Source organism: Roseibium sp. MMSF_3247 (assembly GCF_030733765.1).
Classification (GTDB): domain Bacteria; phylum Pseudomonadota; class Alphaproteobacteria; order Rhizobiales; family Stappiaceae; genus Roseibium.
Genome location: NZ_JASHII010000001.1, coordinates 461,372 through 575,044, shown reverse-complemented (window position 1 = coordinate 575,044; position 113,673 = coordinate 461,372). Strand labels below are relative to the sequence as shown.

Here is a 113,673-nt window from a genome sequence, read left to right as displayed (position 1 = left end):
AGCTTTTGCGCGTGTTGCAGGAGCGGCAGTTCAGGCGGCTGGGCGCAACACAGGATCTTGCCTTCAAAGGCCGGCTCGTGTGCGCAACGAACCGTGATCTTGAGGAGGCGGTCAGAGACGGTGTGTTTCGGGAGGATCTCCTGTTTCGCATCAATGTGGTGACGATCCGCATTCCGCCTTTGCGCGAGCGTCTGGAAGAAGTGGCGCCGCTGCTCACAGCCTTTGCCGCAAACGCTGCGCAGCGCATGGGAATTGCTCCAAAACCTGCCACAGCTGCTGCAGTATCAGCGGCCGAGCAGCATGATTGGCCCGGGAACGTTCGCGAACTCCGGAACCGCGTTGAACGCGCCGTTGCACTGGCAGGCGGGGCCGAGCTGACGCCATTCGATTTGTTTCCGGAAAACACCGCGCACATCCTCCAGCCTGCAGCCCAGACATCCGGCGACCCAAACTCTGGCCTGCCACACAGTTCTATTGGGTTTCCCTCGTTGGCTGAAGTCCGGGATCAGGCAGAACGCACCCACATTTTGCGTGCCCTTGATGAAACCGATGGCCGGTTGCAGGACGCCGCCAAGCTTTTGGATATCTCACGCACAACCTTATGGGAACGCATGCGCCGCCACGGCATCGACCGTACTTGAGATTTCAAAGTGTAATTTGTTCTTTTTTGGGTCTGCGCATTGGGAAACATAGGCCCTAATCAACTCCTGAAAAAAACCGATGGATCTGGAGGCATTTCGTCGAAGGTTGGGATTTTGGTTCCCTCAATTGCGGCGGGGAGCGCTCGTGAGGCATAGATATTGGCGCGCGGGACGACAAAGCTTGGGTCATCGATGGTGCCCGCCCTTATCACCTTGATTGCCGGGCGTCCGGAATTGCCATTAAAGAGCTGCGAACCACAGTTGGAGCAATATTCCTTGGTCATTGTGTTGCCGCTGTCCGCCTGGTGCTGGAACCTTGCGGGCTCACCCTTAGTGATTGTCAGGTCCACAACCTTCACAAACACATTTGTTGCATAGCTGGCCCCGGAAGACTTTTGACAATCGGTGCAGTGACAGTTCCACATGTTGACCGGTTTGGCCGCCACTTCGTACCGGATCGCGCCACAAAGGCATCCGCCTTTAAATTCGGGCATTCCTTTTCTCCCGTGTGTTCTACTGGTCTGTTGGCATGTTGTTTTGCCGAACCGTAACGGCGGAGATGTGCTGCTCCGCCCAGACACCGGCAGCCTGCAGCGGGTCATTGGCAAACATTTCTTTGATCTTTTCGCGGTTTTCAGCTTCAAGCAGGAAGAAGGAACCGCGCATGGTGGACCCATCGTCTTCGGTGAGGGGACCAGATAGCAGAACCTTTACACCGTAGTTTGCCGGTTCTGTTCCCAGAAAATGGCGATGCGCTTCCAGAACCTCCAGACGAAGCCGGAGGCCATCGGGTTTGTCGATTGCATAGACCACGAACTGCATGGTGGATCCTATTCAAAGACCAGGCTGAGCGCCGGAATGAAGGTCAGCAGCAAGGTGACAAACGTCATCATGACGACAAACGGAAACGTGCCGATGAATATGTCGCCAAGGGTTGTGTTCCGGTCTGATATTGTGGCTTTCACCACGTAGACGGTGAGCCCGAAGGGCGGTGTCAACAAACCGATTTCCACGGCAATGACCGTCACAATGCCGAACCAGATCAGATCCCCGCCAAGGTCGGTGACGATCGGCAGCGACAGCGGCAGAAGGATCAGCATGATCGAGGTGGAATCAAGGATCATGCCCATCACGATGACCAGCAGCAGATAGATCATCATGAAACCCATGAGGCCGAGTCCGGCGTCGGAGAACATCATGGTGATTTCCTGCGGGATCGTCGAGAGGGTCAGCATCCGGGAATACATGGACGCCGCGATAATCAGGAGCAGGATCGAGACGGAGACCAGACCTGTATCGACCAAAACCCGCCAGAACCGGGCCCAGGTCAGGCTGCCCTTTAGCAAGGCCACAACAATGGCAGCTGCCGCTCCTGCGGCACCTGCTTCGGTGGGTGTAAAGACACCCGAATAGATCCCGCCAAGCACAATGACGACCAACGCCGTGATCGGGATAAGCTTGACGACGGCCGTGCCCCAGGTCTCCCCCTCGATGACAGCCGGGCGGTCACTTTGCATGACCATCTTGGGCCGAAAGCGGGCCATCAGATAGATCCCGACCCCGAACACGAATGCCAGCAAAGCGCCCGGAACGATGGCGGCCAGGAAGAGGGCGCCGACGGATTGCTCTGCCAAAACGCCATAGATAATCAAGAGAAGGCTCGGAGGGATTAGCATGCCGAGAACCGAAGACCCGGCAACGACCCCAAGGGCGAAGCGGTTGTTGTAGCCGTTGGCCACCATTTGCGGGACGGCGACACGGGAAAAAACCGCTGCCGAGGCGATCGAGATCCCGGTGATGGAGGCAAAGACCGCATTGGCGGCCACCGTTGCCATACCAAGCCCGCCCTTAATCTTCTGCAGCATCCATGCGGCCACGCGGTAGGCGTCCCGGCCGATGTCTGCGGTGTCGACAATCAACCCCATCAGGACAAACAGCGGGACGACACCGAACAAGTAGCGATTGATGGCCCCGTCAGCAGCAAGCGCCAGCGAGCGCATTGCAACATTCGGATTGTCCCGGATCAGCCAGATGCCCAAGAAACTGAGCAGGATCAAAACCACGGCGATGTGGGCGCCCGAAAAGATCAGAAGCAACATGAAACCGATGGCTGCAAAGCCAATCTCAATGCGCCCGAGATCTGCAAAAAACAAAGCGTAACCGAGGACAAGGACCAATCCGAAGGCGATCAGAAATGGAATACCGCGCGGCTCTACCGTGACCGAGTGCCGAATTGTCAGCGGTTCAATACGGGTGGAGTTTAGAATTTCCTTGATGTCCTTGAGAACCTGGGTGGCGAAGGCAAGACAGGTCAGAACGGAGCCGCCGAAAAGACAGGCTTTGATTGGCCAAACGGGAGCGGTGAAAACCCCTTGAGCGCCAAAGAATTCATTCTCGACCCAGGCATCGAGCAGCTTCGGCCAGGTGCCCCAGGCAATCAGCGCAAAGACAAAGATCCCCGCGAGATGGAAGAAAACCCGCATGACTGCCGCTGCAAAGGGCCGGTTTTCCTCGATCGCACCAATCAGGATATCGGTGCGGGTCATACGCCCACTCATAACGGTGTGTGCTGCTTGAAGAAAAACGATCGCAACGATCGAATTGGCCACAATCTCGGCCACACCCTGGACAGGTGAGTTGAAGAAGGTCCGTCCGATGATGTCTGAACAGATCAGGAGCATCAGGCAGAAAATCCAGACCGAAGCAGCCGCACTGACAGCGCCGGTGAGCGAGGAAACCCCGGTCACCGTCCGGTCTGCGCCGTGGCGGAATTGTCTAAGTGTTATCGCCACGGCGAGGCCCCCGCTTACCGTTGTGTCCAGTCAATGCGCGGCTCAAGGCCGGCATCGCGCACTTTCGCCATGTAAGCCTCCAGTGCTTCCTGAGCGCCTTTGCCTGCATTAGCGTCTGACCAGTCCTTGGCGAGGTTTGGCAGGCCGTCGGCCCATGCTGCAATGTCTTCCGCCGGCAGCGTGGTGACAGTTGCGCCAACTTCCGGCAGCTTGCTCAGGAAGGTGTCATAGCGTGCCATGACTTCTTCGGCGTGGGCGACTGTGTACTCCTCACCGAGTTCGGTCAGGACTTTTTTGACGTCGTCGGACAATCCGTCCCAAACATCCTTGTTGATGCCAAGACCGCCGGTCATCTGCGCCCCAATTCCGACAAGGGTGACATATGGTGCAACTTCATAGTGCTTGTTCGGGAACGCGCCGGTCAGGATGACCACCATTCCGTCTGCCACACCGGTCTGGATCTGGTTGTAATAGGTTGGCAGCGCTCCGTTCACGGGCACGGCACCGAGATGCTTGATCCAATTCGCTGACGGTCCAGGTGCCAAGATCTTGCGGCCTTCCAGATCTTTGAGCGAATTAACCGGGAAGTTGGTCAGGAGGTGGTAGGTCTCCACGCCGCTTGCGCCCAGGAAGACCACGTTCTGGTCGTCCCAGGCTTTCTGCAATGCCGGGACTTCACGGTGAAGTTCGTTCATGATCTTGAGCGTTGCAACGAGATCATCAGAAACGAACGGCGTGAAATAGGTCATGTTCTGGAGCGGCATCTTTGAGCCTTCCCAGAGCGTGCCTACCCATCCGGCATCGGTCAGGCCATCTCCCACGGCCTCCAGCGTATCCTTGAAGCCATAAAGCGAACCGCCATAGGCTTCCGTCCATTCAATGCGGTCCTCGGATCCCATGGCTTCGAGACGTTTGTTGGATTCACCGACAACCAATGTAGACAGTTGCCCGACCCAGGGCAGAACAGTCGGGTGACTGGATGCCATGGTGAGGTTGTAGGTTTCAGCTTGTGCCGCGGCGCTGAAGGCGACGGCAGCAAGGGCTGCAAGCATGCGTTTCATGGTACTTCCTCCCAAAATTGCGGTTCTCAGCTCACCGCGTGCCGTCCGGTCGAGAAATTCACCTCCACCGTGATGCGTCCCTCATTCAGTAACCATGGCCGCACAGTAAAACTGCGGGCGCCTGAGGAATGCATCGGATCCGTTTCTGCAATCTGGCGGGCATGCTCCAGGCTGTCCGCCCGAATGAGCACCATGCCTTCGCCACTCCAGGTGTGTTCGTCATCGGCCCAGAACGGGCCAGCGCCAAGCATGATGCCGCGCTGCTCCAGATCGACCTGAAATTTTAGGTGCTCTTCAATGTTCTCCATAACCGGTCCAAGTCCATTGGTCGGTGTGGTGAAGACCACATAGAGCTGTTTTTGAAGCATCCCGGCGGATGCTTTCAGGATGTCGTCTTTTGTGACTGTTGGGCCGGACATGGCTTCCTCCTCCTAAAGCGTCTGGCAGACGTCCGTGTAGTCGAACCGTGGCAACCGCCTGAAAATACGATCCGTATCGGCGTAGCCCAGGTTCACCAGAAAGTTCGACTTGAGTGACGTTCCGTGGAAGAACTCTTCATCCACTTTCGCGTTGTCGAAGCCCGACATGGCACCCACATCGAGACCGACGGCTCGGGCAGCCAACATGAAATAGGCGCCCTGAAGCGTCCCGTTTCTGAAGGCATTGACCTGTGCGGCGGTGGCATTGTTCTTAAAGATGTCCTGGGCAGCCGGATTCGGCGGAAACACCTTGGGAAGCTCTTCCCAGAAATTGAGGTCATAAGCGATGATTGCGGTTACCGGAGCCGATCGCATCTTAGGGCGGTTGGCTTCCATCAGTGCCGGTTCCAGACGGTCCTTGGCGTCGTCTGAACGGATGAACACAACGCGCATGGGCTGCTGGTTCATGGACGTCGGGCCCATCTTGGCAATCTCATAAAGATCTTTCAGGACCTCGTCCGGAACCTCCCGGTCCTGCCAGCCGTAGTGCGTCCGGGCTTCGGTGAAGAGCAGGCGCAACGTTGTTTCGTCGGCTCTGAGATTTTCAAGCTGCATCGCCCTGGCGGCCTCACGGGCGGCGGCATCGGCGGCGAGATCGGCATCAGACATCAAAGGTCTCCAGTCTAAAGGTTCAAGCGTGTTGCGGAAGGCCGAGAATGTCCCGGGCCTGAAAGGGCGTTGCCACGGGCCGCTGATTGGCAGCGCAGATCTCGGCCGTGCGTTTCACGAGCGCTGCGTTCGACGGGGCAAGGCGGTCCTTGTCGAGACGGATGTTGTCCTCAAGACCTGTCCGGGCATGTCCCCCAGCGGCAATCGACCACTCGTTAAGGGTTAGCTGACTTGCGCCAATACCAGCTGCACACCACTCTGCTTCCGGCATCAGGCGTTCGACGGTCTTGACGTAGAAATCGAAGACATCCTTGTCTGCCGGCATGGCGTTTTTCACGCCCATGACGAACTGGATGTAGATGTTGCCTGGAATGCGGCCGTCCCGGTTCATGGCCGCAGCTTGCACGATATGGCTGAGATCGAAGGCCTCGATTTCCGGTTTGACACCATAGGTCCGCATCTCGCCGGCGAGCCAGTCCACAAGATCCGGCGGGTTCTCATAAACCCTCGTTGGGAAATTGTTCGAGCCGACGGAGAGCGACGCCATGTCGGGTTTCAGTGGCAGCATGCCGCCGCGGGTCTTTCCCGCGCCCGAGCGGCCACCGGTCGAAAACTGGATGATCATGCCGGGGCAATGCTTTTCCAGTCCCTCCTTGAGGCGTGCGAACTTGTCCGGGTCCGAACTGGGGCTCTGATCGTCGTTGCGTACATGAGCGTGACAGATCGTTGCGCCCGCCTCAAAGGCTTCCTGGGTGCTTTCAATTTGTTCGGACACGGTCACAGGAACTGCCGGATTATGTTCCTTGCGCGGCAGGGAGCCAGTAATTGCAACACAAATGATGCAGGGTTTGCTCATGACTTTGCTTTCTTCGGAGCCAGCACAAAATCAAATTCGACATCCCAATAGTTCGGGCCTTCGAAGCCGGCGGCCGCGACCTTTTCCGGATCGTTGGTATCCTTGAAATCCGCAATGAGGCTTTTCTTGACGCCGAACACGCTGTCAGAATCGATGTACGGATCATCCGGATCGAAAATGTGCGTCGTCAGCTCGTCGTAGCCGTCCTTGGAGACGATGTAATGCAAATGCGCCGGCCGGAACGGGTGACGTCCGAGACGATTCAGGAGATCTCCGACCGGTCCGTCCGCAGGGATCGAGTAGTGTTTCGGCTTGACGGCCTTGAACCAGTATTTTCCGTCCGGCCCCGTGCGGAAGACGCCGCGCAGATTGAACTCCGGCTGGATGCCTTTTTGCTGAACGTCGTAAAACCCTTCGTCGTTGGCCTGCCAGACATCGATCTTGACGCCTTCAAGCGGATTGCCCTCGACATCCGTGACTTTGCCCCAGACGAGCATGTCCTCGCCTTTTTCATCGAGGCAGATGTTGTGGCCCATCTCGTATTCAGGCGCGTCGCCGAGGTGGAACGGGCCAAGGACCGTGTTCTCCGAAGCGCCACTTGGCCGGCGGGAATTGACCGCATCGACCAGCATGGAGACACCGAGTACGTCGGAAAGCAGGATGAATTCCTGGCGCCAGTCGTCACACTTGTGGCCCGTCTTGGTCAGGAACTGAATCGCCTGGAACCATTCCTCCTGGGTTGGTTCAATCTCCTTTACGGCCTCATGGAGTTTGCGGGTCAGGACTTCCATGATTTCCTTGAGCCGTTGATCCGAGGCGTTCTTGTTCCGGCCGGTGACAACTTCGGCGGAGTTTTCTTCGGTGAAATAACCAAGCTCGTGCGCTTTCATAAGGTCGTCCTTTATTCAAAGCAGCTTTTTTGCGCGGAAGGATCATGCGCCATAACGAGGATCTTCCGATCAGCTTCGGAAGGCCGTAAAGATCCGTATCGGTCGGTCATGAAATCTCCTCCCAGAACAACAGGGTTAAAGTGCCGGACGGGATCCCTCCCAGGCATCCTGAAGCAGATGGCGAATGGATGCCCGGTCGATGGGGCGCGGGTTCCAGTATGGGTTCTCTGTCGCGATATCAGATGCCCGGTCCAGATCGGCCTCGGTTAAGCCGAGGTCCTTCAGCGCCTGTGGGGCACCGATTTCCTTTGAAAAATCAAAAAGACCAGCCCCCGGTGTTGCGCCGAACAGATCGGCAACCGGTTGAAGCTCGGCGGGCATCGCGCTGGCATTAAAACCAACGGTGTGCGGCAACATGATCGCGTGGGTCTCGGCATGCGGGGTATCAAAACTGCCGCCGAGGGTGTGGCAAATCTTGTGGTGCAGTGCCATGCCGACAGTGCCGAGCACGGTGCCGCACAGCCAGGCGCCATAAAGCGCATCCGCGCGGGCACCCGCATCCGAACTGTCGGCAACGAGTGCAGGCAAGGACTGCCTGAAGGCGGCCAACCCCTCGGCAGCCATCAGACTGGAGACCGGATTGCGGTCTTGCGCATAAAGAGCTTCAGCTGCGTGGGCCATGGCGTTCAGGCCGCTTGTCAGGCTCATGCCAAGCGGCAGGCCCATCGTCAGCTCAGGGTCATAGATCACCACTTCCGGCAGGATGCTGTCCCCCCGGACGGTGGTCTTCCGGCCGCCTTCGGTCTGGCCAAGGATTGGTGTGACTTCCGATCCGGCGTAGGTTGTCGGGATCACCACTTGCGGCAAGTCGGTCCTGTACGCAATCGCCTTGCCAAGGCCGGTCGTGGATCCGCCGCCAAGCGACACCACGCAGTCGGCTCCGGCTGATTTGACTGCCTCCATCGCCTCGTCGGTCACGTCGACTGGGGTGTGCATGGTGGCCTTCGCAAAGACACCTGCGCTCAAGTTTCCCAGTTGATCGGACAAACGTGTGGCATCGCTCTCCTGATTGGGTGTCGATAAAACCAGAGCGTTCGAGCAGCCGAGTTGATCGATCCAGGCGCCTGTTTCGCCTCGTTTTCCTGCGCCAAAGACGATGTGGGCTGCGCTGCCCCGATAGGTGAAGGCCCGGGTCATGAACGCTGCTCCTGCGGCAGTGGATTGAGACGAAATTCAACATCGAGACGCAACGCGGCCTTGCCTGTGGCATCGGGTCTAAAGCAGCCGATCAGGCCAGGTTTGACGCTGAAGAGGGGATCGGTACCAAGATTGGAGTCGTCCCCGTCGAAGATTTGCGTGGTCAACGTTTCGTAGCCATCCGCGGACACTTGAAAGTAAATATGCGCGGGCCGGCACAGCGGCGCTCCCAACCTTTCAAGAAGATCGCCGAGCGGACCGTCCTTTGGCACATCGTAGCCGGACGGCCGGATCGTGAGATAAGAAACCTTACCATCGTCGCCGGACAGGAAGTGACCGCGCAGATTGTGTTCAGGCTGCAGATCCGGCTGCTGGTTTTCATAAAACCCTTGAGCATTGGCCTGCCAGGTTTCCAGGCGCGCGTCCGGAATCGGTGTTCCGTTGAGATCTAGAATGCTGATCGTTACGGCGACGGCACTTCCAATTCCGTCCAGGCTGATGTTGTCGCCATGCTGCATCAGCGGAACATCTGACCGATAGAACGGCCCGCGCATGGTGTTTGGCGTGGCTTGCTCCGGGCGGTCCGAGTTGAGCGCATCTACAAGGGTGGACGTTCCGAGCAAATCCGACACAAGGACCCACTCCTGGCGTCGCTCATCACACAGATGACCCACTTCGGTTAGGAACTCTATGGCCGCGCGCCAGTCGCTCAAGGATGGGCGTGTTTCACGAATAACGGCATGGACATGTTCGGCGACTTTGCACAACGCAACTGCGAGCCGCTCATCTGCGGCGCCGCTGATCCGCTCTGCAAACAGACGGTCCGATGCATCTGCCTTGAAAAAGGCAATGTCAGACATGCCAGCCATGGTTCCTCCCACCGGTCGTTTACTGACCTAGAGGAAAGCTTATCGGGAGAACCAGAACGGTTGATGATTTATGGGCTCTCCTTTATAACAAATTGCTATGAAACTAGATGAACGGCATCTCATTCAGTTGGCCGCAGTGGTTCAAACGGGCAGCGTCACCGGCGGAGCGGACCTCCTCGGGATGACACAGCCTGCGGTCTCCAGAACCCTTTCAACGCTCGAAAAACGCCTTGGCGAACCGCTCTTCTTCAAAGGGCAACGCCCGCTGCAGCCAACGCCCTTGGCTCGGGCTTTGGCGGATCAGGGCAATGCGATGCTGGCGGCCTCGCGCAAGGCTTCGGAAACGGTGCAGTTTTTCCGCGAGGGCAAGGCCGGAAGTGTTCGCGTTGGCGGGACCCCCTTTTTCATGGATGCGTTGATTTCAAGCATGACCGCCGAGTTTCAGAACTCCTTTCCCGAAATCCGTGTCGACCAAAGCTATGGGTATGTGAGGGACCTGCGGGAAGCGATCCACGCCGACCGCATAGATCTTGCCATTTGCCCGATCGACATACTGGGCGAAGGGTCGGGTCTGGTTTTTGAAGAAATCCTGCCAGGACGCAATGTGGTTGCCTGCAGTGTGTTGCATCCGCTTTTGAACAAGCGAAAGCCGACTACTCGCGAGCTGCTGGAGTACCCCTGGGTGGCTCCGCCGGAAGGCAGCCCGCTTTACGCGGACTTGCATTCCATTCTGTTGTCGCTGGGTGCAACGGAAATCAAGATCCGCTATTCCGGCGGGTCTCTTGCAAGCGTGATCAACTATATGACACGCACAAACGCCTTGACCGTTCTGCCGCACAGCGTGGTCTTTGCGTACAGGAAAGACCGCACCTTGACCGCGCTGCCCTTCAAGATCCCGCATCCCGATCGCGCACTTGGTATCTTGCGTCCGGCCGATGCGCCCTACCTTCCGGCGGTCGACAAATACGCAAAGCACATTGCGAGCGGCTTTAAGGACTTACGCCATCTGATCAAGAGACATGAAGATGCTGTTGTATGGGGTGGGTAAATGCTATTTCGGGCCCAACGCACGAGCACAGCCATCTGCGCCAGCGGTAAATGTCACCGATTAAACACCACTGAAATCAAAACCGTCACGATCGTCCAGGAAGGCTTCGAAAAAGTCCGTGAAGGTCGCCACCAGTGGCGGCAAGGCTTCATAGGGCGGATAATAGAGCGACAGCCAAAGAGACGGTACAGACCAGTCGGGCAACACCCTCTCGACCTCACCACAACGCAGACCGTCCGCCACAATAAACTCCGGCAAAACCGCAATACCGGCGCCTGAGCGGGCCATGGAATAGAGAAAGTCTCCGTTGTTGGAGTGCATGCCTGCTCCTGTGAGGGTTGTCCGTTTCAGGCCGCCTTTTTGAAATCGCCAGGTCTCCAGTTCCTGTCCAGCGCCGTAGGATAGGCACATGTCAGGTGTCAAATCTTCTGGGGTCTCGGGCCTGCCGACGCGTTCCAAGAAATCAGGGGACGCGACGGCGCATCTCGGCACCTCGCAGATCTTCCGCCATATGGTCGATTTGTCCCGGGGCGGTTCCGACAAGCGGATTGCCAGATCGCATTCCTCCGCGACAACATCGACCAGCGTATCCGTCAGCATCACGGTCAGATCGATGTTCGGATAGGCCAGCTTAAAGCTGTCCAAGAGGCCGGGGAGCAGGCGCAATCCGAAAGACATTGGCGCGTTTATTGATAAACGGCCCCGATGCGGTTGCATCTCCCGCTCCAGATCACGCTGAATACGATCAAACGACTCCACCACCGGCTGGTACCGGGCGGCCACCGTCGCGCCGACAGATGTCAGCGCCACCTTGCGCGTGGTGCGCACCAAAAGCTGGTGACCCAGATCTTGCTCAAGCCGCGCGATGACCCGGGTGACTGAGGCGGGCGTCATACCAAGTGTTTTGGAGGCGGCTGCGAAGCTTTGAAGCCTTGCAACTTCCAGAAAGACACGAATTGGTTTGAGATCCTGCATGCGTTTTTATTGTCATAACTGTAATAGTAAATGCAAATCCATTATCATTCTCATCAAGTTGTCCGCCTCCTATTTTGGATCCTGACACAGGAAACAAAATTGCGAGACTGGCATGGACAAGCTCATCAAGGGGCTCCACCACATCACGTCGATGGCTGCGAACGCCCAGAAGAACAATGATTTCTTCACAAAGGCTTTGGGACTGCGCCGCGTCAAGAAGACCGTGAACTTCGACGCCCCCGACATCTACCATTTGTATTACGGCGATGAGACCGGGACGCCGGGCTCGGTAATGACCTACTTCCCGTTTGGCCAGATGCCGACCGGCACCCGCGGCATTGGTGAAGTCGGTGTGACAGAATTTGCAGTACCCCACGGATCACTAGGCTTCTGGACGGACCGGCTGGCGTCTCATGGCGTTTCCGATCTGCGGGAAGAACGCTTTCTCGATGAAGACCGGCTGACGTTTTCAGGGCCGGACGGGGACAGCTTCGCATTGGTTGAAACGGAGGATGAGGGGCGCGTCCCTTGGACTGCCGACGGCGTTGCACAGGATGTCGGCATTCTTGGTTTTCACGGCGCGCGGTTCCGTCTGCGTGATGCAGTGGCCACTGGCGAGCTGCTGAGCTTCATGGGCTACCAGAAGGATGAAACCGAAGGCGCGGTCACGCGGTACCGGATCGAGAACGGCAATGCCGCCCGGACCATCGATCTGGAGGAAACCCCACAAGCTGCTCCAGCCCGTCAGGGGGCAGGCTCTGTTCACCACATTGCGTTTGCCGTGGAAGACCGAGATGCACAGCTGGCTGTTCGCAAGGCGCTGATGGACACCGGTTATCAGGTCACACCGGTGATCGATCGCGATTACTTCTGGGCGATTTACTTCCGCACCCCGGGAGGCATCCTGTTTGAAGTGGCCACAAATGAACCTGGTTTTGACCGGGACGAGGACACCGCTCACCTCGGTGAAGCACTGAAATTGCCCACACGATACGAACCTCATCGTGCGCAGATCGAGGCGCAGCTGCCGCCGCTTGATCAGTGACCGGAGACGAAGAATGTCGACCAATCTCTATGAAACCTTGACCAAGGCACCCGAGCCGGGCCGTCCGCTGATTTTTGCCTTCCACGGCACAGGTGGTGACGAGCGGCAGCTGTTTCAGCTTGCTGGACAGCTGGCACCGGGAGCGGGCGTTGTCTCGCCACGCGGTGACGTCTCTGAACGAGGCGCAACACGTTTTTTCAAACGCACGGCCGAGGGCGTTTACGACATGGAAGACCTGTGTCGCGCGACAGCGAAGATGGCTGATTTCATATCGGCTCATCGTGCCGTTTTCCCGGACAGTCCAGCCTATGGGTTCGGATACTCCAACGGTGCCAACATTTTGGCGGCTGTCTTTCTGGAGCAGCCGAACTTGTTTGACCGTGTGGGCCTTCTGCACCCGCTGGTCACCTGGGATTTGCCGCAAGCCCTTGATTTATCGGGGCGCAAGGTCGTGTTGACTGCAGGCCGGAACGACCCGATCACGCCTTGGCCAAAAAGCGCGCACCTGATCGAAGACCTGCGACGCGCAGGCGCCGATGTCGAGACTGATGTTCATGACGGCGGACATGAGTTGCGTGACAGTGAACTGGCAGCACTGGTGAGAGGCTTTGCAGACTGATGCGGTCAAGATCCAGAATGCAGGGCGTTCAGCGTTGTCAAAACGGCGGCTTCGTGCATTGCCCAATCGAAAAAGGCGGCGATGTCTGGGACGGTTTCCCGGCCAGGCCGGCAGCACAGATAATACGACAATCCCGAGGGGATGACCGGTCCGAAGGGACAGGTCAGCCGTCCATCCGACAGCGCGCCGTGGGCAAGCAGGGATTGGGCCAGCGCGATACCGACACCAGAGGCCGCGGCATCGACCACTTGGTCGGCCGCAAGAGGTTCGAACATCACCGAGTCTTGCCGGGTCGATTGGTCGGCAAGGCCTGCAACGTCGGACCAGCGTGCCCAGGCCGGTCGCTGGCGCATCCGCATCGGATTAGCAACATGCAAAATGGGCGCTTTGTGCAGATCGTCCGGGCTTCGAATGCCGCGCGCTGCGAGAAGTTGCGGGCTGGCAACCGGAATCAGAAGTTCGGTGTGCAGCTTGATACTGTAAAGATCGCTAGGCGCCGCATGGGCATAGCGGATGACGATGTCCGGCCCGTCCTCGGTCATCGCGTTCACACCGCCTTCAGTCTCGATGTTCACAAAAATATCGGGTCTGAGCTCGGTGAACCGATGCAGTCGGGGCAACAGCCACTTGCCGATGATCGGTCCGCTGGAATTGATGCGCAGGCGCGGGGGCGTCTTGCCTGGACGGATTGCGTCGACCGCTTGGCGTATTGCCAGAAAAGCGTCGCTCAAGACGGGTTGCAGCGCTTGGCCATGGGGCGTGAGATGAACCGCCCTGATCTTGCGGGTGAACAGGATCACACCAAGGTCCGCCTCAAGTCCTTTGATTTGCTGACTAACTGCTCCGGCCGTCACATGAAGTTCGGCAGCCGCGGCCTTGAAAGATCCCCTGCGGGCCGCGGCCTCAAAGGCGCGCAGACTGGACAGGGAAGGCAAACGGCTCAGCGGCATGGTGGCAGCTCTCATGAGTTAGTTAAACTAAACTGTAAGCCCAGATCTTCTGCTTTGTCCAGAAAAGATAGCGCTCCACTTATGCCCCAGATGAGTACGTACAATTACGTGAAAAACAGGGCTTCCAGCTTTCAGCTGCCCGCTTCAGGAGAACAATGCGAATGACCTGGCAACCTTATGTCTTGTCACTGGCCGCGGGCATCGGAATCGGCGTGATCTACGGCCTGATTGCCGTGCGCTCGCCTGCCCCACCCATCATCGCCCTGCTTGGCCTGCTGGGCATGCTGGCAGGCGAGGCCACCGTCCAGTGGGTACGCGGCCACAACGATGTGCTTTCGAAGTGCCTGCACACGAAAAGCTTTTCCGTCGCGGATCGCGACGCTTCCAGCGACGACAAACGCCAAAGCCAATCCTGACCAAACTAACGGAGTGTTTCCATGTCTAAGCTTCAGGTTCTAACCCCGGAAAACAGCCAGTTGATCTTCATCGACCACCAGCCGCAGATGGCATTTGGTGTGCAATCGATTGACCGACAGGTTTTGAAAAACAACACTGTCGCTCTCGCAAAGTCGGCAAAGATTTTCAATGTGCCGACCATCATCACCACCGTCGAAACGGACTCCTTTTCCGGTCACACGTATCCCGAGATGCTTGATGTGTTCCCGGACGCCCCCTTGCTCGAGCGCACATCGATGAATTCCTGGGACGACCAGAAAGTGCGGGACGCTCTGGCTGAAAACGCTGCCAAAGGCCGCAAGAAGATCGTCGTCTCCGGTCTTTGGACCGAGGTCTGCAATCTCACCTTCTCGTTGAGCTGCATGGCTGACACCGACTACGAAATCTACATGGTCGCCGACGCGTCGGGTGGTACCAGTGAAGACGCTCACAAGTATGCCATGGACCGCATGGTGCAGGCTGGCGTTATCCCGGTGACGTGGCAGCAAGTGCTTCTGGAATGGCAACGTGACTGGGCCCGTCGTGACACCTACGACGCTGTCATCGCAACCGTCCAAGAGCATTCCGGTGCCTACGGTATGGGCGTCGATTACGCCTACACCATGGTCCACAAGGCGCCATCCCGCACATCGCACACCGGCGAGACGCAATCGCCTGTTCCAGCGGTTGCACAGATTGCGGCCGAATAAGCCAACAAAACCTTCACCGTCCCGGTCGGTGCCGGGACGGTCTCCTCTAATGACGACTTTCGAAAGGCGCGGTGATGGCCGACACGATCCTCTTTAACGGCAAGATCACGACGATGGACCCGGACCAACCGGAGGCAACGGCCATCGCTCTCAAGGATGGATTGATCCATGAAGTCGGCAGCGATGCCGATATCCTGCGGCTCAAGAGCGCCGGAACGAAAACAATCGATCTGAGTGGTCAGCGGGTCATTCCAGGACTGATCGACAGCCACACCCACATCATCCGTCAGGGCAACAACTTTGCGATGGAGTTGCGCTGGGACCACGTGCCGTCTCTGGCCGATGGTCTGGCGATGCTCAAAGCCCAGGCGCAACGTACACCTGCAGGCCAATGGATCCGGGTGGTCGGCGGATGGTCGGCCGATCAGTTTACGGAAAAGCGCCTTCCGACCATTGACGAAATCAATGCGGTTGCACCGGAAGTGCCTGTCTACGTCCTGCACCTTTATGACCGGGCCTGGCTCAATAAGGCGGCGCTGCGGGCGCTCGGCATCGACAAGCATTTTTATGAGCCGTTTGTCTCCGGCCGGTTGGAGCGGGACGATCAGGGCAATCCCACGGGCCTTGCTATGGCGCGCCCGAACGCGCAGCCACTCTACGCTCTGCTCGACATGGCGCCAAAGCTCGATTTTGAGCAGCAGATCACGTCGACCAAGCACTATTTTCGCGCACTGAACGGGCTTGGCCTGACCTCGGCACTCGACTGTGCCGGCGGCTTTTTGAATTACCCGGATGACTATGGCGTCATTTCGGAGTTGAACAAACGCGGCGAGCAGACCGTGCGCATTGGGTATCAGTTGTTTGCGCAGCGGCCTTTGTTTGAGCTGGACGATTTCAAGCGCTGGAACGACATCGTCAAACCCGACCAGGGGGACGATTACCTGAAATGTGTCGGTGCGGGCGAAATGCTCGTGGCATCGGCCTACGATTTCGAAGACTTTTCCTACCCGCGCCCCGAATTGCCGAAGCGCATGGAGGCGGATCTGCGGCCGGTACTGGAATTCCTTCTGGAGAACGGGTGGCCAATCCGCTTCCACTGCACTTACGAAGAGAGTGCACATCGCCTGCTGACAGTTTTGGAAGAGGTTGGTCGCGACAAAGGTCTTGAGGAGCTCAACTGGATTTTCGATCACGGTGAGACCATTTCCGAAAGCACCATGGAGTGGGTGGCGCGTCTGGGCGGCGGGATTTCCTATCAGAACCGCATCGCGTTCCAGGCGACGGCTTATCGCGACCGCTATGGTGAAGCTGCACTGAATGATGTCATGCCGGTCAAGAAGATGATGGCCTCCGGGACGCCGCTTGCGGCAGGCACCGACGCGACGCGGGTGTCGTCTTATAATCCCTGGCTCGCGATCCACTGGGCCGTGTCCGGAAAGGGCCGTGGCGGCGATGTTATCTGGCAAGCCCAAAACCGCTTGTCGCGGCAGGATGCGCTTCAGCACTGGACTGCGGCCGGTGCATGGTTCAGCCGTGAGCAGGGCAAGAAAGGCCAGATCAAGGCTGGTCAGTTTGCCGATATTGCTGTTCTGGATCGTGACTATTTCGCGATCCCGGAGGACGAGATCATTGAAATCGAAGCTGATCTGACCTTCTCGGGCGGGAAGATCGTCCACGCCAAAGGCCCGTTTGCCGAACACGCTCCGGCGCCGCTTCCCGAACTGCCCGACTGGTCACCCGTCCCCGTCTTCGGTGCGCCTGGGGCGTCCAAAGGCCGGTTAAGCGGGTCGTCGCTTGTCGCTGCGGAATAGGCTTTCGGTGTGGGAGAGCGAAAAATCATGGCTGTTTTTCGGATGCATAGAATGGGAAAGGCTCGAGCTCTGTTACTGGCAGGGCTCTGCACCATTGGCTTTATGGTGTCTGCGGATGCTGAAACGCTCGAGTTCGATGGTCAGGTCGAGGCTGTTCATCAAGCGGACGTCTACAGCCGCGTCGAAGGGATCGTTGCCGAAGTACTAGTATCGCAAGGGGATTTTGTGGATGCAGGAACGGTACTTGCCCGACTGCAGCAAGATGTGCCGAGGCTGAAGGTTGCTGTGTCAGAAGCCAGGCTTGCGCGGGCGAATGCGCTGTCTGAGCAGGCCCACGGTAGGTTGGCGAGAATACAACGCCTTACGACATCCGGAACTGCATCAGATGTTGCACTTACGGAAGCGAAGACGGATCTCGTGTTGGCCGAAGCGGCTCAACGCGCTGAAAGCGCGGAGCTTTCACTTGCTCGTACGGCGCTCGACGATACCGTGATCCGAGCGCCAATAGCCGGCTTCGTTGAAGATCCAAGAGTTCGGGTGGGCGCGTTGTTGGAGTTCAGCTCTGGAGACCCGCCGATCTTTCAAATCGTGAATTTAGACCCGGTTCGGATTGTTTACGAAGTTCCATACGAAATCCGCTTGCGCCAAATGAAGGAAACCGGGGCTTCGACCGCGGATGAATTTCTTCAAACTGTCCGTTTGCAAGTCATGACGACTGATGGGGAACTTCTAGCCCGCGGGCTTACTCCCACCGCGACAGCCGTCTGGGTGGATCCTGATACTGGGACAATACGCGTTTGGGCCACTCTGGAAAACAGTGCGGGGGTCCTGCGCCCGGGTATGCGGGTACGTGTTTTGTCAGAGGTGATCAGAAGCGGATCGGCAACGCAGTAACCCGATTGCGAGCATCTAGAAAACCAAAATTCTCAAGCGTTTAACAGGAACAGGCCGCTTGCCATGTCAACACTCACTGATGTCAAACCGGCCGTATCTGCATGGTCACCATTTGGGTATCGTGCTTTTGCGTTGCTCTGGGTCGCCACCTTGATCTCCAACATCGGCACCTGGATGCACGATGTCGGGGCAGGCTGGTTGATGACAACGCTGAATTCCAGCCCTGCAGTTGTCACGCTTGTGCAAGCGGCGACGACGCTGCCGTTTTTTCTGTTTGCTTTGCTGGCAGGTGCCTTGGCAGACCGGCTGGACAAACGGCGTATGCTGATCACGATCAACCTCGGGCTTTTCGGAGTAGTTTCCGTGCTTGCCTTGCTTGTGTGGCAAGAGCAGATGACGCCTGTTTTGTTGATTGTGTTCACCTTTGTGATCGGCACCGGCGCGGCCTTTATGGCACCGGCCTGGCAGGCTGTTGTACCGCAACTCATCCCGCGCGAGACACTCAAGCCAGCGATCGCACTTAACTCCATGGGCATCAACATCAGCCGGGCCATCGGGCCGGCGCTGGCCGGTATCCTGATCGCCGGGGTTGGTCTGGCGGCACCTTTCGCACTGAATGCGGCCACACATCTGGTGATCATCGCGGCCCTTGTTTTCTGGCGGCCCGAAGCGGCACCCAAACGAACCCATCACGGATCTATAATATCCGAAATGGCGACTGGCTTGCGTCACGTTCGGTACAACGGCCCGATGCTCGCAACTCTGGTCCGTGCGGTTGCCTTCTTTGTGTTCGCATCGGCGTATTGGTCCCTGTTGCCGCTCATTGCTCGGGGTGTGGCTGACGGGGGATCAGAGCTCTACGGAATGCTTATGGCCTTGATCGGTGCAGGAGCTGTCACCGGCGCGCTGGTTCTGCCGCGTCTGACGGGCAAACTGACATCGAATCAGACAGTCCAGCTCGGCACGCTCGGTACAGCGGCTGCCCTTGCAGTACTCGCATTGTCGGCAGAATCCTTCGCCCTGATGGCTGCGGCCTTCCTTGGTGGCCTTAGCTGGATTGCCGTACTCACCTCGTTCAACGTGTCTGCCCAATTGGCATTGCCCGACTGGGTCCGTGCCCGTGGTCTCGCCGTCTTCCTGATGGGGTTCTTCGGATCCATGGCCTTGGGGTCCATCCTGTGGGGACAGATTGCAACTGCGACTTCGGTGCCAATCACGTTGCTTATCGCGGCGACAGGGTTGATTGCCGGAATGATCCTGACGCGCAAGGTGGAGGTCGGACAGGCAGAATCCCTGGACCTGTCTTCCGCCAACGTCTGGCCGCAGGCTCCAGCCTTGGATCCCGGCAGTTCGGTGGATCAGCCTGCCATGGTCACGGTTGAATACCGGATCGCCGAAGCGGATCGCGCCGGTTTTACAGCCGCCCTTCAAAACTTTGCGAAAGAACGCCTGCGCAATGGAGCCACGCGATGGGATCTACACCAGAGCGTGGAGGACCCGGAGATTTGGATCGAAAGCTTCCATCTGCCGAGTTGGGCCGAGCACCTGGAACAACACGCCCGCGTAACGCGTCATGATGCTGACTTGCAGCAAAGCGTGCGCAATTTCGATATCCGCGAAAGCGGTCCCGTGGTCCGGCATTTTGTCGTGCCCCAGGCCGCAACACCGCAGCCAATCTAGGAGATTTTGGAATGACAAAGTTTATCCTGAACGGTCGTCCCGTTGAGTACACCAATCCGCCTGAAGAAATGCTGCTACTGATCCTGCGCGATACGGCAAATCTGAAAGGGACCAAATACGGCTGCGGCGCAGCGATGTGCGGTGCCTGTACTGTCCACGTCGACGGAGAAGCCATGTTCTCTTGTCAAATGTCGCTTGCCGATGTTGAGGGGGCTGAGGTCACCACGATCGAGGGTCTGTCCGAAGATGGATCGCATCCCCTCCAGAAGGCCTGGGTCGAAGAGCAGGTTCCCCAGTGCGGCTACTGCCAGTCCGGCCAGATCATGCGAGCGGCCGCCCTGCTTGCGGAAAACCCGCAGCCAAGCCGTGAGGAAATCGTCGACACGATGAGCGCGAACCTGTGCCGGTGCGGCACCTACAACCGCATCTTCAAAGCTGTTGAACGTGCTTCGAAGGAGGCTTGATCATGACCAAGGCGACAGAAGCTCTGAACATATCCCGCCGCGGCTTCGTGCAAATGGCCGCAGGCTTATCCTTTGCCATCGGCCTCGGCGGTGTTTCAGCGGTGCGTGCGGCCACCTCCACAGGAACGCCCCTGGATGTCAATCATTGGCTGACAATCCGGCCCGATGGCACGATTTCAATCGTTTTTCCGTCGACGGAAATGGGCCAAAGCAGCTATTCGACCCTGCCGCAAATCCTGGCAGAGGAACTGGATGCCAATTGGGATGATGTTGTTATCGAGCAGCTGAATGCCGATGATCGCCGGTTCGGCAACCCCCTGTTCGGCAATGTGCTTTATACGGCCGGCAGCACGGGCGTGCAGGCCTATTATGACCCGATGCGCCGCGCCGGTGCCCAAGCTCGCGATGTTCTTCTGCAGATCGCCGCGCGTGAGCTCGGCGTTTCAAAAGAAGAACTGCGCACGGAGCCAAGCGCCGTCATGGCGCCGGATGGCACCCGTCTCGGCTATGGCGAGCTGGCCGCCCGCGGTGCGGACGGCACCTCTGTCCCAGAAGCCGATGCGGTTACGCTCAAGGATCGATCTCAGTTCCGGATCATCGGGCACGATGTGCCGCGCCGAGACGTGGTGGCAAAGTCCACCGGCAAGGCGGTCTTTGCCATCGATGTGGATCTGCCGGGCATGGCATATGCCACGGTCTTACGGGCCCCGGTTGAGGGCGAGCGTCCCTTGACCATCAACGACACGCAAGCGCGTACCGTTCCGGGGGTTCTGGATGTCGTCGCGCTGCCGGATGGCGTGTCGGTCGTCGCAGAGAGCTTGTGGAGCGCCTTGGGCGCACGGTCCCTGCTTGAGGTGACCTGGAGCGAGGATGCACCAGCCCGTGCGTTCAACAGCGAGGAAACGCTCCGGCTCTATGCCGAAGCTGCAGAAGATCCCGAGGCCGAGCAGGCTGTATGGGCTGAAAAGGGGAATGCGCCAGCGGCCATTGCAGCTGCAAACCAGACCTATGGGCAGCTGTATCTCTCCGACTATGCCTATCATGCGCAGATCGAGCCGATGGCGGCCGTTGCGAGTGTCGATGCGGACGGTCAGGGCGCCGAAGTCTGGGCCGGGACCCAAACCCAGTCCTGGACAACCCGGACGGTGATGGACGTCCTGGGCATCGAGCAAGACAAGGTGCGGCTCAACATGATGACCATGGGCGGCAGCTTCGGCCGGCGGACTGCCTTCGCGCAAGACTATGTGCGCGACGCTGTGCTCAGCTCAAAGGCGGTTGGACGTCCGGTGAAAGTCATCTGGACCCGGGAAGACGATGTGAAGAACGGCACATTCCGTCCCGCGGCGGCCCAAAGGATTGAGGCAGGCCTGACAGCTGACGGTAAACTCGATGGCTGGCATCACAAGGTGGCAACGCCAACGGTGATCGGGTTTTTCAACCCGGTGCGCTGGGATGCGGTCAAGCCAAATGATGTGATCTCCATGCGCGGTGCGGAGAGCAAGTTCTACGGGATCAAGGATTTCCGGGCCGATCACATCATCACGCGGCGGCAGGCGCGTCTGGCACCTTACCGGGGGATCGGGGCAGCCTACACGAGCTTTGCCGCCGAAGCCTTCATGGATGAACTCGCAGAACAAGCGGGCCGCGATCCACTCGACTTCCGGATGGATCTTGTGACTGACAATGCGCGGGGCCGCCATCTTCTGGAAAAAGTCGCCGAGATGTCGAACTGGTCCAATCAGGATGGCCGTGCCCTCGGCCTGTCCTTTGCCGGCTACAGCTCTTCGATGGCCGCGGGTGTCGCCGAGATCGAAGTGGATCAATCCACGGGCGATATTGCCGTGAAACACTTCTGGGTTGCGGTCGACGCGGGTCTCATTGTCTCTCCGGACAACGCGCATAACCAGATCGAAGGCGGCATCATATTCGGCATCTCAATGGCGCTGCGCGAAAAAATCGACATCGAAAATGGCGAGGTCGTGCAGAACAACTATTGGGATTACGAAATTGCCCGGGCCAACCAGATCCCGCCGATTGAGATCTATATGGCCGAGGTTGATGCCCCGCCGGTTGGGGTGGGAGAAGTCGGCACGCCAATGGTGTCGGCCGCGATCGCCAACGCCTTCCACCGGGCAACCGGCCGACGCTTGCGGCACATGCCGTTCACGCCGGATCGTGTGCTGGAAACTATCAACGCATAGCTCAAGCTGGGCCTGAGTGTTGATGAACACATTTGCCGGGACTGTGCATCGTAGAAAGCGCGGTTCCGGCAAGCTCTGTTTGAGACAGCCCCACATGCAACGGCCAAGATATGCGTAGGGTCGAGACTTGCCGATATATGATCGTCTTTAACAATTTAGTTGGAGATATGGCGCACCGGGGAGGATTCGAACCCCCGACCCCCAGATTCGTAGTCTGGTGCTCTATCCAGCTGAGCTACCGGTGCTTAAGAACGAACCCTGTAAGATCATAAGGCGATCTGCTTGATGGCTGTTCGGTCTGCGGGGCGCTGTGTGCCCCGGACAGGGCGCTTATCTACTGCGGACTGGCGGGGGATGCAAGCGACTTTTTGAACTTTTTTTGAAAGTCCCGCCAAGTTGTCTCTTCGCCCGCTGTTTTCCGGGAAACCGGGCTCCAACTCTGCACAAGTACTGCTTGAACGCTGCGCTTTGTGTTGGCTCATGCCGGTTGTCGAACAGTTTGGCCGCGCTCAAGCTGCCCTGTCAGGCAATTGTATCTTGAAACACGTTCCAGGCTGATCACAGTCCAGTTCGATTGCGCCGCCATGAGCCCTGAGCAGCTCGGCAACGATAGCAAGTCCCAGGCCGACACCGCCTGCTTTCGCGCCGCTGTGAAACGCCTTGAAGAGGCCTTTCTGCGTCTTTTCTGGAATACCCGGACCCGTGTCGTGGACTTCAATATGAACACAATTCGCCCGTCGCTCAGCTGAAAGACTGATGCGCCGAACCAGCGTCCCGTCCCGTTCCGCTTCAAGCGCCTGCACCGCATTGCGGGTCAGATTCAAAAGGACACGAAAGATCTGTTCGGGATCCGCATCGACCTCAAGTGTTTCGCCAATCCGGTTTTCGAACTGAATGGTGTCATGGTCGACGAGCCCCAGGACATCAGCAACATCCTCCCCCACCCGGCGGAGTGCGATGAGTCTCCTTTGCGGGGCGCGTTCCTGGGCCTTGCCATAGGCCATGACCGCCTGCGTGTACCCGACCGCCCGATCGAGTGTTGCCAGGATCTTTGGTGCCAACCTGTTGACCGTGGGGTCAGGCACATGTTCCAGCCGCTCCAAAAAAAGCTGCGCGGATGCCAGCAGATTGCGCAAATCGTGGTTGATCTTGGAAACGGCCAATCCAAGATCGGCCAAACGCTGCTTTTGGTGCAAGGCGCGCGAGAGCGCCTCTTCCATTGCTGCCAGACGGACTTCCGCATCGCCAAGCTCATCGCGACGCCCGGACACTTTTATAATTCGGGATCCATCTTCCGGGTTTTCGGCAAACTGTTCCATGGAGCGAGTCAGCCGGCGCAACGGGCGGATGAAAATCGCGCGCAGAGTGATATACACCAACGCGGCGGTTATCCCGGAGATCACCAGAGACAGCGCCAGAATCCGGCCAGAAAACGCCAGCATGTCCTGTTGAAGAAGCGCAACCGGAAAGACAACGTCAACACGTTCGGTATGGCCCATCTGACCTGCTGCGACAGCCCGCATTACACCGTCCCCGCGGTAGGTCAGAATTGCAAAGCTTCCGAGGATCGAGGTCAACGGCGTGACTTCCGCCATGTCCACCACGAAATCGACCTGCGTCGGCACATTGCTCATCGCGATCAACCGGCGCTGCGCGCCTTGATCCAGCGCGATGGCCACAGCGCCAGTTGTTCTCAGAAGCTCTTCCTGCAATCGCGGCGCAAGCGTGTTGGTTTCAGCAAGGACCGATGCGGCAACACCTGCCGTTGTCAGCCGGTCCATCAACCACGTGTTTCTGAAATTCGCGATGGAGGGCACATAAATGAGCACCTCCGCAATCATGACGAACATAATGGTCAAAAGAAGAAGTTTGCTCGACAGGCCGCCAAAACGATGCCGGCCGAACCCCGGATCAAGCTCCGGACGTCCATCCGGCCCCAATCCGCTTGCATCGGGTGTTGCAGTCCCCTGTGGGGTGCCCTCATGCTTCATGACAGCTCCGTCCAACGATCACGGCAAGAGCCCATTCAGCCCAATACATCTTATCCAAACTTGCGCAAGATACCGATTCCAAAACGTAACCAACCACTTTTCGGCATGTCAGCATAGTATGAAATTGCAGCACGGCGCACCAGCTCGCCTAATGTTGGGTATGGAGCAATGAAGCCTGCGAGGTCTTTCATCTTCAGTTTCTTCGACAACGCCAGTGACAACAGGTTGATGATTTCACCAGCCTGCGCCCCCACAATCTGCGCGCCGAGAAGCCTACCGCCGGGGCCCGCAATCAATTTCAGGCGCCCTGTTGTTGCCCCCTCAGCCTGAGCTCGGTCGTTGCCTGAATAGTCTGCCGTCAAAACGTTGACCTTTTCGCCGAACCGATCGCGTGCCACGGCTTCGCTGAGGCCGACATGCCCCAGTTCCGGCGATGTGTATGTCACCCAAGGCACCTGATCGTTGTCCATGGAAACCGGCAGCCGGAACAAAATGGAACGGATCACCAGCCCGGCCTGATACCCGGCAACATGGGTAAATTGGAGTCCTCCGGCGATATCGCCGATTGCATAAATTTTGCGGTTGGAAGTCCGAAGACCCTTGTCGACCGTGATACCTTTTTTTGAGAAATCGACGCCCGCCGCCTCCAGCCCCAAGCTGTCCACATTGGGTGCACGGCCCGTCGCAACCAGCAAATGACTGACCGTTTGAGTAACAGTATCTCCGGCTTCGTTCCGCGCTGTCACGGTGATCCCGTCACCCGTTTTTTCAACCCTCTCGACGGCTGTTTTCTGGAGAATTTCGATCCCCTCGTCCTTTAAGGCCTGCAGAACGATTCCCGCCAATTCCGGATCGTCTTTACCGAGCGCCGTCTGAGCTTCAAACACCGTCACCTTCGCCCCAAGACGGCGATGCGCCTGTGCCATTTCCAAGCCAATCGGGCCACCACCAATAATGCCGAGGTGCTCCGGTGTATCTCGTAGATCAAACAGGGTTTCATTGATCAGATACGGCACTTCATCCAACCCGGGGATCGGAGGAACGAGAGCGGAAGACCCAGCCGCGATGACAAAGCGCCGCGCCTTGATCTCGTGGTCACCGGCTAAAACACACTCCGGGCTGGTGAATTGCCCATGCTCCCGCAACACGGTGACACCAAGACCTTCAAAGCGCTCTTGAGAATCATGCGGCTCGATTGCCGCAATTACGTTTCGGACGTGATCATTTGCTTCAGAAAAGCTGATATCAGCTGCAGTGGCGTGAATGCCAAACGCCGCGCCTCCCTGCGCATGTTTTGCCGCTTTGCCTGCCGCCAGAAGAGCCTTTGATGGAACGCACCCGTAATTCAGGCAATCTCCGCCCATCTTACCCTTTTCGATCAGAACCACATCCACGCCGAATGCGGCGGCAGCGGCGGCGACCGACAGGCCACCCGATCCTGCACCAATCACGCAAATGTCTGGGGTCAGCAGTTTCGCCATGCACGGCTCCTGTCATGTTGGTTCGGTAAGGGCAGGATTTCTGTTATTTGCTGGAACGCAAACGCTTCAAGACGACGGGGATAAGGCTTGCAATACCAAGGGCAAAAAACGCTGCGATCAACTGCGGTGTGACAAGTGCCGAGATTTCGACCGAGCAAGTGCCCGCAGACGCACAGCCTGGATTTGCCGCTTCCTGGGCCGCAATAACGCTGTCGAGACCGGACCCGATGAAAGCAAAAGCGAATGTCCCGGGAATGATGCCGACAAATGTGGCAAGCGCATAGGACGGTAAAGGCATCTGAAAAACAGCAGGTGCAATGTTCACCAGCCAGAACGGAAAAATCGGCGTCAGGCGGAGGAAAAGGAGATAGTTGAAGGCGTCTTCCCGGAACCCTTCGGACAACCGGGTCAGGAAGGGACCTGCCCGTTTCGTCAGCACATCCCCGATTGAGGAACGAGCAATCAGGAACACTGCTGTTGCGCCCAATGTCGCGCCAAAAACAGTTGCCAGGCCGCCGATCACCCAGCCGAACAGAAAGCCGCCAGCGATCGTGAAAAGCGAGGCACCCGGGAACGACAGGGCGACAGTAGCGGCATAAAGAGCGATATAGCTCAGGACGGCCACTGCAAGATTGGCATCAACGAAGGTGATAAGCTGCTGCCGCTCCATGATCAGCGTCGAAAGCGTGAGATGTTTGTGCAGGCCTTGTGAAAACGCGAGTGCCATAAGGGACAACAAGACAACAAGTGGAGCCCACTTTTTCGCAAGCGCTGTCAACGAGCGTCCGGCCACCGAATCCTCTTTTTTATCGTTTTCGTCGGATGCGTTCATTGCCTCCGCCTCATTGCCGCGCATTGGCCAATCACTCCATTATCCCTATTTCCGCCGCTTTTGATCGGTATGTGTGCCGATGTCTTAAGTCAGGTGTACCTTAAACGGGGTAAAAAGAAGTTGGTTTCACTGATAAGTGAGGCTGGCAGTGTTTTCGGTCACCTGTGTGTGATTGCCTGAGAAAGCGAGAATCTCGGCGACACAAGTTGACTCCAAACACCATGACGCTTATAAGCGCGCTCGATCGGGACATGCATTCGGACCCAAGGCTTTTTAGGAGCTGCGCTGGCTGAGCGCTTCGAGTGCTTCCTCCAAAGAATTTAAATGAACAAGGGCCGCGCTTAAGCCGCGCGGGGAAGAACAATGAAGCGTACGTATCAACCGAGCCGTCTTGTCCGCAAGCGTCGCCACGGCTTCCGCGCACGTATGGCCACCAAAAGCGGCCGTCAGGTGCTTGCTCGCCGTCGTGCGAAGGGCCGTAAGAGCCTCAGCGCCTAAGCGGCAACTGCTTGCAGCGCCGGATTGGCGGCGCATGCCAACAGCCAATCCGCAGCCATGAACATACTCAAAAAGCGCTCCGATTTCCTTGCGGTTGCCAAAGGCGGCCGTGTAGGTCGGCGCGCTTTTGTTGTTCAGGGCTTGCAACACAGCTCCGAGGCTGCGCCGCGGATTGGCTACACAGTCACAAAAAAAACCGGCAATTCCGTTGTCCGAAGCCGTATCAAGCGGCGCTTGCGTGCAGCAGTTGCTGAGCTTTCACCAGCCGAAATTCCCAAAAATGCAGATTTTGTGCTGGTAGCGCGTGATTCTGCGCTGACTCTTCCCTTCCCAAATCTGGTTGCAGACCTTAAGTCTGGGCTACACCAGGTGCTGGATCCGGCGACACCGCGTGGGCGCGGCAAGCCACGCAAGGGCAACCGGCAGAAACAGATGCATCACCGTACAGGTAACAGGGGTAAATCCAGTTGATTTCTGAAAACCGCAATACGATTCTCGCAATCGTTCTGTCCCTGATCGTTCTGCTGGCGTGGCAGTATTTTTATGCCGGTCCGCAATTGGAGCGCCAACAGGCGGCACTTCAGGCCCAACAGGAAGCAGAGACTGCTCAACAGGCTACTCCAGGTGGGGTAAACCCTGACGCACCAACCCCATCTGTTGCCGGCTCAGGCGCGACTGTCGCACCATCTGCTACGGGCCTGCAGGGTTTTGCCTCACGCGACCAAGCTATTTCTGCGACACAACGTGTGGTCATCGACACACCGCGTCTGGAAGGATCCATCAACCTGACAGGCGGCCGACTCGATGACTTGCGGCTCAAGGACTACCACGAGACTGTCGACCGGAGCAGCCCGACCATCGTGCTGTTCTCCCCAACCGGTAGTCCGAACCCGTACTACAGCGATTATGGCTGGGTTGCTGATGCAGGTGCCAACATTACCCTGCCGGGACCGGATACTGTTTGGTCCGTCAACGGTTCGTCGAACCTCACGCCATCTACACCTTTGACCCTGTCCTGGGACAATGGTGAAGGCCTTGTGTTTAACCGCACGTTCTCAGTGGACGAGAACTACATGTTCGACGTCACACAATCGGTGACAAACAACTCTGGCGATGCGGTTACGCTTTACCCATATGGCTTGATCGCGCGCAAAGGCATCCCTGAAACGACCGGTATCTGGATCCTTCACGAAGGTCTGCTTGGCGTCTTTGGCGAAGAAGGCCTCGTGGAAGTCGACTATTCCGATTTGGAAGAAGATGGTCCGGTACGCCCGGCAGCAGTCGATCGCGGATGGCTTGGCATCACCGATAAATACTGGGCTGCGACCCTCATCCCGACACCTGGCCAGGAATTCCAACCCGGCTTCAGCTACGGCGCGCAGAGCGGTAACTTTCAGGCCGATTATCTCGGCAATGCGGTTGTCGTCCCTGCCGGTGGTGTCGGTGAAACCAGCTCGTACCTTTTTGCCGGGGCCAAAGAGACCAATCTCCTCGACGCTTATGAGGCGTCCCTCAGCATCGAGCGCTTTGAGCTGCTGATCGACTGGGGTTGGTTCTACTTCCTGACCAAGCCGATGTTCTACGCCATCGATTTCCTGTTCCATTACTTCGGAAACTTTGGCGTCGCGATCCTCCTCGTCACCGTCATCATCAAACTGTTCTTCTTCCCGCTGGCAAACAAATCCTATGTCAGCATGAGTAAGATGAAACTGGTGCAGCCTCAGATGACGGAGATCCGCGAAAAGTATGCGGATGACCGACAGAAGCAGCAGCAAGCGCTGATGGAGCTGTACAAGAAGGAAAAGATCAACCCGCTGGCCGGCTGTTTGCCGATCCTGATCCAGATCCCGGTATTCTTTGCACTCTACAAGGTGCTCTTCGTCACCATCGAGATGCGCCACGCGCCGTTCTTCGGCTGGATCCAGGATCTCAGTGCCCCGGATCCGACATCCTTGTTCAATCTGTTCGGTTTGATTCCGTGGGATCCGCCGCAGCTTTTGATGCTTGGGGTCTGGCCGCTGATCATGGGCATCACGATGTTTGTCCAAATGAAGATGAACCCGGCTCCGCCAGATCCGACGCAGCAGATGATCTTCACATGGATGCCTGTGGTCTTCACCTTCATGCTGGCATCGTTCCCGGCAGGCCTTGTCATCTACTGGGCGTGGAACAACTCGCTCTCGATTGCGCAGCAGTGGGTGATTATGAGCCGCCAGGGCGTCAAGGTAGAGCTTTGGGACAATCTTGGCTCCATGTTCAAACGAAAGAAACCGGCAGCAGACGACAAGAGCTGACAAACCCGGAAAATAAAGATATAGACCAAGGGCCTCGCCAACCGGCGGGGCCTTTTAAGTGTCAGGAGTGTCCAGTCAATGAACCACTAAGACAAAGACCAGTTCCGCAAGGCGAAGCCGCTGACCGGTTGGTCGACCGCGTTGTCAATGACGCGCCCAACTTCCCTTGTTTCTTTGTTTTGGAGGTCCCATGCACGGCCCAGCCCCTTATAACACGCACCCATTCAACGGTGAGCCGCACACGGTTTTTCTTAAGAATGTCATTACCCGACCCAACATCGAGGTCGGCGACTACACCTATTATCACGACGACAAACACGCGGCGGAGTTTGAAAACCACAACGTGCGTTATCACTTCGACTTCGTCGGCGACAAACTCAAGATCGGGCGGTTTTGTGCACTCGCCTCCGGCACAATCTTCATCATGAATGGCGCAAACCACGCCTTGACCGGCTTTTCGACCTACCCGTTCAATATCTTCGGCAACGGTTGGGAAGAAGGCTTCAATCCAGCGACGATCTTTGATCATTTGCGCGGGGACACGCTTGTGCAGCATGACGTCTGGTTTGGCACCAACTCCGTTGTCATGCCGGGTGTAACCATTTGCTCTGGCGCAATCATCGGTGCACATGCTGTCGTTGCGTCGGACATCCCTCCTTTTGCGATCGCTGTCGGCAATCCGGCCCGGGTCATCAAGATGCGCTTTGACGAGCGAACGATCGACCGTCTCCTGGATATTGCATGGTGGGATTGGCCGGTAGAGAAAATCTCCCGGAACCTTTCGGCAATCAGAGCATCGGATATCGAAGCGTTGGAAACTGCAGCCCTGGAACCTGCGAACATGCTCGACGCAACTGCACAGGCAGGTTAGAAGGCAACTCATGAGTGACAATGAAACCTATACCGAGGAAGATCTGGAAGCCGGGCGGCTGATGTTTGCCCGGCCATGGGATTTTCTGACCAGCGTGACCGATATGGCAAATTTGCCGCCTGCCGCCGGCACCGAAATCGCCTTTGCTGGACGGTCAAATGTCGGCAAATCCAGCCTGATCAATGCGCTAACTGGGCGAAAAGGGCTTGCCCGGACGTCGTCCACCCCGGGCCGGACACAGATGCTGAACTTCTTTGTCGCGCCGGAGACACCGCTCACGATCGTCGACATGCCCGGCTACGGATATGCACAGGCCCCGAAGGAACTGGTCGAGGCCTGGACAAATCTCGTGTTCTCCTATCTTCGCGGCCGCCCGAACCTTCGGCGCGTAATCCTGTTGATTGACAGCCGTCACGGGATCAAGAAGAACGATCTTGAGGCGATGGAGCTGCTTGATAAAGCTGCGGTTGTCTACCAGGTCGTGTTGACCAAGGCCGACAAAATCAAGCCACCTGCCCTGGTGCGCCTGGTCGATGAAACCAAGGCTGCACTGGCAAAACGGGTGGCAGCCCATCCTGAGATTATCGCAACGTCCTCGGAGAAAAACCGGGGAGTAGATGAGCTCCGGGCAGAACTTTGTAACCTCGCCACTCAATAGACCTCCGGGGCATCATTGATTGTGAGATCTCGCCAAACCCGGTATAGCAAAGCTCTTTCGCTTTCATGGACTTCTGCCGAATAAACTGAAGAGTATCGTTTCTTTATGACCGCACCTGAGACTTCGAGCCGCGCGCACATTATCTCTCAAGCTCTGCCTTACATGCAGCGCTATGACGACAAGACTGTTGTCGTGAAGTATGGCGGGCATGCCATGGGCGACACGGATCTCGGTCAGGCATTTGCCCGGGACATAACCTTGTTGCGCCAAAGCGGTGTCAATCCTGTGGTGGTTCACGGCGGTGGTCCGCAAATCGGCAAGATGCTCGAACGGCTGAACATCGTCAGTGAGTTCAAGGGCGGACTGCGGGTCACGGACAAGGCAACGGTTGAGGTTGTCGAGATGGTCCTTGCCGGTGCGATCAACAAGGAGATCGTGCAGCTGATCAACGCCGAGGGCGGCCGTGCGGTCGGTCTGTGCGGCAAGGACGGTAATCTGATCCAGGCGCGCAAGCTGAAGCGCACTGTGGTCGATCCGAACAGCAATATTGAGAGCGTTCTGGATCTCGGGTTTGTCGGAGAACCGGCAGAAGTTGATCCAACGGTCCTCAAACTCGTGCTCAAGGAAGACATCATTCCTGTTGTTGCACCGGTTGCTCCGGGAGATGACGGCGAAACTTACAACATCAACGCGGACACCTGCGCCGGTGCGATTGCCGGTTCCCTGAATGCCGAACGCTTGTTGTTCCTGACCGACGTGCCGGGTGTCCTCGACAAGGATGGTCAACTGATCAAACAGCTGACCGTTGCCAAGGCACGTGAACTAATGGCGGACGGGACCATCTCCGGCGGCATGATCCCAAAGGTTGAGACTTGCATAGACGCGCTGGAACGCGGTGTCGAAGGCGTGGTAATCCTGAATGGCAAGGTTCCACATGCAGTTCTTTTGGAGCTCTTCACCGATGGCGGCGCCGGGACGCTGATACGCCCGTGACCGACAACTCCTCTCTTCCGACCGAAGGCCGGCATGCGCACCGGCAAGACCTGCGCGTATTCCAAGGCGTTGAAGCGTGGGTCTTCGATCTCGACAACACACTGTATCCGCATGAGTCAGACCTCTTTCCGCAGATCAATGACCAGATCTCCAAGTATGTGCAGAAAATTCTGGATCTTGGGCGGGACGAAGCCATGGTGCACCAGAAGGCGCTGTACCATGAATACGGCACCACGTTGCGCGGGCTGATGACCACCCACAACATCGACCCGGACGACTACCTCGCCTTCGTCCATGACATCGACTATTCGAACCTCGCGCCCGATCCCGATTTGGGCACCGCGATCGAGGCATTGCCGGGCAAAAAATTCATCTTCACGAACGGTGATCGTCCACATGCCGAACGCACTGCGGAAGCACTCGGCATTTCGAACCATTTTGAAGACATTTTCGATATCGTATCCGCAGAGCTGATCCCAAAGCCCAACCGCGAGACATATGAGATGTTCCTGTCACGGACAGGCGTTGCTCCGGCACGCGCTGCCATGTTCGAGGACCTCGCCAAGAATCTCTCTGTTCCGCACCATCTCGGCATGCGCACTACGCTGATTGTTCCGAGAGGATCTCGTGAAGTCTTGCAGGAAAACCTGGATCTGGAAGCAGATCCCTACCCGCATGTTGATTTTGTGACCGAGGATCTGGCGGGATTTTTGAAAGCCGTCAAAGGATCGCTGGCTTAAGACGCGCGTATCTCTTAGATTGAGAAAAACTCAATCTGGCTCGATCACCTATGGCGTCTCTTCGCGCACTTAACGCTTTTGCCCTGCTTGCCCGTCACGGACGGGCAGCACTGGCGGCTGAAAAACTGGGCGTGTCCCCCTCCGCCTTGTCACATCTGATGCGCAAGCTGGAAAGCGAACTCGGCGCGACACTGGTCAACCGGGATGGCCGCGGTTTGACCTTGACCGAGGAAGGTCAACGGCTCGCACTCAGTCTCGGCGATGCGTTTGATAGAATTGATGAAGCTGTCGACAGCTTCAAGCGGCGTGGCCGCACGGAGTTGCGCATCAGCACCGTGTCAACCTTCGCCACACGGTGGTTGATCCCTCGCCTTCCACAATTTCAATCCAACCAGCCGGATGTTGAACTGCTGCTGTCGACATCCACGCGTATGGTTGATCTGGATCGCGAGAATTATGACTGCGCTATTCGCCTTGGGACGGGCAACTGGCCAAGCGTCGAAAGCCATCTTCTTTGGAAGGAGCATTTGGCTGTCGCCATGGCGCCTGGGCTGTTGGCTGGCAAGAACCCTAAGGACCCATCCGTCCTGACCGGACTGCCCCTGCTACACAGCGCATCCCGCCGTAATGACTGGAGCCAGTGGCTAAACGCGGCTGGCTTAGATCATCCAGATACGAAATCAGGAACCCTGCTGCAGAGCCGGGACCTTGCTATCCAGGCAGCCATTGCCGGTATGGGCGCAATTGCGATTGACCGGCGGTTTGTCTCACAGGAACTGGACGCTGGCCATCTCATTTGCCCGGACTGGACCGTATTGGAGCTAGAGACAGGATACTGGTTTGTCCGCTCCCCGGCACGGACCCTAAGTCGCCCTGTCTCAGCCTTTCGGGACTGGCTCCAGGACGCTGCGTAATCCGCTCAGCTCCAAAGGATAATGCCCAACACAGCCAGCACAATAAGGATACAGCCCGCGATCTCTGATCGTGCAATTGTTTCCTTAAACACAAGCCAAGACGCCAGGAACGTGAACACCAGCTCGATCTGTGCCAGTGCCCGGACATAGGCAACGTTCTGCAAGGTCATGGCCGTAAACCACCCGATCGAACCAGCCACACCGGTCGCTCCCGCCCAGATGGCAACGCGCCAAGCGGCTAAACTGGCTGTCAGTTGCTCGGGTTCCCGGACGATCATCCAGGCGATCATGACGATGGTCTGGAAAAGCGTGGCGTAGGCCAGCGCAAAACCGGCTTGCATTGGAACACCCGTGCCCTCCAAGGACAATGATGCGACGCGATAAGCGGCGGCAGACGCGCCAAACATGGCCGCTGACCCGAGACCGATCAGGGCAGGCCGACCCAATAGAGATTGCCGGACAACAGAAGCACTCAATGACGTCCGGGCGAGTGAAATGACGATCACGCCCGCAATACCAATCAGGATGCAGACACCGGTCGCCCAGGAGATGTGTTCGCCCAAAAGCAGGAAACCAAAAAGCGCTGCCTGGATCGGTTCCGTTTTCGAATAGGCCGTGCCGACTGCAAAATTCCGAAAGGAAAACAGATAGACAAGCAGGAACGTACCGAAGACCTGAGCCAAACCGCCCAGCGCACCCGCGATCAGGAATACGGAGTTGATCTCTGGAAATTCAAAGCCAAACCCGACATGCAAGACTGCGACATAAAGACAGGCAAATGGAAACCCGTATCCAAAGCGGACAAATGTCGCACCTGTGCTGCCAAGCTGGCCTTTCAAGTGTTTCTGAACGGCTGAGCGCAAATTTTGGCAAAATGCGGCAAAGAGCGTAATCGGGATCCAAAGTTCCATCAGAGCATCAGTCTAATTATTGATATGAACTCACTCTACAGCCTACGGAAAGCCGGAATAATTATTGTTTTGAACGCCCTTCTATGAGTTTCTTTCAACTATAGCGATGCTTCTGAGATCATGGAGAGAAAGTGTTTCCCGTCCAAGCGCCGTTTGTTTGCCGTTTGCCGGTCTGTTCTGGTCGCTGGCACGCTTGACACCTGACGGCGTGGAGGCTTAGGTCCGCGCAGAATTCCTCAGTTCCGGAGACTTGCTTCCAGATGACACACGACCTTGCAGCCCTTTCGAAAACCATTGATGCGGCGTTCGAAGACAGCGCCTCGATCGACATCCACACGACCGGCGACGTTCGTGATGCTGTCGAAACCACGCTGAACCTACTCGATCGTGGGCAATTGCGGGTCGCAGAAAAGAAAGACGGCGACTGGGTTGTCAATCAGTGGGCCAAGAAAGCGGTTCTGCTGTCGTTCCGCCTCAACCCGATGGACGTAATCAAGGGTGGCCCGGGCGATGCAACCTGGTGGGACAAGGTGCCGTCCAAGTTTGACGGCTGGCGCGGCCTCGACTTTGAAGACGCCGGCTTCCGGGCTGTACCGAACTGCACCGTTCGCCGCTCCGCATTCATCGGCAAGGGCGTAGTGCTGATGCCATCGTTCGTCAACCTCGGTGCCTATGTCGACGAGGGCACAATGGTGGACACTTGGGCGACCGTTGGCTCCTGTGCTCAGATCGGCAAGAACGTCCACCTGTCGGGCGGAGTTGGCATTGGCGGTGTCTTGGAGCCGCTTCAGGCCGGCCCTGTCATCATCGAAGACAACTGCTTCATCGGCGCTCGCTCCGAGGTGGTCGAAGGCTGCATTGTCCGCGAAGGTTCTGTCTTGGGCATGGGCGTTTTCATCGGCAAGTCGACAAAGATCGTCAACCGCATGACCGGTGAGCTCACCTACGGCGAAGTCCCGCCGTATTCGGTCGTAGTTGCCGGCTCCATGCCCAGCGCAAACACCATGGGCAATGGTGAAGCTGCCCCGCACCTCTACTGCGCCGTTATCGTTAAGACGGTCGACGAAAAGACACGGTCTAAGACCGCGATCAACGAGCTGCTGCGCGACTAAACAGTAAAAGCTTGAGTTAAATTGGAAAACCCGCCGGTCTGCGGCGGGTTTTCTGCGTTTTGGCCGGTTAATTCAAGCCGCCCAAAGACGTCCGGTCAGCTCACCGATCACGAGCGACAAAAGAATGTCGAGGAATACAATTCCGATCGCCATGCTGACTGATGCCTGCAAGGCAATGCGCGCAATCAGGAACCGATACCACAGCACGACAATCAGGCAAGTGAACGACAGAAGCACCATGATCCCGGACGGGATGATGCCGGTCAGGTACAATAGAGCGATCACCAGGTAGGGCATGGATGCTAGAATGCTCGTCCAATTGCGCACCACAATAAACGGTACGTATTGCCGTGAAATACCAATCGGTCCGGCGATGAGCGCCAGAATTAGCGGCAATGTAACCCAATCGATGCCGAGGCTCATGAATTGAGCAAACCAGTAGGTGTCTGCGGGAAAGAGCTCTGCGACGATGACATTTTCAGAAATCAGCAGTTTCTTTTCCGCCATGGCGCTGACCAGAAACACAGGCGCCAACAAGAAGATCACCTGAAACGATCGCCAGAACCCCTGTAGGGACAAGTCGAAATAGGACATTCCCTGAGGTTCGCTGCGTAAAAGAAGCCATGAGCCTTCCCACGCTGCCCGCAATTCATTGGTACTGATCAAATCCCGACGGCTCCGGCCTATTTCGAAAAGTAGCTGACCAGGAATCGATGATAGATTGCAGCCAGACGGTCAAGATCTTCCACTGCGACACATTCATCAACCTTGTGCATCGTTTGACCGACCAGACCAAACTCCACAACAGGACAGTAGTTCTTAATAAACCGGGCATCTGACGTCCCGCCGCCTGTCGATAGTTCCGGCGTCCGCCCTGTTTCCTCAGAGACGGCCATGCTGAGCGCCTCAATCAGCGTTTCATCTTTGGTCAGGAAAGACTCGCTGGCGTCTCTCTTGAACTCAATGTTCATTTTCAAGGAACCCAGGTCCACCGTTTCCAGCGTCTCCAGGATCCTCGCCTTCAGGCTATCCAGCGTCCAAGTGTCATTGTAGCGGATGTTAAACCGGAACTCTGACCGGGCCGGAATGACATTGAAGGCCGTGTTGCCGACATCGACCGTCACGATCTCCAAATTGGAGGGCTGAAACCGCTCATTGCCTTCGTCCAATTTTAGATCGTTGAGTGCAGCCATCAGATTTGTCAGGCCCGGGATCGGATTGTCCGCAAGATGCGGATAAGCTGCATGGCCCTGAACCCCGGCGACTGTGACAATGCCCGAGAGAGAGCCCCTGCGGCCTACCTTGATTGCGTCTCCAAGAGCGTCCGGATTGGTCGGCTCGCCGACGATGCAGGCGTCAAACCGATGGCCTTGCTTGTCAGCCCACTCCAGCAATTTGACCGTGCCATTGATCGCCGGCCCTTCTTCGTCACCCGTGATCAGGAACGAAATCGTGCCGCCGAAATCCGTTCCATTGTGGTCAACGAACTCCAGCGCGGCGGCTGCAAAGGAAGCAATGCCTCCCTTCATATCAACAGCGCCGCGGCCATAAAGCACGCCATTATCGATTTCGCCCTCGAACGGTCCGTGCGTCCAATCCAACTCAGAACCAGCTGGAACGACATCAGTGTGCCCCGCGAAAACAAAATGCGGGGCTCCAGATCCAACCGAGGCAAAGAGATTTTCAACATCCGGCGTGGCGTCATCCTGAAAAACCACTCTATCCACGCGGAAACCGGCGTCTTTCAGAAGCGCCTCAAGCGCCGACAAAGCGCCACCTTCTTTCGGTGTGACAGACGGGCACCGGATCAATTCACGGGCGATGAAGGTGGCAGGCGACATGGACATAATGCAAACTTTTATAGTGTTGGATGGCAGGCGGGATCAGCTTTTGCGCCAGTAACTGTTGGGCAAGGGGCCATGCTTGTTGGGTTCTGCGACACCCGGCGTAAAACCAACGATCAAGACCATCAGAATATTCAGACCGGGCACAAAGATCAGCAAGGCCCAGAATCCACTGAATCCCATATCCTGCAATCGCTTGATTACAAGCGCCAATTCGATCCACTGCAGAACAAAAAACAAGATCGGAAACAGCGGATTGGATTCCATGAATTGGGAAATCGCCACCGTATCAGCTGTGAAATCGATCTCGGTCGAGCTCCACCACATGTTCACGGAAATCGCGATCACGACCCACACAAGCGCAAAACTCAACCAATAGGGCTCCCGCCCGATCCGTCCGATCGGGCTGAACAGGGCCCAGACGGGACCAGGTGAAATGTTGGCGCTTGGAGCGTTGGTCATAGAATACCACTTGTTAAAATGAGGTCTGGACAGGAGTTAGTCGCTTAAGACATCGGGATCAAGCTTCGTTCTACGCGAAAGACGCATACCAACGCAGCACTGGTTTTTTCTGTCGCAACAAGTCAATAATACCGCTGCGTAATTTTTTGGCAGGCTTTTGCCGGTAGGGAGATTAACGCAATTACCCTCCAGTTCCACTTCCTGAGCGGGGCACCCATGATCAATGCTTCAATAATAAAGAATCCCATCGCCTATTTCCTCATCGCACTCATTTCCATCCCACTTTTCATAACTCCGTCAAACGCCCAGGAAACGGCATCGGCACTTCCACCAGCACTCCAGCAAGAGTCGATGGAAAAGCTCGCGTCTGATCTCGATCCAGATCAAGTCAATGCGCTGGCTGATCTCGTTACCTTGCTGCAAGAAGGCGCTGACGCCAAGAATGCAAGCATTGACGCATCTGCCGAGGGGGGGACCTTCATCGAGCAGGTGCAATCCGCAGTTGGCGCCTTCGGGGCCATGATCGCCGGCCATTTCCAAAACTTGCCTGCACTTGTTACAGGGATCGTGTCAGGGATCGCCGCCTTGTTTGCAGGCTCGGTCGCCGGACCGGTCCACATTCTCCTCGGCTCGATCGCTCTGCTCTTGGTCACGGGTTATGCCGCCGAGTTTCTATTCAATCGCTTGGTCATCAAAAAACGAGAGCAAATCCAGTCTCAGGAGCCTGACTCCCTCTTCCAGACCATTAAGACTGTTTCCTCGCGGGCCGGACTGGACCTTGGCGGACTGATCATTTTCGCGATTGTCGTCATGATTGTCGGCCGAATGGCGATCTTCGACCCTGTAACCCGGTCCTTTGCGTTCCAGGCAGTGTTTTGGATTGTTCTGCTACCGAGGGCCATTGCGGCGTTGTTGCGATTTGCGCTTGCGCCCCAACGAAGCGAATTGCGTTTGGTAAGTGCCAATGACACGACCGCAAAGTCGCTCTACCGCAGCTTCACGTCACTGTTCGCCTTTGTCGGCGTTTCGTTTTTCGTGCGCAATGTAATGCTGGCGACCGGGGCCGATGTTGGCGAAACCTATCGGTTTTTCATCGGTTTTGGTGTCAACGCCTGGCTGGTCGCTGTTCTCTGGAAATCGCGGCACGGCCTCACAAACATCATCCTCGGCGACGATGAAGAACCCACCAGCGGCCTGGAGCGCATGGCGCGGTTCTGGCCTTATTTCTCAATGGCGTTCATTGTCTTCAACTGGCTGCTCGTCCAGATCACATCCAGCATGGGCATTGATGCATTGACAGCGGGCCGGTCGCTCGGCGTCATTGCTCTCGTGGTCTTTGCCCCATTCCTCGACACGATGGTTCGCGGGATCGTGTCGCATATTGTTCCGCCGATGCAGGGCGAAGGTCCGGTTGCCGAGGCCGCGCACATGCAAACCCGGCACAGCTATGTCCGGATCGCCCGTGTCGCACTGCTTGCTTTCCTCATCCTGACCGTAGGCCGCATTTACGGCCTGAACCTCTTGGCTCTTGGGGGTGATGGGGGATCCGATGTTGCGCGCAACAGTGTCATCTTCCTTCTGATTTTGGCCGCCGGTTATCTGGCCTGGGAGATCACCAATCTTTGGGTAAGCCGGCAGCTGGCGAAAGACTCGCCGCCACAAGCCGCCCAGGATGAGGAATCGGAAATGGGCGGTGCCGGCAAGTCCCGGCTGGCGACAATTCTGCCGCTTGTCCGGATCGTTCTGCAGGTCACAATTGTTACCCTCACCGTCCTGCTTGGCTTGAGCCAACTCGGCGTCAACATCACCCCGTTGCTTGCTGGTGCTGGTGTTGTCGGTCTGGCGGTCGGATTTGGAGCACAAACGCTTGTCAGCGATGTCGTCGCGGGCATTTTCTTCCTCATGGACGACGCATTCCGCATGGGTGAATTCATCAACACTGGCGGTGCCCAAGGCACGATTGAAAAAATCTCGATCCGGTCGATGCAGCTGCGCGGCACCAAGGGCGCCGTCCATGTCGTGCCTTATGGTCAGATTTCCAACCTCACCAATCTGTCGCGCGACTGGGTGATCATGAAGCTGAAGTTCACCATCCCGTTCGACACCGATCAGGAGAAGGTCCGCAAGATCTTCAAGAAAATCGGCCAAGAGATCATGGAGATGGACGAATACAAGGACGACATGCTTGCGCCATTCAAAGGTCAAGGTGTCGCCGATGTCGACGATGTTGGTATCGTCGTCCGGGGCAAGTTCACCACCAAGCCTGGCAAACAGTTCGGTGTCCGCCGGGAAATCTACAAGCGTGTCCAAAAAGCGTTTGAAGAAAACGGCATCCAGTTTGCCCGCAAGGAGGTTCGGGTGCAGCTGCCGGAAAACGCAAAACTCGATGATAGTGAAAAGGAAGCCATTGCCGCGGCGGCGGCAGAGGCTGCCGCTCCTAAACCAGCTCCTCAGACTTAGTTTGAAAAGTAAGCCCTTCTGCGCATTGGCGGAAGGGCTCCCTCAAGCGTATCATCGGACCACAAACATGTGTTTCGTGTGCTTTTGGGAGGAAGCTGAGACATGAGCGAACAAGAGTTGGCGTCAAATGAGCTGCGCCCAATGCCGCAGGTCAACAAGATCACCGCCAATGATGTGATTGATGCCCTGGCCGCAGGTATGGCGGATTTCCGGCGCGCCCCGGTCTACGGCATTACGATCGGAGCAATCTTCGCGGCGGGAGGGCTGTTTGTTGTCCTCAGCGCCGCCGCACTGAAGATGAGTTACCTGTCCTATCCGGCGGCAGCAGGGTTCGTTCTTCTCGGCCCATTTGCCGCAGTGGGACTGTATGAGGTCAGCCGGAGACTGCAATCGGGGGAAGAACTCTCCTGGTCCAAGATTTTGGGCACCATGTGGGCGCAAAAGGGCCGAGAACTCTCCTGGATGGCGTTTGTCGTACTCTTCATCCAGATTATGTGGATGTACCAAGTCCGGTTGCTGCTTGCGCTGTTTTTGGGTTTCCGGTCATTCGCTTCGTTTGAAGAGTTTTTGACTGAGATTGTCTCGACGCCGGAAGGCCTGATGTTCCTGGCGGTTGGTCACGTGGTCGGCGCGATCCTGTCCCTGATCCTCTTCTCATTGACCGTCATTTCGTTCCCGCTCCTTCTCGAAGAGGACCGGGATTTCATCACAGCAATGATCACAAGCGTTCGTGCGGTTGTCACATCTCCGGTGCCAATGATCGGTTGGGCGTTCGCCGTGACCGCCACCTTGATCGTCTCAATGGCACCCGGTTTCCTGGGATTGATAATCACATTGCCGATCCTCGGGCACACGACATGGCACCTTTACAAAAAATGCGTGGTGTTTCCTGAAAAAGCAGAGGCCGGGTAGCTGCGGTTGGTCGGCCTAGTCGGCGGGCGTTTCGTTTAACGCGATTTGCGCCTTGCGCGCTTGCCACTCTGCCAGGGAGTCAATGTCCACTTGTGCAGGCCGGTAATCAACCCGGGTCAGATAAAGACCGTCAGCTGGAGCAACCGGTCCGCACGCTTTCCGGTCCCGCGCCTCCAGAGCCTTGGTGATATCCCCCGGACCCCACCGGCCTTCGCCAACGAGACGAAGGGTTCCCACCATTGAGCGGACCTGATTGTGTAGGAAAGATCGGCTGGAACACTCGGCAATGACAAATTCGCCGTCCCGGTAAACTGAAAAATGCTCAAGCGTCTTTTCCGGGCTTTTTGCCTGACACCGGGAGTGACGGAAGGTCGTGAAATCGTGGTGGCCAACGAACTCCTGCGCCGCCTCATGCATGGCATCGGCATCCAGCTCATGTTTCACGTGCCAAGCCAATCCGAGCTGATGCGTCAATGGCTGCAGACGATTGTGAATTCGATAGCGGTAGGCACGCCGGATCGCAGAAAAGCGGGCATCAAATCCCTCATGCATTTCTTCACACTCAAGGATGACCACCGGGTCGGGCTGGCAATGGAAATTCAGCGCGCCCATGACCGTTTTGATTGGCCATTTCTTGGAGAGATCCGCGTGGCAGACCTGACCTGTTGCATGAACGCCTGTGTCCGTGCGCCCTGCCCCGCCAATGGTCACTGCTTCGCCGGAGAAAGCCTTGATCGCCCGCTCGATCACCGCCTGCACAGACGGCGCATTTGCTTGCCGCTGCCATCCGGAAAACGGCCGCCCATCATATTCCACAGTCAGCTTGTATCGCGGCATCGGTCTTCTTATTCAAATTCTTCAAAGGGCGTGGCGAAGGTGACTTCGATCGGCAAGTTGTTCGACCCAGCTTCGGTCAAGGGTGCCGCCATAAAAGCCGCACCGGCATAGGGCCCATGAACTTTTTTTGCCAGCTCCGCATCAAAGCCAAATCTTGGGAAATAGCTCGGCGGACCGAGCACCAAAACCAGATCTTCCTGCAGCTCGCCGAGACGCTCCATCGACGATCCAATGAGCCGGGACCCGATCCCTTTGCGTTGCTCATCAGCTCGTATCGAGACTGGCGCAAGACAGGCGACCTGAACGGCTTGATTTGCCCCAATCGTGGTGTTCGTGACTCGGCTGAAGGCGATATGTCCAAGAATGGCGCCATCAGATGCTGCTGCCACCTGTTCCAGTACGAGCGCACCGCAATGACGTAGCTTGTGCACGAGGCGCGCTTCCATATCTGACGGATAAACGGACAGAAGAAGCGCCTCAACAGCCTTTTCATCCGCAGGTGTCAGCTCCCGGATGGTCACGTCAGAAATGGTGCTGTCATTGCTCATTGGTCGCTCCTGCTGCAGCCTAGCTGACATGTGCTCCAACAGATAGGGCAGCGCCGCGCAAGAAATCTTCGCCTGTCATCGGTTTCTTGCCAGCACGTTGAACCTGATCGAGGCGCACCGCATTAGCACCACAAGCCACAACTGGTGCCCCGTTAACAGCCAATACATTTCCGGGATCGCCATTGCCATCTGCTAAGCTGCTGCGCAAAACCTTCACCCGTTCAGTTTTGCCGCCCAGCTCCATCTCGCACCAGGCGCCCGGAAACGGTGAAAGGCCACGGATGTGATTGTGTACGTTTGCAGCCGGCAAAGACCAATCGATCCGAGTTTCCTGTTTGGAGAGCTTCGCCGCATAGGTGACACCCTCCTCGGATTGCACCTGTTCGCCCAGCGCGCTCCGGGACAAGGCTGCGAGTGCCCGAACCATCAAGTCGCCGCCAAGGCTCGACAATTGGTCGTGCAACTCTCCGGCGGTCATGTTTTCCGAGATTGCTACAGTCTCAGACATACAAACAGGACCCGTGTCCAGGCCCTCTTCCATCCGCATGACCTGAACCGCAGTCTCCTTGTCCCCGGCCATGATCGCCCGATTGATCGGCGCCGCACCCCGCCAGCGCGGCAGCATCGATGCGTGCAAATTCAGGCAGCCGTTTTCCGGAGCCTCCAAGATCGCCTTCGGCAGCAACAGACCGTACGCGACAACAACCGCAACATCGGCGTCAAGCGCGGCAAACTGGGCTTGGTCTTCCGGGCCTTTCAGGCTTGTGGGTGTGAAAACCGGAATGCCAAACGACTCCGCCGCCTCGTGGACGGGGGACTTCTTCAAATCCATGCCCCGGCCGGCCGGACGCGGCGGCTGTGAATAGCAAGCCACAACCTCATGGCCCTGCCCGACAATTTCCATCAGGGTTGGAACGGAGAAGTCGGGGGTGCCCATAAAAACGACGCGAAGTGACATCTGTTTCCCAGAAGCTGGAGGATTGAGTGCCTTGCGGCGTTGTTTAGAGTTGGCCGGCCAATTTGGCCTGTTTCGTAAACTTCTTGACCACCCGATCGCGTTTCAGTTTAGATAGATAATCGATAAACAACTTGCCGTTCAGGTGGTCGAGCTCGTGCTGGATACACGTTGCCAGCAATCCGTCGGCCTTAACCTCCTGTTCTGCACCTTCCCGGTCCATAAACTTGACGGCAACTTCAGCCGGACGCTCGATGTCTTCATAATAGTCCGGGATCGACAGACACCCCTCCTGATAGACTGAAAGTTCATCACTAGACCAGATGATTTCCGGGTTGATGAAAACCATCGGCTCCTTGGGTGCATCCTCCTTGGCAACATCAAGAACGAATATCCGTTTCAAGATGCCGACCTGGCTGGCAGCAAGGCCAATACCGGGGGCGTCATACATGGTTTCCAGCATATCATCAGCTAAAGCGATGGTTTCAGCGTCGACCTTTTCAATTGGCGCGCACACTTCGCGGAGTACCGGGTCAGGAATGGTGATAATCGGGCGTTTTGTCATGCGCCTGACATAGGAAATCGCGGCATCCCGGTCAACGCGTAATTCCGCTAAAGTGTGCTAGCAAGTTCCCCCTTACTCGCCTTCTTGCCGGATGTTCTTTGCTCCGAATCGTTCTATGTTTGTTTCATGAACGAGATCCTTTTTGAATTGAGCGGACGACCGGTCACGGTTTTGGAAACGGCCGTTGGAGGCGGACTGTTTCTGCTTGCTTTGATTGTCTGGCTGGTTATGAAAACCATGCGAGAAATCCGTCTGCGCGCTGAAGCCGATACAGCCGCGACGGAACGCATTCACGAGCTGGAAAGCCACCTCTCACAGTTGCTGAAATCTCAAGGCGAGATGACCGGACGGATGCAGACCATGGCCGAGGTATTCGGCTCCCGTCAGTCGGATATGATGCGCGCTGTCAATGAGCGCCTTGACGGCATGGGGCACAAGCTCGGGCTTTCCATGGCAGATACGAGCAAGCGCACCCAGGACGGGCTGCGTCATCTGCATGAGCGGCTTGCAGTGATCGACCGGGCACAAGCGACTATCACCGACCTTTCCGGACAGGTCGGGCAGCTGCAGGCGATCTTGTCCAACAAGCAGACGCGGGGTGCATTCGGGCAAGGACGCATGGAAGCGATTATCCAGGACCAGTTGGCGCCGAGCGGCTACTCCTTCCAATCCACGCTCTCCAACAACAGTCGGCCTGATTGTCTCATTCATATGCCGAACGGTGCACCTCCGCTCGCCATCGACGCGAAGTTCCCGCTGGAGGCGTTCAATCTCATTCGGAATGCCGAAACGGACGAACAGCTCAAGTACGCGCAAGCACAGTTCCGGCGGGACTTAACAAAGCATATTCAGGACATCGGCGATAAGTATCTGCTGCCAGGAGAAACCCAGGACACTGCGTTCCTGTTTGTACCTTCCGAAAGCGTCTTCGCAGAGCTTAATGAGCGGTTTGAGGACTTGATCCAGAAAGCTCACCGCACCCGCGTGGTGATCGTTTCACCGTCGCTCTTAATGCTGTCGATCCAGGTGATTCAGGCCGTGCTGCGCGATGCAAAAATGCGCGAACAGGCCCATCTGATTCAGGCCGAAGTTGGCCACCTGATTGCGGATGTCGGCCGCTTGAACGACCGCGTCGGTAAGCTGCAGTCGCACTTTGCCCAGGCCAACAAGGACATAGACCAGATCCTTATCTCGTCAGAAAAGATCGGCAAACGCAGCCGAAGGATCGAGGACCTCGAACTTGGCGAAGTCTCTTCGAGCGCTGATACACAAGGTGATGATGCGCCTCAGCTGGCCCTAGCTCCCGACCGCTAGGACTGCTCGCGATATGACAGCGAGCAGCAACCTATATCAGCCCAGGCGGCGCGCTTTCGTAATCGCGCCCCATTCCGTCGCCGCTATCCTGGCTACGGCCGTATCAAGATCCTCATAAGCCACCGACATTGTGTGGCCGTTGGCATGAAGCAACTGGTTTGGAGCAGTAATGACCCCGACGTGGCCCTTCCAAAACAGAAGGTCGCCGCGGACAAGCGACGACAAGTTATCGAAAGGCATTTCGGTCCCGGCTTCTGCTTCCTGCATATCACTGTCCCGCGGAAGCAGAATGCCGCCCGTTTGCGCCGCAAGTTGAACAAGTGCCGAACAATCCAACCCCAAACTGGACCGCCCGCCCCAAAGGTAAGGCGTTCCGAGCAAAGCTTCGGCTGCATCGACCCAATCGGCTTCGGTGTGGTCCAAGGGAACCAGATGTTTTGCGACAATAGCAGAGCCATCTGCCAAGAGAGCGTATTGCAAGCCTCGCGTTTCTGCTTCGCTTACAACACTGACCAAAGACCCAATTGAAAGCAGGCCCAGCGGCGGCATTTTGAGCTCCGGCGCTGGATACCGAAAAGTCCTCAGCGCTTTCACGCGGTGCGTTGGCTTTCCGGCCTTCTGAATGGCATCAGAGGAAAACCAGCCCACATAACCATCGGTTTCCAATTGGCCCCAGGCCCAGCCCTCTGGGGTTTGTTCGTAAACAGTAATGTTCTCACCGAACAACGCTTCGGTATCAATTGAAACGTCTTGCCGAGGTTGCGGCCGGAACTCCAAACGGTCGGCGCTCACCCAGTATTCCTCACCCTCTACAAACCGGTCTGCGACGACCCGTCCTTCATATGATTTGGCTGCGAGATCCATGCGCACTGGGTGACGCCGTCGATCGAAGTTGGTCTTCATAGAAAGCAATCCGCCCAGGCTGGAGAAGATAGAGAGATGAGTTGGCTATCGAGGAAGCTCTGCGGCCTTTTCGACAACGAGGTCTCCAAGCTGCTCCAAATAGAGCGCACCTTCAACCGTGCGTGTGATGATCACATTGCGTTTGTCGGCCTCATCCCTTTTTCGAGACAGCAACCGCATGGACCCGAGAGTGTCGAGAGCCCGGGTGATAGCTGGTTTGGTGACGTTCAACTTTGCCGCCAAGCCGCGCACGGTGTGGGGCGGCGGCTCGAGGTAAACCGTCAAAAGAATCGTCAATTGCCGCGCGGACAGATCCTGATCGCTGCCGCGGACCAACGCCAAATTGACCTCGTGCATGAGCCGCAACGCCTGTGCGCCGCGTATTTCAATGCCCATTGATGACCCGTTCCCAATTCCTATTCTGGATCATTCAAGCATGAATACGTTTCGGTTCCGTTATTTTGTTTTGGTGTAGCGCTCGCTGAGCAGGTCGAACAAAGCTCGGATTCCCTGCGCTTCTCCGCCCATCGGTTTTCCCGGCTTTTCGGCAGGTGTCCAACCGAAGATATCGAAATGCACCCAGCTTTCTGCCTTCTCGACAAACCGGGAGAGGAATAAAGCGGCAGTTATGGACCCTGCATATCCTGTGCCCGATGTGTTGATGTGATTGATGTCGGCCACCTTGCTGTCGAGGTATTTCATATATGGCTTCCAGAGCGGTAATCGCCACAAAGGGTCTGTCGCCGCTTCAGACATGACAGCTATATCTTCAGCCAAGGCTTCGTCGTTGGTATAGAACGGCGGCAGATCCGGCCCCAGGGCAACCCGCGCAGCACCGGTCAGTGTTGCCATGTCGACCAGGATTTCCGGGCTTTCTTCATCGGCCAATGCCAATGCATCGGCCAAGATCAGCCGACCTTCCGCATCCGTGTTTCCAATTTCGACTTTCAGCCCTTTGCGGCTGTTCAGGATATCTCCCGGCCGAAACGCATTGCCTGAAACCGCGTTTTCAACGCACGGCACAATGACCCGCAACCGAACAGGCAGCTTTGCGGCCATGATCATGGAGGCCAGCCCGAGAACATTTGCCGCTCCGCCCATGTCCTTTTTCATAAGCGTCATGGAGTTGCCGGGCTTCAGGTTTAGCCCGCCGGTGTCGAAGATCACACCCTTGCCCACCAGCGTGACTCTCGGAGCGTCTTCGGCGCCCCATAAATAGTCCGCGATGCGGGGCGCTCTAGAACTCGCACGGCCAACGGCATGTACCATCGGAAAACCATGCCTTAGAAGATCATCCCCGACGGTGATCTGGCCTGAGCCACCGTTTTCGACAAACAACGCCTCAACAGCGCTTGCCAATTCCTCCGGCCCCAAGTCATTGGCCGGCGTGTTGATCAGATCCCTGGCCAGCTGAACACCATCGAGAACGGCAGAGAGCCTATCGAAGTCCACATCTGACGGAACACAAAGCCGGACAACCTTTTTGTTTGAAGACGCGCTGTATCGGTCAAATTTGTAACTCGAGAGAGCAAACGCCAGTGACGCCTCCGCTGCACCCGGAAATGCATCTGCCAAATGGTAATCACCGCTTGGAAGCGCATTTGCCAAGCTTCCAAGACTGAACGGATCAGCGTTTCCGCCGCTATCGACGCCGAACAGAACCGCTTGGAGGTCTCCGCTCAAGCCCGGCACAAGCTGGAAGGATGAAGGTTTCGCTGAATAGCCATTGGCTCGGCACCATACTTTCGCGGTTTCTCCCAACCCGGTGAGGACTGTTTCCAGACTGTCCGCGTCAACCGCGACGATCGGCACTGAAGATTGGGCATCACTTTGACGGATCAGCGTTTCACGCACGAGGGCTCTCCATTCAACGACTGGGCAAGTGCTTCAAGACCTAGTCTGCGAGAAATTCAGAAGCAAGCGTGATGAGTAAAAAGGCTGTTTCGCATTCTGCAGCTGAGTTTAACCATCCATTAGGGTTAATTATCTATTGCTGTAGAGGACTTACATGCTGCGGACAGCTAGGATTTTGACAATGCAAGCGCCCTCGACACACTCGGCAACCAAGCGCTCCACCCTGACAAAGACGCTCATGGCCATGACGGCTCTTGTGTTGGTCACAGGCTGTGCATCGAACAAATCCAATACTGGAACCCATTCCCCGGCATCCGGAACGCATTACTCCAATCCGGGTTCGGCCCAAGCGCGGGCCGCCGTTTCGAAATGGGGCAGCGCCTATGAAAAGGACCGGACCAACCGGATGGCCATTCTCGGGTATTCTGATGCTCTGAGTCGCAATGGTCAGACACCACAAGCCATGGCCGTGCTGCGTGCCGGCGTCATCGCACATCCGAAGGACAGGGAAATTGCCTCGGCCTATGGGAAAGTGCTTGCAATGAACGGTCGCTTCGATGAGGCGATGAATGTTCTAAAAGGCGCGCAACGTCCCGATACCCCGGACTGGAAGCTGATGTCCGCAAAAGCTGCGATCTACGATCAAATGGGCGAGCACAAAAAAGCGCGAAGCATCTACAAGCAAGCCCTGCAGATTGCTCCGGACGATCCAAGTCTCTTAAACAATCTCGGCCTGTCTTATTTGCTGTCGAATGAACTTCCCGATGCCGAGTACACCCTGCGCCGTGCCGCGACCCTGCCCGGTGCAGACAGCCGCGTGCGTCAAAACCTGGCGCTCGTCCTCGGTATCCAGGGCAAATATGATGAGGCTATTCAGGTGGCGCGTGCAGAATTGGACCCTCGCCAGGCGGAAGCCAACATCGCCTATCTCAGATCCATGATGCAGCAGCGTCAGGGCTAGAGCGGAAAACACTCAATCGGATGCAGTTTTCTTATTGGCTGCCATAGTCTGCCAAACGTGAGCCAGACTATGCTTTTGTTGAGGCAAATTAGTACGCGGCCATAACTTAAATTTCTGAATTAGAATAACTTCTGCAAGCTGCGGCGCTCAATTCTTCGCCTTGCACGACCCCACTTCAATTTTCCAAAGCGTCTTCGGTTCTCAGAATTTACACAACCAGCACGTCATTCAGAATGCGCCCATCGCCTGAATGACTGCCGGCGTGAGAATCACGAAGAAGAGTACCGGCAGAAAGAACATGATCATCGGAACCGTCAGCTTTGGCGGAAGCGACGCTGCTTTTTGCTCGGCAAACTGCATCCGTTCCGCCCGCGTATCATCGGCCATGTTGCGGATAGCCGTTCCAACAGGCGTGCCGTATCGTTCCGCCTGGATAAGTGCCATCATCACGTTCTTGACACCATCTACACCGGTGCGTTTGGCCAAATTCTCATAGGCCATCCGGCGTTCACTTAGGTACGATAGTTCAGCTGTGGTGAGAGACAGTTCCTCTGCCAATTCAACGGATTGCGCGCCGATTTCCTCAGCAACCTTCTGAAAAGCAGCTTCAATCGACATGCCGGATTCAACGCAAATTAGCATCAGATCAAGCGCATCTGGCCAAGCACGCTGGATTCCAAGCTTCCGTTTATCAATCTGGTTCTTCAAGTATATGTTCGGCAAAAACGCTCCGAAACCGGAAAACACAATACAAAACAAGACTTTCGAAAACGCAGGAATCGTGTTCGGCGCTAGAAGAAACGCATACGCCAAAGCAAAAACAAACAGTCCGCCGGGAAGCGCAATTCGCGCAGTCAGGAAATAATACATCGGAGCGCTACCCCGATAGCCGGCCATGCGCAACCGGTCCTGCGTACTGTCATCCGCGAGCATTTCTTTGAGGTTCAGCCGATCAACGAAGTTCTTCATCTTCGCCTTTGGCTGATTCCTCAATGACATTCGTGCATCCCCCTGGGAGGTTTGCAACCGAGCCCGCTCTTTTGCTCGGAGCTTATCACGCTCCAAGGCAACGTTTTTCATGCGTGCCTTTAACGTGTCTCGCGACAACAACGGCATAACAAGGGAGAAAATAGTTCCTGTTACGGCAATCATAGCCAAAACCGCTGCAAGGAATTGTGCAGATGCGATCGATTCAAGGTCCATGTCTTGCTCCCGTTAGAAGTCAAAATTGATCATGGACCGCATGACCATTATTCCGCAGAACATCCAGAACAGGCACCCGGCAACAATAATCTTGCCCGTTGTCACTGTAAAAAGGGTCATCATGTAATCTGGTGCTATGAAAAAGAGAATCCCGCCCACAACAAAAGGAAGGGCCCCAATAATCGCAGCAGACGATTTTGCCTCTGAGCTCAAAGCTTTGATCTTGGCCTTCATCGCCTTCCGCTGACGCAAAACCCTTGAGAGGTTTCCCAGGGCTTCTGCTAGACCACCACCGGCTTTTTGTTGGATGCTCACAACAATCGCCAGAAAATTTGTCTCCGGTAATGGAACACGATCAGGCATCCTCGCCAAAGCTTCGGCGAGCGAAACACCCATGACTTGAGTTTCCGTCACCTTTCGAAACTCAGTCGCTACGGGTTCACGGGCTTCCTTCGCAACAACCTTGACACAATCGCTCAAAGGTAACCCGGCTTTGACACCCCGCACAATGATGTCGATTCCGTTGGGCAATTCGTTAAGAAAGGCATTGAAACGGCGTTTCCTTTTGTTCCCGATGTACCAACGCGGGAATCCGATGCCACCTACAAATGTGAAAGCGGCTGCAATCAACAAATTGCCACTCGCAATCAAAGAAATTACGAAGAAAACAATTGCACTTACAACGCTAAAAAGAACAAGGTGCCGCATCTCCCATTCCAAACCGGCCTGCTCTATTTTTACTTTAAGAGGAATGTTTTTCTGTTTTTCGTGTTTAGCTTTCTGGCGCTCCTCAAAATCCTTTAACTGATCTTGAATCGATTTTTTTCTACGATTGGTATCTCGCATGGTTTTGCGCTGCGTCTCTGACTGAGGCCGTGCCGAGACGGCGCTCATCCGAGCGTCGCGTTTTTTTGTCCCAGATAACGAAGGAAGAAATAGCCCGTAGATGATGCCGCCGACGCTGAACATGACCAGCAGCGCAACCGCGGCTCCGGTGATGGCAGGTGTCATGAATTGCTCGAATACAGGCATGCTTCTTCCTATTCCGCGATGTACTCGGGCATTTCCGACGCATCAAGCGCTTCTGCCAAGCGGGATTCTTCTCCGAAATAACGTGCTCGATCCCAAAACTTGGGACGACCGATACCGGTTGACCGATGCCGCCCGATGATCATCCCGTTCGGGTCTTCTCCGACAATGTCGTAAAGGAAGATGTCCTGGGTGGTGATGATGTCCCCTTCCATCCCCATCACTTCAGTCACATGCGTGATACGTCGAGAACCGTCCCTTAGGCGTGCAGCCTGAACGACCACGTCGATCGACGATACGATCATTTCCCGTAAGGTTCGAGAGGGTAAGGAAAAGCCCCCCATGGTGATCATAGATTCCAGACGAGACAAGGCTTCGCGCGGAGAGTTGGCGTGCAACGTGCCCATTGACCCGTCGTGGCCCGTGTTCATTGCCTGCAACAGATCGAAGGCTTCCGGTCCACGTACCTCGCCCACGATAATACGTTCAGGGCGCATACGCAGGCAGTTTTTTACAAGGTCACGCATCGTGATTTCACCCTCACCCTCAAGGTTGGGAGGCCTTGTTTCGAGACGCACAACATGCGGCTGCTGCAATTGAAGCTCAGCGGAGTCTTCGCACGTGATAATGCGTTCCGTGTTCTCGATGTAAGCCGTCAAACAGTTTAAGAGTGTGGTTTTACCGGACCCCGTACCTCCGGAGATCAGTACGTTACACCGAGAGCGGCCGATAACCTGCAGTATGGTTGCACCTTCTGGCGTAATTGAATTGAACTTCACCAGTTGATCAAGCGTCAGCTTGTCGCGTTTGAACTTACGAATTGTGAGTGCAGGACCATCAAGAGACAGTGGGGGGGCAATTACGTTTACGCGGGACCCATCGGGAAGGCGTGCATCACAGATTGGACTGGCATCATCTACACGCCTGCCCACCTGGCTCACGATCCGTTGGCAAATGTTCATGAGCTGCGCGTTGTCGCGAAATGCGATGCTCGTTGGCTCAACCTTGCCCTGTGTTTCGATGTAAACCGTGTGCGCCCCATTGACCATTATGTCGGCAATGTCGTCGCGCGCCAACAAAGGCTCCAGCGGGCCATACCCAAGAACATCGTTACAGATGTCTTCAAGCAAGTCTTCCTGCTCGGAAATCGACATTACAACGTTCTTCAACGCAATAATGTCATTCACAACATCTCGGATTTCGTCCCGAGCATCTTCTGCATCCAGTCGCGCGAGCTGAGACAGGTCGATTGCTTCAACAAGCGCGTTGAAGATTTGCGCTTTCGTCTCGTAGTATTCACCGGTCTTTTTTCTGCTCGGCGATGCTGCGGCTGGCTCCGCTGGTACGCTTACGGCAACTGTTGGGGAAGCAGGCGCACGTGGAGCAGGTGAAGGAGCCGGAGCTTGTTGTACGGGCGCTTCTGGCATTGGCGCAGCCGGTGCCGTGGCCGGAGCCTCCGGCATTTCCGGCACGTTTCCAGGCCGAATTTCGGGCGCTCCAGAAGATGAACTGCCACGTCTACCAAACATAGTGAACCTGCCGCTCCGTTGCCTTGGCCTTTAGCCTGCTCTTCGTTTTAGTTTGGAAAACAATCCGCCCAAGGGCGACTTCGACGTCTTAGCGGGTTGCGCTTTTCCTGAAATTGTTTGTGCCAAATCCTGGAACATTCCCGCAATCGCATGCTTGCTGTCGAGTTCTCCAATCATCTGGCCGTTATTTGCAGAAGTGCCAAACAAATGCGGATCGAAAGGGATGGCTGCATCCACACTAAGACCCAAGGCGTTTGCAAATTCGTCTGGCTTGATCTCCGGCCGCTTTGGAACGTTCACTTTATTCATGACCAAATGCGGCAGTTTGTCATTCGGCCGTATCTGTTTAAGGAGATCGACCGCGTTCTTAGCATTCCGAAGATTTGCAAGATCCGGTTCGGCCACCAGCACGATTTCGTCCGCATTCAGCAGCGTGTTTCTGATCCAAGAATTCCAAGCATGCGGTACATCAAGAACGACGTGTGGCGTTCCCAATCGCATCGTGTCTATGAGAATCTCAAAGGTTTTCTCACTGTGATCATATGTCCGCTCCAGCGTTGCCGGTGCTGCAAGCAGACTCAAATGATCACTGCATTTTGAGAGTATTCGGTCCAGATATGTTTCATCTAGTCTCTCAGGCGCAGAGATCGCTTCGAAGACCCCTTGCAATGGATCTTGATTGTAATCAAGGCCGGCCGTCCCGAATGGCAGATCCAAGTCGGCAATCACGACTTCACTATCGAACTTCCTTGCCAGACACCAAGCGCCATTGTGGGCGATAGTCGAGGCACCACACCCACCCTTCACACCGTAAAATGCAACCGTTCGTCCCAAAGGCTCTGCTTCAGGATCGTTATAAAGACTGCTGACGGAACCAATAAGCTGAAAGATAGATACTGGCGTAATCAGGTACTCGCTCACACCACGAGCTATGAGCTCCCGATAAAGGGTGACGTCATTCACGTCCCCAATCACGATGACTTTTGTTCCAGCGTCGCAGTACTCGGCGAGCTGATCAAGACTCTGGAGCAAATCTTCGCGAGCGCCAGACGTTTCAACAATGATCAAATTAGGCGTGGGGGCCTTTTCGAACATCTCAATGGCAGCTGGTATCCCCCCCATTTCTGCCTTCATATGCGCCTTTAGCATCCGCCGGTCTTCGGTCGCAGCCTCGACAACATGCATCGTGCGGTCTTCCAGGCAAAATGCATGAATTGTTATCCGCGGGATCATTGCGATGTCCGATGTCTCAGCAGAAGCTGTGTACCCATGACTGTCCTGATTTAGGTACGTTTCCGCATCACCGGAAACGCGCGTTGGCTCAGAGCTGGTTGTCATCATGCCGTTACTCCGAAACTTCTGCGCCGACGCCTTCTGTGAAGGTGCTGGCAGTTGTTTCGCCCAATCTATACTTTTCGATCACTACCGCCCGACGATTCTGCTCCGACGGTGTCATTGCACGCGGAGTGATGAGGTCTGACGGGTTCTCGACCATTGCCGCCAAGTTTGCCTGAGTGGCACAGCCGAAGTTGTAGTAGTTTGTGTTTTCGCCGATACCACCGCCGATGTTTTTCGGCCAGACGCCGCACTCTCCGGTCGTCGCCTTCATGCGCGCATATGAGAGACGGATTGGCGCATCGGCAGACGGGTCAGTGGAGCGGTATGTGCGCGTTGTCACGTTCTTGCCGTTGACACCGCCCCGGCTCAGAGCTCCCCGAACATCGCGCACAACCGCATGAACCGCACTCTCATTTGCAGCCCCGGTCGGTACAAGGATCTCCACATTACCACTCCCGTGCCGGCGCGAATCCATCGCGAAAGACGTAATGGTATCTGTCACGGGGCTCCGTAGATTTCTCGTGTTCTTGCCAACCGGTAAGTCAAGGGTTTCCGGAGCTTCGGAGATTACGATCGGATGCTGGTACCGGTAATCGTGGGTTGCAAGCAATTCAGCATTGGACTTCGGCTCGGTCTGACAGCCGGACAGCATCAATGCTGCCACGAGGAACGCTCCCTTGGAGACAGTCAGTTTATACCTGGGATCTAGGGTCATATTCATCCGACCGTCCTCATTTGTAGATGAAACCAACTTGGCCGTGGTATGTGCCTTGGGCCTGCTCACCTGCCGGATTAAAGATCTTGTTTAGCCGGTTCAGAAAAATCGCCTCAGCATCCGATGGAGCAAATAGGTTCTTGTCGGGCCGCACCATCTTTTGTGCGGCCACCGGCTTAACAACGTAAGGCGTTACGAAGACGGCAAGTTCTGTTTGTTGTTTCAGAAAATCCCGGCTTTTGAACAACGCACCGAGCACCGGGATTTGCATCAGTCCTGGCACACCTTCAACAGCTTGCTGATAAGACTCCTCTAGAAGCCCCGCCATAACCAAGGTCCCGCCGGACGGAAGTTCCATCGTCGATTCTGCTCTACGGACTTTGAGTGCGGAAATCGTGATCCCGCCAGCAGACACCGCGCCTTCATTTGAAAGTTCGCTCACCTCGGTTTTGACACGCAGGCTTATGCGGCCACCCGTCAGCACAATGGGGGTAAAATCGAGACCGACACCGAACTTCTTAAATTCCACCGATATTTGGTTGTCTTCCTGAGCGATCGGAATGGGAAACTCGCCACCCGCGAGAAAACTGGCATTTTCGCCGGAAGTTGCCGTTAGTGTCGGTTCTGCCAATGTGCGGATCACACCGTCGCGTTGCAGAGCTTCCACTTGGGCGGTCAACGAGGATGTGCCACTTGAAAATGTCACACCGCCAGTTGCCTGATTGACGATCGATGGATTCACGTTGAAATTAGGGAAATTGCTTCCGAACGGGAAGAAGTTTCCAGCACCGAGGTTCGCCTGGAAACTCACGCCCAGCTGTTTTATGATTGACCGCTCAACTTCCGCGACAGTCACTTTCAAATGGACTTGGTCCGAACCAGAGACCGCAATCAGATTCACAATGGAGGATCCGGTCTCATCGCCTTGGAATTTTGCGGCAATATCAGCGGCCTGCTGCGCTTCCAGGGTACTTTTTGCTGTCCCACTTAAGACAACTTTTCCATTGATAGATTCAGCCTGGACGCTGGTTCCAGGGATCAATCGCCGAATTATGCGCGTAATATCGGAAGTGTCTTTCTCGACGCGAATGTCAAAACTCGCTAGCTCACGCCCACTCCGGCCAAACAGCACAAGACGGGACTGGCCAGCTGTGTTGCCCAACACAAAGATTCGCCGCGGCGTTCTCAAGACTGCATCGGCAATTTGCGGATTTGAAACCAGAACGTCTGCGGCATCCTCAGCCAAGTTGATGACAACAGATCGCCCAATGCCGACATTCAAGATTCTATCAGTTGCCCTTTCACCAGCAGCAACATGGATCTGGCTCGGAAAGGCTTCCTGAGACCACGACGCCGGCGCCATAAAAGATACAAGACCCAAAACTGCAGCAAAAGCGAAGAACCTCAAACCGGACCGGCGAATGCTTTGCTTATCGAATTGGCCGTTATGTTGAGTGTTTTTTTTCATTTCACGCCTGCCTGGCTGGTAATGCCGTATTTGACGAGATTGACGCCACGTCGGGTTTCAGTCGGCTCAGCATCGTCGGCCGAGTCCTGTGCACTTCGCAGTGCAAGCGCAATCGTCCCCAATTGTTGTGACTGTGCGACGATTTCTGATTGGGCTAGTGTCAATTCCAAAGTGGCGGTTCGTTGAGGTGACAGGTTTTTTTGATCCTGTTCGCCTGCCGTTGTGGTGTCGATGGCGAGCACCCGGATATTTTCCAAGATTGTTTCGCTGATAGCGGTGTCGTCGGTCCGGCGAGTCAAGATCAGGTCAACCTTGTCGCCCGGCAAAATGAAACCGCCAGCTGTTGTTTCAGCCTCAACCGAAACTGCAATCGCCCGCTTGCCCTTGGGCAGGATAGCAGACATGAACCCCTTGTCCGTGCTGATAAGTCGCTCTGGCCGGATAGGTTCGCCTTTGAAAATCGGAGTTTTAGCAATTTGGCCCATCAGCTCTTCGCTGGCAGCCGGGTTTACTTGTTTCGTCACCGCGCCGATCGGCACTGCATCTTCAGGCCAATCCGTCCAAACCATGTCATCTGTGGTGAGCTTGGCACCAAGCAAAATGTCGTTCGCCGCAGTTAGAACCTGATCTTTTGCTTGTTCTACAGGAACGGGGGCATTTGCCGCTTGATCTGAAGATCCACCGGACATCATTACCATACGGAACGCCAATACGCCGGCAGCCACCGCAATAGCCAAGACCAATATACGTGCGAATTTCATGACCAACCACCAAGATTCCGAAGGCGCAATTGCACCGTTACGGTTAGGTTGATCGCAATTGGTCAAAACATGGTTAACCGGATGTAGATATTTTTGGTTAACAACCGTTAAGGTTACTTAACAGATACTATATTTTTGAAAAACGCGAACCAATTCAGCGGAACATGGAGAAAGAGCACGAGAGTAATTGTGTTTTTTGGAACCGCACCGACGATCCGATCGCTCAACCGCTAATTATCGAAAACCAGTCAGACCATGGATAAACAATAAGTGCAGCGGCAGAAATCGCGATTCCATATGGAACCCCGCTTTTCGCATCATGTAAACGAAGCGCCCACTCTTGACCTCTCAGAGGGGCAGGCAAAACAACTAGGGAAGTTCGGATCACAATAAGTGAGAGTGTGAGGATACAACCAAGCAAGGCGACCAGAAACAAAAAATCAATAAGAATTGGTCCAAAACCAAACCACAGCCCAATCGAGCTCAAGAGCTTTACGTCGCCACCGCCCATCCAGCCAGCAGCGAAAAAAGCGAAACATGGTACGAAAACCACCACCAATCCAAGCCCGTGCGCGCCCCACTCATCTACGGGCATGCCATTGACCGCAGCCAAAACGATAAAACCGGTGATTAATAGGATTGAAACACGGTTTCCGATCTTCATGGTTAAAAGATCGGATACGCCAGCGAAGGCAACAAGCATGGGAAAGAGAACAAGAACTACCGCTTCAATCATTTCATATTTACCAGATCTGGCATGATGCCGAAACAGGATGCTGTAGTTCAATTGGCAGCCAAAAACCAAAACGGGCGGAAACCCGCCCGTTTACTATAACTCTTTCTTCCGATTAGCCTGCACCAGTGCTCAAAGCTGTGTTGATCGTATTGAAAATGGTGGTGAGGCTACCGCCCATAGTGACCAAAATACCAATGATTGCGACCGAAAGCAGTCCCGCAATGAGACCGTATTCAATTGCTGTTGCACCAGATTCGTCTTTTACGAAACGAGAAATGATTGATTTCATGTGTCTGCTCCAAGTACCACTTTGTTGACAGCTTCAATCCGGCAGATCTTGTTCTGTCCGCTCGGTGTGGGGTCACCCTAGGTTAGAGAAATTTCCAATCGGTTAAATTTGCAGCAACAACTTGAAAAATAGCCGCCATAAGTACCTATAGTTAATTATAAATGTATGAGTTCATCAGACGCTGATCGAGCGAAACAACTCGGCTTGTTGGCGCCAGATGTTTAAAGCCACTCGCTAAATCGCTGCTGCCATTCGCAAAAATGGCCTTGGTGCAAACACCTCAAATCCCCTCCAAGGCTGCCAGTCACTAAACCTACAAACCAAGGCACAACGTTCTAAGTCCGGTATTTTATCATACTTCTTTCGCAGGTCTGTTAGCAGAACATTCACGATAATCTCGATAACATGCCGTGTACTAGGCATTTGTAGGGATAAGTGAGATGCGAATTCAACTGATCCGACTTATTTTTGTGTTTCTCACGGGCGCTATTGCAAACGCGACAATGGCGGATGAGCAACCCGTATTGGTGACCGTGGACCGAGCTAAAATATTTCAGGTCGAAGACGGAGCTGCCGCGGTCATTGTTGGAAACCCGTTTATTGCAGATGTCGCGATGGTGGATCAAAACACTGTGGTTATCACGGGCAAGAGCTATGGGACGACCAATCTTGTCATATTGGATGAGGACAACAAGCCAATTGTCGATGAGGTCGTTCAAGTGCAAGCATCCGAGCAGGGTGTAGTCTCGGTGTATAGGAATTCTGCGAGAGCGACATTTTCTTGCAGCCCAATTTGCGAACCAACACTGCGTTTGGGCGATGCAGAAGAAGCATTCCAGAATACAGCTACTCAGGCTACATCCAGAAACCAACTGGCCGAGCAAGCCGCTGGCAACAGATAAGGCTAAATGTAATCGTTAATGCAGAACGAGTCTCACAACCAAAAGGCCAAAAGCAATCGCCGTCTTGCACTACGGACCTGTGCAAGGAAGCTCGCGCGTGACAAAGAGGGCGTGACGGCAATTGAGTTCGCGTTGGTTGCTTTACCGTTTTTTACAGTTGTGTTTGCAATACTGGAGCTTGGACTGGCTTTTATTGTCAATCGTATGGTTGACAACGCAGTGATAGAGGCTTCCCGAATGATAAGAACAGGTCAAGCTTCGGATGCCGGTTTCACGACCACCGATTTTGCAGACCAAGTCTGCGCATCAATGCCAGCCTTCTTATGTAAGCCTGAGAGAATTCGCGTAAGCGTTAGTGTCGCCAATGATTTCGTGAACGTGAGTTCAATCGATTCCTTATACGATCAGGATGGAAACCTGAAAGACGATAGCGAATATACGCAATCCAATAAGAGCGAAATTGTTGCTGTAAATGTGATTTACCAATGGCCAATGTTTACCTCATTGCTGAACCTCTCGTCTCTGGATCACGGGAATGAGCGTCACCTATCCTCAACAATGGTTTTCAGAAATGAGCCATGGTCATAGACGGATCTGTAGCCGCACTAAATTGAGCGTTAGCTGGACCGAGTGGTTCAAACGCTTTAGACGCGACCAGAAGGGTGTTGCGGGCATAGAATTCGCAATGATACTCCCATTCCTACTCGTTTTTTTGATTGGCATGGTAGAAGTGACCGATGCGCTCAATCAGGATCGCAAGATCAGTAGGATGGCAAATGCAGTAACGGATTTGGTAGCCCAGGCTCAGACGGTCACAAGGAGCGAACTCAACACCTATTTGCAGCTCGGTGAGACGATTCTCAAACCGTATCCCTCTGACGATCTTACCTTTGTCATCGCCAGTGTCACTTTTCAGGCAAATGGCGCCCCCGAGGTTGATTGGAGCTATCAAAGAAAAGCTGGCGTGGGCGGCCCCGCAACAGACTGGACGGATGGTCAAGAACCGCCGATTTCACTGCCCGCCACACTGGTCTCTCCCAATACGTCTATAGTGGTTGGTGTTGCAACACTTGGGTATACCCCTCCCTTTGCAGGGATATTTACGCAGTACTATTCTCGAGACTCGATCATCACGCTGAGTGACACTTATTACCTTCGGCCACGGCTTGTCGGCACGATCCTGTGCTCCGACTGTTGAAGGGAAATCATGTTTCGAATTGTGGATTTGCCGTATTTATAACGTTGTAAAGCGCTGGTAGGGTCCTGCTAATTGCTGCGGCGCAGCAGTTTCATGAGCAGGAGTGACCCAGCCGATGGCGACAAACAAAACCTATGATCAAATTAAGGTCGGAGACACAGCGGAAATCGTCCGTGAATGCTCCTCCAATGATCTTCTGGTGTTCGCCCACGCATCCGGAAACCGGAATCCGATCCACTTGCCTGACACGGATTGGACCGGCGACGGACACATCGACAAACCTGTCGCGCCGGCCATGTGGATCGGCGGTCTAGCTTCGGCGGTGCTTGGAAACATCCTCCCGGGACCCGGTACCATGTACAAAGCTCAGTCGTTCCGGTTCTTGGGCCGCGCAGCCGTCGGTGACAAACTGACGGTCCGCGTGACAGTCACGGAAAAAAGGCCGAACAACATCATCATGTTCGACATGGCTGTCTTGAATGAGACCGGTCAAAGCCTTGTTGAGGGGGAAGCCGAGGTCATCGCGCCGACGGAAACGATCGAGTTTGATTCAAGCGATATCCCGGCACTGCTTGTTCAACGGCACCGGCATTTCAACCGGATGATCGAGTTAGCAAAAACCCTCACCGCTTTGCCAACCGCCGTGGTCGCCCCGGATGATCCAAATTCCCTTGAAGGCGCTCTTATGGCCGCCCGGGAAGGACTGATTGAGCCAATCCTAATCGGCGCCAAGGATCGGGTCACCCAAGCTGCGGAGGAGTTGAACGAAAGCCTCGACGGATACGAATTTGTCGACATAGAAGACGAGTCGGAAGCTGCCGGACGAGCCGTACAGATGGTTCACGAAGGCAGGGTCAAAGCCATCATGAAGGGGCATCTTCACACCGACCACCTTCTCCATCACGTGGTGAAGAAAGATGGTGGCCTTCGAACAAAACGCCGGATCAGCCACGTCTTTGTCATGGACATTCCAGGGCGAAAGACCCCGGTCCTGATCTCAGATGCGGCTATCAACATCTCGCCGGACCTGAACACCAAAGTCGACATCACGCAAAATGCCATTGATGCAGCCCTTTCACTGGGTCTCCAGTCTCCACGTGTCGGCATTCTATCAGCCATTGAGACGGTCAATCCGGCCATTCCGTCTAGTCTAGATGCAGCGGTTTTGTCGAAAATGGCGGAGCGGGGTCAAATCAAAGGCGGTATCGTTGATGGCCCCCTTGCCATGGACAATGCAATCGATGTGCAGGCTGCCCGGACCAAAGGGATCACGTCACTTGTTGCTGGCCATGCAGAGGTTTTGATTGTGCCCAACCTTGAATCCGGCAACATGCTCGCCAAGGAATTGACATTTATCGCCCATGCAGAGGCAGCTGGATTGGTAATCGGTGCCAAAGTGCCGGTCATGTTGACCAGCCGGGCTGACGATGGGCGCGCACGTTTGGCCTCTTGTGCGCTGGCGCTTCTTTTCACCCATTGGAAAGAGAATTCTGCACCTGCCGGGATCTTTGACCGGGAGGAAGACTGAACATGGCACCGGTCGTTCTGGTTCTGAATTCCGGGTCGTCTTCGATCAAATTCTCACTCTATGACGGGCCGACTGCACAGGTCATCGGACAAATTTCAGGGCTTGGTGCGGAACCGCACTTAAACCTCGAGGCCCCGCTTTCCGGGCGCCAGATTGACCGAGCGTTAGACACTACTGACGGCAGCTCTCACGGAGCGGCCCTAGCAGCTCTGCTTCCGATCTTAAATGAAGAGCTTGGAGACCGATCTGTAGCGGCCGTTGGGCATCGCGTGGTCCACGGCGGGACCAAACACGATCTTCCGATCCGGATAACAGATGTTGTCATGCAAGAGTTGAGGGTGTTGGAACCTCTTGCGCCTCTTCATCAACCGCACAATCTTGCTGGCATCGAAGCAGCTCAGGCGGCTTTTCCAGAGGCAGAGCAGGTTGCCTGTTTCGATACGGCATTTCACCGCAAACACCCATGGGTCAACGACACATTCGCCCTTCCCCGCACCTTCTATGACGAAGGTGTTCGCCGATACGGTTTCCATGGGCTGTCTTACGAATACATCTGCGAATACCTGAAACACTACGCCCCAGACGCATACAAGGGAAAAGTCATTGTCGCGCATCTCGGCAACGGTGCTTCCATGTGCGCCATCCGGGCCGGCCAGAGCATCGGATCGACGATGGGGTTCACCGCTTTGGATGGCTTGCCGATGGGTACCAGATGCGGTCAGTTAGACCCTGGTGTCATTCTCTATCTCATGACAACAAAGGGCATGAGCCCAGACGAGATTTCCGATCTTCTTTACAAGAAGTCCGGCCTGAAAGGTCTGTCTGGCATCAGCCAGGACATGCGTGCACTCAGCCAGAGTGACGATCCCAGAGCTGCAGAAGCGATCGAGTACTATGTCTTCCGGCTGCGCCGTGAACTTGGTGCGATGGCAGCTGTTCTCAGTGGTGTCGACACACTTGTCTTTACCGGGGGCATTGGCGAAAACTCCGCGCTCATTCGCGAGCGTGTCTGCACAGATCAAGAGTGGCTCGGCATTCAAATCGATCCTGCGCTGAACAATGCCGGCGACGGACCCATTTCCACACAAAGTTCCAACGTCGCTGTGCTGGTCATACCAACGAACGAGGAAGAAATGATCCGCCGGCACACGGAAGCTCTCCTCACGACCAGTCCTGTACCGGCCTGATCGCACCACAGTCTCTTTGGATAACTGGGGCGGTTTATGTCGGCATCCTCACGCCTATTGCTGTCAATTGGCGTCGGTCTGGATGACCTTCGCATAAGGTTTCTCGAAGGTGCGCAGCACCGGCCGGTAGTCGGAATGAACAACAGGCTCAAATCCACCCGGGAGATCCGGTTCGATTGCGAGGTAGGCCGCGGGATCTTCCCGCCGCAAATCCATGAGCCCGGCTCTGATGGCCCGCTTCAAGACATCAGGCAAATCAGTGCGGACAGTATGCGCCGAATATGGAATGGGCGCTGACCGCCACACGATTTCCAAGTCTTCAAACTGGCGGCCACCCGAAACGTAATACTCGTTGAGCGTACCGGCGGTGAAACCGTTTTTGGCCTCCCCGGCCAGCGACGACCAACCAAGCGTCGCGTGAACACGCCCGTCCAAAACCGCCCGGATCCCTTCAACAGGATCGCGGACTTCAACGAGTGTCTGGAAATACTCCCGGGCGTTTATGCCGTCTGCCGCCAGGTTGACCAACGGCACCCGGTATCCTGTGACCGCATGTTTTGAACCGACACCGAGCCGCATATCCTTTAGACTTTCCAACGTAACCGTTTCACCATCCCGCTTGGCGATCATGATGGCGTAAAAACGCGCCGGGAAATCATCCGGGCCGGCGGTCGCTAATGGCTCTACACATTCGCAAAGCTCAAAAGATGCGGCATACCCGGAGGGTGAGAGACGAATGTAGTCAATGCGCCCAGCTGCAAGAGCCTCGATGCCATCGGCCATTGTCGGCATCAAGAACAGGTCGACAGGTAAATCGGTGATCTCTTCGAGTGCCCTGCGAAAGGGTTCAATACGCTCCCGTGCTGTTTGTTCCGTTGCGACAACAGCGCCCAACCGGACACGATCCGGGAGATCCGGATTCGCAACAGCCGACGTTGGCACAACAAGCACCAAGCATAACCCGACAAACAAAAAAAATCGTTTTATGTCCGTCACATATCTAACCTAATGCTGTCCGAAGAAACTGCAGAACAGTTCTTAGACGTATCACTTGCCTAAAAGGTTCTCATGACCATAACGATAACCAACGTCGTCTTCGATATAGGAAATGTCCTGATCGAATGGAATCCGGAAAATCTCTATCGCAAACTTATACCGAACGATGACGAACGGCATGAGTTTCTGACGACAGTCTGCACTCCTGACTGGAATGTTCAACAAGACCTTGGACGGACCTGGACGGAAGCCGTAGAGGTTTTATCAAGGGAGTTTCCCGAGAAGACGGCGTTGATACGGGCCTACTCAGACCGTTGGCATGAAATGGTTCCTGGCCCGGTCCCGGGAACAGAGGTTCTTCTCTCCGAACTTAAAGCGAACAAAACACCGCTCTATGCGATCACAAACTTCTCTTCGGAGAAATTCGCCAAAGCGCAAGACAGGTTTCCCTTCCTGAAAACCAGCTTTCTGGACATCGTGGTCTCAGCGGAAGAGCGCATGCTTAAGCCGGATGTGCGGATCTACCAGATCCTAATCGATCGCAATGATCTCGCCCCCGAACGCTGCCTCTTCATTGATGACTCACTCCCGAATGTTGAAACCGCACGGCGATTGGGAATGACTGCGCATCATTTCAAAAACGCAGCTGGTTTGGAGCGTGAGTTGGCTGCACTCAACTTGATCACGCGCTGAACCCGAGTCGCACGGCTAACCGGAAAAGCCCTCAAGGACATTCACGCAGTTGGTCCCAAGCGCATCGACGGCGTAGCCGCCTTCCAGAATGAAGATGGTCGGCACGCCAACGCGAGCAAGACGTTGCCCCAACCTCACAAAGTCTTCGGATTTGAACTTGAAACCGGAGATCGGATCCCACTCGAAGCAATCCAATCCGAGAGAAACAATCATTGCCTCCGGCTTGTAAACGAGAAGCCAGCGGCACGCCTCGTCGAGCGCCGGCGAATATGCTTCCCAGTCCGTTCCAAGGGGCAACGGCCAATTGCGGGTAAAACCGGTTCCGGCATGCTCACCGGTTTCATCCGCATAGCCTAGAAAATAAGGATATTCATCCTTCGGATCGGCATGAAGAGACAGGAAAAGAACATCTGGCCGATCATAAAACAGCGCTTGTGTGCCGTTTCCGTGGTGATAGTCGACATCCAGAATTGCGACGCGGTGAAGACCATAGTCCCGCAGGTATTGTGCGGCGACTGCGGCATTGTTGAAGAAACAATACCCGCCAAAGAAATCATGGCCGGCGTGGTGTCCCGGGGGGCGGCAGAGCGCAAAAACAGACTTTTCACCGTCGAGCACGAGTTTGGCAGCCGTCAACGCGGTATCTGCTGAGGCCCGCGCGGCCCTGTAGGTATGCTCACCAAGCGGTGTGCCGGCATCCATCGAATAGCGCCCCAGCAGCCCGTCGATGTGTTCGACCTTTGTGTCCTGCCGGAGACTTCTAATTGGCCAAACAAAAGGAAAGGCTTCCGCATCGCGGCCACTGGCTGTCCACAGCGACCAGAACCGCTCAAGGAAGGATACATATTCCTCAGAGTGCACCCGGTGAAGCGGTCGGATCGGAAACTCCAATGGAGGGATGACGTCGCCGACCTTGCGATCTTTCACCGTCGACAAGACGATTTCCGCCCTGCTTGGAATTTCGACAGCGGGCTGCAGCTTACCGTCTGAAATTTCCTGCGCCGGTGCGTGGGCTAGCTGGGTCGCTGAAAAAACCGTCTTCACAATTTGGCCCCCGTCCCGGTGAAATCACTTTGTCGAAGAATACTCTAAACGATCTTAAGAGAAACGGAATTCCGTTACCTGGTTATAGCTAGCACCGGGTCTCAGCAACACATCCGTGAACGTCTTCTGATTGACGCTATCTGGCCAACGTTGTGCTTCCAGGCACAAGCCTGCATGAGCACCGTAGTTTTTCCCGGCAAGTCCAGGCACGGGCACATCGATCTTTCCGCCGTCGTAGAGCTGCAGCCCGGGTTCAGTTGTCCAGACTTCCATCCGTCGGTCACCGCTTTTATCTTCCAGTGCTGCAGCAAACTCGACAGCATCTCTCGGTGCATCTGACAGGCAGAAATTGTGATCATAGATCACTGACTCTTCACCAGACCTTATACGCAGCCGCCGGCCATCCTGAAAATCATAAGGTGTCCATGCAACGCTGCGGATCTCCCCAATTGGAATCAGATGATCATTCACGGGGACATAAGTTTCTGCGGCGATCTCTAGTTGGTGATCCAGGATCGTATCGCTGCCGTCGAGATTGAAATAACTGTGTTGCGCCAGGTTGACCGGAGTGGTCTGGTCAGTCGTTGCCGACATCTTCACCCGCACCGCACCTGCGCCTGTCAGGGTGTACCGGACCAGCACCTCAACACGTCCCGGATAGCCCATATCGCCGTCCTCCGACACGAGTTTGAGCAACACGCTCGCTTTGTCACTTTGCTCAATCTGCCAGTTTCGCCGCGAGAACCCTTGTGGGCCTCCATGGAGATGATGGCCGTTGTCATTCTGATCCAACTGATACGCACGCCCGTCAATCTCTAACTTGCCATTTGCAATCCGGTTCGCACACCGGCCGACGATTGCACCGAAATACGGGGAGTGATCCAGATAGTCCTGCAAATTGTCGAAACCCAAGACGACTGATTGGCCTGCAAATTTCAGATCCCGGATGATAGCGCCGAAGGTCAGTACCGATGCTTCGAGCCCGCCCTTCTTCAGGGTGATCTCCTCAACGGGTGTGCCATCCGGAAGAACACCGAATTCCTGGATCATTAGGAAAACTCCTGGAGAAAAACAAAAAAGGCGGCGAGGATTTCGCCGCCTTTCTCAAGCCAAGTCAAGACTTTAGAGCGTCTGATTGTATTCGCCAACTTCGGGATTTTCCCGCAGAACCGCATCAACTGCCTTGAACATTTCATGAAGCCGCGCTTCCGAAGCCGGACTTTCGACCACGACGACAAGCTCCGGCTTGTTCGAAGAGGCCCGAACGAGGCCCCAGGTGCCGTCTTCGCTGACAACGCGGATCCCGTTGACTGTGATCAGATCGGTAATGGATTGCCCGGCAATTTTCTCGCCAGCGCCATGCATTTCCTTGAACCGGGCAACAACCCGGTCAACGACATCGTATTTTACTTCGTCGGCGCATTTCGGCGACATGGTCGGCGAGCCCCAGGTCTTGGGCAAATCCCTGCGCAGGTCAGCCATAGACTTGTTCGGGTTGCGATCGAGCATGTCGAGAATGGCGATTGCGGACACCAGGCCATCATCATAGCCGCGGCCGATGGGCTTGTTGAAGAAATAGTGTCCCGACTTCTCAAAGCCGACGATTGCGTCCAGCTCGGTCACCCGGCGCTTGATGTAGGAGTGACCAGTCTTGAAATAGTCGGTCTTGGCGCCGTTGGCCTGAAGCACTGGATCTGTGTTGAACAGACCGGTGGATTTCACGTCGACAACGAACTGGCTATTCGGGTGCAATGCCGAGATATCGCGCGCCAGCATGACACCGACTTTGTCGGCGAAAATCTCTTCGCCTTCATTGTCAACAACGCCGCAACGGTCTCCGTCTCCGTCAAACCCGAGACCGACATCCGCGCCAACTTCCAGAACCTTGTCCCGGAGAGCATGAAGCATTTTCATATCTTCCGGGTTCGGATTGTAGCGTGGGAACGTGTGGTCGAGCTCGGCATCAAGCGGAATGACCTCCGCGCCGAGCGCTTCGAGGGTTTTTGGCGCAAAGGCACCGGCTGTGCCGTTGCCACAAGCTGCAACGACCTTGATCGGTTTTTTCAATTTTGCGCGGTCTGTCAGCTCCTTGAAGTAAACATCTGTAAAGCCGTCGACGAAGCGATAGTTGCCGCCACCTTTCAAATCAAAGGCCGCGTCCAAAACGATTTCCTTGAGCCGTCCCATCTCGTCTGGACCGAAGGTGAGCGGGCGGTCGATCCCCATTTTCACGCCGGTCCAGCCATTGTCGTTGTGGGACGCCGTGATCATTGCCACGGCCGGAACATCGAGTGCAAACTGCGCGAAATAGGCCATTGGCGACAGAGCCAAACCGATGTCGTGAACGTTTACGCCCGCTGCCAGAAGTCCGTTGATCACAGCCATCTTGATCGATGCGGAGTAGCCGCGGAAATCATGCCCAACGACGATATCGGGCCGCACGCCGCGCTCATGAATGAGCGTGCCGATGCCCATACCGAGCGCCTGCATTCCCATCAGGTTGATTTCTTTTTCGAACAGCCAACGCGCGTCGTACTCGCGGAAGCCCGTTGGCTTCACCAGCGGCAACGTTTCATATTCATAGGTGTTCGGTGTAAGGGCAGGTCTTGGCTTCGGAAACATGAAGTCCTCTAAAAGCTTTGGCATCTAATTGGTGTATAGGAGGCCATTGTGACAGCAAAGACAAATCTACTGGATCAGTACTAGGGTGCCGTTTGAAATGTCAAACCGGTCCAGCTTGTTGAGGGCCGTCATGCCAAGTAGCGGGATCGACAGACTGCTGTCTTGCAACACCAATGCCTCAATGTTTCTCAAGTTGATCCGGCCGATCTGCAACCGGTCGATGATAGCCCGGGCGCCATAGGTGGTTCCGTTGGCGGTACTGACCCGAAGTTTGAAATCGTCGTTTGCCGGGAAAATACCCACAGTCCGCGCGACTGAAACCGGCAGAACCGTCGCAGAAGCGCCCGTATCGACCAGCATTTCATGCATCTGGCCGTTCAGATGAACGTCCGCCACGAACTGACCGCTACGGTTTGCCGATATCCGATGCCGGCGTTCACCGGTCTCTAAAGGGGCATTTGATATTGCAGCTGCAGTCTCACTTGTCTGGTTGTTTTGATGTTCAACCCATAAGGGGACGATAGGCGCAAGTGCTGCGCACAAAACCAGGACGATTAGAAAACGATACATGGGCCGCCTCGTTTGCCGGAAGCCTAGCGCTATCACAACAACCTTATCGCACCGTAAAGCGATCTGAGTTCAGTTTAGACACCCAAACATCGGTCCAATACGGCTGACACAAAAGAAAAACGCGGCACCATTGGCACCGCGTTTAAAGACAAAAAGCCGTCAGATTTATTTGGTGCCGTACATCCGGTCACCAGCGTCTCCAAGACCTGGCACGATGTAACCCTTTTCGTTGAGCTTCTCATCAATGGAAGCTGTATAGATCGGCACATCTGGTTGTTTCTCGTTGAATTTCGCCACACCTTCAGGAGATGCCAGCAGGCACAGGAACCGGATGTTGTTTGCGCCGCGTTCTTTCAGTTTATCGACAGCTGCGATGGCCGAGTTTCCGGTCGCCAGCATTGGGTCGACAACAATCACGAGACGTTCGTTCAGATCTTCCGGAGCCTTGAAATAGTATTCAACCGGCTCAAGAGTTTCCGGATCACGATAAAGGCCGACGTGAGCGACGCGTGCAGACGGCACGAGGTCAAGCATACCTTCCAAAAGACCATTACCGGCGCGCAGGACGGATGCAAATACAAGCTTCTTGCCCGCCAGTGACGGTGCCTGCATTTCGGCAAGCGGCGTTTCGATGGTCTGGCGAACCAGCGGAAGATCGCGGGTCACTTCGTAACACAGCAGCGTCGAAATCTCGCGCAATAGACGCCGGAACCCCTGAGTTGACGTTCCCTTGTCGCGCATGATGGTGAGTTTGTGCTGGACCAGCGGATGGCTGATGACATTTGCTCCGGACATATCTGCCTCTCTTTGTGTGGGCCGCATCCGATAGCGGGCGGTTTTCCGTTTGTTTGATGTTGTGGACCTATGCCCCGAACGGCAACCAAAAAATAGAGCCCGGGTTCATGATTTTTTCCAGTTTTTCCCGCAATTCCCGGTTTTCGGAGATTATCGCGGCTCCAGCCCGGCTGGTTCCCCCTTCCAGAATGCAGGACAACGGCAATTGCTCTTGCTCAACATCCAGCTCCTTGCGCAGCATGGCCGCGAGTCTGTCCGTCAACGCAATCGTGACAGCGCGTAGTTCCGTCTGCCGGTCCAATGCCTGATCATCAGACAAGTCGTCAGTTTCGGATTTCATACTGAGAACACCGGTGCTCACGAATAATCCGGTGTGTTCTGCCTCGCCCGGTCCTGTCAGTGTATCCAGCTCATCCACCTCATAACCGGCCCAGGCCAGCGGCTCCACGAGGGAATAGACCATTCTTTGGGCGGTCAGATGAAAGGGCACAATATCCTGATTTGCGGGATTGGCCTTCACAGGATGCGCAAAACTGTCTCCAAACGAGACGTCGCCCTCGGCGGCACCGCCCTCCCACAACGGAGCAAGGCTTTGCAACAAACGATCTAGCAGATCAGCGGCGTAAACCGACCCCCAGCCTTCGCTGCCAACTTTTACAACGAGGTTTCCAGGACGCGTGGATTGACCTTCGCCAAAGAGATCCGGACGCAAGGCCAGCGCTTCGCCAAACCGCTTCAAGTGGCGCTGGATGAGTTTTAAGAAATCACCTTCCTGCTCGGCGCTAAGCTGAAGTCCGTTGGCCAGTTCTTCGATTTCAAGACGGATCAAAGCGTCTGCATCAACTCGGAAAGGATCGACAGGATCGGAGGAAAACGATCCTGCGGCGAACATGTTGATGACCGCCAATGCCGCGGCCTCACGGCCTTTGACTTCGGTTCCAGCCATGGTGTCTTCGTAGGACCAGCCCTGAGGTGTGTGCACATCCATGTAGGCAGCGAGAATTGCCAAGTCCGATGCCGCTGCAAGAAGCTCATCTGCCGACTGAAAATTTCGCGCTGAGGCAAGGGCGCTCCACCGATCAACGCCCCCTGCTTCAAACAAACGCCAGACGCCGTAGGGCGGGATCTGGAAATCTGGATAGGTCTGCTTGGTGATTTCAAGAACCTGGATCAAGGCTTGATCCAGTTTGCTGATGTCCACGCTCACATGATCCAATTTATCAGCGCGCGCGCGATCCAGAAGGTTGTTCGCCACTAAGCGAACGCGTTCGGCCTTGAAGATTTCCAACAGGCCGTTGTCATTTTGGGCTTTGGTGGTCATGGTCGGCGTACTTAGCTGCCAATCTTTGCGCTGTCGAGCCGGGTCAGCAACCGGTTGCGGGTGCTGTCTTCACAAAACGCGGCCATGATGGCCGTCCGGCTGATCTCCATTTGATCGTCTCTTGTCCAGCCGAATGTCTCCGCAACAGACGAATACTCTTTGCAAAGTGTGGTGCCAAAAAAGGGCGGGTCATCGGAATTCAGGGTGATCTTGACCCCTTCTTTTCGAAGCATGTTCACCGGGTGAAAGCGCAAGACGGAATAAACGCCAAGCGCGATGTTCGATCCCGGACACACTTCCAGGACAACGTCTTCGTCGACGAGCCGTTTCACAAGATCCCGATCTTCAATGGCCCGGACACCATGGCCAAGACGTTTAACCCGCAAGAACTCCAGAGCTGCGGTGATGCTTTCCGGTCCGCCAAACTCCCCGGCATGGGCTGTCGTTCCCAACCCGGCATCGGCTGCCATACGGAACGCCTTGGCAAAGTTTGCCGGATGTCCGGAACGTTCATCCCCTGCAAGACCAAAACCGGTGACTAGGGGATGGGGATTGCCAATCACTTCCTTGACGACACGTTCGACGGAGGCTGTGCCGAAGTGCCGTACACCGATTGCGATCATCCGGCCGTCTATGGCCGTATCGATTTTTGCCCGTTCGATCCCGGCCGCAAGGCCTTCTACATAGGACCGGTAGGAAAGACCGGCGGCTTGAGCATGATCGGGCGAAATAAAAATCTCGCCGTAGATCGCCCCTTCCGCTGCAAGCATCCGGAAATAAGTCTCGGCAAGGAGCGCGTAGTCAGCCGGTGTCTTGAAGACGGAACTGGCCGTGTCATAGGCTTTTAGGAAAGATGTAAAATCGGACCAGACGTACTGCCCCTTGCCGTCAATCACCTCTGAGACATCGACACCATGCTGATCAGCGAGCTGACGGACGAGACGCGGTGGAGCGGCCCCTTCAATGTGGCAGTGAAGTTCGACCTTTGGGACCGCGAGGGTCTCGTCCTTACCTTTTGGGGCCACAGTCGTTCGCTGTCCTTCTTTTACAGAAAACTGGTTCCATGCGGGCCTTGGTCGATCCCAAGATGATCCGCAACGCTCTCCCCAATATCGGCGTAGGTCTTACGCCCGCCAATACCCTTGCCCACAATGCCCGGTCCCGTGGCGATCACAGGAACATGTTCGCGGGTATGATCCGTCCCGCGCCAGGTCGGGTCGCATCCGTGATCAGCCGTCAGGATTAGGAGGTCACCCTCCCGCATTTTGGCAATCATTTCCGGAAGGCGTCCGTCAAAGTGCTCTAGTGCCGCTGCATATCCCGGAACATCGCGGCGATGCCCATAAAGGGAATCGAAGTCGATGAAATTGGCGAAGATCATGTCGCCATCTTGCGCCAGATCCATGGCTTCAAGGGTCTTGTCAAAAAGCTGATCATTGCCAGCCCCCTTCAGAACCTTGGCCACGCCCTGATGCGCAAAGATGTCGGAGATTTTTCCAATGCCATACACTGTCCGACCATCAGCAGTCAGCCGATCAAGCAACGTTGGCTCGGGTGGCAAAACGGAATAATCGCGGCGATTGGCCGTGCGCTCAAACGTATCAGCGCTGTCGCCGAGAAAGGGTCGCGCAATCACGCGGCCGATGTTGTACGGGTCCGCGAATTCGCGCGTGATTTCGCAAAGGTCATAGAGCTTCTCCAGGCCGAAATGCTCTTCGTGAGCGGCGATCTGAATGACCGAGTCAGCGGAAGTGTAGAAGATCGGCTTCCCGGTCTTCACATGTTCCTCTCCGAGTTCTGCGATGATCTCGGTCCCGGAGGCATGTTTGTCGCCCAAGATTCCATTCAATCCGGCTTTTTCGCTGATCTTGGAAATCAGCTCTTTCGGAAATGTCGGGATTGTTTCCGGGAAATAGCCCCAGTCGAACCGGACTGGCACGCCCGCGATTTCCCAGTGCCCGGACGGGGTATCCTTGCCGTTCGAGACTTCGGCTGCATAGCCCCAAAGTCCTTCTGGCTCGCCAGAATAGGTCAGACCCGGGACGTCTTCACCGGTGGACAGACGGCCGGCCGCACCGAGCCCAAGCCGGTCCATATTCGGGACCGACAGAGGACCAGCGCGAAGGCCGTCCCTGTCGCCTTTTCCTTCCGCGCAATGCTGCGCAATGTGGCCAAGGGTATCCGACCCCACATCGCCAAAGGCGTCCGCATCCGCCGCGCCGCCAATCCCGAAACTGTCCAGTACGCACAAGATCGCACGGGGCATGAGCATCTCCTCATTATTGTTGCCGGCAAGTTCTGCCGGAAAGGGCTGGGTTTTGCTCCCGGCCTGGCCGCGGTTACGGCGCGATGCGCTCTACAACACTCGGACGATCCATGACGTCCTTTGCTGAACCGACGGTGTAGGCTGCACGCAATGCAATCGCTGCGGCTTCTGCTTCTTCTTCGTTGCGGGCATGCACGATTGCAAGCGGGCTATCTGCGTCAACCGAATTGCCCACGCCGGCAAGGCTTGTGAACCCAACAGATGGGTCGATCACGTCAGCAGCAGCTTTACGTCCGCCACCAAGCGCAACAACGGCAACCCCCACGCCACGCGCGTCGATTTCTGTAACGACGCCGTCCTCAAACGGATAGACCGGCGCCTCGAAATTGGCTTTTGCAAGATAGAGTTCCGGCTTCTCCATGAAGTCGGCAGGCCCACCAAGCGCGCTCACCATCTCGGCGAACTTCTCTGCCGCCTTGCCACTCTCAAAAGCTGACCGCATCATATCACATCCAACCTCAGCATCTTCAGCGAGGCCACCGCTTGCGAGCAGTTCACCACCTTGCGCGACAGTGACATCCCACAAACGGTTGTCGATGGCAGTCCCTTTTAGGAAATCGACAGCGTTCTGCATCTCGATTGCATTGCCCGCAGCAGAAGCCAAGGGCTCATTCATGTCGGTGAGCAGAGCGGTTGTTTTGAGGCCTGCACCGTTGGCGACCAGGACAAGGCTCTCGGCAAGCGCCCGCGCTTCTTCAAGCGATGCCATGAACGCGCCACTGCCCCACTTCACATCGAGCACAAGTCCTTGAAGACCCGCGGCCAGTTTCTTGGACAATATGGACGCGGTAATCAGGTCAATGCTTTCAACCGTCGCGGTCACATCCCGGATGCCATAAAAACGTTTGTCGGCTGGAGCGAGATTGCCAGTCTGACCGATCACGGCACAGCCGACTTCCTTTACGACCTTCTTGAAAAGTGCATTGTCCGGCTGCGTCTTGTAGCCCGGAATGCTGTCGAACTTATCGAGTGTACCACCGGTATGGCCGAGACCACGGCCGGAGATCATCGGGACAGCTGCACCGCAAGCCGCAAGTGCCGGAGCCAGCATTAGCGAAACGTTGTCACCCACACCGCCGGTGGAGTGTTTATCAAGGACCGGAGCTTCAATGTCGGACCAGTCCAGAACATCGCCGCTGTCGCGCATAGCTAGCGTCAGAGCGACACGCTCATCAATGGTGAGCCCCTTGAAAAAGACCGCCATAGCAAGGGCGGAAACCTGACCTTCGGTGACAGAACCGTCGGCAAGGCCCTTTACGAAGAACGCAATCTCTTCAGAGGACAGCGCCCCGCCATCCCGTTTTTTCCGGATGAGCTCTTGTGGCAGCATTTTAGTATCCTTCACCCACTGCGGCGTCCCTGCCGTCTATCGTTGCCGTGAGAGCGTCGAGCAACCCACTCGCGCCAAAACGGAAGGTTGAGGCGGACACCCAGTTATGTCCCATGATCTTGTCTGCAAGCGCCAGGTAGGCCGCCGCATCCGAAGCGGTTTTGATCCCGCCAGCCGGTTTAAAACCGATGACGCGCTCAGCGTTGTCACGCCGCGCTTCTTCGATGGCCGTCAGCATGATTTCAGCAGCTTCCAAAGTGGCGTTGACTGCAACCTTGCCGGTCGAGGTCTTGATGAAATCCGCACCGGCTGCGATCGCAACATTGGACGCAGCATGGATCAGGAGCGGATCCTTGATCTCGCCTGTCTCGAGAATAACCTTCAAGATGGCAGGTTCTGGGATCGCGGCCTTGACCTGAATGATCTGCTCTTCGGCGAACCCTTTGCGGCCCTCAACAAACGTCCGGTAAGGCATGACGAGATCAATCTCATCCGCACCATCGGCAATCGCCTGGCGAGTTTCAGCGACCACAGCTTGCGTGTCTTCACCGCCAGCCGGAAAGTTGACAACTGTCGCAACTTTGACCCCAGTTCCGGCGAGTTCCTTGACAGCCTGCGCTACGAAACGGGGCCAAACGCATACGGCAGCGACGGCGCCATGCGGAGTTACCGTGCGATTTGTCAAAGCCGTAACATCTTCAGCCGTGCAATCGTCATTCAGGTTGGTCAAATCCACCAGGCCAAGGGCCCGTTTGGCGGTCTCAATCATATCGGTCATTGGCCGACCTCTTTTACAAAAGCGCGGACAAGCTGCTTCATCCGTTCCATACCGGTGAGCGCAACGGACTTGGTTTCGTCATGCGACAAGGCATGGGTTTGCATGCCAGCACCGTAGTTGGTGATGATGGACATCGCTGCGACACGCATCCCCAGGAACCGGGCCATGATGACTTCCGGGACGGTCGACATTCCGACCGCATCTGCGCCCAACATCTTAGCCATGCGGATTTCGGCAGGTGTCTCAAATGACGGGCCGGAGAACCACATGTAGACGCCTTCTGCGACAGGGTCGCCAGTTTCTTCGGCAACTTTCTTCATTGCCGCCCGAAGGTCCTGATCATAAGCCGCGCTCATATCGAGGAACCGCTTCTCATCTTCTTCGCCGATCAACGGGTTTTTGCCCGACCAATTGATATGATCCGAAATGACCATCGGACTGCCGGGAGCGACGTCTTCGCGCAAGGATCCTGCTGCATTGGTCGCAAGCAGGATGTCGCAGCCGAGCTCCTTCAAGGTTTCCACTGGTGTCCGCATAACCGTCGGATCGCCGCCTTCATAATAGTGCGCGCGGCCAGACAGGATGACCACAGGAACACCGGCAAGTGTGCCGGCAACCAGCTCGCTGGAATGCGATGTTACCGTGGACACCGGAAACTCGGTCAGATGGGCATAGGGAATGCGGACTGCATCCTCGACCTCTTCAGCCAGGGTTCCGAGCCCTGATCCCAGAATCATGCCAATTTTATAGGAGCCCTCACGGGCGGCGCGTACAATATCCGCGCACTCACGGCCATAACCACTCATGGTGGATCAGTCCTTCTTGTCTTCTAGTTCAAATGCAGCCGGCAGCAATTCATCAAGTGTGAAGCTGCGGCGAATGCCGTTGAGGTCCGCAACATGGACCACAAGATTTTCAGTTCCGAACTCTGCAAACCGCTGACGGCACATACCGCACGGGGTGCATAGGGCCGCATCGCCAATCACGACCGCTTCTTCGATTTCCCGGTAACCAGCCGCAATCATCGCACTGGCCGCACCGCCTTCCGCGCAAACGCTGACCGGGTAGGATGCATTCTCCACATTGCAGCCGGTGAAAATCGTCCCATCCGGAGTGCGGAATGCTGCCCCAACCAGGAAGTTGGAATAAGGGGCATACGCCTTTTCGCGCACCGCTTTGGCGGCCTCGAACAGCTTGTCCAGATCGCTCATGACCGCTCCTTCAGATACGGAATACCAGCAGCTTTCGGCGGGATCGCTTTCCCGATGAAGCCCGCAAGCAGGATGACCGTCAGGATGTATGGCAGCGCCTGGAAGAACTGGACCGGGATCTCGCCAATGCCAGGAACTTCTTGTCCTTGCATGCGGATCGCCGTTGCATCGAGGAACCCAAAGAGCAGGCAAGCGAACATCGCGCTCGCTGGCCGCCACTTGGCGAAGATCAGCGCTGCAAGCGCGATAAAGCCCTTACCGGCGGTCATATCCTTGATGAAACCGGCAGACTGAGCGATCGAAAGATAACTGCCCGCAAGCCCGCAGAGAATGCCGCATGCTATCACGGCCCGGTAGCGAAGCCAGGTCACTGAAATACCTGCCGTGTCCACGGCAGCCGGGTTTTCACCCACCGCGCGAAGTCGTAAACCAAAACGCGTGCGGAACAGCACCCACCATGTGACCGGCACGGCAACAAAGGCGGCATAGACCAAGATGTTATGACCGGACAAAAGCTCGGCATAGATCGGGCCGATAATCGGCACATCGCGCACTTGCTCAGCGCCCGGCAAGACGATGTCTCGGAAGCGGCCATCCCCTTGAAGCGACGGCGTCCGCCCCCCCTGGCTAAACCAGGTTTGTCCGAGCAGGGCCGTCAAACCGGCCGCCAGGAAGTTGATGGCAACGCCGGAGACAATCTGGTTGCCGCGGTTGGTGATAGACGCAAATCCGTGGATGAGCGCCAGGCCAATTGATACGGCAATACCCGCCATCAGCCCAATCCAGGCGTTGCCGGTGATATAGGCGACCGCACCGGCTCCAAAGGCAGCGCCAAGCATCTTGCCTTCCAGGCCGATGTCGACGATCCCCGAACGTTCGGAATAAAGCCCTGCCAGACAGGCGAGCAGGAGCGGCGTTGACAGGCGGACCGTGGAATCAAGTGTTAGGATCAACGTCTCAAACATGATCAAGCCTCCTGCGCCGTTTTGGGCCGAGCGGGCATGAAAAACTGGGCAATGGCAGGCCGGAACATGTGCTCAAGCGCACCCGCAAACAGGATGACCAGACCTTGGATCACAATGATCATGTCGCGTGTGATGTTGGGCATCTCAAAGGAGAGCTCTGCGCCGCCCTGATACAGCATCCCGAACAGGATAGACGCCAGCAGGATACCGACCGGGTGGGCCCGACCCATAAGCGCAACGGCGATCCCAACAAAGCCGTAACCGGTCACGAAATCGATCAACAAGCGATGCTGGGAGCCCATGATCTCGTTGATTGCCATCATGCCAGCAAGACCGCCGGAAATCAGCATAGTCACCACTGTGATGCGGACCGGCGAAATGCCTGCATAGACTGCCGCTGTCGCGTTGGCGCCGAAGGAGCGGATTTCAAATCCGAGCTTGGTCCGCCAGATCAACAGCCAGACCAGTACACAGGCTGCCAAAGCAACAAACAGCGCGAGATTGACCGGCGCAAAACCGAAGCCGAAAGACGGGAAGATGTCGTTCAGGAACGGCAAGCGGCCGCCATCTTCAAAAGTGCGGGTCTCGTTCTGCATGGAGCCCGGCTTTTTCAGAAAGCCATTGAGCAGATAGACCATCAAGGAGGCGGCAATGAAGTTGAACATGATGGTAGTGATAACCACGTGGCTGCCGCGCGTAGCCTGAAGCCAGGCAGGGATGAAGGCCCATGCCGCGCCCATCAAAGCGGATCCAAGAATAGCGAAAGGCAATGTGACGTACCACGGCACATAATGGTCCAATGCCAAACACGCTATGGCCACGCCTAGACCGCCCAGATACGCCTGCCCTTCACCGCCAATGTTGAAGAGGCCTGCGTGAAACGCGACTGCCACCGCGAGCCCGGTGAAGATGAAGTTGGTCGCATAAAAGAGTGTGTATCCGAAGCCTTCCGTGTAACCGAGAGAGCCCCAGATCAGGACTTTGACAGCATCGATGGGGTTTTCACCGATCAAGATCACCACAAGACCGGAGACCAGAAATGCGGCCGCAAGATTCAGGAACGGGATCAGGCCGTAATCGACCCACCGGGGTAGCTGGCCGCCACTCATTGGACGTCTCCTTCAACGGCGATCTTTTTGTCCTCAATCCCGGCCATCAGCAGGCCAAGATCACTTTCTTCAGCATCCGCGCCACGTTCGCCCACGACCTTGCCGTCGAACATCACAAGCACCCGGTCGGACAGGCCACGGATTTCGTCGAGCTCCACGGAGACCAAAAGGATACCTTTTCCCGCATCCCGTAATTCAATGAGCCGCTTGTGAATGAATTCGATAGCGCCGATGTCCACACCACGGGTCGGCTGGCCAACCAAAAGGATGTTTGGGTCCCTTTCGATTTCCCGAGCCAGAACAACCTTCTGCTGGTTGCCACCTGAGAAGTTAGCGGTCTTGAGCATCGGATTTGGCGGCCGGATATCGTATTTCTCGATTTCATCGACCGCATTTTTCTTGATCGCTGGCAGGTCGAGCAGAAGGCCTTTTGAATAGGCAGGATCCCGGTGATACCCGAGAATGGAGTTCTCATACTCGGCGAAACTGTTGATCAGCCCCATACGGTGCCGGTCTTCTGGAACATGGCCCATGCTCTTTGCGCGCATATCGGCGGCGTCCGGTGCCCGGTTGGCCAGATCAATCGTCTCACCGTTGATTTTCAAGGTACCCCGGGTGGCGCGACGGATGCCGGAAAGAGTTTCAAGGAGTTCTGACTGCCCGTTACCGGATACGCCCGCAATGCCAACGATTTCGCCTTCATGCACCTTGAAAGAAACATCCTTCACAACTTCGACGCCGCGGCTGTCTGTCACCGTGAGGTTTTCCACCTCGAGAACGGGCGCTTTGGGTTCAGCTGGTTTCTTGTCGACCCGCAACAAGACGCTGCGCCCGACCATCAGCTCGGCCAACTCCTCCATTGAGGTGTTCTTGGTCTCGCGGGTCGCCACCATCTCTCCGCGGCGCATGACAGACACCATGTCGGTCGCAGCCATGATCTCGCGCAGTTTGTGCGTGATCAGCAGGATGGTTTTGCCTTCGTTCTTCAGAACTTCCAGGATCTTGAACAGGTGGTCCGCCTCAGCAGGCGTCAAAACGCCGGTCGGTTCATCCAAGATCAGGACTTCGGCGCTGCGATAGAGTGCTTTCAGAATTTCAACACGCTGCTGAAGTCCGACCGGCAGCTCACCGGTGATTGCTTCCGGATCAACCCGAAGCTCATATTCGGTTTCCAGGCGATGCAGTTCGGATCGGGCCCGGTTAAGACCGCCGGCCAGAAGCGCACTGTCTTCGGCGCCAAGAACGACATTTTCCAGAACGGTGAAATTGTCGACCAGCATGAAGTGCTGGTGAACCATCCCGATCCCCATCCCGATCGCAGCCTTTGAATCCGAGATCGTGACCTTATTTCCGTTGACCAGAATGTCTCCGGTATCAGCTTGATAAAAGCCGTAAAGGATCGACATCAAGGTCGATTTGCCCGCGCCATTTTCACCGATAATGCCGTGGATTGATCCCTTCTTTACAACAAGGTCGATGTCCTTGTTGGCATGGACCGCCCCAAAGCTTTTGTTGATCTTGCGCAGCTCAATTGCAGGTGTTTCGCTCATGCCATCCCCCAGGCGTGACGATTACTTTTTGTCATTCTTGCTGTGTCCTGTTCAGCGTTCAGGCATGCCTTCAAAAAGGGCACGGCCCATCCGCCACCACATCATGGACCACAATCTCCCCCTTGGAGATTGCGTCGACCGCTGCATCTGCAGCTGCTTTCATGTCTTCTGAAATCAGGTCCTGATTGTTTTCATCCAGCACCCAGTCCATTCCGCCTTCCTTAAGGCCCAGAACCTGGATGCCTGGAGCGAAGGATCCATTCACTGCAGTGGTAAAACTGTCGTAAACTGCATTGTCCACGCGCTTGCGGATGGATGTCAGTACCTTGCCCGGATGCAGGCCATTCTGATTGCTGTCTGTACCAAGTCCGAGGACCCCAGCATCTGCGGCAGCCTGCAAGACGCCAATCCCGGTCCCACCCGCTGCCTGGATAACCACATCCGCGCCGCGATTGATCTGGCCGCGCGCCAATTCCGCGCCGCGCACCGGATCGGCAAACGCTGCCGGCGTGTCTCCGGTCATATTCGACAGGACCTTGGTTTGTTGATTTGCCGCCAGTGCACCTTGCTTATAGCCGCACAAGAAACGCTGAATGATCGGAATATCCATGCCGCCGACAAATCCGATCGTCCCGGTTTTTGAGGCCATGCTGGCCAGCAAACCACCGATGTAGGCGCCTTCATGCTCCTTGAAGACGTAGGAACGGACATTTGGCTGCTCGACCACCATATCGACGATGGCAAAATCTTCTTCCGGAAACTCCGACGCCACCTGGCCCAGCGCATTTGCCTGGTTAAACCCGATGGCAACAATTGGTTCACTGCCACGGCTGGCAAAGTTCCTTAGTGCTTGAAGGCTCTGCGCATCGCGTTCCAGCTCAAACTCCCGCACAGCCTCGCCGGTTTCATCGGTGAACCGTTTGACGCCGTCATAAGCGCTCTCGTTAAAGGAGCCATCAAATTTGCCGCCGACCGAATACACAATCGCCGGCTCGGCTTGCGCAGCAAAGGCTGCCAAGCTGCCTAAAACGACAGACACTATTCCTGTACGAAAACGGACCATCAGATCCCCGCTAGACTGCGAACCGGGAAAACCCATAGAAATGCATCCCGCACGCAGAACCGCGCGGGATGCCAAGACAAACCAGATTAAACTGGGCAGTTCTGATCAGACATGTAGTCGTGAACGACGATTTCGCCGGAGATGATCTTGTTGGATGCTTCTTCAACAGCAGCCTTCATTTCATCGCTGACGAGTTCTGCATTGTTGTCGTCCAGAGCCCAATCAACACCGCCTTCTTTCAGGCCGAGCACTTCAAAGCCTGAAGACCAGGAGTCGTTGGCAGCGTCTTCAAATGCCTGGTAAACAGCGATGTCAACGCGCTTCAGCATCGACGTCAAAACGGAACCCGGGTGCAGGCCGTTCTGGTTGCTGTCGACGCCGATGCCGAGCTTGCCGGCATCTGCAGCAGCTTGGAGAACACCGATGCCGGTGGCACCTGCTGCGTGGTAGACAACGTCAGCGCCGCTGTCGAACTGGGACTTTGCCAGCTCACCGCCCTTGACCGGGTCGTTCCATGCGGCCCCTGTCGTGCCGGTCATGTTTTCAAAGACTTCAGCGTCCGGCGCTGTCGCCATCACACCCTGCTTGTAGCCGCAAGCAAATTTGCGGATCAGCGGAATGTCCATACCGCCAACGAAGCCGACTTTGTCGGTTTCAGACGCCATCGCAGCGAGCATGCCCACGATGTAGGAGCCTTCGTGTTCCTTGAACAGGATTGAGCGAACGTTCGGAAGATCAACAACCATGTCGACGATCGCAAACTGGGTGTCCGGGAATTCCTGCGCGACTTTCTCAACCGCATTGGCCTGAGAAAAACCGATTGCAACGATCGGGTTCATGCCGCGTTTCGCGAAGTTCCGCAGAGCCTGCTCGCGCTGGCTGTCGTTCTGGATCTCGAAGTCGCGGTACTCGGTGCCGTAATCCGCTTTGAATTGCTCAGCACCGGTGTAGGCTGCTTCGTTGAAAGACTTGTCAAAACGGCCGCCCAGATCGTAGAGCACTGCCGGCTTGATGTCGGCGGCCATTGCACCGGCCACCGAAAACGCCAGACCCGCCAAAGCGGTGCTGATGGTCAGAATTTTCTTCACGTATATGTCCTCCGACATGCGGGGGCCTGCCTTCGGCGGGCCCATTTCCCCTCGAGAGACCCAGCTGCTTTATGCAGACTGTGCCAACTGTAACCCGACCCGCGCGCTGAGAGCTTTTGCTAGGCTCTCATCCGCAACCAGATCGGTAATGACACCGGTACGCAGTGCAGCAAGTGTTGCATCCACCTTGCTTTCACCACCCACCAGCGCAATCACACGACTCCCCCGTACTTCATCAAAATGAAGGCCGACCGCACAATCTCCGAGCGGGTCGGGAGCCAATTCTCCGTCAATCGTCAAGAAGCGCCCCATCAAATCACAAACGGCGCCGCCGGACATCAGATTTTCCTGCTCCTGCTTGGAGATCATGCCGCGCTGCACGAGGTGCCCCTCATTTTCAACCGAACCCAGACCAATCAGAAAGGCATCAGACTGGCGCGCGCGGCTCATCAGATCCTGAACGCTGCGCTGGGTCAAAAACATGGACTTTTCGTCCTGATTTTCGGCAAAGTACGGCACCGGCAGATAATATCCGACGCCACCAGTCCGCTCCTGCATCTTCTGGACGATGTCGTAAGGGTTGGCGGCCAAAGTGCGCGTCAAGGATCCGCAGATCGACATGATCTCAAGGTCGCTGCGCTGGATCTTCGGCAAGGCCTCGACTGATGCCGTCAATGTGCGCCCCATGCCAACGCCCAACCGCTTCACACCAGCACCACCAAGAAGACCTGATAAGAACTGCGCGGCGGAAACAGCCACCGCCCGCAAGGCTGCATCTTCATCGCCGCTGCCGACATCCGGGGCAATGATGCAATTGGACAGACCGAAATGAGACGTCAGCTCCCGTTCCAGCTGCAGGCATTCCATTGGCCTGCCGTCGATCTGGAACTTTACGTGCCCGGCCTTTTGCGCGTGTGCAATCAAACGATGGACTTTGGCGGGAGAGACACCAAGCTGAGCCGCGATCTCACCTTGCGTCCGGCCACCGACAAACGACAGCCACGCAGCCCGGATGGCCATGTGAGATGTCAAATCGTCGCCGCGTACCGCCATCGAGAAACCCGCTCCCAAGAGTTTAATCTCAAACACGTTTGACCAGGCAGCTCCCTCGAACCAGCCTGATCCGCCATTGCCACGACCATTTATCGGTCTTCGCAAAAGGCATTTGAAAAATTCTTCACATAGTGAGAATTTCTGCAGATCATGTCGCTTCAAGAGCTTTGCGTCAATAAAAAAGCGTCACAAAAATGCAGCAAACTGCCGCATTTTCGATCAAAGCGACGTTTTTCCGGCGGAGACGCGACCGGCAAAAAATGCCGCATCATTTTCGCATCTTCAGAGCAAGTGGCAATTTTTGCCGAGCAAACCGGCACTTATTTCCCTTCTGTGGAATAAATGCACTCTGTGCGCATTTGATTTTGCCGGTTAATCATAAATCTAGTACAGTTGGCACATTGTTTGCTCAGTAATTCACGAGCAGCGACCAAATGAGTCAAAGTACCTAAGTAGGATTAGCGAGAAACGAAAAGATAAGAAATTACATAACAAAATAACAAAAAGGGGAGACGTGGCGACCTGGTCAGACGACCGAAAGATGGAGAAACCAATGCGTCTCGACTCAACACAAAACTGTGCACTGAAAGCGTTTAAGTTACTTCTCTTCCTCTGCGTGGTCACCGTATTTTCCACGCAAACTCAAGCACGCGACTTTTTGAGGTCGCCACTTGTTTCAGCGCAATACAGCTATGATCCCGCCAACGAAGTAGACGTTGAACTGGTGCTCGCTGTCGACATTTCCCAATCCATGGATACCGAAGAGCAGGAGATCCAGCGCGCTGGATATATCTCGGCTCTGACATCTCAAGAGTTTCTGGATGCGATACAGGTCGGTCCAATAGGCAAAATCGCAATCATGTACATGGAATGGGGCGGTGTTGACGAACATTTCGTTGTCGCCGACTGGACAGTTGTCCAAGATGCGGCTTCAGCGGCACATTTCGCTTCCAAGGTTTCTGAAGCTCCGTTGCGGCAGGTGCAACGAACATCGATTTCCTCCGCACTGGAGAAATCGGTCTGGATGGTTCAGAACAACAAGTACACGGGTTTGCGGCAGGTCATCGACATTTCGGGCGATGGCCCGAACAACCAGGGCGGCTCAGTGACAGCCATGCGTGACCGCATGGTGAACGCCGGCGTGACCATCAACGGCCTTCCGTTGATGATGAAATCAAACAAAAACACCTGGCAAGCCATGCTGAACCTCGACCATTATTACGAAGACTGCGTGATTGGTGGCCCGGGTTCGTTTGCAATCCCTGTGCGATCGAAAGAAGGCTTTGCAGATGCAATCCGCATGAAACTCGTCATGGAGATTGCCGGAATTTCGATGCCAGAACCGGACAACTACTTCCACACTGTCTCCGCACGTGAACCGGTGCGTTGCAATTTGTTCGACTGATCAAGCCACGTCTCCATCAGTGTCTTTCAAGCGCACCTGTTTCCCGCAGGTGCGTTTTTTGTCTTCAGATTTCAGCAGCTTTCCGGTCTGGTTGAGCAAAACTGTCTCAGCAATTTCCGATCTTTCTTTGCGCCTGGCCGCCTTTGACGCTAAACACAAAAACAATTTCCAATCCGTTCTCAAAGGACGCCTCTCATGCCCGCCAAACCAACCCTTGCCCTGGTGGCCCACGATGCCAAAAAAGACGCCATGGTCGAGTTTGCCGAGCGGCATGAAGAGAAACTGACATCATTCGATCTTGTCGCGACCGGCACGACGGGCGGCCGCATACAAGAGGCCTGCCCCAGCCTGAACATCAATCGATTTAAAAGCGGCCCATTGGGCGGTGATCAGCAAATTGGTGCGATGATTGCCGAGGGACGCCTTCATGGCTTGATTTTCTTTGTCGATCCACTGTCTCCGATGCCCCACGATGTTGATGTAAAGGCTTTGATGCGCCTTGCTGTTGTGTATGACATGCCCATGGCGTTGAACCCTTCAACGGCCGGGATTCTGCTGCGGTCATCCCGCCTGACTGGATTGACGACAACGTCCAACACACCGGAAGTGGGCGCGGCTGCCCAATGACGTTCCAATCCCAAGCTCCATTTTCCTATCCGGTCCTGGTTGCCGATATCGGCGGCACGAATGCACGTTTCGCGATGGTCGAGAATGAGACGGCACCCACCCGGATGTGCGGCAAGACAGCAACCGCAGATCATGCAGACATTTCCTCAGCCATTCGGCAGACCGTATTGCCAAACACTTCGGAACATCCGAGGACTGCCATCATTGCGGTAGCAGGCCCGGTGACCGGCGACACGATACCACTGACAAATGCAGCTTGGGTGATCGAACCGCTCAGGATGATCTCAGAGCTTGGTTTTGACCGGGTTATTGTCCTCAATGACTTCGAAGCGCAAGCCCTTGCCTTGCCTGGATATCAAGGTGCGGATATTGAGCAGGTTGGTAAGGGTGAGGCCCGGCCAAACGCAACAAAATTTGTTCTTGGGCCTGGCACCGGCCTCGGAGCGGCGTCGATGATTTATGCGGCCGACACCTGGGTACCGGTTCCCGGAGAAGGTGGGCATGTGGAACTGGGTCCCGTAACACCGGAAGACTTTGAGATTTGGCCTTTCATAATCAAGCGCAATGGCCGAATCGGTGCCGAGGAGATTTTGAGTGGCACAGGGCTGCCGCGCCTCGCCAGAGCCGTTTCCACCTGGATGGATATGACCCGGGACTTTACGACGCCCGCGATGATCACGAAGGCAGCAGAAGAGAACGACCCGGTTGCTCTGAAAACGCTGCAGGTTTTTGCAAGGGCTCTTGGCCGTGTTGCAGGGGACTTTGCGTTGACGACCCTTGCTCGCGGCGGTGTGTATCTGACCGGCGGCATCACGCCGCGCATCCCGCAGTTCTTGACGGATGGAAACTTCCGCGCAGCGTTTGAAGCAAAGGCGCCTCATGAACAACTGATGCACAAAATCCCGACCTTTATTGTGCGTCATCCGGACCCTGCGCTGGAGGGTTTGGCGGCCTATGCCCGGCAACCCGAACAATTTGCGGTCGATCGGCGCGGGCGCGAATGGATAGTCAATCCGGCAACAATCCCGGCGTGAGGCCCCGATCATCCGTGGCAAAGACACCTGAGTTCAAAACGTCCTTACCGATTGACGGGGTTCTGCCGGACCTGCTCTCAGCGCTAGAGACAAACACCAACGCTGTTCTTGTTGCAGAACCAGGCGCCGGCAAAACGACACGCGTACCGCTCGCGCTTCTGAATACTTCTTGGCGGGGCGACAGCAAGATACTGGTCCTGGAACCACGGCGCCTCGCAGCGCGGGCCGCCGCCCGGCGTATGGCAAGTGAACTTGGCGAACGACCCGGCGAAACCGTTGGTTACCGCGTGCGCATGGAAACCAAGGTAAGCGCTCAAACACGGATCGAGGTTGTTACCGAAGGTGTGTTCACCCGCATGGTTCTCGATGATCCGGAATTGAACGGTGTTGCCGCAATCCTCTTTGATGAATTCCACGAGCGGTCGCTCGACGGAGATCTGGGACTCGCCCTAAGCCTGGACGTACAAGGCGCCTTGCGGGAGGATCTTCGGCTCGTCCCGATGTCTGCGACGATTGACGCATCCGGCATCGCCCAGTTGCTGGGCAACGCTCCTGTGATCGAAAGTAAAGGCCGCAGTTTTCCGGTTGAAACGCGTTACCTTGGCCGCGCTCAAAACGAGCGGATCGAACATCAGATCGCGAGAGCTGTTCAACAGGCCATCCGCGAAGAAAGCGGTTCTGTTCTTGTTTTCCTGCCCGGTCAGGGCGAAATCAAACGGACGGCGAATCTGCTTGCTGGACAAGTTGCGCCAAACTGCCAAATCACCCCGCTTTATGGCGGCCTGGACAGCAAGGCGCAGGATGCGGCCATCCGGCCAGCCAACGATGGCAATCGCAAGATCGTGCTGGCCAGTGCCATTGCCCAGACCTCCCTCACAATTGAGGGGGTCCGTGTCGTCATCGACAGCGGCCTAGCGCGCGTTCCCAAATATGAGCCGCAAACGGGCCTCACACGTTTGAAGACAGTGCGGGTTTCAAGAGCCTCTGCTGACCAAAGACGGGGGCGTGCCGGGCGGACGGAACCAGGTGTTTGTTACCGGCTTTGGGACGAAGCGCAAACTGTTTCACTGCCCGCAGCCGAGACACCGGAAATTCTGGAAGCCGATCTCACTGGCCTCGTGCTGGATCTTGCTGCCTGGGGCACCTCGGATCCGGCATCACTCACGTTTCCAGATCCACCACCAACAGCTGCCTGGAACGAAGCGGTCGGGCTATTGGCGGACTTACATGCGCTCGACAGTTCCGGGCGGTTGACAGCGGAGGGAAAGAGCCTCGCAAAGCTTCCTTTGCATCCGCGGCTCGCCCACATGGTGGTGGAGGGTGCGGCGCGGGATCTGGGCTATACGGCTACACTCATCGCCTTGTTGCTTTCTGAACCTGGGCTCGGAGGACGCGATCCCGATCTGCGCGCGCGTTTGCAGACTTTGAAGAACGACAGAGGCCAACGCGCAAAGGACGGGAAGGCCCTCGCGGCCCGGTGGTTGAAACTTGCCGGCGGCAGTGGCTCGGAGATCGATATCGAAAGCGGCGGCATGCTGCTCGCCCTCGCCTATCCAGATCGCGTCGCCCAGGCACGGGGCGCAACGGGACGTTTTCGTCTCGCCAATGGCAGGGGCGCCGAACTGCCCGCGGAGCATGGCTTGGCATCAGAACCATTCCTGACTGTAGCGGATATTCAAGGCAAAGCGGCGAGTGGCAGGATCCAACTTTGCGCGCCCATAAGCCGCGATGAAATCGAGGATTTGTTTTCCAACGACATCATTGAAGACGATGAGGTCCAACTGACCAAAGAAGGTGCCCTGAAGGCACGGCGCGTCTTGCGGTACAAGGCCGTGGAGTTGCAATCGCGAAACATAACCTCACCCGATCCAGCAGCTATCGAGAAGGCGCTCCTCTCAGAGATCCGGCGGCGCGGGATTTCCCGCCTCCCCTGGAGCAAGGATCAGGACCGTCTGCGCAGGCGTCTGGCCTATGCGCGGGACAATGGTACGGCCGATCTCCCGGATCTGTCAGATCATGCGCTCGCCGCCAACCTCGAGGACTGGCTTGCACCGTTTCTCGTAGACCTGACCAGTTTGGCCGCGATTGACGCCGCCGTGCTCGGGACCGCGCTCGCCGCAAAACTTCCTTACGATGCGACTGAGAAACTTGAAGCCATCGCACCGTCCCATTTCACGGCCCCGACCGGAAGCCGGGTACCAATCGACTATGGCGCGGCGGCAGGGCCGACTATGTCGATCCGTGTGCAGGAACTGTTCGGCCTCAGCGAACACCCAACAGTCTGCAACGGGCGTTTACCGCTGCTTCTGGAGCTTCTTTCTCCCGCCCAGAGACCGATCCAGATTACCAAGGATCTGCCTGGCTTTTGGGCGGGTTCCTGGTCCGACGTGAAAGCCGACATGAAAGGTCGATATCCCAAACATCCGTGGCCTGATGATCCGACTTCAGCTGAAGCCACACGGCGGATAAAACCAAAGGGAAGCTGAATTCCCCATTCTACCTGTGATAGAGTTTCGCCGGAGGTTTTATGCTCGATCGTCGTGACATCTTGGAAAACCTGGCGGATCCGGAAACCTATCCGGCTGAGATGCTCGCCTACTGTCTGAAAAACCCGGATCGCTCAGCTGCTATCTTTCTGCCAATCCTTGGTAAGGCCGCAAACGGCACGGAATTGGACGCAATGGAGAAGCGGTCTTTTTACCTCGGCCTTCACATCCTCGCCGTCCTTCAAATACCAAACACATTTGACGGCGTTTATAGACTTGCGACCCAGCAGCCTCTGATACTCGCGGACCTTCTTGGGGAAGTTGGATTGGGCGAGACTTTTCCACGTGTCCTGATGTGCCTTGGCTATGGAAAAGCGACTGACCTGTGGGAAGGCTTTCAGAATGACAAACTGGATTTCATGATCCGGGATGCGTTTTTAAGGGCTTGGACTTACGAGGCGCTTAAGGGCAGGGTGAATGCTGTCTCCACAGAGCGCAATCTTCGCGGTTTTCTCAAATCGGAAGATGCACCGCCAGCGGACGATCCAATCTGGAGCGGCTGGCTGATAGCGATCGCCGATCTTGGATACTCAGAGCTGACGTCTGTCGCCCGCGACGCGGTAGCCTCGGGACGGATTCTGGCGGAGGATGAAAACTTGGCAGCCAGAGAATTTGATGGTTTTGAAACCGCCCTTACCGAAGCACAATCGAACACGGACCTACCTGAGTTCTTAGCGGCACGCGGCTACATTCCGTTCGGCGAAGGCGAAGGGGACTGGGGCGATTGTTTCGTCAATTCGCCCCAATCTCAAAAACCGCTCTAGTCGTCGGACGCAGCAACCAGACTTGCGTTGCCACCGGCAGCAGCCGTATTGATCGAAACCACCTGCTCCAAAGCAAAGCGGGTCAGATAAGCAGGTCCACCGGCTTTGGGTCCGGTGCCGGACAATCCGGAGCCACCGAACGGCTGGGTTCCCACAACGGCGCCGATTGTATTCCGATTGACGTAAACATTGCCGACTGACAAGCGGTCGACGACTTTCTTCACGGTGGCGTCAATCCGGCTGTGAACACCGAGTGTCAAGCCGTAGCCAGTGGCTGCGATCTGATCGAGGACCTTGTCGATGTCTTTAGCCTTGTACCGGACAACGTGAAGAACGGGGCCAAAGACTTCACGCGTGAGCGCTTCCGCCTTGTCCAGTTCAATGATGTGCGGCGCGATCCAAGACCCGTTAGATAGGCTTCCCTCCGGCGTTTTCCCGGCAAAGCGCAGCGTCTGGCTTTCCTGCATTTCGTCGATATGCGCCTGAATGTTTGCCTTGGCTTCATCGTCAATCACCGGGCCAATGTCGGTTGATGGAAGACGGGGGTCGCCAAGCTCCAGTTCCTTTGCAGCGCCTTCCAGCATGGCCAACAGGGTATCTGCCACATCTTCCTGAACATAGAGCAAGCGCAGAGCGGAGCAGCGTTGACCAGCAGACCTGAAGGCGGACATCATGACGTCATCGCAGACCTGTTCCGGCAAGGCTGTCGCATCCACCAGCATGGCATTGATACCACCGGTTTCTGCAATGAGCGGCACGATTGGACCGCGTTTCATGGCAAGTGTCCGGTTGATCGCCCAAGCGGTTTCCGTTGAACCGGTGAAGGCAACGCCGGCGACCTTCGGGTGCGCGGTCAAGGCAGCCCCAACCTCGCCATCGCCAGGCAAGAGCATGAACACGTCCTCCGGCACCCCAGCTTCATAGAGCAGCTTTGCGGTCTCACAGGCGATGAGTGGCGTTTGTTCTGCAGGCTTTGCGATGACCGCATTTCCGGCAAGCAGGGCTGCACTGATTTGACCAAGGAAAATCGCCAGCGGAAAATTCCAGGGAGAAATGCAGACAAACACGCCCCGGCCACGATGACGATACCGGTTCTCTTCGCCGGTTGGTCCCGGCATCAAGCGGCCATCGCCAAACTGCGTGCGCGCTTCTTGCGCATAGTAGCGGCAGAAATCAACGGCCTCCCGGATCTCAGCGATCCCGTCCGGCAAACATTTGCCGGCCTCAACCGACAGGATGGTCATCAGCCGATCGCGGTTGTCTTCCAGAAGATCCCCGACCCTTGCCAGGATGTCCGCGCGCTCTTCCACCGGTCGGCGCGACCAGCGCTCGAAGCCGGCTTGAGCAACGTCCATTGCCTTTTCTGCGGTTGCCTTGTCGGCAAATGAAACTGTCCCCGCCTTGGTTGTCCCGTCCATTGGAGAAAAGATCGGGTTCGGTTCGCCGTTCGCTGGAAGCCCTTTACCAAGCGGCGTCGCAACTGTGAACGGAGCTGTGGTCTTTGCCATTCCGCGCACAAGAATGTTGCGCTCTTCGGCCCAGCCGAACTCGACGCCATCCGAGTTTTTCCGGCTAGGCCCATAAAGATCATCCGGCATTGGGATGGAGCGGTTTGAGGCGTGGTGGCCACCATCAAGAATTTCACGCGGCCGCTCCAACATGGCTTCGACGGGGACGGATGTATCGCCGACAATCGTCACAAAGGACGAGTTGGCGCCGTTTTCCAAGAGACGGCGGACCAAATAAGCAAGCAGATCCTTATGCCCGCCCACCGGAGCATAAATCCGGGTCGGGAACCCATCCCGCTCACAGACGGATTTGAACAGGCTTTCGCCCATACCATGGAGGCGCTGGAACTCGTAGCCGTCCGCATTTCCACCGGCCAACTCAACGATTTGCGCAACAGTCAGCGCGTTATGGGTCGCAAATTGCGGATAAAGAACATCGCGTGCAGCCAGCATACGCTTGGCGCAACACAGATAGGACAGATCCGTTGCCGCCTTTCGAGTGAAGACCGGATAGCCATCCGTGCCATTTTCCTGGGCGTGTTTGATCTCCGTATCCCAGTACGCGCCTTTCACAAGACGCACCATCAACTTGCGATCGGTCTTGCGCGCAGCATCCACCAGCCAGTCGATCACGTGGACCGCTCTTTTCTGATAGGCCTGAACAGCAAGGCCAAAGCCGTCCCAACCTTCTGTGACCGGGTCCGACAAAAGCGCCGCGATGACGTCCAGGGATATTTCGAGGCGATCTGCCTCCTCTGCATCGACGGTGAAGTTCAGATCCCGCTCGCGCGCCATTTGCACGAGCTTTTTGAGGCGTGGCAGCAGTTCTTCCTGAACGCGGATGCCTTTGATGGCCTCATACCGCGGATGCAGAGCGGAAAGCTTCACCGAAATACCTGGACGGTCAGGAAGCTTTTTGTCGCCGGCCGATTTGCCGATCGCTTCGATCGCAGCGGCATAGGATTGAAAATAGCGCTCAGCATCCTTTTCGGTCCGAGCACCTTCTCCCAGCATGTCATAGGAGTAGCGGTACCCCTTGGCTTCCTGGGTCTTCGCGCGTTCCAAAGCCTTTGTGATGGTTTCGCCCAGAACAAACTGATGCCCGAGCAGTTGCATGGCTTTGCGAGTGGCGAGCCGGACCGTCGGCATACCCATGCGCTTGACCAGGCTGGAAAGAATGTTCTGCGGCGTGTCCCCTGGATGCAAAAGACGGGAGGTGACGCCCAGCGCCCAGGATGACGCCGAAACAAGCCAAGTGTCGGATTTCGGGCCGCTCGGATCGTCAAATTTGGCCGCAGCCAGCTTATCCTCGATCAGCTTGTCTGCCGTTTCAGTATCCGGAACCCGAAGCAAGGCCTCTGCCAACACCATCATGGCAAGACCCTCGCGGGTGGTCAGCCCAAACTCGCGCATGAAGTCTTCGACACCGCCAAGACCAACCTGAACTGACCGCATGTCATCGATGTATCCGCGGGCCCGCTGATCAATCAGCTTTTCAACGACCGGGTCCCCGGCAGCTTCTTTCAAAAGCGCTTCCACAAGGGGCTTGTCGCTCGGCGCATAGGCGGCGCGAAACGGTTGCAGATCTTTTTCACTAACGCCCGGCAAAACGGCAGCAGTTGCGGACATAGGCACCTCCCAAAGCGGCCCAAACAAGGCCAAACGATACATTCACCTATGATACGCCTCAATCGGCTGTGTTTTTCTCTATTTTTTGCCCAATTTACGAAGTATATAACTTTAGAAATGCGATATTCGGACTAAATTCACATGCTTGATGCAACGGACCGGCGAATTCTCAAGGTACTTCAGGAAGACGGCCGGATCACCAACACTGACCTTTCGGAAAAAGTCCGGCTATCTCCGACAGCGACCGCAGAGCGCGTCAAACGCCTGACACGGGAAAAATATATTGAACATTTTTCGGCAAGCCTGGACCCGAAGAAAGTGGACCGAGGGCTTTTGGTGTTTGTCGAAATACGGCTGGAACGCACATCACCGGAGATCTTTGATGCCTTCAAGCGCGCTGTCGAACGGGCGCCCGATATTCTGGAGTGCCATATGGTTGCCGGGGGATACGATTATCTCATGAAAAGCCGGGTCAAGGACATGGAGGCCTACCGGGCGTTCCTGTCTGATGTGGTACTGGCCCTTCCCGGCGTCCGGGAAACGCATACTTATGCGGTCATGGAAGAAATTAAGGACACGCATATCCTGCCGGTCTGAGCCCGTCCTGATGCCCAGGCTAATCACAAAGCCTTGTCTTGACCGTGTCCGTTGCCGTAAGCGAGGGAGAACATTCCCACACCATGAGGATTGAAATGAAACGTCTGCTTATCGCTGCCGCTGCTCTCATCTCCGGTCTTTTCACGTTACAGCCGGTGTCGGCACAAGACAGCGACTGGAAAGACGTTCTGGACGAAGCCAAGGGACAGACTGTTTACTTCCATGCATGGGGCGGCGAGCCGCGGATCAACGCGTATATCCAATGGGCCGCGCGGGAAGTTGAAAACCTCTATGATGTCCGGGTTGTTCATGTGAAGGTCAGCGATACTGCCAGTGTCGTCTCCCAGGTACTCGCAGAGAAGTCGGTCGGCAAGACCAGCGGTGGCGGTGTCGACCTCGTCTGGATCAACGGCGAAAACTTTGCTGCCATGAAGACAAGTGGCTTGCTCGCAGAACCCGGTTGGGCGCAAAGCCTGCCGAATTGGACATATGTCGACACGGAGAACAAACCGACAGTTCTGGTCGACTTTACTGTTCCAACCGATGGTCAGGAAAGTCCGTGGGGCATGGCAAAGCTGGTCTTTATGTATGACACTGCCCGTCTGGACACACCTCCAGCGTCTCTCAATACGCTGCTTGACTACGCGAAGTCCAATCCGGGCCGCTTCTCTTATCCGCAACCGCCGAATTTCTACGGAACGACGTTCCTGAAGCAAGCACTCCTCAACACCATCGCGGATACCAACGTGCTGTCTGCTCCGGTCGAACCGAACGAATTCGAGGCGCAGACGGCGCCGTTGTTCAATTTCCTGGATGAGCTGCATCCGCATCTCTGGCGTCAGGGACAAGCGTTCCCGAAGAACGCGGCCCATATGCGGCAGCTGCTTGCGGACAGTGAAATCGACATCGCCTTCTCGTTCAATCCGGGTGATGCGTCCGGCGCAATTGTGAACGGCGAACTGCCACCCACCGTTCGTACATTCGTTTTTGATGGTGGCACAGTCGGAAACACCCATTTTGTCGCCATTCCGTTCAACAGCTCGGCCCAGGAAGGCGCAAAGGTTTTCGCGAACCATTTGTTGTCACCGATGGCCCAGATGCGCAAACAGGACCCGGAGATATGGGGCGACCCGACTGTGTTGAATGTTGCTGGCCTGCCAGCCAATGAAAAAGCATTGTTCGACACCCAAGACCTTGGACCTGCAACCCTGACACCTGAAGAACTTGGCCCAACTCTCCCAGAACCGCATCCGAGCTGGGTCACGGCCCTGGAACAGGCTTGGGCAACACGTTACGGCGCAGGGGGCCAATAAACCCTTGGCCAAATTTCGGCCAGGCTCGAATTTACCCTCGCTGATCGTTGTGTTGCTGTTGGCGGGACCGGTTCTGGCCGGTCTTGCAGGAACCGTTCTGCCGGCTTTCGGCTACCTCCCTGTTCTTGGGGCGCGCGAGATTACGCTTGAGCCTTTCGCACAGCTTTTCTCCATGCCGGGCCTGCTGCAATCAACGGCGCTGAGTTTTTGGACAGGCCTTGTTGCGTCACTAATTTCGCTTGCATTCGTTCTTTGTTTTGCAGCTGCATGGAGCGGCACCCAAACCTTTCAGCGTGTCAGCCGTTTCCTGTCGCCGCTTTTGTCAGTACCGCACGCTGCGGCCGCAATCGGTCTCGCCTTTCTGATTGCCCCGTCCGGGTTCCTTTCCCGGCTTTTGTCGCCTTGGGCAACTGGGTGGGAGCGTCCGCCGGATTTGTTGCTAGTCAACGATTCCTATGGAGTCGCCATGACCCTGGGTCTTGTCGCAAAAGAGGTCCCTTTTCTGTTTTTGATGACACTGGCCGCTTTGAACCGACCCGAGATCAAGTCCTACACCAAAGTGGCAGCCAGTCTCGGATACGGTCGGATGTCAGGCTTTTTCAAAGTCATCCTGCCCCAGATCTATCCGCTCATCCGTCTACCGATGCTGGCTGTGATAGCTTACTCGACCTCCGTGGTGGATGTCGCGGTGATACTGGGGCCCACGACACCGGCACCGTTGGCTGCGCGGCTGGTGGTTTGGATGAATGATCCGGATCTCAGCTTGCGCCTTGCCGCGTCAACCGGTGCATTGCTTCAGCTTGGAGTTAGCGGTGGAGCAATTCTTGTTTATTTGTTGTTCGAAGCCAGTGCCACCAAGCTGAGCTCAACCCGTTTGGCGCTAGGACACCGCATAAAAGCGGATAGCGCTGGCCGAATGGCAGCGCTCGGTACGATGGTTTTCATTGTGTCAGCCATGTGCCTTTCCCTGCTTGTCCTGATGATCTGGAGTTTAGCCAAGTCCTGGTGGTATCCGGCCCCGCTGCCCCAGAATTGGTCCGTATCGGCGCTTTCAATGGCCTTGACACAAACACCTCAGATCCTCGGCACGACGATCTTACTTGGTGTTCTGGCAGCGCTCATCAGCACGTCGTTGACGCTTTGGCTATTGGAAACAAAAACACACGCCGCAGAGCCTGTAGATCATCAGTTGAGAACGCTCATCTTTGTGCCCCTTCTCCTGCCACAAATTGCGTTCCTGTTCGGCCTCAAGATGTTGTTCTTGATGATTGGTCTGGATGGAAGTTTCACAGCCGTGCTTCTTGCACATCTGGTTTTCGTCTTGCCCTATGCCTTTCTTGCGCTCAGTGACCCGTGGCAGCGGCAGGACCCCCGATATGCCCGCGTCGCAGCTTCCATGGGCGCCAGCAGAGCCAGAATCTTCTTCAGGGTGCAACTACCAATGCTGACACGCCCGGTCCTCGTGACGTTGGCAGTTGCCCTTGCTGTGTCGGTCGGGCAATACCTCCCCACACTCATGATCGGAGCCGGCCGGGTCGTCACCGTGACAACAGAGAGCGTTGCGCTCGCAAGTGGTGGAAACAGGCAAATCACAGCCGTCTACGCCTTGCTGCAATTGCTTATCCCGTTTGCCGGTTTCGCTGTTGCTGCTGCGATCCCAGCTGTTCTATTCAAAAACAGAACCGCGTTGCGCCTGGATGCTTAAGTCAATGAACGCCCGCACTCTCCAAAACCAGAAGGGGCTCATCTTGGAGAATGTGTCCATCCAGCTTGATGGCCGCACTCTGTTGGAGCTTGATACAACGATTGAACCGGGGACGGTGCTGACCGTTATGGGAGAAAGCGGCAGCGGGAAATCAAGCCTTCTTGACTTCATCGCAGGGTTTTTGAAACCCGACTTCAAAGCTACAGGCCGCATCATCCTGGACGGTACCGATGTGACCAACGTTCCAGCGCAAGAGCGCCATATCGGCTTGATGTTTCAATCGCCGCTTTTGTTCCCGCACATGTCTGTCGCGCAAAATCTTATGTTTGCAATTCCTTCTGAGATCAATAATCGGATAGAACGGCAGAGGTTAGCTGCGGAAGCCCTTGAGGTCGTAAATCTTGAAGGGCTTGGCCCCAAGGATCCAGCCAAGCTCTCAGGCGGGCAGCAAACGAGAGTGGCCTTGATGCGAACTCTTTTGGCCAGACCCAAAGCCCTTTTGCTCGACGAACCTTTTTCCAGCCTCGATCAGTCGAGACGCACTGACGTCCGGCAAAAGGTATTCTCGATCGCCAGAGAACGCGCCCTGCCCGTTCTTCTGGTCACGCATGATTTCGAGGATGCTGAAGTGGCCGGCGGTCCAGTCTACAGGTTGGATAGTCCGGCGACTGAACCGCAATAATCTGGGCTGCAGCTACTCTGCCGTATCTGCAGACTGGGCTTGCAGCAGCGAATAATTGTCGATCCCGATGCGCTCGATCAGAGCCAACTGGGTCTCAAGAAAATCGATGTGGCTTTCTTCATCGGAGAGCAGGGTCTCGAACAGTTTCATTGAGACATAGTCGCCCTGCTCACGGCAAACTTCGCGCGCTTCGTGGTAGAGAGAGCGGGCTGCGTACTCAGCTGCCAGATCGCCTTCGAGGCATTCTTTCACCGATTGGCCGATCCGCAGAGGGTCCAGCGTTTGCAGGTTCGGGAACCCCTCCAGGAACAAGATCCGGTCCATCAGATCCTGTGCGTGCTGACGCTCCTCTTCCGACTCTTCAAATTCTTTGGCAGCGAGTTTTCCGAAACCCCAATCCGCAAGCAAGCGGCCATGCAGCCAGTATTGGTTGACCGCTGTCAACTCGTGTCGGAGAGCCTTGTTCAAGTAGTCAATGACCCGCGCGTCGCCCTTCATCAGTCCCTCTTAAAAGCTCAACGGTTCTCGGCTTTGCGCCCGGAAGACGCCCGCCGCTGTTTAGGTTTCTCATTCTCTGGTGTGTTTTCGTGAATAATGTCAATGACACTCGGAAAACATCCACCGCAACGCGGCCGGCACCCCAAATGGCGGAAGACAGATCCGGGCGTTGGGATTTTACCATTCGGATCGTAACGCATTTCTGCCGCAGCTTCGCGTAATTGCTTGTCTGATAATACATTACAGGAGCAAATGAGCATACTGGGGTCTGGCCGTTACGAGGACTTCATCGCATATAGTGTTTGACAGATGGCAGCGGAATACAGAAACCGTACTATAAAAGTCAACTTTTTAGAGCATACTTAGCACCTGGCGGATCAGCAAATGAACAATGGCAAACCGACTGACGAACGGCGGACACTGGTTCTCACCGGAGCCAGCCGTGGTATCGGGCACGCGACAGTCAAAAAGTTCTCCGCGGAAAACTGGCGTGTCATTACATGTTCCCGTCAAGCCTTTTCCGACAAGTGTCCCTGGCCGATGGGACCGGAAGATCATATCCAGGTCGATCTCTCAGATCCGGAAAACATGGGGTTTGCGATCCAGGAAATCCGGAAGCGGCTCGAGCCTAACGGATCCCGGCTCCATGCGTTGGTGAACAATGCAGGGATCAGTCCGAAAGGAAACGGCGGGGAACGGCTCAACTCGCTGAACACTCCGATGCATGAATGGCGGAATGTCTTTCAGGTGAATTTCTTTGCCCCCATTTTGCTCGCAAAAGGATTGTTCAGCGAACTAAAGGCGGCCACTGGCTCGGTGGTGAACGTCACTTCCATTGCGGGTGTCAGGGTTCACCCGTTTGCGGGCACAGCCTACGCCACGTCAAAGGCTGCGCTTGCGTCCCTTACACGGGAAATGGCTGCAGATTTTGGGCCGCATGGCGTTCGGGTCAATGCGATCGCGCCCGGTGAGATCGACACATCCATCCTATCTCCCGGCACAGAAGACATGATTGAAGATATTCCCCTTCGCCGTCTTGGTCAGCCGAATGAGGTTGCCGAGACAATTTACTATTTGTGCAGCGAAACATCGTCCTATGTGACTGGATCAGAAATTCATATCAACGGCGGTCAACATGTTTAATAAAAACTCAATAATCGCTTTCAAAACTCTCTCTGTTTTTTTCCTTACGCAAAAATATTAATGTCATCACGTTTAAATTTATAATTCTGCTTAGTAATTTTATGCATTTTTACCTATTCTTCATCGCTATCCCCCATACCTTGGTCAGTAATCACAGTTTTCCGGACGTGCGGGGATTCGATGAAACGTGCCTTGAAGTGGTTGGTTGATCTGAAGTTCGGCTTCAAAGTCAGCGGCGGTTTTGCAGCAATCTTGCTATTGACCGCGATCGTTGGCGGTGTTGGATATTTTGCGATATCTTCGCTGTCTGCAAGATTTGAAGTGGCTGATCAATCAGCAAATGTTGGGCGGCAAGTTCAAAGCACCTCATTGGTACGCGAGAACTATTTGAACGCGCCAACTCCGGAGCTCGCGGAAGCAACCCGCCAAGAGATCGCCGGCCTCAATTCTTCGCTTCAAACCCTTGCGAACGATGTTGCGGGAGACCCAACCGCAGCGTCTCAAGTGGATACAGCGATTTCTGCGGTCGGAGAATTTGGAACAACCTTCGATGAGGTTGTGAACCAGACACAGCAGCAGGCTGATCGATTGAAGTCTTTGAAATCCAGCGTACTGGAACTGGAAAATCTAGCGGTTTCTATCGCCGATGCTGTTCTGTCTGAAGAGAAAAAGGTTAGCGCAGACGTTTTCTCCGCCAACGGAACGTTGGAAGACGCAAACCTCATGCTGCGCGGCGTGTTTGATTTGCAGGACGATGTGTCCAAGATCCAGTTCGCCTACCTGAAAAGCAACGGCTCTCTGGACGGTGACGCTCTCGAGCAAAGCTTGAAAATCTCAGCAGAGATCGTCGACCGGACCCGCGAGATGCGGTATCGCCAGATCGAAGGCATTGAGCGCAAGACTGTGAGCAAACTTGCCGGTCAGGCCAACAAGCTCGATAAGGCGATCGCGCGGTTGAAAGAAGATCTTGGCTTTGCAGAGGCCTACGAGGCCAGAACCGCTGTTGGTACGACCCTCGATGCCATTACCGAGCTCGCTTACCAAATTCGTGAGCAAGCGATCGCTGCAGTCAGCAAATCAAAGGCAACCGTTCTGACCGCCAATACGCGGCTTGGCAGCATTAAAACGGTCATGATCGAAGCGACGGCCCTTGGTGAGCATGCGTTGCGTGCCGAGGCTGAGACACTCGCCCTGTTTGGCAACTTTGGCATCAGCGATCCGGCAGGTGTGCAAACAGAGATCACTGAGCTTGTCAAACTGGAAGAAAAACTCGTCGGCTACGCAGATGTTCTGCCCAGCACCGCGGATGCGATCAACAGCATCGCGATCTCCATCGCGAGTTTCGATCGCGCCTTTCAGGACATGCTGTCTACCAAACAAGACTTGCAGGCAAAACGGGCACAACTGGATACGCTGACCAAGCAAGTCAGCGCTGAAATTGCCGGTATTTCCCAAGCTCAATCTGAGGCAGCCGGTGCGGCTGCAACAGCTGCCGAGCTCCAGATCGCAATGACTGTGCTTCTTTCCATTCTGGGCGGTGTCGGTCTAGCGATTGTCCTGAACCTTGCCATCACCCGGCCGATCAAAACGATTACGGATGTGATGAATAGCTTGGCCGGCGGCAACAATGAAGTTGCAATCCCGGGCATCGACCGCGGTGATGAGATCGGTGACATGAGCCGCACGGTTCAAGTCTTCCGTGACAACGCGGTTGAGCGCGCAAACTTGCAGGAACGCAATGCGCAGGAAGAATCGGCCCGCCAGGAACGTCAACAGCGGATCGACAATCTGATCCAAGGCTTCCGTGCAACAGCCGAAGAGGCGATTGGCTCCGTGGAGTCCACCGCCGACAGCCTTGATTCAACCGCTCGCGCCTTGACGGATATTGCGCGCGACAGTGCTGGTCACGCGAGCGAAACACAATCGTCATCCAACGAGACAACCAACAACGTTCAGACTGTTGCCAGCGCGGCAGAAGAGCTTGCGGCTTCCATTGGAGAGATCTCCCGTCAGGTAGCCCAAACAACAGATATCGTGGAACGAGCCACAACCGGCACCCGCATCACCAATCAGAAGGTCGAAGGCTTGGCAGAAGCGGCAACAAAGATTGGTGAGGTGGTCACGCTCATCCAGGCCATTGCCGAACAAACCAATCTGCTTGCCCTGAACGCAACGATCGAGGCAGCGCGGGCTGGTGAAGCTGGCAAGGGCTTTGCGGTTGTTGCGGCGGAAGTCAAAGAACTGGCGACGCAAACGTCGAAGGCGACCGAGGAGATCAGTTCCCAGATCACTGCGATCCAGACAGCCACCAAGGACTCTGTTGTCGCGATCGGTGAAATCGCCGAGACCATGACAGAGGTCAACAGCTACACAACGGCCATCGCCTCCGCTGTGGAGCAGCAAGGTGCGGCAACCGCGGAGATCTCGCAGAACGTTCAGCGGGCTGCTGAGGCAACTGGTGCCGTTTCCTCGTCCATGACACAGCTGTCGCAGGCAGTCGATCAGACGTCCTCTTCAGCCGACATGGTTCTGGCTGCCTCTGGTGAGCTGAACGAAAAGACCGACCAGCTGAAGTCAGAAGTGGAGACCTTCCTCTCGGAAGTTGCTGCTGCCTGATCAGCAAATACTAAAAGATCAAAAAAGGCGGGCGTGCTGGTCACCCCGCCTTTTTCTTTGTCTGGCCCTGCCTCAACGTTGACCTTGAAGCAGCATAGCTCTAAGGCGTGGTCGAACACCTTCGTGACTGACGAGAGAGACCACCGTGGCGGAAAGAACCGACGCGCCAGAATTTGCAAAACCCGGACAGCCGCCCGTGCAGGCATGGCCCGTGATCCTTGAAACCCCGGGCTGGAAGGACTACCGCCTTCTGGACATGGGCGAAGGTCAGAAACTGGAACGATACGGCCGCTATACGATCGTTCGACCGGAACCCCAGGCAATGGGCAACCGCCGCCAGAAGAACACTGTGTGGGACCGCGCCAATGCGGTTTTCTCAGGCGAAACGGATGAAGAAGGTCCCGGCCGCTGGAAGTATTCTGGCAACGTCTCGGAAACCTGGCCAATGTCCTACGGACCGGTCACCTACAATGGCCGGTTTATGTCATTCCGCCACGTTGGCGTCTTTCCGGAACAGGCCGCGCATTGGGATTGGGTCAACTCCAGAATCCGGGCCGAGAAGAAGAAAAACCCGGAGAAGACGCTGAAGATCCTCAATCTCTTTGGCTATACCGGTTTGGCGTCGCTCCTACCGGCGACCGAAGGCGCACAAGTCACCCATGTCGACGCCTCCAAAAAGGCGATCGGCTATGCTCGCGAAAACCAAGCTCTTTCCGGACTGGAAGATCTCCCGATCCGCTGGATCTGCGAAGATGCATCCAAGTTTGTGGCTCGCGAAGTTCGCCGTGGCAACACCTACGACGGCATCATTCTGGACCCGCCAAAGTATGGGCGCGGCCCAAAGGGCGAAGTCTGGGACATCTACACCAGCTTGCCCGGTATGCTGAAAGACCTGCAGCAGCTGCTGGCAAAAGACGCTCTCTTCATGATCCTGACCGCTTACGCGATCCGCTCCAGCTTCGTCTCGATCCATGAGCTCATGGCCGAAACCTTGTCCCAGCAAGGCGGACGGCTGGAATCCGGCGAGTTGGTCATCCGCGAAGAAGACAGCACGCGTGCCCTTTCGACATCTCTCTTCTCCCGCTGGAGCAGCCGCTAACGCCTACTCAGCCGCGAGTGTTATGGGGCGATTGTCGTTCGACCAATCTGTATCGTCATTTTGACTTGGGGTGTCTTCGGCTTTCGCCTTGCTCCGCCGTGCATAAACCAATGCGAACATGGGCGGTGCGAAATAGAACGAGATCACGGTAGACAACAACACGCCACCAGCGATCGACATGGCGAACGGTGGCCAGAACCCACCTCCGGCCAGGATCAACGGTAAAAACCCTCCGAAGGTCGTCAGCGTTGTGGAGATGATGTGCCGGCCCGACCCCATCACCACGTCAACCATTGCCTCCCGATCACCGTCAACCGCCCGGCTGTTTTGCTGGAGACCGGTCAGGATGATGATGGCTGCGTTGATGGACACGCCGATTGAGCCGATCACACCGATGATGGCGTTGATGCCAAACGGGTACTGGAAGATCGCCAGGGCCAGAATGCTGAGCCCCGCCGACAGTCCCGACACAACCAGTGTAACAGCGGACAAACGGAACGAGTTGAAGGTCAAAACGATCGCGGCAATCGACAATGGCACGATCAATCCAAGCGAGCCGATCAGATTGTTCAAAGTGTCTGAGCGCGCATCGGAGTCGCCGCCCGTTTCGATGCGGTAGCCGTCCGGCATTTCAAAGCCGGCAAGGTCCATCTCGCTTTGGAGTTTCTTCAGGGCTTCTTCCGGCAAAACACCATACTGGACGAATGCCTGAACCGTGTTGGTGCGTTCTCCATTCCGGCGATTGATTTCACCCTCAGAGGGCTCCAGACGAATGTCCGTGATCGCAGACAACGGCACTCCGTCATAACCAGCTGTTCCGGCGGCTCCGATCGCGGGCAACAACGGCAGGCTCGCAATGTCAGACAAGTCGCTGCGGGCAGCATCGCCGATCCGGACGCGCACGGGCAGTTCTTCTGTGCCTTCAATCAGACTGCCCCCGACAGCCCCTTCCAGGGTTGCCTCGAGTTGACGGGCAACATCCGCCAGGCTCAGCCCGACAAGCCGTGCCTTGTCCTCATCGACTGAAAATTTCAGTTGCGGTGCGCCGCTTTCCAGCGTTGTCCTCACAACGGTCACTTCCTCGATGCCGGATGCAAGTTGGCGCAAGGCATCCCCGCGTTCGCGCAAGACGTCCAAGGACGGGCCGACAAGGCGCAATTCGACAGGCGCATCAACCGGCGGTCCCTGAACGAGATCCCGCACAAGAATACGCGCGTTCGGATACCGGGCGGTCAGTTCGCCTTGCAGCTGCGGCACAAGATCCGCTGTCGTATCCGGCGAGCTGGTGGTGACGAGTGCCTGAGCGAAAGCCGGAGCGCGGTCCTGGTTGCCGACAATGTTGTAGTAGAAGGCTGGAGCGCTCTTCCCCGCAACCCAAACCACTTTTTCGATGCCCTCCTGATCGGACAGGAACCCATCCATGGCACGAACCACCTCGGATGTTTCGGCAATCGCAGTACCGTCAGAAAGTTCCACTTCAATATGGAACTGATCCCGGTCTACGCCTGGGAAAAACTGCGCAGTTAGCGTAGGCATGCTCATGAAACCGATCACGGGCAAGACCAGCGCAAACGCGACCGAACTTGCCGGGTTTATCATGGCGAGCTGCAGCGAAAACCGGAAGGGCACGGACACCAACTTACCGGGTTGGAAAGAACGGCGCTTGGTCTCTAATCTCGTTGCAGGTAACAGCCAACCGGCGATTGCCGCCGTCAAGGTCACCGCAACGAGGAACGACCAGACAAGCATGATGATCACGGCAATGGCGATCGCCCCGACGAAGTCTCCAGCCGGTCCCGGCAGCAGAACCATGGGCAAGAAGGACAGGGCCGTGGTAGCGGTCGATGCCAGCAGCGGCGCAAAGAGGCGTCGAACGGCCTTGCGGACGGCCTCGCGCCGCTCCTCTCCACGCGCCAGAGCCTGACCGATTTCATCGGTCATGACGATCCCAGCATCAACCAGTAGGCCGAGAGCCACGATCAGTCCCGTAAGCGACATCTGATGAAGCGGCAGGTCGATCATGCTCATCGTTGCAAAAGAGGCCAGAGTGACCACAGGCAACACCATTGCAACGATCACTGCCGACCGCAGCCCCATCGTGACAAGCAGCACGCCAATCACCAAGGCCATACCGATGGCTATGTTGGCGCCAACATCTGTCAGACGGTCGATCGTGTAACGGCTTTGATCGAACACGAGTTGATGCCGGATTGAATGCGGCATATCCGTTTCAAAGGCAGCAATCCGGTCACGAACACGGGTCATCCAGGTGTCCACCTGCAGGCCATCCGCAATCTTCGCAGCAACGAGTATTGCCGGACGCCCTCCTGAGAAGGCGAGCTCTTCAGCGGGTTGGCGGATGCCCTTCGTGACGGTGGCAACATCGCCAACGCGGGTCACCAGTCCATTGCTTGCAGTTGTCACAGGGATGGCGCGGATCCGGTCAATCGCGGCAATTTCTCCAGAAACCTCGATCAGAAATTCGCGGTCCGGACTGCGGAGGCGGCCTGCACGGACCTTGGCATCCGCGTTTTGTATGGCAGAGGCGACCTGATCCACAGTCAGAGATAAGGAAATGAGCGTTGCCGGATCTATGCGAACCAGAATCTCTTCTTCCAGCTCGCCGAAAATCTCGACGGACTTTGTGCCGGGCACATTCCGGAGTGTATCAGATAAAACCTCGGCATAACGAAGCATGACAGCCTGAGAGACCGCATCATGCTCGGGAACTAGTGCGCTGATAGATGCGAAAGCCCCAGCACCGTCAGTGCTGAACTCCGGCTCCAGAACACCTTGGGAAAATTCGCGCGTGGCGTCGCCGATCTTGTCCCGGATCTCCGACCACGCCTGTTCAATCACGTCTTCAGTCAATGTGTCGAGCAGCTCGATCTGAATAATCGAAATCGAGGAGGCCGACGTCGATTCAATAACATCAATCTCTTCGACTTCGCGGAGCTCTTCCTCGATCTTTTCCGTGACCAAAGCCTCGACACGCCCCGGATCAGCGCCTGGGTAGACGGTCGTGACCGTTGCAAAAAGGTTGGTGATTGTCGGATCTTCTTGCCGGCCAATGCCGATCAGAGCCGTCGCCCCGGCTGCCAAGATCACAAGAAGCGTCAGGACCACCAAGCGGGGTTTGCGAAAGAACAGGGTTTCCATGCTTCAGCCTCCCGCCTTCGCAAGGTCTACAGCTTGGCCAACGACAACCCGGTGAACGCCATCCCGAACGATCCGGCTGTCTGGCGTCAAGGTCCCGCGAACAAACGCCCGCCCTTCTTCCGCATGCAGGACTTCCACCGCTTCCCGCACCACAACGTATGCCGGGCTGGGCGCAGCGCTATCCACATCCTCGGCAACGGTCAGCACGGTCCAGAGACCGCGCGGACCTTCTTTCAATGCGGAAATCGGGATCCAGGCGCCTTCCGTCTCCACGCGCTCAACAACTGACAGTTCCGCCAGTCGTCCAAAAGCGGGTGTTGCCTCCGGTGTATCGAGTTCAAACAAGGTCTCGATTGTCCGGGTGCGGGTTTGAAGGTCTGGACGGAGCGCTGCCAAGCCGGCCTTAAAAGTCCTGCCCGATATCTGGATGTCATAGCTGTGCGACCGATCCAGCCGGTCGACCACTTCCGGCGACAAACCGATGCGGACCGTTGGCCGTGGACTCTCCAGCAACCGCAGAACGGGCGTTGCCGGAGACGCGGTTGCTCCGTCGTCCAAAAGGCGCTCTCCAATCCGGCCCGAAAACGGCGCTTTCAAAACCGCCTTATCAAGATTTATATCGATGTTGTCGATCGCAGCATCGATCTGCGCGATCGTGGCGTCCAAACGGCTGAGGGTCAGGCGGGCCTCGTCGAGCACCTGCGCGCTGACATGACCATTGTCCTTCAGCAGCTGACGGCGGTTTAACGTCAGCGAGGCCAGTTCACGATCACTTTCAGCAGCTTGACGATTGGCGACCTGGCGCCGGCGATCCGCCTCTAGTGTCCGTGTATCGAGAACAGCAATAACGTCGCCTTCCTCGACCAGGTCACCCTCATCGACCCGAACCTCTCGAACTGTCCCGGAGAGCTCGAAGGCAAGGTCCGTGCTGCGTGCGGGCTCAAGCCTGCCGACAAAACTGCGCTCAACATCATAGCCGGTCTCCCAAACCGGTGTGAATACATCCACAAGGGCCAGGGGCGAGGGTTCCACGGATGGTTTTTCTTCTGCACGCATCTGGATGGTGGTGACCCCGATCATCACCGCAGCGGCGGCAAGACCGACATTGATGGAAAAGGTCGCCGTACTCAGCGCCATTCCGCCAAAACGCCGGAGCCTGCGTTTACTGCCGGTCGTCTTTGGCTGAGGGGTCTGATGATCCTTCGACATGGCACATTCTCACCTTGTCCGCTGGCTGCCGGTGCGATTTCGTGGAGCATAATCTTCCCAATGTAAGCAGCACTAACTATGTTATCGTTGCTAACATATGTTAGCGATATTAACTTCGGCAAGAGACACAACAAGAAAAAATTTGGAAACGCCTTACATGGCCAAAACAGAAATTCATAAAAAAGCGGGCTATCACCATGGTGATTTGCGCGGTGAATTGATCGCCGCAGCGCGCCAACTTATTGAAGAACATGGGCCGGATGGGTTTTCCATGTCGGATGCTTGCCGTCTTGCCGGTGTGAGTACGGCGGCGCCTTACCGGCATTTTTCATCCAAACAAGATCTTTTGAGCGAGATCGCAAAAGACGGCCTTCGTCGCCTTGGAATCGATATGGAAGCCCGAGCCTCCAAGCAGGCGCGCGGCACTGTTCAGTCGATTGCCGCGATGGGGCGCGCCTATGTTGCGTTCGCAAGACGCGAGCCGCACACGTTCCGGCTCATGTTCAGCACAATGTCTCATCATGACCGAATTGATGAGCTTAAGCAGGTTGGCCGCGGATCCTATGGTGTCTTGCTCCGAGAAGTCGCAGACTATCTGGGCGAGCCGGACATAAACGAGACGGTACTCCGCACATCCTTCCCATTGTGGACACAAGTCCACGGGCTGTCGTTCCTCGCCATCGATGGCAAACTGGATGTGACAGAGTTTCCGGTCGACATTGAAGACTCTATTCTGATCGCGACAGAACGTCTGCTTCCGTCGGTGCCGTAGGTCGCTTCTTGACCCGGTCGGTCGCGGGGACTAATCCAATCCAAACTGTCTTTAGAATTCAGCTGGCTCAAGAAGAGCCCTTGGAGCTCCCGCATGCCGCAGACCGGCAAACCTCAAAAAATCGGCGCGGTCAAACAGATCACGAGCCATTCGAATCCGATCGTTAAGGAAATCAAAGGGCTTGTAGCCCAGCGTAAGCACCGCACCCAGTCCGGCCTGTTTGTCGCAGAGGGACTCAAATTGGCGACCGATGCCATGGCTGCCGGCTGGGGCGTCCGCTACGTCGCCCTTGGCCCAGAGGCGCGCGACAACCCGGTTGCCCAAAAAGCCGCGGCGACGGCCAAGGCACGCGGCGCACTCATCCTTGAAGTCTCGACCGCAGTCATGAGTGCCATGACCCGCAAGGACAATCCCCAGATGGTTGTGGGTGTTTACGAGCAAAACATCCTCAGCGCCCGGGACATTGATCCGCAAGGCACCACCGTCTGGGTCGCGCTGGATCGGGTAAGGGATCCTGGAAATCTCGGTACAATCATCCGGACGGTTGATGCGGTCGGCGGCAGTGGCGTGATGCTGGTTGGCGATTGCACGGATCCATTTGCCGTCGAAGCCGTCCGCGCCACGATGGGGTCGCTGTTCCATGTGCCCCTTGCAAAGATGACAAAGGACGAGTTCAAGACGCTTGCAAAAGACTGGCCGGGAACCGTAGCTGCGACACATTTGAAAGGGTCGGTCGACTACCGCACACCGGACTACAAACAACCGGCCCTGCTCGTAATGGGGAATGAACAAAAGGGGCTGGAGGACGATATGGCCGAGGCCTGCCGGACCTTGATCCGGATCCCGCAAGTGGGGGAAGCCGACAGTCTGAACCTTGCTGTTGCCGCCGGCATCTCGCTTTATGAAATCCGCCGCAATCATTTGGAGCTGTCGTGATGCGCCTGTTTGTTTTTGGTGTCGGGTATTCTTCAAAGGCGATTATCGAAGAAGTGCGAGATCGCTTTGATTGGATCGGCGGCACGACACGGTCTGCGGAAAAGGCCAGCGCTCTCCGCGAAAACGGTATTGAGCCGTTTATCTTCGATGGCGAAACTCCTGGCGACGGGATTGCGGCCGCGCTTTCAACAGCAACCCATGTGCTTGTGTCCATTGCCCCGAGTGAGGCCGGCGACCCGGTTCTCAACCAACACGGCGCGGATATTGCCGCAGCCTCTCCGAAATGGGTCGGCTACCTTTCGACTGTCGGCGTTTATGGAAACCACGACGGGGCTTGGGTGGACGAAACCACCGTTTGCAAACCGGTGTCCAAACGCTCGGTCCAACGCGTCGCCGCTGAAGAGGCCTGGCTTTCTTTCGCAGAGCAGAACTCAGTACCTGTTCAGATTTTTAGGTTGTCCGGAATATACGGACCAGGTCGCAACACGTTCGAGAACTTCAAAAAAGGTCGCGCCCGGCGCTTGATCAAGCCCGGTCAGGTGTTCAACAGGATCCATGTCGCGGACATTGCAGGCGCGGTTTCAATTGCCATGCAGTCGCCAAAGACACGCGTTTTCAATGTCACGGATGACCAGCCTGCGCCGCCGCAAGATGTCGTGACATACGCTGCTGAACTGCTGGGTGTGACACCACCGCCGGAAGTTGCCTTCGAAACAGCGGACCTCACACCAATGGCCCGGTCATTTTATGGTGAGAACAAACGGGTTTCGAACCAACGCGTTAAAGACGAACTCGGCTATACGTTCCGCTATCCGGATTATCGGATTGCCTTAAACACTCTTGTCCAGAACTACGGTTGACACCTGCGAACCGGTTTTCCAGTTTCTGGCCAACCGATGCGGCACACTGCCCGCATCCCTCGACCCAGAAAGGCAAGAACATGAATGAATGGCGCGTTTATCTCTCCGGTGAGATTCACACCGACTGGCGCGAACAGATCGTTAGCGCAACGGAGGCCGCCGGATTGCCGGTCTGTTTTTCTGCACCGGTCACCAACCACGAGGCCAGCGACGATTGCGGCGCAGCGATACTCGGCGGCGAAGACAAGATGTTCTGGTACGATCACAAAGGCGCTAAGGTGAATGCCATCCGCACCCGGACACTGATCGAAAAGGCCGATATCGTCGTTGTCCGGTTCGGCGACAAGTACAAGCAATGGAATGCAGCCTTCGATGCAGGCTACGCTTCAGCCCTTGGTAAGTCATTGATCATTCTTCACGATCCGTCCTTGACCCATCCACTGAAGGAAGTTGATGCTGCAGCTCTTGCTGTCGCGGAAACCCCGGACCAGATCGTCAAAATCCTCAACTACGTCATCAACGCAGAACTCTAAGTTCAACCGCCCAATCTTGTATTTAACGATTGAGCAACCATATCAAGTCAGTCTAAGTGGTCTGAGTTCATACGAAGACTGCTCAGACCGGCTGTAGTTTTTGGTTTTCGGCCGCTTGTATTTTCTTCCTAATTGGAACAAGCGCCAGACAAGCCTCCCGCTGCAGACTTGTATTTTAGTATTACAATAAAGAACTGTCATCAAAGCTTTGAAATGCTGCGCTAGACAAGCGCGCTGATGCTTTGATGCAAGAAATTGGAAAGAAGACTCCATGCTACATGGAAACGTAAAATGGTTTGATAAGGGCCGCGGTGTCGGCACGATCGAACCCGAAGACGGGGACGACATCCTCGTTGACATCACGGCTTTGCGCCGGTCCGGCATCGACTCGCTTAAGGAAGGCCAACTCGTGGCATTCGATCTTGAGTGGCGCCGTGGCCAGATGGTCGCCGAAGACCTCAAAGTCCTGTAAGGCCAATTGGCACTTGCGGTATGGAAGGGCGGTTTCACCGCCCTTTTTTGTTGGCCAATCCCCAGAAACACTCTTGCCTGAAACTGGTTTTGCGCGTTTCCTTCAAGTTGTATTGAAGGAACAATTCTTTGCCCGGCCGCCCGAAGCGATCCAACGCGCTTATCTTCATCTTCATTACCTTGACCATCAATGCGATGGGCATCGGTCTCATGATGCCGGTGATGCCGAGCTTATTGACCGAACTCACCAGCCTGCCTGTCGGTGAAGCTGCGCTTTGGGGCGGATGGCTGAGTGTCGTCTTTGCCTTGATGCAGTTTTTGTTCGGTCCAACGCTTGGCAGTCTGTCAGACAGGTTCGGACGCCGGCCCGTTTTACTTATTTCGACACTGACCGTGGCGGCAGATTACCTACTGATTGCTCTGTCCTGGAACCTTGCGGTGCTGTTCATTGCCCGGATGATGTCCGGGATTGCCGGTGCCACCTACTCCGCCGGGGCGGCTTACATAGCAGATATCTCGGAAAAGGAAGACCGAGCGAAGAATTTCGGCCTTCTTGGTGCGGCTTTTGGCGTCGGCTTTGTGCTGGGACCGGTCATTGGAGGACTGCTCGGGGAGTATGGATCCCGAGCCCCGTTCTACGCCGGTGCTGCATTATCCTTCGTCAACTTCCTCTTTGGCTATTTTGTGCTGCCGGAAACACTGAAACTGGAAAACCGTCGCGCCTTCAATTGGAAGCGCGCCAATCCATTCGGCGCCTTAAAACACATCTCTTCCAACAAGGAGGTGCGTGTGCTCCTGTTGGCGCTACTTCTGTTTGACATTGCCCACTACGTTTATCCGGCTGTCTGGAGCTATTTCACTGCAGAAGTCTTTGCCTGGACCCCAGCCGATATCGGCTTGTCCCTTGCCGTAGTCGGGTTCGGTTACGCAATCGTGCAAGGATATCTGATCCGCGTTCTGGACCGCCGGATCGGGATCGGCGCCATTCTCATGATTGGCCTCACATGCAACCTGATTGCGTTTATTGCTCTTTCCGTCGCTGAAAGCGGCTGGGTCGCTTATGCGTTTATTGGATTTGCTGTTATGGGCGCGCTTGCGACACCTGCCTTTACCGGCTTGATGTCCAACCGTGTTCCCGACAACGCGCAAGGCGAACTGCAGGGTCTGATCGCGAGTGCAGCCGGGCTTGCTATGATCATCAGCCCCTTTGTCATGACACAGAGCTTTTCCTTTTTTACGAGGGACGGGACAGACCTTTACTTCCCAGGCATCCCGTTTGTTATTGCCGCAGTGCTGATCTCATTATCTGGCTTAATCGCACTCCCGCTCCTCAAAAATCAACGGATCGCCTTAGCAAACACGCAAACAGCCCCTTCGCAAACGCCGGTGAAAGAATGACATCATCTTCGTTCAACCCGTCGCTTGACGGGCCTCGTCTTGCACCGCTCTCCGGAGGCGCTGCAGAACAACTGGTCGTCATCCTCCATGGTTATGGCGCTGACGGTACCGACCTGATAGATCTCGGCCGGGCTTGGCAACAGGCTCTTCCCAACGCAGCTTTCGTTGCGCCCAATGCTCCTGAGCCCTTGCCATTTGAAGCCTTTGGAGGGCGGCAGTGGTTTGCCCTGGAAGAGCGGACACCGCGGGAGTACGAAATCGGTGCGCAGGCGGCTCAACCAGTGCTCGACCGGTTCCTCGATGCAGAATTAAACTCTTTGGGGCTCAACGATGCAGCTCTTGCACTGGTTGGGTTCAGTCAGGGAGCCATGATGACGTTTCAAGCGGGTTTGCGCCGGAAAACACCGCCCGCCTGTCTTATGGCCTACTCAGGTCTTTTACCCAGAGTTGCAACGCTCCCGATCCTCCCAGCACCTCCTCCAACCTTAATCGTGCATGGCGCAGATGATGATGTCGTTCCTGCCTATCATCTGGAAGCCGCACGAACCGCACTAGCGCAGGCTGGTGTAACAGTCGACGCGCATTGCCTGGATGATTTGGGACATGGCATTGACAAGCGCGGGCTCATATTAGGGCGTCAATTTCTTGAAAAGGCATTCCTCTAGCCGTCACATGAGCCCCGGCAATTGGTTAATGGCTTCTTAACGGTTTTGGTCCAGTCTCCTAGTGAAGTGTCTCCTTGTTAACTGGAGACTTTCTGGAGCGCGTCATGCAAATCTCGATTGAAACCACAACACAAAGCACCAGTCTGTTGTCCGCGTCGTTTCAAGGCTCCGGAAACCCGTCTGCAAAGCCGGAGGCTGAAGACGCAAAGCCAGGTCAACCGCCCAAGGACACCGCCGTCAGCCTTTTGGAGGCTGCCACGCAGAAGGCTGAAGAAGACGCCGTTGTGATTGCAGCCCTACGTGAAGCCGTTGAAGACGGCAAAGAGGGCGACGAAGACGAGAAAGACGGCGCGCTGGCGACCGTTGAGGATTATCAGAAAACGGCTGGTCAGTTGAAATCGGCACTCGGCGAAGATGGCAGTGTCTCCAGTGCTTCCCTCGCCTATGAAAGCGCGACAATCTCGACAACAACGATTGAAGCCGAGATCGACGGGGAAACCCTCACTGCGCAGTTTGTCTCGTTCGAACGGGTGTCCTTCAATTCCGAGACCGGGCTCTCGGTGCGCTCTGCAAACGCTTCCACCATTGAGGGCGATTTTGACAACGGATCCTTCAGTTATCAAAGCGCCGCAGTCAGCGAGCTCTACGCTGGTACAGGGTCACAGATTTCCAGTCTCGCCGGTCTGACCGCTTAATACCAAAGACACCGAGCAAAGCGCCCAGGGCACCAAACGCGCCCTGAGCTGACACATCATCAAGCTTTTTTCAGATACGCGGCAAGAATGTCGAGGGCTGCCTGAAGGTCGGACTTGTGGATCATCTCGGTAACCGTGTGGATGTAGCGGGTGCCGACCACGATCCCGACAGCTTTCGCACCTGCCGCCGCCTGCTGAGCAGCCGCACCGTCCTGACCACCTGCTGCCAGCATTGTGCGCTGATACGAAATCTCTTCCTTCTCAGCCAGCGCTTCA

General features: G+C 56.0%; 111 protein-coding genes and 1 tRNA gene (2 of these 112 only partly in view). 51 read left to right on the top strand and 61 right to left on the bottom strand.

Annotation, left to right across the window (positions count from 1 at the left end):
- Positions 1-641, top strand: the 3' end of a protein-coding gene (locus tag RBB44_RS02560; RefSeq protein WP_306148288.1) for a sigma-54 dependent transcriptional regulator. It extends 727 nt beyond the left edge of the window; 641 of the gene's 1,368 nt are visible here — the last part of the coding sequence; its start codon lies off the left edge, out of view; the stop codon is at positions 639-641.
- Positions 642-700: 59 nt separating this feature from the next.
- Here RBB44_RS02560 and RBB44_RS02555 read toward each other — a convergent pair whose 3' ends face one another.
- From RBB44_RS02555 to RBB44_RS02510, 10 genes are all read right to left on the bottom strand, one after another.
- A complete protein-coding gene (locus RBB44_RS02555; RefSeq protein WP_306148287.1) occupies positions 701-1,135 on the bottom strand; it encodes a GFA family protein in 435 nt (144 codons plus the stop codon).
- Between the two features lie 19 nt (positions 1,136-1,154).
- Positions 1,155-1,463, bottom strand: coding sequence for a YciI family protein (locus tag RBB44_RS02550; RefSeq protein ID WP_306148286.1), 309 nt, complete (start codon positions 1,461-1,463; stop codon positions 1,155-1,157).
- Positions 1,464-1,471: 8 nt separating this feature from the next.
- Positions 1,472-3,433 carry a TRAP transporter large permease subunit gene (locus tag RBB44_RS02545; RefSeq protein WP_306148285.1) on the bottom strand — a complete coding sequence of 654 codons (1,962 nt, stop codon included), beginning with the start codon at positions 3,431-3,433 and terminating at the stop codon, positions 1,472-1,474.
- 14 nt (positions 3,434-3,447) lie between these two features.
- The gene (locus tag RBB44_RS02540; protein WP_133952531.1) at positions 3,448-4,494 is read right to left on the bottom strand and encodes a C4-dicarboxylate TRAP transporter substrate-binding protein; all 1,047 of its coding nucleotides are present in this window, start codon (positions 4,492-4,494) and stop codon (positions 3,448-3,450) included.
- A gap of 26 nt (positions 4,495-4,520) precedes the next feature.
- Complete coding sequence (locus tag RBB44_RS02535; protein ID WP_306148284.1) at positions 4,521-4,913, bottom strand: YciI family protein; 393 nt, start codon at positions 4,911-4,913, stop codon at positions 4,521-4,523.
- Between the two features lie 12 nt (positions 4,914-4,925).
- Entirely contained in the window at positions 4,926-5,528 is a 603-nt protein-coding gene (locus RBB44_RS02530; RefSeq protein WP_306148345.1) for a malonic semialdehyde reductase, read from the bottom strand.
- A 76-nt stretch (positions 5,529-5,604) separates the two neighbouring features.
- Positions 5,605-6,438, bottom strand: coding sequence for a 3-keto-5-aminohexanoate cleavage protein (locus tag RBB44_RS02525; protein WP_306148283.1), 834 nt, complete (start codon positions 6,436-6,438; stop codon positions 5,605-5,607).
- Positions 6,435-7,328, bottom strand: coding sequence for an intradiol ring-cleavage dioxygenase (locus tag RBB44_RS02520; RefSeq protein WP_306148282.1), 894 nt, complete (start codon positions 7,326-7,328; stop codon positions 6,435-6,437). Before RBB44_RS02520 ends, RBB44_RS02525 begins: the two co-directional genes overlap by 4 nt.
- 135 nt (positions 7,329-7,463) lie before the next feature.
- Positions 7,464-8,525: a maleylacetate reductase gene (locus RBB44_RS02515; RefSeq protein WP_306148281.1), complete on the bottom strand. Its 1,062-nt coding sequence runs from the start codon at positions 8,523-8,525 to the stop codon at positions 7,464-7,466.
- The gene (locus tag RBB44_RS02510; protein WP_306148280.1) at positions 8,522-9,394 is read right to left on the bottom strand and encodes a dioxygenase; all 873 of its coding nucleotides are present in this window, start codon (positions 9,392-9,394) and stop codon (positions 8,522-8,524) included. Before RBB44_RS02510 ends, RBB44_RS02515 begins: the two co-directional genes overlap by 4 nt.
- Positions 9,395-9,491: 97 nt before the next feature.
- On the opposite strand from RBB44_RS02510, the gene RBB44_RS02505 reads away from it, so the two are divergent.
- On the top strand, positions 9,492-10,442 hold the full coding sequence (locus RBB44_RS02505; protein ID WP_306148279.1) for a LysR family transcriptional regulator: 951 nt from the start codon (positions 9,492-9,494) through the stop codon (positions 10,440-10,442).
- Positions 10,443-10,502: 60 nt separating this feature from the next.
- Here RBB44_RS02505 and RBB44_RS02500 read toward each other — a convergent pair whose 3' ends face one another.
- Positions 10,503-11,417, bottom strand: coding sequence for a LysR family transcriptional regulator (locus RBB44_RS02500; protein ID WP_306148278.1), 915 nt, complete (start codon positions 11,415-11,417; stop codon positions 10,503-10,505).
- A 112-nt stretch (positions 11,418-11,529) separates the two neighbouring features.
- On the opposite strand from RBB44_RS02500, the gene RBB44_RS02495 reads away from it, so the two are divergent.
- Both RBB44_RS02495 and RBB44_RS02490 read left to right on the top strand, forming a co-directional pair.
- The gene (locus RBB44_RS02495; RefSeq protein WP_306148277.1) at positions 11,530-12,462 is read left to right on the top strand and encodes a ring-cleaving dioxygenase; all 933 of its coding nucleotides are present in this window, start codon (positions 11,530-11,532) and stop codon (positions 12,460-12,462) included.
- Between the two features lie 13 nt (positions 12,463-12,475).
- Entirely contained in the window at positions 12,476-13,081 is a 606-nt protein-coding gene (locus RBB44_RS02490; protein ID WP_306148276.1) for an alpha/beta hydrolase, read from the top strand.
- 5 nt (positions 13,082-13,086) lie between these two features.
- Here the strand turns inward: RBB44_RS02490 and RBB44_RS02485 are convergent, their stop codons facing one another.
- On the bottom strand, positions 13,087-14,031 hold the full coding sequence (locus RBB44_RS02485; RefSeq protein ID WP_306148274.1) for a LysR substrate-binding domain-containing protein: 945 nt from the start codon (positions 14,029-14,031) through the stop codon (positions 13,087-13,089).
- Positions 14,032-14,192: 161 nt separating this feature from the next.
- Between RBB44_RS02485 and RBB44_RS02480 the strand changes: the two genes are divergently transcribed.
- From RBB44_RS02480 to RBB44_RS02450, 7 genes are all read left to right on the top strand, one after another.
- Positions 14,193-14,447 (top strand): DUF1427 family protein, encoded by a 255-nt coding sequence (locus RBB44_RS02480; RefSeq protein WP_306148273.1) that lies wholly within the window; start codon positions 14,193-14,195, stop codon positions 14,445-14,447.
- 21 nt (positions 14,448-14,468) lie between these two features.
- The gene (locus tag RBB44_RS02475; protein WP_306148272.1) at positions 14,469-15,176 is read left to right on the top strand and encodes a hydrolase; all 708 of its coding nucleotides are present in this window, start codon (positions 14,469-14,471) and stop codon (positions 15,174-15,176) included.
- A 74-nt stretch (positions 15,177-15,250) separates the two neighbouring features.
- Positions 15,251-16,987, top strand: a complete 1,737-nt coding sequence (locus RBB44_RS02470) for an amidohydrolase (RefSeq protein ID WP_306148271.1) — start codon at positions 15,251-15,253, stop codon at positions 16,985-16,987.
- 51 nt (positions 16,988-17,038) lie between these two features.
- Entirely contained in the window at positions 17,039-17,881 is an 843-nt protein-coding gene (locus RBB44_RS02465) for an efflux RND transporter periplasmic adaptor subunit (RefSeq protein WP_306148270.1), read from the top strand.
- 63 nt (positions 17,882-17,944) lie between these two features.
- Positions 17,945-19,561, top strand: a complete 1,617-nt coding sequence (locus tag RBB44_RS02460; RefSeq protein ID WP_306148269.1) for an MFS transporter — start codon at positions 17,945-17,947, stop codon at positions 19,559-19,561.
- An 11-nt stretch (positions 19,562-19,572) separates the two neighbouring features.
- Positions 19,573-20,025 (top strand): (2Fe-2S)-binding protein, encoded by a 453-nt coding sequence (locus tag RBB44_RS02455; protein ID WP_306148268.1) that lies wholly within the window; start codon positions 19,573-19,575, stop codon positions 20,023-20,025.
- 2 nt (positions 20,026-20,027) lie between these two features.
- Positions 20,028-22,226 (top strand): molybdopterin cofactor-binding domain-containing protein, encoded by a 2,199-nt coding sequence (locus tag RBB44_RS02450; protein WP_306148267.1) that lies wholly within the window; start codon positions 20,028-20,030, stop codon positions 22,224-22,226.
- A gap of 168 nt (positions 22,227-22,394) precedes the next feature.
- On the opposite strand, the gene RBB44_RS02445 is transcribed toward RBB44_RS02450, so the two are convergent.
- The 4 genes from RBB44_RS02445 to RBB44_RS02430 all read right to left on the bottom strand — a co-directional run bounded on the left by RBB44_RS02445 (position 22,395) and on the right by RBB44_RS02430 (position 26,530).
- Positions 22,395-22,471 (bottom strand) — tRNA-Arg (locus tag RBB44_RS02445).
- A 264-nt stretch (positions 22,472-22,735) separates the two neighbouring features.
- Complete coding sequence (locus RBB44_RS02440) at positions 22,736-24,217, bottom strand: ATP-binding protein (RefSeq protein ID WP_306148266.1); 1,482 nt, start codon at positions 24,215-24,217, stop codon at positions 22,736-22,738.
- Between the two features lie 50 nt (positions 24,218-24,267).
- Complete coding sequence (locus RBB44_RS02435; RefSeq protein WP_306148265.1) at positions 24,268-25,698, bottom strand: NAD(P)/FAD-dependent oxidoreductase; 1,431 nt, start codon at positions 25,696-25,698, stop codon at positions 24,268-24,270.
- Between the two features lie 43 nt (positions 25,699-25,741).
- Positions 25,742-26,530 carry a TVP38/TMEM64 family protein gene (locus RBB44_RS02430; protein ID WP_306148264.1) on the bottom strand — a complete coding sequence of 263 codons (789 nt, stop codon included), beginning with the start codon at positions 26,528-26,530 and terminating at the stop codon, positions 25,742-25,744.
- A 363-nt stretch (positions 26,531-26,893) separates the two neighbouring features.
- Between RBB44_RS02430 and rpmH the strand changes: the two genes are divergently transcribed.
- The 8 genes from rpmH to RBB44_RS02390 all read left to right on the top strand — a co-directional run bounded on the left by rpmH (position 26,894) and on the right by RBB44_RS02390 (position 33,498).
- Positions 26,894-27,028 (top strand): 50S ribosomal protein L34, encoded by a 135-nt coding sequence (gene rpmH / locus RBB44_RS02425; protein WP_081450549.1) that lies wholly within the window; start codon positions 26,894-26,896, stop codon positions 27,026-27,028.
- 57 nt (positions 27,029-27,085) lie between these two features.
- Entirely contained in the window at positions 27,086-27,499 is a 414-nt protein-coding gene (gene rnpA, locus RBB44_RS02420) for a ribonuclease P protein component (RefSeq protein WP_306148263.1), read from the top strand.
- Positions 27,496-29,322, top strand: coding sequence for a membrane protein insertase YidC (gene yidC, locus RBB44_RS02415; protein WP_306148262.1), 1,827 nt, complete (start codon positions 27,496-27,498; stop codon positions 29,320-29,322). Before rnpA ends, yidC begins: the two co-directional genes overlap by 4 nt.
- 190 nt (positions 29,323-29,512) lie before the next feature.
- Complete coding sequence (locus tag RBB44_RS02410) at positions 29,513-30,193, top strand: CatB-related O-acetyltransferase (RefSeq protein WP_306148261.1); 681 nt, start codon at positions 29,513-29,515, stop codon at positions 30,191-30,193.
- A 10-nt stretch (positions 30,194-30,203) separates the two neighbouring features.
- Positions 30,204-30,851, top strand: a complete 648-nt coding sequence (gene yihA, locus RBB44_RS02405) for a ribosome biogenesis GTP-binding protein YihA/YsxC (RefSeq protein WP_306148260.1) — start codon at positions 30,204-30,206, stop codon at positions 30,849-30,851.
- 105 nt (positions 30,852-30,956) lie between these two features.
- Entirely contained in the window at positions 30,957-31,844 is an 888-nt protein-coding gene (gene argB, locus RBB44_RS02400) for an acetylglutamate kinase (protein ID WP_306148259.1), read from the top strand.
- On the top strand, positions 31,841-32,584 hold the full coding sequence (locus tag RBB44_RS02395) for a pyrimidine 5'-nucleotidase (protein WP_133948752.1): 744 nt from the start codon (positions 31,841-31,843) through the stop codon (positions 32,582-32,584). Before argB ends, RBB44_RS02395 begins: the two co-directional genes overlap by 4 nt.
- Positions 32,585-32,634: 50 nt before the next feature.
- A complete protein-coding gene (locus RBB44_RS02390; RefSeq protein WP_306148258.1) occupies positions 32,635-33,498 on the top strand; it encodes a LysR substrate-binding domain-containing protein in 864 nt (287 codons plus the stop codon).
- Between the two features lie 5 nt (positions 33,499-33,503).
- Here RBB44_RS02390 and RBB44_RS02385 read toward each other — a convergent pair whose 3' ends face one another.
- Entirely contained in the window at positions 33,504-34,409 is a 906-nt protein-coding gene (locus RBB44_RS02385; protein WP_306148257.1) for a DMT family transporter, read from the bottom strand.
- Positions 34,410-34,669: 260 nt separating this feature from the next.
- Here RBB44_RS02385 and dapD point away from each other — a divergent pair, with 260 nt between their 5' ends.
- Positions 34,670-35,521, top strand: coding sequence for a 2,3,4,5-tetrahydropyridine-2,6-dicarboxylate N-succinyltransferase (gene dapD, locus RBB44_RS02380; protein WP_306148256.1), 852 nt, complete (start codon positions 34,670-34,672; stop codon positions 35,519-35,521).
- A 72-nt stretch (positions 35,522-35,593) separates the two neighbouring features.
- On the opposite strand, the gene RBB44_RS02375 is transcribed toward dapD, so the two are convergent.
- The 3 genes from RBB44_RS02375 to RBB44_RS02365 form a co-directional block, all read right to left on the bottom strand.
- Positions 35,594-36,115, bottom strand: coding sequence for a hypothetical protein (locus RBB44_RS02375; RefSeq protein WP_306148255.1), 522 nt, complete (start codon positions 36,113-36,115; stop codon positions 35,594-35,596).
- Between the two features lie 89 nt (positions 36,116-36,204).
- The gene (gene dapE, locus RBB44_RS02370) at positions 36,205-37,368 is read right to left on the bottom strand and encodes a succinyl-diaminopimelate desuccinylase (protein ID WP_306156091.1); all 1,164 of its coding nucleotides are present in this window, start codon (positions 37,366-37,368) and stop codon (positions 36,205-36,207) included.
- Positions 37,369-37,404: 36 nt separating this feature from the next.
- On the bottom strand, positions 37,405-37,827 hold the full coding sequence (locus RBB44_RS02365; protein WP_306148253.1) for a DUF805 domain-containing protein: 423 nt from the start codon (positions 37,825-37,827) through the stop codon (positions 37,405-37,407).
- Positions 37,828-38,178: 351 nt separating this feature from the next.
- On the opposite strand from RBB44_RS02365, the gene RBB44_RS02360 reads away from it, so the two are divergent.
- A complete protein-coding gene (locus tag RBB44_RS02360; RefSeq protein ID WP_306148252.1) occupies positions 38,179-40,287 on the top strand; it encodes a mechanosensitive ion channel family protein in 2,109 nt (702 codons plus the stop codon).
- A gap of 102 nt (positions 40,288-40,389) precedes the next feature.
- A complete protein-coding gene (locus tag RBB44_RS02355) occupies positions 40,390-41,199 on the top strand; it encodes a DUF2189 domain-containing protein (protein ID WP_286190006.1) in 810 nt (269 codons plus the stop codon).
- 15 nt (positions 41,200-41,214) lie between these two features.
- On the opposite strand, the gene truA is transcribed toward RBB44_RS02355, so the two are convergent.
- Genes truA through def form a run of 4 tightly spaced genes read right to left on the bottom strand, consistent with a single transcriptional unit; the run spans position 41,215 to position 44,104 of the window.
- The gene (gene truA / locus RBB44_RS02350; RefSeq protein WP_306148251.1) at positions 41,215-42,036 is read right to left on the bottom strand and encodes a tRNA pseudouridine(38-40) synthase TruA; all 822 of its coding nucleotides are present in this window, start codon (positions 42,034-42,036) and stop codon (positions 41,215-41,217) included.
- An 8-nt stretch (positions 42,037-42,044) separates the two neighbouring features.
- Entirely contained in the window at positions 42,045-42,584 is a 540-nt protein-coding gene (locus RBB44_RS02345) for a GNAT family N-acetyltransferase (RefSeq protein ID WP_306148250.1), read from the bottom strand.
- A gap of 19 nt (positions 42,585-42,603) precedes the next feature.
- Positions 42,604-43,542 (bottom strand): methionyl-tRNA formyltransferase, encoded by a 939-nt coding sequence (gene fmt, locus RBB44_RS02340; RefSeq protein WP_306148249.1) that lies wholly within the window; start codon positions 43,540-43,542, stop codon positions 42,604-42,606.
- A gap of 43 nt (positions 43,543-43,585) precedes the next feature.
- Positions 43,586-44,104: a peptide deformylase gene (gene def / locus RBB44_RS02335; RefSeq protein ID WP_306148248.1), complete on the bottom strand. Its 519-nt coding sequence runs from the start codon at positions 44,102-44,104 to the stop codon at positions 43,586-43,588.
- 126 nt (positions 44,105-44,230) lie between these two features.
- Here def and RBB44_RS02330 point away from each other — a divergent pair, with 126 nt between their 5' ends.
- Positions 44,231-45,418 (top strand): DNA recombination protein RmuC, encoded by a 1,188-nt coding sequence (locus RBB44_RS02330; RefSeq protein ID WP_306148247.1) that lies wholly within the window; start codon positions 44,231-44,233, stop codon positions 45,416-45,418.
- Positions 45,419-45,454: 36 nt separating this feature from the next.
- Here RBB44_RS02330 and RBB44_RS02325 read toward each other — a convergent pair whose 3' ends face one another.
- The 3 genes from RBB44_RS02325 to RBB44_RS02315 are packed head-to-tail and all read right to left on the bottom strand — an operon-like array spanning position 45,455 to position 48,175.
- Positions 45,455-46,321 (bottom strand): NlpC/P60 family protein, encoded by an 867-nt coding sequence (locus RBB44_RS02325; protein WP_306148246.1) that lies wholly within the window; start codon positions 46,319-46,321, stop codon positions 45,455-45,457.
- Positions 46,322-46,366: 45 nt separating this feature from the next.
- Positions 46,367-46,717 carry a MarR family transcriptional regulator gene (locus RBB44_RS02320; protein ID WP_008190665.1) on the bottom strand — a complete coding sequence of 117 codons (351 nt, stop codon included), beginning with the start codon at positions 46,715-46,717 and terminating at the stop codon, positions 46,367-46,369.
- A gap of 60 nt (positions 46,718-46,777) precedes the next feature.
- A complete protein-coding gene (locus RBB44_RS02315) occupies positions 46,778-48,175 on the bottom strand; it encodes a M17 family metallopeptidase (protein WP_306148245.1) in 1,398 nt (465 codons plus the stop codon).
- Positions 48,176-48,356: 181 nt separating this feature from the next.
- On the opposite strand from RBB44_RS02315, the gene RBB44_RS02310 reads away from it, so the two are divergent.
- A complete protein-coding gene (locus RBB44_RS02310; RefSeq protein WP_306148244.1) occupies positions 48,357-49,136 on the top strand; it encodes a tetratricopeptide repeat protein in 780 nt (259 codons plus the stop codon).
- Between the two features lie 228 nt (positions 49,137-49,364).
- Here the strand turns inward: RBB44_RS02310 and RBB44_RS02305 are convergent, their stop codons facing one another.
- The 9 genes from RBB44_RS02305 to RBB44_RS02265 all read right to left on the bottom strand — a co-directional run bounded on the left by RBB44_RS02305 (position 49,365) and on the right by RBB44_RS02265 (position 58,204).
- Positions 49,365-50,339, bottom strand: a complete 975-nt coding sequence (locus tag RBB44_RS02305; protein ID WP_209172432.1) for a type II secretion system F family protein — start codon at positions 50,337-50,339, stop codon at positions 49,365-49,367.
- A gap of 12 nt (positions 50,340-50,351) precedes the next feature.
- Positions 50,352-51,371, bottom strand: a complete 1,020-nt coding sequence (locus RBB44_RS02300) for a type II secretion system F family protein (RefSeq protein ID WP_306148243.1) — start codon at positions 51,369-51,371, stop codon at positions 50,352-50,354.
- Positions 51,372-51,379: 8 nt separating this feature from the next.
- Complete coding sequence (locus tag RBB44_RS02295; RefSeq protein ID WP_133948784.1) at positions 51,380-52,897, bottom strand: CpaF family protein; 1,518 nt, start codon at positions 52,895-52,897, stop codon at positions 51,380-51,382.
- 30 nt (positions 52,898-52,927) lie between these two features.
- Positions 52,928-54,130: a CpaE family protein gene (locus RBB44_RS02290; RefSeq protein WP_371932264.1), complete on the bottom strand. Its 1,203-nt coding sequence runs from the start codon at positions 54,128-54,130 to the stop codon at positions 52,928-52,930.
- Positions 54,131-54,242: 112 nt separating this feature from the next.
- Positions 54,243-54,956 carry a CpaD family pilus assembly protein gene (locus RBB44_RS02285; RefSeq protein ID WP_306148241.1) on the bottom strand — a complete coding sequence of 238 codons (714 nt, stop codon included), beginning with the start codon at positions 54,954-54,956 and terminating at the stop codon, positions 54,243-54,245.
- Positions 54,957-54,966: 10 nt separating this feature from the next.
- A complete protein-coding gene (locus RBB44_RS02280; protein WP_209002327.1) occupies positions 54,967-56,313 on the bottom strand; it encodes a type II and III secretion system protein family protein in 1,347 nt (448 codons plus the stop codon).
- Positions 56,314-56,414: 101 nt separating this feature from the next.
- The gene (cpaB, locus tag RBB44_RS02275; RefSeq protein ID WP_306156089.1) at positions 56,415-57,245 is read right to left on the bottom strand and encodes a Flp pilus assembly protein CpaB; all 831 of its coding nucleotides are present in this window, start codon (positions 57,243-57,245) and stop codon (positions 56,415-56,417) included.
- A gap of 157 nt (positions 57,246-57,402) precedes the next feature.
- Positions 57,403-57,966, bottom strand: a complete 564-nt coding sequence (locus tag RBB44_RS02270) for a prepilin peptidase (protein WP_371932257.1) — start codon at positions 57,964-57,966, stop codon at positions 57,403-57,405.
- 61 nt (positions 57,967-58,027) lie between these two features.
- On the bottom strand, positions 58,028-58,204 hold the full coding sequence (locus RBB44_RS02265; RefSeq protein ID WP_209172419.1) for a Flp family type IVb pilin: 177 nt from the start codon (positions 58,202-58,204) through the stop codon (positions 58,028-58,030).
- Positions 58,205-58,644: 440 nt separating this feature from the next.
- Here RBB44_RS02265 and RBB44_RS02260 point away from each other — a divergent pair, with 440 nt between their 5' ends.
- From RBB44_RS02260 to RBB44_RS02240, 5 genes are all read left to right on the top strand, one after another.
- Complete coding sequence (locus RBB44_RS02260; RefSeq protein WP_306148239.1) at positions 58,645-59,106, top strand: pilus assembly protein N-terminal domain-containing protein; 462 nt, start codon at positions 58,645-58,647, stop codon at positions 59,104-59,106.
- Positions 59,107-59,124: 18 nt separating this feature from the next.
- Positions 59,125-59,694 carry a TadE/TadG family type IV pilus assembly protein gene (locus tag RBB44_RS02255; protein WP_306148238.1) on the top strand — a complete coding sequence of 190 codons (570 nt, stop codon included), beginning with the start codon at positions 59,125-59,127 and terminating at the stop codon, positions 59,692-59,694.
- Entirely contained in the window at positions 59,642-60,304 is a 663-nt protein-coding gene (locus RBB44_RS02250) for a TadE/TadG family type IV pilus assembly protein (RefSeq protein WP_306148237.1), read from the top strand. Before RBB44_RS02255 ends, RBB44_RS02250 begins: the two co-directional genes overlap by 53 nt.
- Before the next feature lie 115 nt (positions 60,305-60,419).
- Positions 60,420-61,832, top strand: a complete 1,413-nt coding sequence (locus RBB44_RS02245; protein WP_306148236.1) for a bifunctional enoyl-CoA hydratase/phosphate acetyltransferase — start codon at positions 60,420-60,422, stop codon at positions 61,830-61,832.
- A gap of 2 nt (positions 61,833-61,834) precedes the next feature.
- Entirely contained in the window at positions 61,835-63,019 is a 1,185-nt protein-coding gene (locus RBB44_RS02240) for an acetate/propionate family kinase (RefSeq protein ID WP_306148235.1), read from the top strand.
- Between the two features lie 63 nt (positions 63,020-63,082).
- On the opposite strand, the gene RBB44_RS02235 is transcribed toward RBB44_RS02240, so the two are convergent.
- Positions 63,083-63,961, bottom strand: a complete 879-nt coding sequence (locus RBB44_RS02235; RefSeq protein WP_306148234.1) for a phosphate/phosphite/phosphonate ABC transporter substrate-binding protein — start codon at positions 63,959-63,961, stop codon at positions 63,083-63,085.
- Between the two features lie 126 nt (positions 63,962-64,087).
- On the opposite strand from RBB44_RS02235, the gene RBB44_RS02230 reads away from it, so the two are divergent.
- Entirely contained in the window at positions 64,088-64,708 is a 621-nt protein-coding gene (locus tag RBB44_RS02230) for an HAD family phosphatase (protein WP_306148233.1), read from the top strand.
- 15 nt (positions 64,709-64,723) lie between these two features.
- Here RBB44_RS02230 and RBB44_RS02225 read toward each other — a convergent pair whose 3' ends face one another.
- The 18 genes from RBB44_RS02225 to RBB44_RS02140 all read right to left on the bottom strand — a co-directional run bounded on the left by RBB44_RS02225 (position 64,724) and on the right by RBB44_RS02140 (position 83,533).
- Positions 64,724-65,752, bottom strand: a complete 1,029-nt coding sequence (locus RBB44_RS02225) for a histone deacetylase family protein (RefSeq protein WP_306148232.1) — start codon at positions 65,750-65,752, stop codon at positions 64,724-64,726.
- Positions 65,753-65,806: 54 nt separating this feature from the next.
- Positions 65,807-66,802, bottom strand: coding sequence for an aldose epimerase family protein (locus RBB44_RS02220; protein WP_306148231.1), 996 nt, complete (start codon positions 66,800-66,802; stop codon positions 65,807-65,809).
- Between the two features lie 72 nt (positions 66,803-66,874).
- Positions 66,875-68,374, bottom strand: coding sequence for a phosphomannomutase/phosphoglucomutase (locus RBB44_RS02215; RefSeq protein ID WP_306148230.1), 1,500 nt, complete (start codon positions 68,372-68,374; stop codon positions 66,875-66,877).
- Between the two features lie 66 nt (positions 68,375-68,440).
- Complete coding sequence (locus RBB44_RS02210; RefSeq protein WP_306148229.1) at positions 68,441-68,944, bottom strand: TIGR02281 family clan AA aspartic protease; 504 nt, start codon at positions 68,942-68,944, stop codon at positions 68,441-68,443.
- Between the two features lie 165 nt (positions 68,945-69,109).
- A complete protein-coding gene (gene upp, locus RBB44_RS02205; RefSeq protein ID WP_040451420.1) occupies positions 69,110-69,739 on the bottom strand; it encodes a uracil phosphoribosyltransferase in 630 nt (209 codons plus the stop codon).
- Positions 69,740-69,806: 67 nt separating this feature from the next.
- The gene (locus RBB44_RS02200) at positions 69,807-71,060 is read right to left on the bottom strand and encodes a DUF1688 family protein (protein ID WP_306148228.1); all 1,254 of its coding nucleotides are present in this window, start codon (positions 71,058-71,060) and stop codon (positions 69,807-69,809) included.
- 11 nt (positions 71,061-71,071) lie between these two features.
- Positions 71,072-72,085, bottom strand: coding sequence for an adenosine deaminase (locus RBB44_RS02195; RefSeq protein ID WP_306148227.1), 1,014 nt, complete (start codon positions 72,083-72,085; stop codon positions 71,072-71,074).
- Positions 72,086-72,105: 20 nt separating this feature from the next.
- On the bottom strand, positions 72,106-73,326 hold the full coding sequence (locus RBB44_RS02190) for a phosphopentomutase (protein WP_306148226.1): 1,221 nt from the start codon (positions 73,324-73,326) through the stop codon (positions 72,106-72,108).
- Between the two features lie 73 nt (positions 73,327-73,399).
- Positions 73,400-74,716: a thymidine phosphorylase gene (gene deoA, locus RBB44_RS02185; RefSeq protein ID WP_306148225.1), complete on the bottom strand. Its 1,317-nt coding sequence runs from the start codon at positions 74,714-74,716 to the stop codon at positions 73,400-73,402.
- A 1-nt stretch (position 74,717) separates the two neighbouring features.
- Entirely contained in the window at positions 74,718-75,494 is a 777-nt protein-coding gene (gene deoC / locus RBB44_RS02180; protein WP_306148224.1) for a deoxyribose-phosphate aldolase, read from the bottom strand.
- Positions 75,491-76,300, bottom strand: coding sequence for a purine-nucleoside phosphorylase (locus RBB44_RS02175; protein WP_209172398.1), 810 nt, complete (start codon positions 76,298-76,300; stop codon positions 75,491-75,493). The genes deoC and RBB44_RS02175 overlap by 4 nt, the downstream gene beginning before the upstream one ends.
- A 6-nt stretch (positions 76,301-76,306) precedes the next feature.
- Entirely contained in the window at positions 76,307-76,705 is a 399-nt protein-coding gene (locus RBB44_RS02170; RefSeq protein WP_133948828.1) for a cytidine deaminase, read from the bottom strand.
- Entirely contained in the window at positions 76,702-77,670 is a 969-nt protein-coding gene (locus tag RBB44_RS02165; protein ID WP_133948830.1) for an ABC transporter permease, read from the bottom strand. Before RBB44_RS02165 ends, RBB44_RS02170 begins: the two co-directional genes overlap by 4 nt.
- Before the next feature lie 2 nt (positions 77,671-77,672).
- The gene (locus RBB44_RS02160) at positions 77,673-78,779 is read right to left on the bottom strand and encodes an ABC transporter permease (protein ID WP_209172397.1); all 1,107 of its coding nucleotides are present in this window, start codon (positions 78,777-78,779) and stop codon (positions 77,673-77,675) included.
- The gene (locus RBB44_RS02155; RefSeq protein ID WP_133948834.1) at positions 78,776-80,329 is read right to left on the bottom strand and encodes an ABC transporter ATP-binding protein; all 1,554 of its coding nucleotides are present in this window, start codon (positions 80,327-80,329) and stop codon (positions 78,776-78,778) included. The genes RBB44_RS02160 and RBB44_RS02155 overlap by 4 nt, the downstream gene beginning before the upstream one ends.
- A 70-nt stretch (positions 80,330-80,399) precedes the next feature.
- Entirely contained in the window at positions 80,400-81,392 is a 993-nt protein-coding gene (locus RBB44_RS02150) for a BMP family protein (protein WP_306148223.1), read from the bottom strand.
- An 86-nt stretch (positions 81,393-81,478) separates the two neighbouring features.
- A complete protein-coding gene (locus RBB44_RS02145) occupies positions 81,479-82,480 on the bottom strand; it encodes a BMP family protein (protein ID WP_133948838.1) in 1,002 nt (333 codons plus the stop codon).
- Between the two features lie 69 nt (positions 82,481-82,549).
- Positions 82,550-83,533, bottom strand: coding sequence for a sugar-binding transcriptional regulator (locus RBB44_RS02140; RefSeq protein WP_209002332.1), 984 nt, complete (start codon positions 83,531-83,533; stop codon positions 82,550-82,552).
- 150 nt (positions 83,534-83,683) lie between these two features.
- Between RBB44_RS02140 and RBB44_RS02135 the strand changes: the two genes are divergently transcribed.
- From RBB44_RS02135 to RBB44_RS02110, 6 genes are all read left to right on the top strand, one after another.
- Positions 83,684-83,875, top strand: coding sequence for a hypothetical protein (locus RBB44_RS02135; RefSeq protein ID WP_306148222.1), 192 nt, complete (start codon positions 83,684-83,686; stop codon positions 83,873-83,875).
- Between the two features lie 211 nt (positions 83,876-84,086).
- Positions 84,087-84,938 carry a DUF1194 domain-containing protein gene (locus RBB44_RS02130; RefSeq protein WP_306148221.1) on the top strand — a complete coding sequence of 284 codons (852 nt, stop codon included), beginning with the start codon at positions 84,087-84,089 and terminating at the stop codon, positions 84,936-84,938.
- A gap of 195 nt (positions 84,939-85,133) precedes the next feature.
- The gene (locus RBB44_RS02125) at positions 85,134-85,565 is read left to right on the top strand and encodes a methylglyoxal synthase (protein ID WP_055670500.1); all 432 of its coding nucleotides are present in this window, start codon (positions 85,134-85,136) and stop codon (positions 85,563-85,565) included.
- Positions 85,562-86,599: a glucokinase gene (glk, locus tag RBB44_RS02120; protein ID WP_306148220.1), complete on the top strand. Its 1,038-nt coding sequence runs from the start codon at positions 85,562-85,564 to the stop codon at positions 86,597-86,599. The genes RBB44_RS02125 and glk overlap by 4 nt, the downstream gene beginning before the upstream one ends.
- A gap of 14 nt (positions 86,600-86,613) precedes the next feature.
- On the top strand, positions 86,614-89,085 hold the full coding sequence (hrpB, locus tag RBB44_RS02115) for an ATP-dependent helicase HrpB (RefSeq protein WP_306148219.1): 2,472 nt from the start codon (positions 86,614-86,616) through the stop codon (positions 89,083-89,085).
- A gap of 41 nt (positions 89,086-89,126) precedes the next feature.
- Positions 89,127-89,909: a hypothetical protein gene (locus RBB44_RS02110; RefSeq protein WP_306148218.1), complete on the top strand. Its 783-nt coding sequence runs from the start codon at positions 89,127-89,129 to the stop codon at positions 89,907-89,909.
- Here RBB44_RS02110 and putA read toward each other — a convergent pair.
- Positions 89,906-93,046: a bifunctional proline dehydrogenase/L-glutamate gamma-semialdehyde dehydrogenase PutA gene (putA, locus tag RBB44_RS02105; RefSeq protein ID WP_306148217.1), complete on the bottom strand. Its 3,141-nt coding sequence runs from the start codon at positions 93,044-93,046 to the stop codon at positions 89,906-89,908. The two genes, RBB44_RS02110 and putA, sit on opposite strands and share 4 nt — an antisense overlap.
- Before the next feature lie 141 nt (positions 93,047-93,187).
- On the opposite strand from putA, the gene RBB44_RS02100 reads away from it, so the two are divergent.
- The 4 genes from RBB44_RS02100 (at position 93,188) to RBB44_RS02085 (ending at position 97,343) form a co-directional block, all read left to right on the top strand.
- On the top strand, positions 93,188-93,643 hold the full coding sequence (locus RBB44_RS02100) for an Lrp/AsnC ligand binding domain-containing protein (RefSeq protein WP_133948848.1): 456 nt from the start codon (positions 93,188-93,190) through the stop codon (positions 93,641-93,643).
- 95 nt (positions 93,644-93,738) lie between these two features.
- On the top strand, positions 93,739-94,956 hold the full coding sequence (locus RBB44_RS02095; RefSeq protein ID WP_306148216.1) for an ABC transporter substrate-binding protein: 1,218 nt from the start codon (positions 93,739-93,741) through the stop codon (positions 94,954-94,956).
- Positions 94,957-94,960: 4 nt separating this feature from the next.
- The gene (locus RBB44_RS02090; protein WP_306148215.1) at positions 94,961-96,661 is read left to right on the top strand and encodes an ABC transporter permease; all 1,701 of its coding nucleotides are present in this window, start codon (positions 94,961-94,963) and stop codon (positions 96,659-96,661) included.
- 4 nt (positions 96,662-96,665) lie between these two features.
- On the top strand, positions 96,666-97,343 hold the full coding sequence (locus RBB44_RS02085) for an ATP-binding cassette domain-containing protein (protein WP_306148214.1): 678 nt from the start codon (positions 96,666-96,668) through the stop codon (positions 97,341-97,343).
- A gap of 12 nt (positions 97,344-97,355) precedes the next feature.
- Here the strand turns inward: RBB44_RS02085 and bfr are convergent, their stop codons facing one another.
- Together bfr and RBB44_RS02075 are read right to left on the bottom strand one after the other, a co-directional pair.
- Complete coding sequence (gene bfr, locus RBB44_RS02080) at positions 97,356-97,841, bottom strand: bacterioferritin (protein WP_306148213.1); 486 nt, start codon at positions 97,839-97,841, stop codon at positions 97,356-97,358.
- A 17-nt stretch (positions 97,842-97,858) separates the two neighbouring features.
- The gene (locus RBB44_RS02075; RefSeq protein WP_306148212.1) at positions 97,859-98,101 is read right to left on the bottom strand and encodes a bacterioferritin-associated ferredoxin; all 243 of its coding nucleotides are present in this window, start codon (positions 98,099-98,101) and stop codon (positions 97,859-97,861) included.
- Between the two features lie 124 nt (positions 98,102-98,225).
- Between RBB44_RS02075 and RBB44_RS02070 the strand changes: the two genes are divergently transcribed.
- The 3 genes from RBB44_RS02070 (at position 98,226) to RBB44_RS02060 (ending at position 102,699) form a co-directional block, all read left to right on the top strand.
- Complete coding sequence (locus RBB44_RS02070) at positions 98,226-98,984, top strand: SDR family oxidoreductase (RefSeq protein WP_209172374.1); 759 nt, start codon at positions 98,226-98,228, stop codon at positions 98,982-98,984.
- Positions 98,985-99,164: 180 nt separating this feature from the next.
- Positions 99,165-101,600: a methyl-accepting chemotaxis protein gene (locus RBB44_RS02065; protein ID WP_306148211.1), complete on the top strand. Its 2,436-nt coding sequence runs from the start codon at positions 99,165-99,167 to the stop codon at positions 101,598-101,600.
- A gap of 145 nt (positions 101,601-101,745) precedes the next feature.
- Positions 101,746-102,699, top strand: a complete 954-nt coding sequence (locus RBB44_RS02060; RefSeq protein WP_306148210.1) for a class I SAM-dependent methyltransferase — start codon at positions 101,746-101,748, stop codon at positions 102,697-102,699.
- Positions 102,700-102,702: 3 nt separating this feature from the next.
- Here the strand turns inward: RBB44_RS02060 and RBB44_RS02055 are convergent, their stop codons facing one another.
- Together RBB44_RS02055 and RBB44_RS02050 are read right to left on the bottom strand one after the other, a co-directional pair.
- The gene (locus RBB44_RS02055; protein WP_306148209.1) at positions 102,703-105,858 is read right to left on the bottom strand and encodes an efflux RND transporter permease subunit; all 3,156 of its coding nucleotides are present in this window, start codon (positions 105,856-105,858) and stop codon (positions 102,703-102,705) included.
- Positions 105,859-105,861: 3 nt separating this feature from the next.
- On the bottom strand, positions 105,862-107,067 hold the full coding sequence (locus RBB44_RS02050) for an efflux RND transporter periplasmic adaptor subunit (protein ID WP_306148208.1): 1,206 nt from the start codon (positions 107,065-107,067) through the stop codon (positions 105,862-105,864).
- 157 nt (positions 107,068-107,224) lie between these two features.
- Between RBB44_RS02050 and RBB44_RS02045 the strand changes: the two genes are divergently transcribed.
- The 8 genes from RBB44_RS02045 to RBB44_RS02010 all read left to right on the top strand — a co-directional run bounded on the left by RBB44_RS02045 (position 107,225) and on the right by RBB44_RS02010 (position 113,397).
- Positions 107,225-107,839: a TetR/AcrR family transcriptional regulator gene (locus RBB44_RS02045; RefSeq protein WP_306148207.1), complete on the top strand. Its 615-nt coding sequence runs from the start codon at positions 107,225-107,227 to the stop codon at positions 107,837-107,839.
- Positions 107,840-107,932: 93 nt separating this feature from the next.
- Positions 107,933-108,775 (top strand): RNA methyltransferase, encoded by an 843-nt coding sequence (locus tag RBB44_RS02040; protein WP_306148206.1) that lies wholly within the window; start codon positions 107,933-107,935, stop codon positions 108,773-108,775.
- Positions 108,775-109,635 carry an SDR family oxidoreductase gene (locus tag RBB44_RS02035; protein WP_306148205.1) on the top strand — a complete coding sequence of 287 codons (861 nt, stop codon included), beginning with the start codon at positions 108,775-108,777 and terminating at the stop codon, positions 109,633-109,635. The genes RBB44_RS02040 and RBB44_RS02035 overlap by 1 nt, the downstream gene beginning before the upstream one ends.
- 80 nt (positions 109,636-109,715) lie before the next feature.
- Positions 109,716-110,168 carry a YtoQ family protein gene (locus RBB44_RS02030; RefSeq protein ID WP_306148343.1) on the top strand — a complete coding sequence of 151 codons (453 nt, stop codon included), beginning with the start codon at positions 109,716-109,718 and terminating at the stop codon, positions 110,166-110,168.
- Between the two features lie 271 nt (positions 110,169-110,439).
- On the top strand, positions 110,440-110,640 hold the full coding sequence (locus tag RBB44_RS02025) for a cold-shock protein (RefSeq protein ID WP_008195161.1): 201 nt from the start codon (positions 110,440-110,442) through the stop codon (positions 110,638-110,640).
- 128 nt (positions 110,641-110,768) lie between these two features.
- Positions 110,769-112,037 carry a TCR/Tet family MFS transporter gene (locus tag RBB44_RS02020; protein ID WP_306148204.1) on the top strand — a complete coding sequence of 423 codons (1,269 nt, stop codon included), beginning with the start codon at positions 110,769-110,771 and terminating at the stop codon, positions 112,035-112,037.
- The gene (locus tag RBB44_RS02015; RefSeq protein WP_306148203.1) at positions 112,034-112,702 is read left to right on the top strand and encodes an alpha/beta hydrolase; all 669 of its coding nucleotides are present in this window, start codon (positions 112,034-112,036) and stop codon (positions 112,700-112,702) included. The genes RBB44_RS02020 and RBB44_RS02015 overlap by 4 nt, the downstream gene beginning before the upstream one ends.
- A gap of 104 nt (positions 112,703-112,806) precedes the next feature.
- Positions 112,807-113,397, top strand: a complete 591-nt coding sequence (locus RBB44_RS02010; protein ID WP_306148202.1) for a hypothetical protein — start codon at positions 112,807-112,809, stop codon at positions 113,395-113,397.
- A gap of 59 nt (positions 113,398-113,456) precedes the next feature.
- Here the strand turns inward: RBB44_RS02010 and RBB44_RS02005 are convergent, their stop codons facing one another.
- On the bottom strand, positions 113,457-113,673 hold the 3' end of the coding sequence (locus RBB44_RS02005) for a M42 family metallopeptidase (protein ID WP_306148201.1). Its footprint extends 827 nt past the window's final position; the window shows 217 of its 1,044 coding nt (coding positions 828-1,044); its start codon lies off the right edge, out of view; it ends in the stop codon at positions 113,457-113,459.

What these genes read in the sequence shown, in the direction of transcription:
- RBB44_RS02555 (WP_306148287.1), bottom strand. Translation starts at nt 1,135, where the DNA reads ATGCCCGAATTTAAAGGCGGATGCCTTTGTGGCGCGATCCGGTACGAA.
- RBB44_RS02550 (WP_306148286.1), bottom strand. Translation starts at nt 1,463, where the DNA reads ATGCAGTTCGTGGTCTATGCAATCGACAAACCCGATGGCCTCCGGCTT.
- RBB44_RS02540 (WP_133952531.1), bottom strand. Translation starts at nt 4,494, where the DNA reads ATGAAACGCATGCTTGCAGCCCTTGCTGCCGTCGCCTTCAGCGCCGCG.
- RBB44_RS02535 (WP_306148284.1), bottom strand. Translation starts at nt 4,913, where the DNA reads ATGTCCGGCCCAACAGTCACAAAAGACGACATCCTGAAAGCATCCGCC.
- RBB44_RS02530 (WP_306148345.1), bottom strand. Translation starts at nt 5,528, where the DNA reads ATGCAGCTTGAAAATCTCAGAGCCGACGAAACAACGTTGCGCCTGCTC.
- RBB44_RS02525 (WP_306148283.1), bottom strand. Translation starts at nt 6,438, where the DNA reads ATGAGCAAACCCTGCATCATTTGTGTTGCAATTACTGGCTCCCTGCCG.
- RBB44_RS02520 (WP_306148282.1), bottom strand. Translation starts at nt 7,328, where the DNA reads ATGAAAGCGCACGAGCTTGGTTATTTCACCGAAGAAAACTCCGCCGAA.
- RBB44_RS02515 (WP_306148281.1), bottom strand. Translation starts at nt 8,525, where the DNA reads ATGACCCGGGCCTTCACCTATCGGGGCAGCGCAGCCCACATCGTCTTT.
- RBB44_RS02510 (WP_306148280.1), bottom strand. Translation starts at nt 9,394, where the DNA reads ATGGCTGGCATGTCTGACATTGCCTTTTTCAAGGCAGATGCATCGGAC.
- RBB44_RS02505 (WP_306148279.1), top strand. Translation starts at nt 9,492, where the DNA reads ATGAAACTAGATGAACGGCATCTCATTCAGTTGGCCGCAGTGGTTCAA.
- RBB44_RS02500 (WP_306148278.1), bottom strand. Translation starts at nt 11,417, where the DNA reads ATGCAGGATCTCAAACCAATTCGTGTCTTTCTGGAAGTTGCAAGGCTT.
- RBB44_RS02495 (WP_306148277.1), top strand. Translation starts at nt 11,530, where the DNA reads ATGGACAAGCTCATCAAGGGGCTCCACCACATCACGTCGATGGCTGCG.
- RBB44_RS02490 (WP_306148276.1), top strand. Translation starts at nt 12,476, where the DNA reads ATGTCGACCAATCTCTATGAAACCTTGACCAAGGCACCCGAGCCGGGC.
- RBB44_RS02485 (WP_306148274.1), bottom strand. Translation starts at nt 14,031, where the DNA reads ATGCCGCTGAGCCGTTTGCCTTCCCTGTCCAGTCTGCGCGCCTTTGAG.
- RBB44_RS02480 (WP_306148273.1), top strand. Translation starts at nt 14,193, where the DNA reads ATGACCTGGCAACCTTATGTCTTGTCACTGGCCGCGGGCATCGGAATC.
- RBB44_RS02475 (WP_306148272.1), top strand. Translation starts at nt 14,469, where the DNA reads ATGTCTAAGCTTCAGGTTCTAACCCCGGAAAACAGCCAGTTGATCTTC.
- RBB44_RS02470 (WP_306148271.1), top strand. Translation starts at nt 15,251, where the DNA reads ATGGCCGACACGATCCTCTTTAACGGCAAGATCACGACGATGGACCCG.
- RBB44_RS02465 (WP_306148270.1), top strand. Translation starts at nt 17,039, where the DNA reads ATGGGAAAGGCTCGAGCTCTGTTACTGGCAGGGCTCTGCACCATTGGC.
- RBB44_RS02460 (WP_306148269.1), top strand. Translation starts at nt 17,945, where the DNA reads ATGTCAACACTCACTGATGTCAAACCGGCCGTATCTGCATGGTCACCA.
- RBB44_RS02455 (WP_306148268.1), top strand. Translation starts at nt 19,573, where the DNA reads ATGACAAAGTTTATCCTGAACGGTCGTCCCGTTGAGTACACCAATCCG.
- RBB44_RS02450 (WP_306148267.1), top strand. Translation starts at nt 20,028, where the DNA reads ATGACCAAGGCGACAGAAGCTCTGAACATATCCCGCCGCGGCTTCGTG.
- RBB44_RS02440 (WP_306148266.1), bottom strand. Translation starts at nt 24,217, where the DNA reads ATGAAGCATGAGGGCACCCCACAGGGGACTGCAACACCCGATGCAAGC.
- RBB44_RS02435 (WP_306148265.1), bottom strand. Translation starts at nt 25,698, where the DNA reads ATGGCGAAACTGCTGACCCCAGACATTTGCGTGATTGGTGCAGGATCG.
- RBB44_RS02430 (WP_306148264.1), bottom strand. Translation starts at nt 26,530, where the DNA reads ATGAACGCATCCGACGAAAACGATAAAAAAGAGGATTCGGTGGCCGGA.
- rpmH (WP_081450549.1), top strand. Translation starts at nt 26,894, where the DNA reads ATGAAGCGTACGTATCAACCGAGCCGTCTTGTCCGCAAGCGTCGCCAC.
- rnpA (WP_306148263.1), top strand. Translation starts at nt 27,086, where the DNA reads ATGAACATACTCAAAAAGCGCTCCGATTTCCTTGCGGTTGCCAAAGGC.
- RBB44_RS02410 (WP_306148261.1), top strand. Translation starts at nt 29,513, where the DNA reads ATGCACGGCCCAGCCCCTTATAACACGCACCCATTCAACGGTGAGCCG.
- yihA (WP_306148260.1), top strand. Translation starts at nt 30,204, where the DNA reads ATGAGTGACAATGAAACCTATACCGAGGAAGATCTGGAAGCCGGGCGG.
- argB (WP_306148259.1), top strand. Translation starts at nt 30,957, where the DNA reads ATGACCGCACCTGAGACTTCGAGCCGCGCGCACATTATCTCTCAAGCT.
- RBB44_RS02390 (WP_306148258.1), top strand. Translation starts at nt 32,635, where the DNA reads ATGGCGTCTCTTCGCGCACTTAACGCTTTTGCCCTGCTTGCCCGTCAC.
- RBB44_RS02385 (WP_306148257.1), bottom strand. Translation starts at nt 34,409, where the DNA reads ATGGAACTTTGGATCCCGATTACGCTCTTTGCCGCATTTTGCCAAAAT.
- dapD (WP_306148256.1), top strand. Translation starts at nt 34,670, where the DNA reads ATGACACACGACCTTGCAGCCCTTTCGAAAACCATTGATGCGGCGTTC.
- RBB44_RS02375 (WP_306148255.1), bottom strand. Translation starts at nt 36,115, where the DNA reads ATGTCCTATTTCGACTTGTCCCTACAGGGGTTCTGGCGATCGTTTCAG.
- dapE (WP_306156091.1), bottom strand. Translation starts at nt 37,368, where the DNA reads ATGTCCATGTCGCCTGCCACCTTCATCGCCCGTGAATTGATCCGGTGC.
- RBB44_RS02365 (WP_306148253.1), bottom strand. Translation starts at nt 37,827, where the DNA reads ATGACCAACGCTCCAAGCGCCAACATTTCACCTGGTCCCGTCTGGGCC.
- RBB44_RS02360 (WP_306148252.1), top strand. Translation starts at nt 38,179, where the DNA reads ATGGAAAAGCTCGCGTCTGATCTCGATCCAGATCAAGTCAATGCGCTG.
- RBB44_RS02355 (WP_286190006.1), top strand. Translation starts at nt 40,390, where the DNA reads ATGAGCGAACAAGAGTTGGCGTCAAATGAGCTGCGCCCAATGCCGCAG.
- truA (WP_306148251.1), bottom strand. Translation starts at nt 42,036, where the DNA reads ATGCCGCGATACAAGCTGACTGTGGAATATGATGGGCGGCCGTTTTCC.
- RBB44_RS02345 (WP_306148250.1), bottom strand. Translation starts at nt 42,584, where the DNA reads ATGAGCAATGACAGCACCATTTCTGACGTGACCATCCGGGAGCTGACA.
- fmt (WP_306148249.1), bottom strand. Translation starts at nt 43,542, where the DNA reads ATGTCACTTCGCGTCGTTTTTATGGGCACCCCCGACTTCTCCGTTCCA.
- def (WP_306148248.1), bottom strand. Translation starts at nt 44,104, where the DNA reads ATGACAAAACGCCCGATTATCACCATTCCTGACCCGGTACTCCGCGAA.
- RBB44_RS02330 (WP_306148247.1), top strand. Translation starts at nt 44,231, where the DNA reads ATGAACGAGATCCTTTTTGAATTGAGCGGACGACCGGTCACGGTTTTG.
- RBB44_RS02325 (WP_306148246.1), bottom strand. Translation starts at nt 46,321, where the DNA reads ATGAAGACCAACTTCGATCGACGGCGTCACCCAGTGCGCATGGATCTC.
- RBB44_RS02320 (WP_008190665.1), bottom strand. Translation starts at nt 46,717, where the DNA reads ATGGGCATTGAAATACGCGGCGCACAGGCGTTGCGGCTCATGCACGAG.
- RBB44_RS02310 (WP_306148244.1), top strand. Translation starts at nt 48,357, where the DNA reads ATGCAAGCGCCCTCGACACACTCGGCAACCAAGCGCTCCACCCTGACA.
- RBB44_RS02305 (WP_209172432.1), bottom strand. Translation starts at nt 50,339, where the DNA reads ATGGACCTTGAATCGATCGCATCTGCACAATTCCTTGCAGCGGTTTTG.
- RBB44_RS02300 (WP_306148243.1), bottom strand. Translation starts at nt 51,371, where the DNA reads ATGCCTGTATTCGAGCAATTCATGACACCTGCCATCACCGGAGCCGCG.
- RBB44_RS02295 (WP_133948784.1), bottom strand. Translation starts at nt 52,897, where the DNA reads ATGTTTGGTAGACGTGGCAGTTCATCTTCTGGAGCGCCCGAAATTCGG.
- RBB44_RS02290 (WP_371932264.1), bottom strand. Translation starts at nt 54,130, where the DNA reads ATGATCCCGCGGATAACAATTCATGCATTTTGCCTGGAAGACCGCACG.
- RBB44_RS02285 (WP_306148241.1), bottom strand. Translation starts at nt 54,956, where the DNA reads ATGAATATGACCCTAGATCCCAGGTATAAACTGACTGTCTCCAAGGGA.
- RBB44_RS02280 (WP_209002327.1), bottom strand. Translation starts at nt 56,313, where the DNA reads ATGGCGCCGGCGTCGTGGTCTCAGGAAGCCTTTCCGAGCCAGATCCAT.
- RBB44_RS02265 (WP_209172419.1), bottom strand. Translation starts at nt 58,204, where the DNA reads ATGAAATCAATCATTTCTCGTTTCGTAAAAGACGAATCTGGTGCAACA.
- RBB44_RS02260 (WP_306148239.1), top strand. Translation starts at nt 58,645, where the DNA reads ATGCGAATTCAACTGATCCGACTTATTTTTGTGTTTCTCACGGGCGCT.
- RBB44_RS02255 (WP_306148238.1), top strand. Translation starts at nt 59,125, where the DNA reads ATGCAGAACGAGTCTCACAACCAAAAGGCCAAAAGCAATCGCCGTCTT.
- RBB44_RS02250 (WP_306148237.1), top strand. Translation starts at nt 59,642, where the DNA reads ATGAGCGTCACCTATCCTCAACAATGGTTTTCAGAAATGAGCCATGGT.
- RBB44_RS02245 (WP_306148236.1), top strand. Translation starts at nt 60,420, where the DNA reads ATGGCGACAAACAAAACCTATGATCAAATTAAGGTCGGAGACACAGCG.
- RBB44_RS02240 (WP_306148235.1), top strand. Translation starts at nt 61,835, where the DNA reads ATGGCACCGGTCGTTCTGGTTCTGAATTCCGGGTCGTCTTCGATCAAA.
- RBB44_RS02230 (WP_306148233.1), top strand. Translation starts at nt 64,088, where the DNA reads ATGACCATAACGATAACCAACGTCGTCTTCGATATAGGAAATGTCCTG.
- RBB44_RS02220 (WP_306148231.1), bottom strand. Translation starts at nt 66,802, where the DNA reads ATGATCCAGGAATTCGGTGTTCTTCCGGATGGCACACCCGTTGAGGAG.
- RBB44_RS02215 (WP_306148230.1), bottom strand. Translation starts at nt 68,374, where the DNA reads ATGTTTCCGAAGCCAAGACCTGCCCTTACACCGAACACCTATGAATAT.
- RBB44_RS02210 (WP_306148229.1), bottom strand. Translation starts at nt 68,944, where the DNA reads ATGTATCGTTTTCTAATCGTCCTGGTTTTGTGCGCAGCACTTGCGCCT.
- upp (WP_040451420.1), bottom strand. Translation starts at nt 69,739, where the DNA reads ATGTCCGGAGCAAATGTCATCAGCCATCCGCTGGTCCAGCACAAACTC.
- RBB44_RS02200 (WP_306148228.1), bottom strand. Translation starts at nt 71,060, where the DNA reads ATGACCACCAAAGCCCAAAATGACAACGGCCTGTTGGAAATCTTCAAG.
- RBB44_RS02190 (WP_306148226.1), bottom strand. Translation starts at nt 73,326, where the DNA reads ATGCCCCGTGCGATCTTGTGCGTACTGGACAGTTTCGGGATTGGCGGC.
- deoA (WP_306148225.1), bottom strand. Translation starts at nt 74,716, where the DNA reads ATGCTGCCACAAGAGCTCATCCGGAAAAAACGGGATGGCGGGGCGCTG.
- deoC (WP_306148224.1), bottom strand. Translation starts at nt 75,494, where the DNA reads ATGACCGATATGATTGAGACCGCCAAACGGGCCCTTGGCCTGGTGGAT.
- RBB44_RS02175 (WP_209172398.1), bottom strand. Translation starts at nt 76,300, where the DNA reads ATGAGTGGTTATGGCCGTGAGTGCGCGGATATTGTACGCGCCGCCCGT.
- RBB44_RS02170 (WP_133948828.1), bottom strand. Translation starts at nt 76,705, where the DNA reads ATGAGCGATCTGGACAAGCTGTTCGAGGCCGCCAAAGCGGTGCGCGAA.
- RBB44_RS02165 (WP_133948830.1), bottom strand. Translation starts at nt 77,670, where the DNA reads ATGTTTGAGACGTTGATCCTAACACTTGATTCCACGGTCCGCCTGTCA.
- RBB44_RS02160 (WP_209172397.1), bottom strand. Translation starts at nt 78,779, where the DNA reads ATGAGTGGCGGCCAGCTACCCCGGTGGGTCGATTACGGCCTGATCCCG.
- RBB44_RS02155 (WP_133948834.1), bottom strand. Translation starts at nt 80,329, where the DNA reads ATGAGCGAAACACCTGCAATTGAGCTGCGCAAGATCAACAAAAGCTTT.
- RBB44_RS02150 (WP_306148223.1), bottom strand. Translation starts at nt 81,392, where the DNA reads ATGGTCCGTTTTCGTACAGGAATAGTGTCTGTCGTTTTAGGCAGCTTG.
- RBB44_RS02140 (WP_209002332.1), bottom strand. Translation starts at nt 83,533, where the DNA reads ATGGCGGTACGCGGCGACGATTTGACATCTCACATGGCCATCCGGGCT.
- RBB44_RS02135 (WP_306148222.1), top strand. Translation starts at nt 83,684, where the DNA reads ATGTCGCTTCAAGAGCTTTGCGTCAATAAAAAAGCGTCACAAAAATGC.
- RBB44_RS02130 (WP_306148221.1), top strand. Translation starts at nt 84,087, where the DNA reads ATGCGTCTCGACTCAACACAAAACTGTGCACTGAAAGCGTTTAAGTTA.
- RBB44_RS02125 (WP_055670500.1), top strand. Translation starts at nt 85,134, where the DNA reads ATGCCCGCCAAACCAACCCTTGCCCTGGTGGCCCACGATGCCAAAAAA.
- glk (WP_306148220.1), top strand. Translation starts at nt 85,562, where the DNA reads ATGACGTTCCAATCCCAAGCTCCATTTTCCTATCCGGTCCTGGTTGCC.
- RBB44_RS02110 (WP_306148218.1), top strand. Translation starts at nt 89,127, where the DNA reads ATGCTCGATCGTCGTGACATCTTGGAAAACCTGGCGGATCCGGAAACC.
- putA (WP_306148217.1), bottom strand. Translation starts at nt 93,046, where the DNA reads ATGTCCGCAACTGCTGCCGTTTTGCCGGGCGTTAGTGAAAAAGATCTG.
- RBB44_RS02100 (WP_133948848.1), top strand. Translation starts at nt 93,188, where the DNA reads ATGCTTGATGCAACGGACCGGCGAATTCTCAAGGTACTTCAGGAAGAC.
- RBB44_RS02095 (WP_306148216.1), top strand. Translation starts at nt 93,739, where the DNA reads ATGAAACGTCTGCTTATCGCTGCCGCTGCTCTCATCTCCGGTCTTTTC.
- RBB44_RS02085 (WP_306148214.1), top strand. Translation starts at nt 96,666, where the DNA reads ATGAACGCCCGCACTCTCCAAAACCAGAAGGGGCTCATCTTGGAGAAT.
- bfr (WP_306148213.1), bottom strand. Translation starts at nt 97,841, where the DNA reads ATGAAGGGCGACGCGCGGGTCATTGACTACTTGAACAAGGCTCTCCGA.
- RBB44_RS02075 (WP_306148212.1), bottom strand. Translation starts at nt 98,101, where the DNA reads ATGCTCATTTGCTCCTGTAATGTATTATCAGACAAGCAATTACGCGAA.
- RBB44_RS02070 (WP_209172374.1), top strand. Translation starts at nt 98,226, where the DNA reads ATGAACAATGGCAAACCGACTGACGAACGGCGGACACTGGTTCTCACC.
- RBB44_RS02065 (WP_306148211.1), top strand. Translation starts at nt 99,165, where the DNA reads ATGAAACGTGCCTTGAAGTGGTTGGTTGATCTGAAGTTCGGCTTCAAA.
- RBB44_RS02055 (WP_306148209.1), bottom strand. Translation starts at nt 105,858, where the DNA reads ATGGAAACCCTGTTCTTTCGCAAACCCCGCTTGGTGGTCCTGACGCTT.
- RBB44_RS02050 (WP_306148208.1), bottom strand. Translation starts at nt 107,067, where the DNA reads ATGTCGAAGGATCATCAGACCCCTCAGCCAAAGACGACCGGCAGTAAA.
- RBB44_RS02045 (WP_306148207.1), top strand. Translation starts at nt 107,225, where the DNA reads ATGGCCAAAACAGAAATTCATAAAAAAGCGGGCTATCACCATGGTGAT.
- RBB44_RS02040 (WP_306148206.1), top strand. Translation starts at nt 107,933, where the DNA reads ATGCCGCAGACCGGCAAACCTCAAAAAATCGGCGCGGTCAAACAGATC.
- RBB44_RS02035 (WP_306148205.1), top strand. Translation starts at nt 108,775, where the DNA reads ATGCGCCTGTTTGTTTTTGGTGTCGGGTATTCTTCAAAGGCGATTATC.
- RBB44_RS02030 (WP_306148343.1), top strand. Translation starts at nt 109,716, where the DNA reads ATGAATGAATGGCGCGTTTATCTCTCCGGTGAGATTCACACCGACTGG.
- RBB44_RS02025 (WP_008195161.1), top strand. Translation starts at nt 110,440, where the DNA reads ATGCTACATGGAAACGTAAAATGGTTTGATAAGGGCCGCGGTGTCGGC.
- RBB44_RS02015 (WP_306148203.1), top strand. Translation starts at nt 112,034, where the DNA reads ATGACATCATCTTCGTTCAACCCGTCGCTTGACGGGCCTCGTCTTGCA.
- RBB44_RS02010 (WP_306148202.1), top strand. Translation starts at nt 112,807, where the DNA reads ATGCAAATCTCGATTGAAACCACAACACAAAGCACCAGTCTGTTGTCC.